The sequence below is a fragment of the Saccharopolyspora dendranthemae genome (genome assembly GCF_007829955.1).
GTDB lineage: Bacteria > Actinomycetota > Actinomycetes > Mycobacteriales > Pseudonocardiaceae > Saccharopolyspora > Saccharopolyspora dendranthemae.
The window spans coordinates 1-115343 of the sequence record NZ_VIWX01000006.1 but is presented as its reverse complement, the minus strand read 5'-3'; the positions used below and the strand labels follow the sequence as shown (position 1 = coordinate 115343).

The window sequence follows — 115343 nt, the reverse complement described above, 5'->3', positions numbered from 1 at the left end:
TGGGTCTGCCGGAGATGGACGGGCTGGAGGTGTGCCGCAGGCTGCGGGCGCAGGGGCGCGGGCTTCCCGTCCTGATGCTCACCGCGCGGACCGACGAGGTCGACTTCGTGGTGGGGCTCGACGCCGGGGCCGACGACTACGTGGCCAAGCCGTTCCGCCTCGCCGAGCTGATGGCCCGCATCCGCGCGCTGCTGCGCCGAGGTGCTCCCGAGACGGTGGAGGCCTCGGGTGTGCGCCTGGACCTGACGGCTCGCCGGGTCCTGGTCAACGAGCACGAGGTGCAGCTGGCGAACAAGGAGTACGAGCTGCTGCGGGTGCTGATGCAGCACGCGGGCCAGGTCGTGACCCGCGAGGAGATCCTCGAAGAGGTCTGGCCGGAGTCCGACCGCAAGGGCAGCAAGACCCTCGACATGCACATCTCGTGGCTGCGCCGGAAGCTCAGCGACAGCAACGGCCGGCTCGACGAGACCCGCATCGCCACCGTCCGGGGTGTCGGTTTCCGCTTCAACTCGGACTGAGGGGTTCGCGAAGTGACCTGCGCAGCAACCTTCCCGGCCGAGTTCTAGGCCGGCGTCGATGCGTCGTCGGATCCTGCAGGCCACGCTGCTCGCGGTGGCCGTGACCGCGGTCGTGCTGGGCCTCCCGCTGGGCTTCAGCGCGCTCAAGCTCGTCCAGGACCTCACCGGTGCGGACATGTCGACGCGCGCGCAGCAGATCGCCACGCTGCTCGACGAGCAGGTCGCCAACCAGCGCCCGATCGACCTCAACGCGGTGCGGCTGGCGGTGCCGCGCGGAGCCAGGCTGGTGGTGCGGACCCAGGCCCACGATTACGTCTACGGCCCCGATCCCGGTGAGAATCCGCTGGTGGACAGCGTGCCGATGGTGCAGAGCGGCACGGTGACCATCGCGGCGCCCAGCGCCCCGGTGCGCACCCAGCAGCTCCAGGTCGCCGGTCTGGTGCTGATGCTGGTGATCCTGTCCGCGGGCACGGGCATGATCGTCGCCTCGGTGACCGCCCGGCGGCTCGCCGATCCGCTCCGGCACGTCGCCTCGCGCGCCGCGCGGCTCGGGGCGGGCGACTTCCGCGCCGATCCGCAGCGCCACCAGGTTCCCGAGCTGGACCGGGTCGCCGACGCCCTGGACGCCTCGGGTGCGGCCCTGTCCCAGCTGGTGCAGCGCGAGCGCGAGCTGGTCGGCGACGTCTCGCACCAGCTGCGCAGCCGCTTGACCGCGTTGCAGCTGCGGCTGGAGGCGCTCGCGGCGGTCGACGACGCCGACGTCTCGGAGGAGGCCCGCGCCGCGCTGGAACAGGCCGAGCGGCTCTCGGCGGTGCTCGACGACCTGCTCGCGGCGGCGACGGCCGCCCGCGCCCGCGACGCCGAGCCCCTGGACGTGACCGACCTGCTCAACGAGGTCGCCGACGAGTGGCGGGAGCCGTTGCGGGCCCAGGGCCGGACGTTGCGGCTCAAGGTCGCCGACGAACTCCTCGCGCGGGCGACCCCGGCGCGGTTGCGCGAAGCGATCGGCGTGCTGCTGGACAACGCCCTGCGGCACGGCGAAGGCCCGGTCACGCTCACCGCCCGGCACGGCGGGGGCACGGTGCTCATCGAGGTGTCGGACGCCGGATCCGGAGTGCCGGACGAACTGGTCCCGCACGTCTTCGAGCGCGGGTTCTCCGGCCACGGCTCCACCGGTGTCGGGCTGGCGCTGGCCCGGGCGCTGGTGGAAGCGGACGGCGGTCGGCTGGAGCTCAGCCAGGCCCGCCCGGCGATGTTCGAGGTGTTCCTCCGGGTCGCGCGCGCCGACGACGTGCTGGGCCTGCCGTGGAAACCGGAGCCCACGCCCCGCTGAGCTCAGCGGGCCAGCGCGCGGGCGTCGTGCGGGACGTCCTGGTCGTGATCGGTGGGGAAGACCCACTTGCGGAACGCCCACCAGCGGAACGCCATGCCCAGCAGCAGGCCGACGATCTGACCCGCGGTGAAGTCGGCGAGCTCCTCGATCAACCTGCTGGTGTAGGGCGTCTGCAGGTGCAGCATGTAGCGCGAGACCCACAGCGGCGCGGAGTACAACCCGACCCCGATGCCGCTGATGATGAAGTACAGCGTCGCCTCGTGGTGCCTGCGGTGACCGCCGCGGGTGCGGAACGACCAGTCCCTGTTGAGCACGTAGGACACCAGGGTCGCCACCAGCACCGCGATGACCTTCGACGTCACGGGTTTCGGCGAGAGGATGGTCAGCTTCAGCGCGTAGAAGATGCCCGTGTCGATGAAGAACGTGATCGCGCCGACGACTCCGAACTTGAGCAGCTCGCGATGCCGCAACGCGAGAGCTCGGTACGCCTGCGGGACTCGCTCGAGCACCGAATCTGCAACGGACACGCCCCGAGTCTACGGAGTGGCCCGGATCGCCGAGGCGGGACCGGAGTACGTCATCTCACTTCTCGCGACCCGCTCTGGCCGTGATCGCCACGGCGGGAGCGGGCCGCGAGAGGGGGTCAGGACCCCGAGGACGTCGTGCTCGGAGCCGTGGTCGTCGACGAGGTCGGCGGGGCCGTCGTCGACGGGGGAGCCGTACTGGTCGTGCTCGGCGGCGTCGTGCTCGTCGTCGGCGGAGCCGTCGTGGTCGATCCCGTCGTCGGCGGAGCGGTCGTCGGCGGGGCGGTCGTGGTCGTGGGCGGCTGCGGAACCGTCGTCGGCGAGGGCTCCTGCGGCGGCACCGGCCGCTCGGGCGACGGCGGGCGGCAGTGCGGGTCGTCGTGCTCCCACGGGCGGTCGTGCCCGTTGCCGTGCCCGGGCGGCCACGGTTCGCCGGTGTGGCCCGGCGGCCACCACGGCGGGCAGTCCGGGCGCGTGCTGGTCGTCGTCGACGTGGTCGTGCTCGTCGTCGGAGGCAGCGTCGGCGCCGGCGGGTTCGGCGGAACCGGAGGCCACCACGGTGCCCAGACCCGCAGCGGCACGGCCTGCTGATCGGTCGCCTCACCGAGCTTCGCGGTGATCGGCAACCACGTGCGGTGCTGCTGACGGCCCTCGACGACCAGTGCTTCGGGGCCGTGCACCGGCCACCACGGCCATCCGGGGTGGTCGGTCTCGCCGGAGACCCACAGCTCCCGGTAGAAGCCCTCGCGCGGCGCGAGATCGTCCTGGACGCAGGTCACGGCCTGCTCCGTCGCGGTGCAACCGGCCGGGACGAAGTCGGCTTCGACGCCGTCGGGCAGCTCCGCCACCACTTCGGCGCGGCCGGTGCTGGTGCCGGTGTTGCGCACGCCGATCGCGACGCGGCTGACGTCCATCCAGGGCTGGTCCCACGCCCAGGCGTGCAGATCGACGCCGTCGATCGGTTTCGGCGGTTCCGGCGCGGGCGGGGGCGCGACGATCACCGGGACGGCGGGCAAGCGCAGGTCGATCTCGGAACCGGCGTTGACGTTCACGGCGATCTCACCGCCGGTCGCGGATTCGTCGGCCCGCACCAGGTAGTCGAAGACCATCGATTCACCGGGCCGCAGACCGCGATCGGTGCTGCAGGTGATCGTGCCGGTCCGGCCGTCGCAGCTGACCGACGGCGCCCCGGCGGCCTGCGCGCGCAGCGATCGCGGCGAGGCGCTCTGCGGCGACGTGCTCGCCGGTGCGTTCTGCGGCGTCGCGCTCTGCGGCGACGTGCTCGCGGGACCCGGCACCGAGGCCGGCAGCTGCGCGGTGACGCCCTGCGGCAGGGCCATCGTCGAGGTGACGGGCATCGAGGGACCGCTGCCGCCGTTGGTCACCCGGATCGGCACCGACACGGGTGCGCCACCGGCGACCAGCTGCAACGGCTGCGCCGGGCCGGTCGCGTTGATCGACGGGGTCACCGCGGCCGGCGGCGCGGGCACCGGAGCAGGAGCGGGTGGTGCGGCAGGCGCGGGCGCTGCCGGAGGCGGTGCTGGCGCGGGCGGTGGTGCGGCCGGAGGTGCCGGCGGTGCCGGCGGCGGTGGCGCGGCGGGTTCTGCGGCCGGTGGTGGCGCGGGTGCCTGCGCGACCGGGATCGTCTGGTCCGTTCCCGAGGTCATGGCCACCGCGATCGCCGCGGCGAGCACCGCGGTCGCGACTCCGGCGGTCGCCGCCTGCCGGGGGCCCGCGCTGGCGGCCTCACCAGCGGCGGCTCCGGTTCCGGCACCGCCGGCGGCACCACCGGCGACCAGCGCTCCGGCGGCGGTGCCGCCGGAGGAGATCGAGGCGAGGTAGCCGGTGGCGGTGACGCCCAGGACGAGCGGCGCGATGATCACGCGCAGGCCGCCGTTGACGTCGGCCAGCTCCGCGGCCAGCGCCCGGCACCGGTCGCAGGTGTCCAGGTGGGTCTCGACCTGCGCGGTCTCCCGCTTGGACAACCCGTCCCGCGTCCACGCCCCGAGCCGGTCGACCGCCGCGCGGCACTGCTGGACGCTGTCGCCGGACGCTTCCAGCTGTCCGAGGTGCACCTGCAGGTAGGCCTGCCGGAGCCCTTCCCTGGCCCGGTAGGCGAGAGCGGAGACGCCGTTGGGCGTCAGCCCGAGCAGCGGCGCGATCTCGGCGGGCGACTGCCCTTCGATCTCGATGTGCCAGAGGACGGTCTGCCAGCGTTCCGGGAGCCGGGCGAACGCCTGCGCGGCCAGCGTGCGCTCCAACCCGGCGACGGCGGTGTCGTTGAACGGCACGCTGACGTCGGCGCCGGAGACCTCGGCGACGTCGTCGGCCAGCTGCACCTTGCGCTCCCGGCGAGTCCGGTCGTACGCGGCGTGCCGCAGCGAGGTCAGCAGGTAGGCGCGGAAGGCGCTGGTGGGTCCCCGTCCTTCGCGCAGCGCGTCGAGGACCTTGGCGAACGCCTCGGACACCAGGTCGTCGGCCTCGGCCGCGGACTTGGCGACCTGGCGGGCCATGTTGTAGGCCGCCGCGACGTGGCGCTCGTAGAGCTCGCCGTACGCCTGCGACGAACCCCCGCGCACCTGCTCCAGCAGCTCACCGTCGCTGGGGTTCTGGACTTCTGCCGGGACAGTCGCCACGCCGCACCTTCCTCCCCGAAGGGGCATGTCCTAGTCAGTACTCATACCGGGCGGTTCGACCGGAGAAAACCACCCGCTGTGGAATTCATCGATCATTGTGATCCGAATCGTATTGGCAAAGCCAGCGAGTCCACCGTCATGGGCGACCGACTGCTCCGTCTCATCGACGAACAGCCCATTGGGGAGGGACGTGGAGCATGCGGATCCGGTCACTGAGGTGTGACTCGTCGATGGCGCCGACGCTGCGGCGGGCGGTGCGCTCCCGCTGGCGGACGGCGAGCCTCGCAGCGGGATGGCCGTTCCCGGGGGATTGGGAGGTGCCCGCGGTCGATGCCGTGTGCGCCGCCGTCGTGTCGGGCGATGACCTGTCGGATTCGCTGGCGGAGCTGGGGGCTTCGCGCGCCGAGTCCGGGGTCGGGCTCGCCGGAACCCTGCAGGACCTCGCCGCGCTGCACGCCGTGGCGGGCGAGGACTCCGACGGGCTCGTCTCGGCGGACCCGGACGCGGTGCCCGCCTCGCTGATCCGCATCGCCGCGCTGGGATGGGCGGACGCGGTGAGCGGCATGTCGGTCGGGCGCGAGGTCGAGGACCCGCTGACCGGGCTCAACACCGCCGGCTACCTGCGCACTCGGCTGCACGAGGTCTACCGGGAGGCGAGTTCCAGGGGCTCCACGGCGGACGAGGACTACGCGCTGACCACCGTGGTGCTGGGCGTGTCGACCGACGGCTATCCGCGGATGGTCGCGATGGTGCTGATCGCCGACGTGCTGCGCGCGGTCTTCGACTCCGGGGAGACCTCCGCGCTGCTGCGCGCGGCCACCGCGGCGGTGCTCGCGCCGCGCACGCCGCAGCTGTCGGCCCGGTGCCAGCAAGCGCGCTGGATGATCGAGCACCGCTTGGCGGCGGATCCCGCGCTGCGCGACTGCGGCCAGATCCGGGTCCAGCAGGAGGCGCTGCCGGAGGACCACGCGGAAGCGTGCCGCTTGCTGGCCTCGCTGTGATCGCCGCCCGCGGGCTGCCCCTGATCGCTGTGAAACAGGTCGCGCTCACCCCTCCCGATGCAGGTGTGAGGGGTGAGTCACCTTAGGCTGAACGGGTGGACCAGCGCACCGGAACCCCAGTAGTCGGAATGATCGGCGGTGGCCAGCTCGCCCGGATGACGCACCAGGCGGCCATTCCGCTCGGGCAGTCGCTGAAGGTGCTGGCCAACTCCGCTGACGAGTCCGCGGCTCTCGTGGCCTCGAACGTCGAGTTCGGGCACCACACCGACCTGGACGCCCTGAAGACCTTCGCCCAGGGCTGCGACGTGGTCACCTTCGACCACGAGCACGTGCCCGGCGACCACCTGCGGGCGCTGGAGGCGGCCGGGGTGTCGGTCCAGCCGCGCCCGGACGCGCTGCTGCACGCGCAGGACAAGCTGGTGATGCGCCGCGCGCTCGCCGAGCTCGGTCAGCCGGTGCCGCCGTTCGCCGAGATCACCTCGGTCGACGACGTGCTCGCGTTCGGTGCCGAGCACGGCTTCCCGTGCGTGCTCAAGACCGCGCGCGGCGGCTACGACGGTCGCGGCGTGTGGATGCTCGACGACGCCGGGGAAGCCGAGCGCACCGTCACCGAGCTCCTCGACGGCGGTGCCGCGCTGCTGGCCGAGCAGCGGGTCCCGCTGCGCCGGGAGCTCGCCGCGCTGGTCGCCCGCTCTCCGTTCGGGCAGGGCGCGGTGTGGCCGCTGGTGGAGACGGTGCAGGAGGACGGCATCTGCGTGCAGGTGCTGGCCCCGGCCCCCGACGCCTCTCCGGAACTGATCGAGCAGGCGCAGAACATCGCCCTGGGCGTCGCCGAATCCCTCGGCGTCACCGGCGTGCTCGCGGTGGAGCTGTTCGAGACCGACGACGGCTTGGTGATCAACGAGCTCGCGATGCGCCCGCACAACTCCGGGCACTGGACCATCGAGGGATCCCGCACCTCGCAGTTCGAGCAGCACCTGCGCGCGGTGCTGGACTACCCGCTGGGCAGCACCGAGCAGACCGCGCCCGCGGTGGTGATGGCGAACCTGCTGGGCGCCGAGGCCGAACCCGCGATGAGCGTCGACGAGCGGATGCACCACCTGTTCGCCCGCTACCCGCACGCCAAGGTCCACCTCTACGGCAAGAGCGAGCGTCCCGGCCGGAAGTTGGGGCACATCACCGTTCTCGGCGACGACATGGCCGAGGTCCGCGAGCAGGCGCGGCTCGCCGCGCACTGGCTGTCCGCGGGCGAATGGCTCGACGGCCACGAGATCCACTGACGTACACCAGGTTTCGAGATTCCCGGAGGTTTTCGGCGTGACTGAGCAGCCGCTCGTCGGCGTGATCATGGGCAGCGACTCCGATTGGCCGGTGATGCAGGCCGCCGGTGACGCGCTCACCGAGTTCGGCGTGCCGTTCGAGGTGGGCGTCTACTCCGCGCACCGCACGCCGCAGCGGATGCTGGACTACGCCCGCGAGGCCGCTGACCGGGGGATCCGCGTGATCATCGCCGGTGCGGGCGGTGCCGCTCACCTGCCGGGCATGGTCGCCTCGGCCACGGTGCTGCCGGTCATCGGCGTGCCGGTGCCGCTCAAGCACCTGGACGGCATGGACTCGCTGCTGTCGATCGTGCAGATGCCCGCGGGCGTCCCGGTCGCCGCGGTCTCCGTCGGCGGCGCCCGCAACGCCGGTCTCCTGGCGGTGCGCACCCTGGCGGCGGACTCCGGCGAGCTGGGCACCCGCCTGCGCGCTCAGATGGCCCGGTTCCAAGCGGATCTCGAAACCATGGTCCTGAACAAGCACGCGGCGCTGCAGGACAAGGCCGGCACCGACACCCCCTGACGCGACGCCTTCGCGACCGTCAGCCGAGCTGGTTGGTCATGACGGCCTCGTGAGCGGTGCCGATCGGTCCGCGGACGTCGTAGAGGCGGGCGTTGGCGACGCCGATCCCGGTGAGCTGGACGTCGCGCCGCATCTCCATGCCGAGCCATTCGCCCTCCATCTCGCGGTGCAGGTAGAGCGAGACGTCGGTGTTGATCCAGGGCCCGAACAGCTCGCCGACCGGGCTGGCGGCGCTGATCGCGTCGGCGAGGATGGCCACGTGCGAGAGCGGGCTGAGCCGTTCGCCGGGCAGCAGCGGGAGCGGCATCCGCATCCACGCGCGGCTCGTCGCGGAGGCCGACTGGTCGGCGAGCCATCGCACCTGCATGACGTCGTGCACGCCCCAGCGGAGCCCGAGCTCCGGCGGGAGCAGCGTGCGGTCCTCCAGGCCGTCGGGGCCGTCGAACGGCACCGGGTCGTCTGCGGCAGGACCGTCGAGAGCGGAGCGCCGCAGCAGGTGAGCGGTGGCGTTGGTGTGCAGCCGGCCGTCGATGTGCAGGCCGGCCCGCAGCACGGTGAGCCGTTTGCCGGTGCGCAGCGGCTGCACGTCGATCGACAGCGGGACCCGCGGCACCGGGCGCATCAGGTCCACCGTGAGTCGTGCGACGAACAGGTCCGGGTCGTCGTTGGCCGCTTCGACGGCGCGGGCGATCAGCCCCGCGACCGGCCCGCCGCCGGTGAGCTCGCCCCAGGGATTCCCCGATGCCTCGTTCGGCACGAAGAACTCGCCTTCGGTCCGGAAGAGCGACTCGGCATCACGCATCCATCGAGGTTACCCACGAGTAGCTTCGAGGTGCGGGTGCGTGTGAGGGGCCTCTCAGAGCCCGAGCTCGACGCTCGTGCGCTCGTCGGCGCGGCGCTTGTCGAGCAGGGAGAGGTCCGGGTTGGTGCAGTGCACGAGGGCCGCGCCGGCCGCGAGCACCGCGAGGAGCCCGTCCACGACACCGCCGGGCAACGTCCAGTCCAGAGTGGACAGGACGCGGTCGTCCCGGCCGATGCCCAGCTCGCTCGCCCGGCTGCGGGCCGATTCCAGCACCTCGTCCACCGACGTCCCCAGCAGCGCGGGTGAATCCCCGGGCACGGGTGCGATCGGGGTGAAGTCGTCGCCGTGCACGCGGATGTCCGAGACGTAGTCCACGACACCGGTCGGCAGGTCCCGCACCGGAGCGCCCATCGGATCCAGTCCCACGGCCGCCACGGAGTAGGCGCCCTCGCCGCGCGCGAGGTCCGCCGCCGGGACGAACGCGACCTCCGCGCCACCGGCCTCCGCCGTCACGTGCGCACCGGCCCACCACGCGCCCAGCAGCACACCGACGGTCTGCCAGTGCGCGGGCAGCGACACCATGACCGGCGTTCCCGGCTCCAGGTCCATCTCGTCGACCAGCCAGTTTGCCGTCTTGGCGGCCCAGTTCGCGGTGGTCGCGCGGGAGAGCTCGATGCGCGCACCGGTCGCGTCGTCGTAGTGCGTGATCAGCGGTTTGGGCGCGCCGCTGGCCAGCAGCGGGCCGAGAAGTGCCTGGGTGACGCTCATGCGGAAAGCCTATCCGGCGGCTCGCCGCGCACGAATCCGCTTCGCTGTGGACATACATAAGCCGTGGCGCACGGAGGCCAGAAGACGTGTCAGGTTCCGCTCCTTGCACCGCCACGCAAAGAAACTTCCCCACACGCCTAGTTCACGCAGGGGACGTCGCCGTCGGAGGTGATCGGCTGCCGCTTGGCCGTACCGTCCAGGCGGAGGACCGGCTTCGGCGCCAGGCCGGGCGGGTTCGCCGACAACCCGGTGAAGAACCGCTGCACGCCCGGCGGGTCGATCGAGACGATGCTCTGCCCGCGCTCGTCGCGCGCACCGGCGCTGAGCACCGGCATCGTCACGAAGTTGACCCGGCCCGCGGCGATCTGCTGCATCTGCTGCACGAAACCCAGCGCGTCCCAGCCCTCGTCGAGTTCCACGGTGCGCTGGGTCGCCGCGACCAGGTCGTTGACCATCGCCGGATCGGTGAGCGTGCCGGTGGAGAGGACCTTGTTCGCCAGCGCGGCCATGAACACCTGCTGGCGCACGATGCGGTCCAGGTCCCCGCGCGGCAGGCCGTGCCGCTGGCGGACGAACGACAGGGCGTCGCCGCCGGTGATGGTGTGCCGGCCCGCGCTGAAATCCGCCCCCGAGTCCTTGTCGCTGGTCGCGTTGTTGAGGCAGACCTCGACCCCGCCGACAGCATCGGTGAGCTCGAAGAACCCGAGCAGGTTGATCTCGGCGTAGTGGTCGATGCGCATGCCGCTGAGCGTCTGCACCGTCTGCACGAGCGCGCGCTGCCCGGCGACCTTCGCGCGGTGCTCGACCTCGATCGGAGGGAGGTTCTCGCCCTCCAGCTCGTCGGTCGCGGCCTTCTTGGTGAGCCCGTACACGGAGTTGATCTTGTCGGGCCGGCCCGAGGGCGTTTCGGTGTAGGTGTCGCGCGGGATCGACACGGCGGTCGGCGCCGCGCCGCTGTGCGGGATGCGGATCAGCACCAGGCTGTCGGTGTTGAGGCCGCCGGTGGCTTCGGTGCGCAGCTGCTTGAGCACGCGGAGCGGAAGCGGGTTGCCCTGCGCGTCCGTTCGGCTGTCGCTGCCGACCAGCAGCACGTCGGTGGCCCCGTCGTCCTGCGGAGGAGCGTGCGGCACCTCGCTGAGCACCTTCGCGGAGCTGACGTCGCTGAGCCGGTCGGCCACCCACCAGCCGGCCGCGCTGAGGCCCAGCACCACGACCGAAGCGAGCGCGACCACGCTGCGCCCGGCCGTTCGCGCCGCTGAACGGCGGCGAGGAGCGGGAGCGCCGTCGTCGTCCTCCGGCTCGGGGATCTCATCGCCCTGATCCGGTTCGCTCACCGAGCCCTCCCCCTGGGTTTCGCGTCGATGATTCACATTAAACCGGTCGACGATCACGGCCAAAGATCGAGGAGGGGAACCTTTCGCTCACCGCGGGCCGCGCCCCGAACACGACGAAGCCCGCACCAGAACGGCGCGGGCTTCGTGCGGTGGTGGTGCGGTGGATCAGAACAGGACGCCCTGGGACGACGGCTGCAGGGTGCCGACCTGGAGGCCCTTCAGCGGGAGCTCGGTGACGGGCTGGTTGTTCGTGCTGTTGACCGGCGCGTTCACCCGCCCGCTCATGTCCGAGGGCGTGGCGATGAAACCGCTGGCGACGTAGGTGTTCGGGTCGCTCTTGTCGCCGAGATCGGCGTGAACGCCCGCGAAGGCGGTCCGGCCCGGTTCGAGGGTGATGTGCTGCGGTGCGCCCGGGATCTCCACGCTCTTCGAGGCGATCTCCTCGATCGGCTCGTTGGCCATGTTGGTGGGCGTCAGGTTCACCCAGCCGCCGAGCTGGCAGGCCTCGTCCGAGGTGTTGGTCATGGTCAGCAGGTACTGGCTGGGGTCGGGCTGGGCCTGCAGCTTGATCTCGAAGTCCGTCGCCGAGCAGTTGGACGCGGAGACGTCATCGCCCTGCGCCGACGCTGCGTGGGACCCGGCGTTGAGCGTGGCGGCACCGGTCGTCGCGGCCTGGCCGCTGCATCCGGCGATCAGCAGGGTCCCGCCGAGCAGAGCAGTCGCAGCACCGATGGTCCGAATTCGCTTCAACATGGTCAAGTCCTTTCCCCAGGGGCTTCTCGATCGGGCTTTCTCACCCGCTTTTGCTCCGTAAGACGTGCCGGTCGGAGTGTGGTTGCTCCGCATGGGAAAAAAACTTTAGCAAGTCCGCTGAACTGCTGCGATGTCGTTCGAACCGTGGAGTTGCCGGCGAGTGGGGGTTATCCCCTAGGGGTATCCCCCGGGTTCCAGCGCATTTGTCAGGACGGTTGCCGCAGAATTCGCCGAATTGCCGCCGAGGGGAATGCGGAATTGGCCGGGCGAACCCGGTCGGGCCCCTTTTCCGGGCGCAGGGCAGCCCGGCCCGGAGGGAGGGGAGAGGAAGCGGACCGCTCAGCGAGGAGCGGGAACCTTCCTGCCGCCGGTGGCAGGAAGGTTCCCGTGCTCGTCAGTCGATGCAGGGGACTCCGTCTGCGGTGATGGGGGTGTTTCCCGTGTCGGCCTGCGTGCGCAGCGGGGCGGCCTTGTTCATGCCGTCGAGGCGGACGGTCGGGGCACCGGTGAAGTTCTGCTTGCCCGGGCCCTTGTAGTCCTTGCCGATGTAGACCTCGACGCTGCCTGCGGTGACGTTGGGGCCGACCTCCGTCTTGAGCCCGCCGAGGGATTCGGCGACCATCTTGCCCACGTCTTCCTCGCCCTGGGCGTGGTAGACGACCGAGGAGCTGCGGGTCTCGGAGTTGGAGCTGCTGCCCTCCTGGAATCCCTGGTCGGTCAGCTCCTCCAGCACGTTGGCCGCCAGGCCGCTGATCCCGGAGGCGTTGTAGACGCTGGTGCTGATCTTGGTCGGGGACTTCAGGGCGGCCAGCTTCTGGGCTCGCTGCTGCGGCGGCAGCAGCAGGTTGGCCGCGAACTGCTTGCTCTCGGCGAGGTTGAGCGTCACGTCCTCCTCGCCCGAGTCGCCGACCAGGTGCACCGGGGCGCTGTAGAACTGCACGTCGCCGCCCGCGACGCCCTGCATCTGCTGGGCGAAGCCGAGGATGTCGTTGGCCAGCGCCGGGTCGAGCGTGACCGACTTGTTGATGGCGTCGATCAGAGAGCTGAGCTTCGAGGGGTTGGCCAGCGTGCCCGAGGACAGGATCCGGTGGGCCAGCGCGGACATGAACACCTGCTGGCGCTTGCCCCGGGAGAGCTCGTTGAGCAGGCCGTGCCGCTGCCGGACGAAGGCCAGGGCGTCGGCGCCCTGAATCGTCTGCACGCCCTTCTTGAAGTTGGCGCCGGAGTAGCTGTCCTTGGTGGCGTCGTTGAGGCACACCTCGACGCCGCCGACGGCCTTGGTGATCTCGTAGAAGCCCAGCAGGTTGACCTCGGCGTAGTGGTCGATGCTCACGCCGGTGAGCTTCTCCATGGTCTCCAGCAGCGCCTGCTTGCCCGCGAGCCGCGACTTCTCGTCGAGCTCCTTGGGGTCGGTGACGCCGTCGTCCTGGAGCTTGGCGCGCTCGGCGTCCTTGCCGCGGTTCATGGTCTCGGTGAGCTTGTGCTTGCCGCCGCCGAAACCGCTGTCGACCATCGTGTCGCGCGGGAAGGACATCGCGCTGGCGCTGTTCCCGCCGTTGGGGATGCGCACCAGGATCATGGCGTCGGTGAGGTCGCCGCCCTCCTGGGTGGTGTGCAGCTCCTGGAGGATCTGCTTGGGCAGCGGGTTGCCCTGCGCGTCGGTGCGGCTGTCGTTGCCGATCAGCAGGATGTCGGTGGCGCCGTCGGGGGCGCTGAACCCGCTGCCGATGACGTCGGCGGTTCCGGTGCCGCTCCCACCGGGCCGGAACATCGCCCAGGCGAAGCCGGTGACGCACAGGACGATCACCGAGAGCAGGGCGGTCAGCGTGCGAACGCCGTTGCGGGTGGCCTTGCGCTGCCAGAATCCGCCGCGGCTCCACACGTCGCCGGGAGGTAAGGGTCCGTGCCCATCACCGGATCGAGCAGAATCTCTCGCAGCGGCCTTACTCTGAGCAGTCGCCGAACTGCTCCTGGTGGCACCGGCGGGGCCGGCTTTCGCGGCGTTCCCGGCGTTCGCCGCACCGGTGCGGCGAGGGGCCTGCGGCCGGCCGGCCGCAGCGCCGGATCGGGCCGGTCCGGCACCTGGCGCGCGCGGCGGAACTCCTCTGCCAGGCCGCCCATCAGGGCTCCCGGGCCGCCTCGGCCGGTCGTCCACGCGATTCCTCCTCGGGGGCTGCGGGGGCGAGCGTTACACCTACAGGAGTGATATTGCCCGACTTCTCGGTGAAGGCTAACGGTGATCGACTCCGAGGCCGAAAGGTCCCTCGGAATCTGGTGACCTCACTCATAAGGGTGAACCATGTCTGTGACTGTACGTAACGCGGGAGTCGGTTCGGTCGGGTATCGGCGCATGTCAGACTGCCCAGCGCGGGGTGGTGCGCCTACTGCCCGCGCAGAGGACGAGGAAGAGGCGGAATGCGGATTCTGGTCACCGGTGGGGCCGGCTTCATCGGCTCGCACTACGTCAGGCAGCTGCTCGGTGGGGCCTACCCCGCGTTCAGCGGCGCCGAGGTCGTCGTGCTGGACAAGCTGACCTACGCGGGCAACGAGGCGAACCTGGCCGAGGTGGCCGACGACCCGAGACTGCGCTTCGTGCGCGGCGACATCTGCGACCGCGACCTGGTCGCGGAGCTGATGCCCGGCGTCGACGTGGTCGTGCACTTCGCCGCGGAGACCCACGTGGACCGCTCCATCACCGGCTCGGACGCCTTCGTGGTGACCAACGTGGTGGGCACCAACGCGCTGCTGCAGGCGGCGCTGGAGGCCGGGGTCGGCACGTTCGTGCACGTCTCCACCGACGAGGTCTACGGCTCGATCGAGACCGGTTCGTGGCCGGAAGACCACCTGCTGGAACCGAATTCGCCCTACTCGGCGGCCAAGGCGAGTTCGGACCTGCTGGCCCGCGCCTACCACCGCACGCACGGCCTGCCGGTGTGCATCACGCGGTGCTCGAACAACTACGGGCCGTACCAGTTCCCGGAGAAGGTCCTGCCGCTGTTCATCACGAACCTGATGGACGGGCGCAAGGTCCCGCTCTACGGCGACGGCATGAACGTGCGCGACTGGCTGCACGTGGACGACCACTGCAGGGGGATCCAGCTGGTCGCCGAGTCCGGAACGCCCGGGGAGATCTACAACATCGGTGGCGGCACCGAGCTGACCAACCGGGAGCTGACCGAGCGGCTGCTGACCGAGTTCGGGCTGGACTCCTCGATGGTCGACCGGGTCGAGGACCGCAAGGGCCACGACCGCCGGTACTCGGTCGACCACGCCAAGATCGCCGAGCTCGGCTACGCCCCGCAGGTCGGCTTCGAGACCGGTCTGCGCGACACCATCGCCTGGTACCGGGAGAACCGGTCGTGGTGGGAGCCGCTGAAGGAGCGCGCGGCGGTGGCCCGATGACCGGCCTCGCGGTGCTCGTGCCGGGAGGTCAGGGCCAGGTCGGTTCGGAGCTGTCGGCGATCCTGCGCTCCCGCGAGACGCTGGTGCACGCACCGGGTTCGGCCGAGCTCGACCTCACCGACCCGGAGGCGGTGCGCGACGCCGTCGACGCGTTCGCCGAGGTCGCCGGCGACGCCGAACTCCGCCCGGTGGTGATCAACACCGCCGCCTACACCGCCGTCGACGCGGCCGAGTCCGATCCGGAACGAGCCCGCGAGATCAACGTCGCGGGCCCCGCCTCGCTGGCCGAGGCGTGCCGGGACAGCGACCTGCCGCTGCTGCACGTGTCCACCGACTACGTTTTTCCCGGCGACGCCGACCGCCCGTACGAGCCCACCGACGAGACCGGCCCTCGTACCGTCTACGGCCGCACCAAGCTCGAAGGGGAGCGGGTGGTGCTGGAATCGGGTGCGCGCGCGTGGATCGTGCGCACCGCGTGGGTCTACGGCGCGCACGGCGGCAACTTCGTCAAGACCATGGCCCGGCTCGCGGCGCAGCGCGACGCGCTGTCCGTCGTGGACGACCAGATCGGATCGCCCACCTGGGCGGCGGATCTGGCTCGCGGACTGCTGGAACTGGCCGAGCTCGTCGCCACCGGAACCGGTCCGCAGCAGCAGGTCCTGCACTGCACCAACTCCGGCAGCACGAGCTGGTTCGACTTCGCCCGGGCGATCTTCACGGCGCTGGACCTGGACCCGAACCGGGTGAACCCCTGCAGCAGCGCGGAGTACCCGACACGCACCCCGCGCCCCGCCTACTCGGTGCTGTCCGGGAACGCCTGGCAGCACGCCGGTCTGACGCCGCTGCAGTCCTGGCAGGACGCACTGGAGGCCGCGTTGGTCGCCGACGGAGAGGCCTTCCGCCACCGCGGCTGAGCCTCCGCTACGCCACGGCCCGCAGGTAGGCGGCGTGGGTCCGGCTCGCGCAGCGCTGCCAGCTGAACGACTTCGCGTGCGCGCGACCGGCTTCCGCGTCCGGGGGCGAGGAGAGCGCGCGGCGCAGGGCCTCCCGCAGCGCGGCCGGGTCCTCGGCGGGCGCGAAAACGGCGTGGGATCCGGCGACCTCCCGCAGCGCCGGGAGGTCCGAGCACACCACCGGCACCCCGCACGCCAGCGCTTCCAGCACCGGCAGGCCGAAGCCCTCGTCGCGGGACGGCAGCACCACCGCGCCGGCCCCGGCGACCAGAGCGCGCAGCCTCTCGTCGCTGAGGAAACCGGTGCGGACCACGCCGTCCACCTCGCCCGCGTCCCCCGGGCCCGCGATGACCAGCGGCGGGAGATCCGGTGCCAGGGCTTCCCGCAGTACGTCGAGCCCCTTGCGCGGCCCGTCCGCGCCGACGAACAGCAGGTACTCCGGCGGTAGCCGGTGATCGGAGACGGGGGTGGCCGAGAACCACTCGGGATCCACCCCCAGCGGCGTGACGGCGAGCTTCTCCGGCGCCACGTCCAGGCGTTCGGCGACCTGGTCGGCCACCGCCGCGGTCGGCGTGCACACCACGCGCGCCCGCTGCGCGGAACGCCGCACCAGCGCGGGCAGGTCGTCCGGGGCGAGCGAGGGATCCTCCAGGAACGCCAGGTCGTGCACCGTCACCACACCGGCCGCGCGCACCGACGGCGGGAGCACGAAGTTCGTCCCGTGCACCACCTCGACCGCTCCGGACAGCAGCTCGATCGGCGGGAAGCTCCCGCCGCGCCACAACTTCCGCAACGCCCGAGCCGGGATCGGCGGACCCACCACGGCCGTCCCGGCCGGTGCTTCGGCCCGCAACCGCCGCCAGCCGCGCGTGCTGAAGCCGATCAACCGCACGTCCACATCGGACATCAGCGCCGAGGTGAGCGACGACGTGTAGCGGCCGATTCCCGTGCGAGGACCGAGAAGCGGTGTGGCGTCCAGCAGAACGCGCAGATCAGCGGCCACGGAACCGGTCCCCGGCGAGGCGCCGCAGCCTGCCGGTCGCTCGCTTGGCGACCTCAGCGGGACCACCCGCGTCCAGGTACTCCCGCAGCAGCGCCAGATCCCGCCGCACCGTCTCGACCCGGCCGGGCTGCGCGCTGCGCGCCAGCGGCGAGGTGGCGGCCAGCCGGTCGGCGGCCGGGCGGGGATCGCGGCAGAACGCGGTCAGCGGAGAGAGCACCGCCTCCCAGGTGAAGCGCTCGCGCACCGGCTCGATCCGGCGCCGGCACTCGGCGGCGAACTCCTCGTCGTAGAGGACCTTCTCCAGCGCTTCGGCCAGCGCGTCCGGGTCCTCGGCGGGCACCACGACGCCGATGCCCTCGCTGCGCACCAGATCCGCGAACGAGTCGCCGTCCGTGGTGATCACCGGCAGGCCCGACCACAGGTAGTCCAGCACCCTCGTGCGGAACGCGAAGGTCGTCTCGACGTGCTCGAAGTGCGTCGTGACACCGCAATCGGCGTCCAGCAGGTAGTTCTGCCGCTCCTGGTAGGGGACCCAGGTCTCGTTGAAGAACACGAACTTGTCGGTCAGCCCCAGCCGCTGCGACAGCGCCCGGGTCTGCTCGGCCATGCCCATCTCCGGCACGTCCGGGTTCGGGTGCTTCATGCCCAGGAAGAACAGGCGCACGTCGCTGCGCCGCTGCGAGAGCCGGTCGACGGCGCGCAGCAGCGTCAGCGGATCGAACCAGCTGTAGACGCCGCCTGCCCAGAGCACGACCTTGTCGTCGGCCGAAATCCCCTGCCTGGTTCCCTTGATCGCGGGTGCGGTCCGGCGGGGAGCCACCGACGGCAAGCCGAAGGGCACCACCGACAGCAGGGACCGGACCGTCGGATCGTTGTCGTAGAGGCCCGGGGTCAACCGGCCCAGCGACGCGAGGTGCCCGAGCCAGAAGTGCCGCTGCCGCTCCGACGCGCACAGGAAGAAGTCGCCCCGCTCCAACTGCGCGTTGAGCACGTCGGTGACGCCCGCGAGGTCCTTCGCGCGGCGCTCGTCGTCGGAATCCCTGCCCTGCTCCAGCAGTTCCAGGTGCATCGGGTCGTAGACGTCGCAGATCACGATCTTGGTGGAGTCCACGCGCTTGAGCGCGGGCACCATCTCGAGGACGTGTCCCTGCAGCACCACGACGTCGGCCCAGTCGGCGTGCTCGGCGAGCTCGCGCGGCTTGGCGGCCAGCACCTCGAACTCCGACTCCGGCGGGTCGACCCGGGAGTTGACGCTGACCAGCCGGACCTGGTGCTCGGCGGCCAACACCTCGGCCATGTGCCACGCGCGGATCGCGGGCCCGGCCATCCGCTCGGTCACCGCGTCGCCGGTGATGATCACGATCTTGCGCGGCCTGCCGAACACCTCGTCCAGCTCGAAGGCTTCGACCAGCGCGTCGTGCGCGGCCAGGTAGCGGGGGAGCGGGTAGGCGGGCTCCATCGCCTTGCGCATCAGCGGCAGCAGGTCGGCGTCGGTGCGCACCCGCGCCCGCTGCTCCTGCTCGCGGGAGGGCTTCAGCGACGGCAGCAGCTCCACGAACTGGTCGATGGCCAGCATCCCGGCCAGCGCGGAGCGGTCGATCGGCACCGGCGAGTCGTCCTCGGTCTCGCCGCGCCGGGTGATCTCCAGCTGCGTCGGGTCGATCTCGCCGCGCGCCGTGGCCCGCCGCACTGCCAAGGCCATCGCCGCCGGCAGCGCCTTTGCCAGCGTGTCGTCGGAGACGTTCTTGTACAGCGCGGCCAGCGCGTTGCGCTCCAGCAGGTAGTGCTCGCGCGCGGAGGACACCTCGGCCATCGAGGCGTGATGGCGGTGGAAGGTCAGCGACCTCGGCTCGTAGCGGACCCGCCAGCCGCGCGTGTTCAGCCGCCAGCCCAGGTCCACGTCCTCGTAGAACATGAAGAAGCGCTCGTCGAACCCGTCCAGCGCGGCGAACAGCTCGGATCGCACGAACAGCGCCGACCCGGTTCCGAACAGCACGTCGCGGGCGGCGTCGTGGGATCCGTCGTCGAGCTCACCGGCGTGGCGCTTGTAACCCATGCCGAACCAGGTGAGGCCGCCGTCGACGAAGTCGATGCGCTTGCCCTCCCAGTCCAGCACCTTGCTCGCCACCGCACCCACGGTCGGTTCCGACCGCAGCACCTCGACGGCCGCGCGCACCCAGCTGCGGTCCGGCCGGGCGTCGTTGTTGAGGAACGCCAGCACCTGACCGGTGGCCTCTCGCGCGGCGAGGTTGCAGCCACCGGCGAAACCGGTGTTGCTCGCCGACTCGATCAGCCGCGCCTCGGGCACCGCCTCGCGGATGCGCCCCGCGGAGCCGTCACCGGAAGCGTTGTCGACGCACAGGACCTCCAGCTTGTCCGCGGGGTAGTCCAGCTCGTCGCGGACCGCGCGCAGGCAGGTGATGGTGTCCTCCGCGCCGCGGTAGTTCACGACGATCACGGAGACGACGGGCAAGTTCGCTTCGACCACGCCCCAAGCCTGCCCTATCGTCCGCGTACCCCGCCCAGGTGTTCGGTCAATTCGGGCTCGAAGTCCCCTCCCGGGCAACGCGCACCCCCGGCAGGTCCCAGTTTTAGTCCAAACCGAGGACCTTCCATGCCCGAAATGTCGGCTCAGTTATGACTAAAACTGGGACCTGGTGCGACGGGCGCTCAACTCGCGCCGTGATTGAGCAGATCGAGGAGCTTCGGGGTGTAGAGGGCCGTGATGTCCACGGAACCCGCGAAGGCGTCGAAGTAGGTGGAGGTCAGCTCGGCGTCCTGCTGCACCGCGCGGAGCAGCGCGAGCCGGTGCTCGTTCGGCGGCGCCATCCGGGCCACCGCCAACGTCGCCTCATAACCCGAGGTCAGGGCCGCGTCCCGTTCCGCCGCGAAGCGCCGCAGGGCCACGTCGAGCCTGCCCGGCGAGTCCAGTTCGCCGCTGACGTGCCGGGCCAGCGCCTCGGCCTGGGTGAACGCGTCGCTGATCCCCCGCGCGGTGATCGAATCCTTGTGGTGGCCGGCATCGCCCACCAGGGCCCACCCCGGCCCCGCGGCCTCGCGGAAGAAGTTCTGCTGATCCCCGCTCCCGCGCAGCCGCTCCACCTGCTCCCCGCTCTGCAGGCGCTCGCGCAACTCGGGAGCGGTCTCGCGGACGCGGTCGAGGTGAGCGCGCTGCGCGTCGGCGCGCACCGAGCGGAACCGCGACTGCGGGAAGTAGGTCAGCACCAGCGTCGCGTGCCCGTGCGTCGGCGCGGTCGCCACCCAGCTGCCCGGCGTCTCGTAGATCTCCAGATCCGCGGGCACACCCGTCCAGTACGAGTAGTAGGCGCAGGTCAACCGCTCATCCGAGGTCGTGCAGGCCGCGCCGGCCTTCGCGGCCACCGAGGAGCGCATCCCGTCCGCACCGATCACCAGTGAGGCGCGCTCGGTGAACTCCACCCCCCGGTGATCGCCGCGCACGCCCACCACCCGGCCGTCGGCGTCGTGCAGCAAGCCGGTCACCCGGCACTTCTCCCGCAACTCGGCGCCCGCCGCCACCGCCGCCCGCGCCAGCAGGTCGTCCAGCACGAAGCGGCGCGGCGCGAATCCGGTGCGCTGCCCGGCCACCCCGCGGCCGCACCCGTCCAGCCGGACATCGGCGACCCGGTAGCGGGCGCGCCGCAGCGGCGGGCACCCCGTGGCCCGCAGCTCGTCCAGCAAGCCCCAGCGCGCCAGCGCCGCCACCCCCGGCTGGTGGATGACGTGGGTCGAGATCGTGTCGGAGGGGAACTCCCCCCGATCCAGCAGCAGCACCCGGTGGCCCGCGCGCGCCAGCAGCATTGCGGTGGGCGCACCCGCGCAGCGCGCGCCCACGACGATCGCGTCGAACATCATCGCCTCACAGCTCCAGTTCGGTGCGCAACGCCCGGCGGTCGAGCTTGCCGTTGGCGTTGAGCGGAAGTCGGTCCAGCACCGTGATCCGGCGCGGAAGCATGTACGAGGGCAACCGGTCCCGGAGACCGGAGTGCAGCGCGTCGGGATCGCAGTCACCGCCGACGGCCGCTGCCAACTCCGGCTCGCCGTCGGTCGGCACCGCCAGCACGATCGCGTCGCGCACTCTCGGCAGCGCGCGCAACGCGGCCTCGATCTCGCCGAGCTCGATGCGATGCCCCCGCACCTTCACCTGCTGATCGGTGCGTCCCAGGTGCAGCAGCAACCCGTCCTCCACCGTCACCAGATCTCCCGTCCGGTACCAACCGCCGGGAGCGAAGCGACCTTCGTCATCGGCGGGGTCGAGGTACCCGGCGAATCGCTGCGGCCCGCGCACGCACAGCTCGCCCCGCACCGCCGGTCTGCCACCGGGATCCAGCAGCCGGAACTCCGAGGACGGGAAGCACTCACCGATCGGAGCGATGCCGTTCGGCGTGCTCGGCCACTCCGACTCCTCGCGCGGCAACCGGTAACCGGTGCAGGCGATGGTCAGCTCCGTCGGCCCGTAGAGGACCTCGATCTCGGTGCCCGGCGCCGCTCGCCGCCAACTGCGCAGCGCCTCCATCGGCACCGGCTCGCCGCCGAAGATGCTGCACCGCAACGTCGGCATCGCCCCGGGCCGGAGCGTGCCCAGCCGGTCGGCGAAGGTGATCAGCGACGGCACCGAGAACCAGTGCGTCAGCCGCAGCGCGTTGATGGTGCGCACCGGTGACAGCAACGCGCCCGCGCGCGGCACCACCAGCGTTCCGCCTTGGCCCAGGGTGACCAGCAGATCGTGCACCGAGCCGTCGAAGGTCAGGTCGAAGTTCCCCGAAACCCGGCTGCCCGGACCGATCTCGTACCGCGCGGCGACCTCCGACAGGTACGCCTCGACGTTGCGGTGCGAGATCGGCACCGACTTCGGCGCACCCGTCGACCCCGACGTGCAGATGACGTAAGCGGGATCGTCCGGCTCGACCGCCGCCACCCGCGCCCGTCCGAAGGGCTCGTCGGTCCCGGCGCGCAGCATGGGAACCTTCCAGTCATTCCGCGCGCAGGACTCCTCGGTGAGCAGCAGCTCAACGCCGGTCTGGGCCACCAGCTCGCGAATGCGCTCCGGCGGGTGCTGCGGGTTCAGGGGAACCACCGTCGCGCCCGCGCGCAGCACCGCCAGATATCCGGCGCAGGCGAGCACCGAGCGGTTCGCGAGCAGCCCCACCCGGCGCGGCGCCCCGGCCGCGTGCACCCGCGAGGCCAGCCGCTCCACGAGCTCGCGCAGCTCGGCGTAGGTGAGGCTCGACCCGTCGACTTCCAGCGCGGGTTCGCCGGGGAATTGGGCGGCAGCCCGCTCGAACCAGGTGTGGACGTTCATCGCGACACCTCCATCAGCTCCCGCGCCCAGGCGTGCAGCTGCCCCACCGTGCGCAGCGCGGCCAGCTGCTCCGGGTCGACCTCGTGCCCGGTGCGCTGCTGCAGCTCCACCAGCAGCTGCAGCTTCGCCAGCGAGTCGATGCCGATGTCGGCGAGCGCCGAGTCCTCGTCGAACCCGGTGCGCGCGTGCTTGCCCAGCAGCCACTCCGCCGGGTCATCACCGGCAGGCTCCTCCCCGGGCCAGCAGCGTCGCGCCTGCCACGGGTAGGTCGGCAGCGGCACGTTCGGGCCGGGACCGAAAAGCCCGCCCCGGTCCACCGATTCGGCACCGAGGAAGCGGTCCAGCTCGGGCGTGCTGCCGGTGGTCAACGACTGGACGAGCTCCCGATGCGTCGCACCGATCGCCACGGCTTGGTGCTCGAAGCGGGTGCGCCGCAGCGCAGCGCTGCGGCAGAGGTCGCGCACCGGGAACGCCGTTCCGGGGCCGGCCAGGTGCTCCGCGTAGGCGCGGGTCAACTCCGCGAGCGCTTCCGGGGTGCGCGCCGAGAGCACCAGCGGCCAGCGCGTCCCGTCGTCCGGGGTGCGCGGCGCGGGTTCGGCGCTGCGCAGCACCACGTGGGCGTTGAGCGCCGACGACCCCTGCGCGGACACCCCCGCGATCGCACGAGCCGGGATGTCGGTGAGCGCCCGGGGGATCGACAAACCCGTCCAGTCCACGTCGGTGCGCGGCAGCCCGGCGTGCAGGCTCGGCGGCACCTGCCGGTGCTCCAAGCACAACGCGGCCTTGATGAGCCCGACGAGCCCGCCGGCCGCCTCGGCGTGGCCGAGGTTGGACTTCACCGAGCCCACCAGCAGCGGCTGCCGCGGTGACCGGGAGGTTCCCATGACCTCGCCGAGCGCGGTCAGCTCCAGCGGGTCCAGCAGCGGGGAACCGGACCCGTGCGCCTCCACGAAGTCCACCGCGGAGGGCTCGACGCGCGCGTCCCGGTAGGCCCAGCGCAGCACGTCCAGCTGGCCGTCCAACGACGGGTTGAGCACCGAGTCGCTGCTGCGCCCGTCGTTGCCCACGGCGCTTCCCGCGATCACCGCTCGCACCCGGTCCCCGTCGGCCAGCGCGGTTTCCAGCGGCTTGAGCACGACCACCGCCACCGCGTCTGCGGGCGCGTGACCATCGGCCTCGGCGCTGCCGAACCGGCTGCGGCCATCGGCCGACATGGCACCGGCGTGCGACATCATCGCGGCCTCGTCCGGCCGCAACGGCAGGTTCACCCCGGCGACCACCGCCACCGGGATCTCGCCGGAACGCAGGCTCTGCACCGCCTGGTGCACCGCCGTCAAGGCCGACGAGCACGCGGTGTCGACCACGACGCTCGGACCGCGCAGGTCGAAGAAGTGCGACAACCGGGCCGACAGCAATGAGCGAACGTTTCCCAGCTGCGTCGCCGTGGCCGAGGAAAGTCCCCGCTGGAGCGCGGTTTCGAGGAAGTCGGCCCGCGAGTTGCCCACGAAGACGCCGGTCCTGCTTCCGCGCAACCGCGCCGGCACCAGGCCGGAGTCCTCGAAGGCCTCCCACGCGCACATCAGCAGCAGCCGCTGCTGCGGGTCGAGCGCCGTGGCCTCGGCGGTGGACATGGCGAAGAAATCGGCGTCGAAATCCGCGATCCCGTCGACGTACCCGGCCCGGGAGCCTGCCAGCCCGCCCGGGCCGGTCGCGCGCAGCGCAGGCGCGTCGTAGCGCTGCGCGGGTGTCTCCGAGGTCGCGTCGACACCGCGACGCAGAAGTTCCCACAGCTGGTCAGGACTGTTCGCGCCGGGAAGCCTGCAGGACATCCCGACGACGGCGACAGAACGCTCGTGCACTCCACTCGTAGTCATGCCCACGAAGTGTCTGGAGGCCGCTTACAACCTCCTTGCACAGCACTGACGTCCCGTCAGCGCCCTGCCCAGGTTTCCCACACCTCGCGGCGGGAAACCCGCGCCATCCGGCCGATTCGGCGACGAGCGCGCAGCGCCGCCGGCAGTCGGACGGCGACCTTCATCAGCACCCGCAGCCTCAGCCCCGCGCGCAGGTTCGGCGGGGCATCGGGCAACCGCCGCCAGGGCAGCGCCAGCGTGATGGCCGCGAACCTCGCCAACTCGCGAACCGCGCTGCCCGCCGGTGCGCAGCGCAGCAGGGTGAGCAGTCGGTTCCCCTCGTTCCAGCGGTGGAACAACGCCGAACCGGGCCGGGTGCTGGCCCCGTGCAGATGCGTGACGGTCGCCTCCGCCCGCACCACGTCGAACCCCGCGAGCCGCAACCGCCACGCCGTGTCGGTGTCCTCGTAGTAGCAGAAGAACTCGGGTGGAACGCCGCCCGAATCGCGCAGGACGTCGGTGCGCAGCAGTGCCGCCCCGCCGCAGAAGCCGAACACCTCGCCCGTCGCGGTCGCGTCGGCCCCGTGCCCGTCGGCGGTCAGCCGCACCCCGGTCGACTGCACCCGACCCTCCGGCGTCATCAGCACGGAAGCGACCGCCGCCGCGGTCGTGGTGCGCGAAAGGTTCCCTTCCACCACTTCCAGCCAGTCAGCGTCCGGTGCCGCGTCGTCGTTGAGCCAGGCCACGAACGGCGTGTCGACCAGCGGCAGAGCCGCGGCCAGACCGCCGGCGTAGCCGGTGTTGCGGGGCAGGCGCAGCACCTCGATCCCGGGGCGAGCGGCGAGCAGTCCGGCAGTGCCGTCGTCGGATGCGTTGTCCACGACGAGCGTTCGGTGCCCGCGCGACTGGGCCGCCAGCGCGTCCAGGCACGCGTCGATGTGGTCCCGGCCGCGCCAGGTGATCACGATGACCGTGCTGCGCACCCCGTCTGATCTCACCTGGGAAACCTAGCGTCACGCCTCGGCGGCCCTCCAGCGCGTGCGAAGCTGGGCGGGTGCCCGAGCTGGTAGCCATCGCCGAGCAGCTGCTCGCCCCGGTCCCCGGCGGCACCGGCCGCTACACCGCCGAACTGCTGCGCGCCCTCGCCGCCACCACCCCCGAAGGCTGGATGCTGACCAGCGCGATCAGTCGCAGCGGCGACGCCGACGACGCCCGCATCACCGGCGTCGCGGGCCCCCGCGTGCTGCCGCTGCCGCGTCGTGCGTTGATCGCCGCGTGGGAGCGCGGCGTCCCGCTGTGGCCGGGCGGCGACACCGTGCACGCGATGACTCCGCTCGCCCCACCTCGCCGGCGCGGCCGCGGCCTGGTCGTCACCGTGCACGACACCGTCCCCTGGACCCACCCCGAAACGCTCACCCCGCGCGGCGTCGCCTGGCACCGGCGTGCGATCACCCGCTCCGCCCGCGACGCCGACGCCCTGGTGGTGCCCACCCGCGCCGTGGCCGCCGACCTGGCTGGTCGAGTTCCGCTCACCGCCAGGCCCCGCGTCATCCCGGAAGGCGTGAGTCCTGGCCTGCTGGCCGACACCGGAAGCGCGACCCACCTCGATCCGCCGGACCGGTACCTGCTGGCCGTCGGCACCATCGAGCCGCGCAAGGGCTACCAGCACCTGATCCGCGCCCTCGCCGAACCGGACGCGCCCGACCTCCCGTTGCTGATCGTCGGCCGGCAGGGTTGGGGCGATCTCGACCTGCAGGCGCTCGCCGCCGACTGCGGCTACCGGCACCTCCGGGTGCTCACCGGCGTCACCGATGCCGAGCTGTCCGGTCTGCTGCGCGGCGCCACCGCGCTGGTCGCCCCGAGCCTCGCCGAAGGCTTCGGGCTCCCGGTGATCGAGGCGATGGCCCTCGGTGCCCCGGTGGTGCACTCCGACGCCCCGGCGCTGTCGGAGGTCGCCGGCGGAGCGGGACTGGAAGTCCCCCGAGCGCACCCGCCCGCCCTGGCGTCAGCACTGCGCCGCATCGCAGACGACCCGCACCTCCGAGCGGAGCTGGCGGCCGCCGGTGCACGACGCGCGGCCGACTTCAGCTGGGAAAGAGCCGCCCACGACATCTGGGCGCTGCACCGCGAGCTCGTCGGCGAGTGACAGAAAGGTTCCCATGCTCGCCCGGGCCACCGGACGCCCCAGGCGATTCGGGCCTCGATGAGCGGTCTCGGGTGGGCAGCGGTGACAGGAAGGTTCCCTTGCTCACAGCACACGCGTTCCGGTCTCACGTTTTTCACGTACTGGGCACGAAGCGGTGAACCTTCGCCGTACTCTCTCCTGGTGCACAGAGGTGAACCGCACATTCTGATCGACGCCACCGCGGTGCCCGCGGACAGAGGCGGCGTCGGGCGGTACGTCGATTCCCTGCTCGCCGCCCTGGATTCGGACGGCGCGCGGGTCACCGTGGTGTGCCAGCCTCGCGACGCCGGGCTGTACGCGGCCCTCGCGCCGCACTCGCAGCTCGTGCCGGCCGCCGAAGCCGTCGCCACCCGGACCGCGCGGTTGACGTGGGAGCAGACCACGTTGCCGATGCTGGTCAAGAAGCTCGGCGTCGACGTGCTGCACTCGCCGCACTACACGACTCCGCTGGCCAACCCCGCCGCCTCCGTGGTGACCCTGCACGACGCGACGTTCTTCACCAACCGCCGCGTGCACTCCCCGGTCAAGGCCCGCTTCTTCCGGGCGTGGACACGAGCAGCGCTGCGCCGCGCCGAGATCTGCGTGGTGCCCAGCCAGGCCACCGCCGCCGAACTCGCGCGCACGGTCGGAGCCGACCGCAACCGGATGGCCGTCAGCTACCACGGCGTCGACCCCGACCGCTTCCACCCGCCCGCACCGGAGGAGATCGAGGCCGCCCGCGACCGCCTCGACCTCTTCGACCAGCCCTACGTCGCGTTCCTCGGGGCTCTGGAGCCGCGCAAGAACGTTCCCGCGCTGATCCGCGCCTTCACCCAGGCGTGCCAGGGACGACGCGAGGACGCACCCGCGCTGGTGCTCGCCGGGCAACCCGGCTGGGACACCAAGGTCGAGCGGGCGCTGGAATCGGTGCCGCACCGGATCCGGGTGATCAGGGCCGGATACCTGCCGTTCGACCAGCTCGCCGGATTCCTCGGCGGCGCGCGCCTGGTCGCCTACCCCAGCCTCGGCGAGGGCTTCGGGCTGCCGGTCCTGGAAGCGATGGCGTGCGGCGCACCGGTGCTGACCACCCGCAGGCTCAGCTTGCCGGAGGTCGGCGGCGACGCCGTCGCCTACTGCGGAGTGCGGCCCAGCGACATCGCCGTGGGTCTGCGGCAACTCCTCGACGACCCGGCGCGGCGCTCGGCGCTGGCCGCGGCGGCGCAGCTGCGCGCCAAGGAGTTCACCTGGTGCGCCTGCGCGATCCAGCACCGCGAGGCCTACGCGCGCGCCCACCACGCCAGCACCCGCTGACCGCGCTGCGACCGCGTTGCAGCAGAATGTGACGGCGTGACCAACCCGCGCACCTACGGCGACGAACTCGCCGTCGTCACCGTGACCTACTCGCCCGGCGAAACGCTGCAGCGCTTCCTGGACACCTTGGGCAAGGCCACGCAGCGCCCGGTCCGCGTGATCCTCGCCGACAACGGCTCGCAGGACGGCGCTCCGCAGCGGGCCGCGCAGCAGCACGAGAACGTCGAATTCGTGCCGACCGGGGGCAACCTCGGCTACGGCGGCGGGGCCAACCGCGGCGTCGCCTCGCTCGGCGCGGAATGCGGCTGGGTGGTCATCGCCAACCCCGACCTGGAGTGGGGCGCGGGATCTCTCGACGAGCTGCTGGAAGCCGCAGGGCGGTGGCCCCGGGGCGGCGCTTTCGGCCCGCTGATCACCGAACCCACCGGCGAGGTCTACCCGTCCGCGCGGTTGCTCCCGTCCATCGGTCGCGGCGTCGGGCACGCGCTGTTCGTCAAGGTGTGGCCGGGCAACCCGTGGACCCGCGCCTACCGCCAGTCCGAGTCCGGGCGCAGCGAGCGCACCGCCGGATGGTTGTCGGGTTCCTGCGTGTTGATGCGCCGGGAGGCGTTCGACTCGGTCGACGGGTTCGACCCGCGCTACTTCATGTACTTCGAGGACGTCGACCTCGGCGACCGCCTCGGCAAGGCCGGCTGGCTCAACGTCTACGTGCCCGGCGCCGAGATCATGCACATCGGTGGCGCGTCGACGTCCCAGGCCTCCAAGCGGATGCTCGCCGAGCACCACCGCTCCGCCTACCGTTACCTCGCCGACCGCTACCAGGGCCTGAAGTGGGCTCCGCTGCGCCTCGCGCTGAAGGTCGGACTGGCCGCGCGCGCCAAGCTCCAGGCGCGCTGACCCCTCAGTACTGCTGCGGGTACTGCTGCTGCGCGGGCTGAGACCCGAGCGGCCCGAACTCGTTCGGGCCGCGCTGGGAGTGGTACGGGTTCGGCGGCAGACCCTGCTGCGACTGCCCGTAGTCCTCGGTCGGCCACCCGGGGTGCGCATCGGCGGTCGGGAACTGCGGGTGCTGCCCCTGCCTCTGCTGGCCCGCGGCGGGGAGCATGTTCGTGTCCGTGTCGTCGCCCGCGCTGTTGACGATGTCGCGCGGAATTCTCACGGTGTTCGCCGCATCCATCGGCGACGTGGCGTTGTCCGGTGTGACGACGAACGCGCCGCGTGCCCGCGCGCGAGCAAGTGCTTCGTCGGCTCGGAGGCGCGGGTCCATGTGGATGCCCTCTCAGTCGTTCGCAGTCGGTGGTGCCAAGCCCGGCGAGAACCAGGTGTGGCGTTGAACCAGTCCCGGCCATCGGGCACGGGCCCAGTGTCATTATGCCGGTGCCACTGCCAGAGTATTCCCCCCAATGGGTTTTCGTCATCGATCTAGGTCAGGTAGAGGAGGACGACGCCGATGTCCGCGGATGCGCAGACCCCGGCCGAGCCGCGCCAGAAGGCGGAAGCGGTCGTGCTGGTGGGCGGTCGGGGGGTTCGGCTGCGGCCTCTGACCCTGTCGGCGCCGAAGCCGATGTTGCCGACGGCCGGGGTGCCGTTCCTGAGTCACCTGCTGTCCCGGATCCGGGCGATCGGCATCGAGCACGTGGTCCTCGGCACCTCCTACAAGGCCGAGGTCTTCGAGGACCACTTCGGTGACGGAGCTGACCTGGGCCTGCACATCGAGTACGTGGTGGAGTCCGAACCGCTGGACACCGCGGGAGCGATCCGCAACGTCTCCGACCGGCTCACCGCCGACGACGTGCTGGTGTTCAACGGCGACATCCTCTCCGGAGTGGACCTCGCGGAACTGCTCGGCACCCACCGCGACACCGAGGCCGACGTCACCCTCCACCTGGTGAAGGTCGACGATCCGCGCCGCTTCGGATGCGTGCCCACCGACGCGGACGGGCGCGTCACCGACTTCCTGGAGAAGACCGAGAACCCGCCGGTCGATCAGATCAACGCCGGTTGCTACGTGTTCCGGCGAGAGGTGATCGAGAGCATCCCCGAGGGCAGGCCGGTGTCGGTCGAGCGCGAAACGTTCCCGGGACTGCTGTCCTCAGGGGCGCGCATGCAGGGCTACATCGATTCGTCGTACTGGCTGGACATGGGAACCCCTGCCGCGTTCGTCCGGGGCAGTTCCGACCTGGTTCTGGGCAACGCCCCGTCCGGCGCCCTGCCCGGACCGACCGGCCGATCCCTGGTGGCGGCCGGTGCGGAGGTCGCCGGGGACGCGGTCGTCGACGGCGGCAGCGCGGTGGGCGCGGACTGCGCGATTGGTTCCCATGCTCACGTCAGCGCCTCGGTGCTCTTCGACGGGGCGGAGGTCGAGGCCGGTGCGGTCGTGGAGCGCAGCGTCCTCGGCGCCGGTGCCCGGGTGGGTGCCGGCGCTGTGCTGCGGGACGTGGTGATCGGCGACGGCGCGACGGTCGGCGCCGAGTGCGAGCTGCTGGACGGGGTGCGGGTGTGGCCCGGCGTCGAGCTTCCGCCGAACGGAGTACGGTTCTCGGCGGATTGAGCACCATGGAACAACCCCTCACCCGAGACTGGCATCACGACTACCCGCTCGACCTGGTCCAGGTCCTCTCGCCGCTGCGGCGCGGCAGCGGCGACCCGACGACCCGCGTCGAGCCGGGCGAGCTGTGGTGGGCCAGCACCACCGCCACCGGCCCGGCGACCCTGCGCCTGCGCAGTGCGAGCAGGGGAACCGTTCGCGCATCCGCGTGGGGCCCGGGAGCGAGTGCGGTCCTGGCGGGCGTTCCCGACCTGCTCGGCGCGTCCGACGACGAGAACGGGTTCGCGCCCGCCCACGACGTGATCACCAGGGGAGTGCGGGCCGCGTCCGGGATGCGGCTGTGCTCATCGGGCCGGGTGTGGGACGTCCTCGTCGCCGCGATCCTGGAGCAGAAGGTCACCAATCGGGAGGCCTGGCGCTCGTGGCGCGAGCTGTGCCGCCGCTTCGGTCACCGCGCGCCGGGGCCGGTGGAGAAGCTGTGGACGGCGCCCGATCCGCAGCAGGTCCGCCAGATCCGGGACTGGGAGTGGCACCGCGCAGGTATCGACGGAGCGCGCCGCCGCACCCTGCTCGCCGCGGCTTCGTCGGCGCGCAGCCTGGAGAAGGCCGTCGCCCTGCGCGGCGAGGAAGGCCGTGACTTCCTGCAGAAGATCCCCGGCATCGGGCCCTGGACGGCGGCGGAGGTCGCGCAACGAGCCTGGGGCGATCCCGACGCCGTCAGCGTCGGCGACTTCCACCTGCCCACGATCGTCGGCACGGCCCTGGTCGGACACCCCCTCGACGACGAGGGGATGCTCGAAGCCCTCAGGCCCTACGAAGGTCACCGCCACCGCGCCGTCCGCTATCTCGCGGCCGCAGGCGTCAGCCGTCCCCGCTACGCCCCGCGCTACCCGGTGCGCGACTACCGGGCGTTCTAACCTAGTTGATCACGCTGCTCAGGGTCGGCACCTGCTGGTCGTGCTGGCGGACGGAGCGGACGGGCGTGGGTACGTCGTCACCGCACGGGAGATGACACTCAGAGAACGCCGAACCTTCCGGCGTAAGGGAAGGTGAGTGACATGACGAAGCTGGACAAGCTCGCCGAGTACTACGGCAGGCATGACATGTCGGAGGTCATGGAGTCAGGGCACTGGGAGGACGAACCCGCGGAGCCCGACCCGATGATCACCACGTCACTGCGGCTGCCGAAATCGCTGCTGGACCAGGTTCGCGACCGAGCCGCGGCCGAGGACGTGAAGACGACGGCCTGGATCAGGGGATTGATCGAGTCCGAGTTGGCGCGCTCCGAGCCGAACGGTGTCGAAGCACGACTGCGACGCCTCGAAGACGCCGTCTTCAACCGATCAGCCTGATGTCGCCGCGGTGAACAGCGGACCGAGATCGGTGTTCTCCGGCGGAGCCGACAGGGACCACCAGCGCAGGTCGAGCGATTCGTCGCTGCGGGTGGGTTCGGCACCGGCCGGGGCGCGCACGACGTAGCGCACGTCGAAGTGCCGCGTCGGCTTCCCCAGCGAGCAGGTGATCGGGTGGACGTCGAGGTGGACCGGCTCCGGATCGACCACCAGGCCGCTCATCCCGGACTCCTCGGTCGCCTCGCGCAGCGCCGCGCCGGCCAGCGTGCCGTCCTCCGGTTCGCAGTGCCCGCCCAGCTGCAGCCACCGGCCGACCCGCGGGTGGAGGGTGAGCAGCACGTTGTCGCCCGCCGCGTCCAGCAGCACGGCGGAGGCCGTCACGTGACCGGGTTCGCAGGCGCGCAGGCAGGCGTCCTCGCGAGCGTCGAGCAGCGAGAGGAACGCCTGGCGCAGCGCTTCCTGCTGCCGGTCGAGCGGACGCCAGTCGCTGAGCACCCGGGTGGCATCGGTATGCGGTCCGCTCACAGCTCCACCAATCCGTCGTCGAGATCGCGCGGCGGTCGCGGGCCCTCGTCCGGAGTCGCCGGGTGGCCGACCGCGACTGCACCGAGGGGTTCCCAGCTCTCCGGCAGGTCCAGCGCCTTGCGCACCACCCCGGCGCAGAACATCGTCGAGGAGACCCAGCACGAGCCGAGCTCCTCGGCGGCGAGCGACACCAGGAGCCCCTGCACCGCAGCGCCGCCCGCGACGGTGAACATCTGCCGCTCGGCATCCGAGCGCGCCTCGTCCGGGTAGCTGTGCGCACCGTCGCGCACCAGGAACGGCAGCACCACTTCCGGTGCCGCGTAGAGCAGGTTCCCCCGGTTGACCCGGCGCTGAGCCGCCTGCTCGGACAGGCCGTCGGCGCGCAGGTCTTCCAGCCACGCCGTGCGCATCGCGTCCAGCAGCTTGGTCCGCAGAGCGCGGTCGCGCAGCCACACGAACCGCACCGGTCGCGTGTGGTGCGGAGCGGGGGCGGTCAGCGCGGCGCCCACCGCGCGCCGCACCGCGTCCGCGTCCACCGGGCCGTCGCTGAAATCGCGCACCGAGCGGCGCACCAGCACCGCCTCGCGGCGTCCCCGCGCGATCGCTTCCGCGGTTCCCAGGTGGAAGAGGTCCTCCTCGACGGGACGGGCGAGGTCCCGCGCCGTCGAACCGTCGTCCACAGTGGTCAACCCGCGGACCACGGCGACCGGGATCCCGCCGAGCTTGCCCTTGACCAGGTCCGCGGCGCCGGCGATCTCGTCGGCGATCGCGACCTCGGTGACCGCGAGCTCGTTGCCCTGGGCGTCGGTGCTGCCCGCGTAGCGGTGCAGCACCGCGAGTCCCGCCGAACCGATCGCCGCATCGGTCTGACCGACCCGCCAGGCCCGGCCCATCGTGTCGGTGACCACCACGGCGACCTGCACGCCGAGCCGAGCCGCGATCCCCGCGCGCAACCGGCGCGCGGAAGCGTCCGGATCCTCCGGCAGCAGCGCGATCTGGTCTTGCGCCACGTTCGAGGCGTCCACCCCGGACGCGGCCTGCACGATCCCCAGCTTGTTCTGCGTGATCAGCGTCCGGCCCTTGCGAGCCAGCACCGAGGTGGACTCGGCGAGCACCAGTTCGCGGCGCAGCGCGTCGCGCTCATCGGGGTCCTCCGGCGCGGTGATCATCCGGCCCTCGACCTTGGACACGATCTTGCTGGTCACGACGAGCACGTCGCCGTCGCTCAACCAGGGAGCCGCCGCCGAGATCGAGGCCGCCAGCTCGTCGCCCTCGACGAACTCCGGCAAGCCCGTCACCGCGAACAGCTGCAAGCCCTTGCTCGCCGCGTGATCCCTGGGCGTCATGCCTTCTCCGAGGCCAGGTCGAACGCCGCCTGCGCCATCGCCGCCGTGGTGTCCACATCGGACATGAGCAGCGGCACCGAGCGGACCTTCACGCCCGGCACGTCGGCGGTGTCGTCGCTGTGCACCAGCCAGCCGTCCAGGATTCCCTCGGCGTCGCCGCGCGCGCCGTAGTGGCGGCCGACCGCTTCCGCGGAGGTCTCCACGCCGATCGCGCTCAGGCACGCGTCGGCCATCCCGCGCAGCGGTTTCCCGCCGATGATCGGCGAGAGCCCCACCACGGCCGCCTTCGTCTCGCGCAGCGCGCTGCGGAAGCCGGGCACCGCCAGCAGCGTTCCGATGCTCACCACCGGGTTCGACGGCGCCAGCAGCACGACGTCGGCCTGCGCGATCGCGTCCAGGACCTCGGCGGTCGGCTTCGCCTCATCGGCGCCGACCGGCACGATCGCGCGCGCCTTCGGCTCCGAGCGGTAGCGCACCCACCACTCCTGGAAGTGCACGGCGCGGCTCTCGCCGGTGTCCGGGTCGTCGATCGCCACGTGCGTCTCGACCCTGTCGTCGGTCACCGGGAGCAACCGCACCCCGGGCCGCCAGCGGTCGCACAGCGCCTCGGTCACCGCCGACAGCGAGTAGCCCGCACGCAGCATCCGGGAGCGCACCAGGTGGGTGGCGATGTCGCGGTCACCGAGGCCGAACCAGGACGGTTCCGCGCCGTAGGCGGCGAGCTCCTCCTTGACCGACCAGGTCTCGTCGACCCGGCCCCAGCCCTTCGCCGTGTCGATGCCGTCGCCGAGCGTGTACATGCAGGTGTCGAGGTCGGGGCAGACCCGCAACCCGTGCATCCACACGTCATCGCCCACGTTGACCACCGAGGTGATCTCGTGTTCGGAACTCTCGGCCTCACCGATTGCGGGCAGTCCGAGAGCCGCCTTGACTCCGAGCAGGAAACGGGCGCCGCCGACGCCGCCGACCAGAACTACGACCTTCACGCCACCGATCCTCGCACGCCCACCGCGAGCGGAGGCTGTGAACCCGGACGCTCTCGGGTGGGTGGACTCACAGACCGCCGAAGATGCTGCGGAACACGCTCTGGCCGAGCGAGGTCATCGCCGAGTCACCGCCGACCAGGTCGAACACGAAGTAGGCGAGCTCGAAGAACCAGCCGCCCACGAACGGCACGCCGATCAGCAGCAGGAACAGCACCAGCGGTGCCCACGGGCGCGCCTTCTCGCCGAAGCGCCGGGCCGATGTCGACAACCACGGCTCGATCGCCCCGTACCCGTCGAGCCCGGGGACCGGCAGGATGTTCAGCACGAACGCGATCACCTGGAGGAACGCCAGGTAGGACAGCCCGGCCGCCAGTCCGATCGGCATCGGGACCAGCGCGATGACGGTGGTCAGGATCAACCCCAGCACCAGGTTCGTCAGTGGTCCCGCCAGCGAGACCATCGACTCGACCCTGCGGCCCCGGAGCGCGCCGTGGTTGATCCACACCGCTCCGCCCGGCAGCGGGATTCCGCCGATGGCGACGAAGATCAGCGGCAGGATGATGCTCAGCACAGGATCGGTGTAGCGGCGCGGATCCAGCGTCAGGTAGCCCTTGGAGCGCACCGACCAGTCGCCGCCGCGGTAAGCGGTCGCCGCGTGCCCGAACTCGTGCAGGCACAGCGAAGTCGCCCATCCGCCCAGCACCAGGAGGATCACCCCGGCGGTCAGGGCGGTGGTGTTGGTGAACGTCGTCAGGGCACCGCCGAGCGCGGTGACCGCGACGATGCCGAGGAACAGCGGGCTGACCCGCGCGGCCGAGGTAGTCACGCCCCAAGTCTCCACGACTCGCCATGCGCGTGTTGATCGCCTTCAAACGGCGGTGATCGTCCAGGGGTGATATTAATGATCTTGGCGCAGCGCGATGCGCCGTACGGAGCACCGGGCCTGTGCCGAACGCGTGGGCCTGGTTGGAGCGGCCGGACCTGGGGATCCGCAGATCCGGATGTCCCCCTACGGAAGGTCCCGGCTTGACCGCAAGGAGCTACACGGGTGTAATCACAGCAGTGTCATTCGCTGCTGAAATCAGACGCCTCGCTGCGGCGCGGTGGTCACGGCGGCGTTCGGGCGGGAGCGGGAGAACCCGGCCGGACATGAGGTCGATCGGCGCATCGCCGACGTTGAGAGGGCGTCGATGCGCGCGGTCGGCGACGGCGCGGCCGTCGATGTTTTCTGGTCCCGGTCTCGGGACCAGGAACCTGCGAGCAGGAGTGCGTCCCGTTCCGGTCCTGGGGAGGGCCGGTGGGATAACGGGGAGAAATCGGGGGAGTCATGTGGGAATCAGGAGATAGCCGTCTCGCGGAGCGTGGGGACGCCACCGCTCCCGTCGCGGAGTTCGACGTGCTCGCCGAACTTCTCGAGATGGAAGAAGAGCAGGAGTGGCAGGAGCGCGCGCTGTGCGCGCAAACCGATCCAGAAGCCTTCTTCCCGGAGAAGGGCGGTTCCACGCGCGAGGCCAAGCGCATCTGCGCCGGCTGCGAAGTCCGTTCGGAGTGCCTGGAATACGCGTTGCAGCACGATGAGCGCTTCGGCATCTGGGGCGGGCTGTCCGAGCGAGAGCGCCGCAAGCTCAAGCGCCGCGCGGTCTGAGGTCTCCGCGCCCCGTCCGCGCGAGGTCGTGCGTGCACTACCGTTCGGGCCGTAGTGGTTCGGACGAGCGGGAGGGCCGGCGCGGGTGGACGAGCCGACGAAGTCGCGATTGCAGGGCTTGAAGTCGTTGCGCCGCATCGTCTTCGAGCGAAGCGGTCAGACCGAGCAGCCGACACCGGCGCCACGTGAGTCCGCCGAGGTCCCGGAGAGTCCGCAAGCACCGGAGCCCGAGCGCCGCTCGCTGCGCTCCAGGGCCATCTCGGTGCTGCGCTCGCCCGGGACGGCGATGGTCGCCGCGCTCGTCGTCCTCGCGCTCGTCAACGCCTCGGTCGTGGGACGTTTCGGCGGAACCCTGTCCGGCGGCCGGTTGCTGCCGACCGCGGACCTGGCCACCACCTGGAGCGACTACCTCAGCGCCTGGCACGCCGTCGGGGGCGGTACCGGATCGCCGGCGTCGCCGTCGCTGGCCGTGCTGGCGCTGTTCGGGTCCGTCCTAGGTGGACCGGCGGTGGTGGTCGCCGTCCTGATGCTGTTCGGCGTTCCGCTCGCCGGGCTCAGCGCCTACCTCGCCACCCGCGCGATCGACGTCTCGCCGCTGCGCCGAGCTCTGGTCGCCGCCGCCTACGCGCTGGTGCCGGTGGCCGCGATCTCAGCCGGGCAGGGCAGGCTCGACGTCGTCGTCGCGCACGTCCTCGTCCCGCCGCTGCTGGCCGGGATCGCCGCGGTGATCCGCAGATCCGACGGTCGATGGCTCGGCACGGCGTGCCTCACCGCGTTCGGCTTGGCCGTGCTGGGCGCTTTCGCACCCCTGGTGCACCTGACCCTGATCGTGCTGGCGCTGCTCGCCCACGTCCTGGTGCCCGGCAACGGTCTGCGCGGACGGCGCCGTGCCGCCGGGCTCATCGCTCTGGTGCTGCTGTCGGTGGCCTGCCTGCTGCCGTGGCCGGTGCTGCTGCTGAGCCACCCCGAGGTTCTGGTGCACGGGCTCGGAGCCCGCGTCGTGGAGCAGCCCGCCTCGGTGCTGCTGGCCACGCTCAGCCCGGACGGCTCGGTGGTGGGTGCTCTGGGCGTGCTGCTGGTGCTGGCCGCGATCCTGGCGCTGGCGATTCGCTTCGACAAGCGGATGCTCGCCGGGGCCGGTGTCGCCCTGCTCGGCTGGCTGGTGGCGGTCGTCGCGGGAACCGTCAGCACCGAACCGCTCGCCGGTGGCATCGCGAGTCCCGGGTGGACCGGCGGCCCGCTCGTGCTGGTCGCCGCCGGATGCGCCTGGATCGTGCTGAGCGCGAAGGTCACCGCGCTGAACTGGAAGATCGCCGCACCGGTGCTGGGAGCGGGACTGCTCGCGCTGGGCGCGGCCTCGACGATCGGCAGCGCCACCGGTCCGCTGGCCGCCCACCAGGCCGCCGCCGGGAGCGGAACTCGGCTGGTCGCGGAGCCGGGACCGCAGCCCGCGCGGCTGATCACCGGCAACGGTCCCCGCTTCGGCGACGACGACCTCGCCTCGGCCGGAAACTCCACCGAATGGCTCCGCCAGGTCGACGAGGACCTCAGCAGCGACGACACCACCCGGGTGCGCGAGGCGCTGGCCGCCGTCGCCGCCCGAGGTGCCGATCGCGTGGTCGTCCCCGCCGATTCCCGGCTGCCCCGCATCGCCCCCGACCTGGTCGTCGACGACGGCCGGCGGCAGGGTCAGCAACGCGAGCTGCGGCTGCTGCTGCCCGCTGACGCGGTGAAGCTCGTCGGCCCCGACCTCTCCCGGCAGGCCCAGAACGAGCAGGGTCCTGCGCCCGAGGCCCGCCCGCTCCCGGTGGACGCAGAGCTGCCGTCGTTCAGCGTGCGGATCTCCGAAGGCGGTTCGGGGCGTGCGCTGGTGCTGGGCGCGGAGAACGAGCCCGGCTGGTACGCCACCGTCAACGGCAAGCGGGTCCCGCTGGCCACCGCGTGGGGGCACCAGGTCGCCGTGCCGCTGCCGGAGCAGGCGGCGGAGGTCCAGGTCGGCTACACCGAGATCCCGCGCACCACGCTGCTGGTGGCGCAGGCGGCCGTGGTGCTGTTCACGGTGGTCGCCGCGATCCCCGGGCGCGGACGCCGAGGCGTCACTGGCCTTCGATGACGTCCGGGTCCAGCCCGAGGTAGGTGGCGACCTGCTCGACGAGGACGTCGTGCAGCAGGTCGGCCATGTCCGTGCCGTCGCGAGCGCGGGCCTCCAGGGGCCTGCGGTAGAGCACGATGCGCGCCCGGGTCGGCAGCCCGCGCTTGTCCACGCCTGCGGGCACGAGCCGGGCCAGCGGGACGTTGGCGTCGACCACGACGTCGTCGTCCCAGGTGACCTTCTCCGGGGCGGTGTTGCTGATCTCCGGAACCTCGTCGACGGCCACGTCGAGCTGCGTCAGCTCGGCGTGCCAGCGCTGCTCGATCGGTTCCAGCGCTTCCAGCACGAGCGCGTCGAAGCGCTGCGAGCGGCTGCGCGAGACCGGGACCGAGGACGGGTACAGCGGTCCGCGCAGGCCACGGCCGCGCCGGTCCCGCCGGGAGCGGGTTCGGCGCCGAGATCCACGTGCGGTAACCACGGGCTGAGGGTACGCCCTCGGCAACCCGGGCCGGGACAACCGGCAGGGGGATGTCCGCTGCTGATCGTGACCGACTGTTCGCCGAAAGCAGACACCTGATCAGATCAGCGGGGGGAGGGTGGAAACTGGTGTTCGGCGTGGCTCGTGAAAGAGATTCCGCGTGCCTGCGCCGCGAGGTGGACAGGAGGCGCTATCGTGCGTGGCGTGCGGAGCGTGAGGCGGTGCTCGCGGACCGGGTGTGTCAACCCGGCCGTAGCCACGCTCACTTATGCCTATGCGGACTCGACCGCGGTCGTCGGTCCGCTCGCCACCTATGCCGAACCGCACAGCTACGACCTGTGCGAGGCGCACGCGCTGCGGCTGACCGTTCCCAACGGCTGGGAGGTCGTCCGGCATGAAGGCGAGTTCGCTCCCCCGACCCCGTCGGACGACGACCTGACCGCGCTGGCCGAGGCCGTGCGTGAAGCAGGAAGGCCGGACAGGCCGGTGGAACCCCAGGTCAGTGCTCCGGGAGCCGGTCGCCGCGCGCATCTGCGGGCGTTGCCGGACCCGGTTGAGGAGTGAACAGATCGTGACGAACAGCTCTGGTCAAACCGGATGCTGCCAACGGCTCCACGATCGCCGGTAGGCTGCCAACCACGTTGGTTGGGAACCGGGGAGGGTGCAGCGTGCGGGACCTGTCGGGGATCGTCAAGGCTTACGACATCCGCGGGGTGGTCGGCGACGGCATCGACGCCGACGTCGTGCGGGAGATCGGAGCGGCGTTCACCAGACTCGTCGGCGGCCCAGCCGTGGTGATCGGCCACGACATGCGCGACTCCTCGCCGGAGTTGGCGCAGGCGTTCGCCGAGGGCGTCACCGGCCAGGGCGTCGACGTCATCAGCATCGGGTTGGCCAGCACGGACATGCTCTACTTCGCCTCCGGCAAGCTGGAACTGCCCGGAGCGATGTTCACCGCCAGCCACAACCCTGCTGAGTACAACGGCATCAAGCTCTGCCGCGCCGGTGCCGCACCCGTCGGTCAGGACAGCGGCCTGTCGGAGATCCGGGAACTCGTCGGCCACGGCGTCCCGGAGTTCCTCGGCGCGAAGGGCTCCACCAGCGAGCGCGACATGGTCGCCGAGTACTCGGCCTACCTCCTCGACCTGGTGAAGCTGCACGACATCCGGCCGCTGAAGATCGTCGTCGACGCCGGCAACGGCATGGGCGGGCACACCGTGCCCACCGTGTTCGACGGCCTGCCGGTGGAGCTCGTGCCGATGTACTTCGAGCTCGACGGCACCTTCCCGAACCACGAGGCCAACCCGCTGGACCCGGCCAACATCGTCGACCTGCAGGCCAAGGTCCGCGAGGTCGGCGCCGACGCGGGACTCGCGTTCGACGGTGACGCCGACCGCTGCTTCGTCGTGGACGAGCGCGCCGAACCGGTCACCCCGAGCGCCATCACCGCGCTGGTCGCCGCCCGCGAGCTGGTCAAGGAGCCCGGCGGGACGATCATCCACAACCTGATCACCTCCAAGGCCGTGCCGGAGATCGTCGCCGAGCAAGGCGGCAAGCCGGTGCGCACCCGGGTGGGGCACTCGTTCATCAAGCAGACGATGGCCGAGACCGGTGCCATCTTCGGCGGAGAGCACTCGGCGCACTACTACTTCCGCGACTTCTGGCGCGCGGACTCCGGGATGCTCGCGGCGCTGCACGTGCTGGCCGCGCTCGGGGGCCAGGACGAGCCGCTGTCGGAGCTGATGGCCGACTACTCCCGCTACCAGGCCAGCGGCGAGATCAACTCCACGGTCGACGACCAGCAGGCCCGCATGCGCGCCGTCGCCGACGCGTTCGGTGACCGGAATGGCGCTTCTGTCGACGAGCTCGACGGGCTTACCGTGGAACTGTCGGACGGGTCGTGGTTCAACCTGCGCCCGTCCAACACCGAACCGCTTCTCCGGCTCAACGTCGAGGCGCGGGACACTGAGGCCATGGCCGCGCTGCGCGACGAGGTGCTCGCGGTCATCCGCGGATGAACCGGCGTCGACCCTGATGAGTGACACTCGCCGAAGCGCGCGAGTTTGGGAGGAAAACGTGGCCGTTGACCTGGAAGCGCAGTTGCTGGAGCTCCTGGCCTGCCCGTGCGAGCAGCACGGCGAGCTGCGGCCCGGCCTGGCCGACGACGCGCAGGCCGACTACCTGACCTGTACTTCCTGCGGACGCGGTTTTCCGGTCAAGGACGGCATTCCCGTCCTGCTGCTGGAAGAGGCCGTCGGGGGCGGGACCCCTGGCGGCGCCGGGGAGGGGTGAAGCTCCCGTGTTGGACGACAGTCTCCTCGACGACCCGGCCCGGCTGGCCGACGCCGACTCCGGCGGCCTGCTCAGGCTCGCCGCGCTCTCCGGTGCGCAGATGCGCGCCACCTCCGAAGTCGCGACCGAAGCCGGTCTCGACGAGCTGGCCGACGACCGCCCCCGCGCGGTGGTGCTGCTGACCAGGCCCGGTGTGGCCGTCAGCGCGGCTCGGCTGCTGGTCGCCCTGACCGGTGCTCGCTGCCCGGTCCCGGTGGTGATCTCCGATGAGTTGCCGTCCTGGGTGGGCCCGCTGGACGTGGTCTTCGCCCACACCGACGACGTCGGTGACGTCACGCTGGCCGAGTCCGTGGCCACCGCCTGCCGCCGCGGCGCCAGCGTCGTGCTCGCCGTGCCATCGGAAGGTCCCGTCGCCGCCGCAGGCGCCGGCCGGGCGAAGGTCCTGGTGCCGCGCGTCCCGGTGCCGCCCCCGCTCGCCTTCGCCTACGTCTTCGCCGCGGGCATCATCACCTTCCGCGAGCTGGGCCTGGTGAACTTCGACGTCGAGGAGCTCGCGGACGAGCTCGACAAGGAAGCCGAACGCGCCCACCCGGCTCACGAGTCGCTGACCAACCCCGCCAAGTCGCTGGCGCTGCGGATGGCCGAGCGCACGCCCCTGCTGTGGGGCCTCGACCCGGTCGCCACCGCCGTCGCCGGACACGGCGCCTTCGCGCTAGGCGCGCACGCGGGCGTCCCGGCCCACGTCGCCGAGTACCCGCAGGCGGTCGTGCAGCGCGCGCTGCACCGCGCCGCCGCTTCCGTCGGTTCCGAGGCCGACATCTTCGCCGACCCCGAGGACGACCCGGGGGCGCAGCTGAGGGCCTTCCTGATCAGCACGCGCCACGACGATCAGGGGGAGGTGTTCGAACGGTCCGCTTTGCGGGACCTGCCCGGTGCCGACGTGGTCGCGCCGGGGGACACGGTGCGAGCCGATTCGCTGCTGCGCGCAGCGGTCCTGGCCGCCCGCTTCGACCTGGCCGCCGTGTACCTGGGCTTGGCCGCAGGCACCCTCAACGGTCCCGGTTGGCCGGCCCTGGCCATGAGCTGAGGTCCGCAGAACCCGGGAATCCCCCGATGCCGCACGCCCGTCGGGCGAGGTGTGCTGGCCGGACGAGCAAGCGCGAGAACGAGGAAGCGAGAACGACTGTGGAGCTACTGCGAAACGCGGTGCGCCCCTACGCCTGGGGCTCGCGCACCGCTATTGCGGATCTGCTCGGTCGGCCCGTCCCCACCCCGCACCCGGAAGCCGAGCTGTGGATGGGTGCCCACCCAGGTGACCCGTCCCGGGTGATGCGCTCCGACGGGGACGAGGTGTCGCTGCTGTCGCTGCTCGACTCCGAACCCGCGCACCACCTCGGTGACGAGTGCGTGCGCCGCTGGGGCGGCAGGCTGCCCTTCCTGATGAAGGTCCTCGCCGCCGACGAGCCGCTGAGCCTGCAGGCCCACCCGTCCGCCGAGCAGGCGGCAGAGGGCTTCTCCCGGGAGGAGCGCGCGGGGATCGCGCGCAACGCGCCCAACCGCAACTACCCGGATCCCACGGCCAAGCCAGAGCTGATCTGCGCCCTCACCGAGTTCCACGCGCTCGCCGGTTTCCGCGACGCGCAGCGGACCGTCCGGTTGCTCGACGCCTTGGACGTGCCGAGCTTGCGCGCTCACCGGGAGCTGCTGGCCGCCCAGCCCGACGCCGACGGGTTGCGCGCGCTGTTCACGACCTGGATCACACTGCCCGAGCACTACCTGCGGGACGTGCTGCCGGAGCTGCTGGACGCCTGCATCGAGCACGTCAGGGAGCGCGGCGAGTTCGCCTTGGAGTGCCGCACGGTGCTGGAGCTGGGCGAGGCCTACCCGCACGACGCGGGCGTCCTGGCGAGCCTGCTGCTGAACCGCTTGGTGCTGCAGCCCGGTGAGGCGATCTTCCTGCCCGCCGGGAACCTGCACGCCTACCTGCACGGCACCGGGATCGAGATCCTCGCCAACTCGGACAACATCCTGCGCTGCGGGCTGACGCCGAAGTACGTGGACGTGCCGGAGCTGCTGAAGGTCCTGGACTTCGCGTGCGGGGACATGCGGGTCCTCAAGGGCGAGTCGTTGGACGCCAACCTGACCGCCTATCGCACCCCGGCCGACGAGTTCGCACTGTCCCGACTGGACTGGACCACCGCCGAGTCCGGCACGGTGCACCTGGATTCGCCCGGGCCGCAGATACTGCTGTGCACCAAGGGGAGCATCAGCCTGAGCAGCGGTCACCGCAGCAACGGTTCCGCACCGCGCGAGCTCGTCCTGCACCGCGGGCAGTCGGTCTGGCTCGCCGCCAGCGATCCGGCGGTGGAAGTCCGCCCGGCCGAACTGGACGCGGACGGCCAAGCCCAGGTCTTCCGGGCCGCCGCCGGCTCCTTCTAGGACACGATCTCGAAAGGCCTGAGGAGACTTCGCCCTGACCGGGGTGGTCACCCGGTAGATTCCTCCCGACATCGCAGCCGGAGTCTGGAGGAGATCGTGTCAGCAGGGGGCGGAACCAAGGCCATCCTGGCCGCGCTAGCGGCGAACGCGGGAATCGCGGTGGCCAAGTTCGGTGGATTCCTGTTCACCGGTTCGTCGTCGATGCTGGCGGAGTCGGTGCACTCGCTCGCCGACACCTCCAACCAGGGCCTGCTGCTGCTCGGTCAGAAGACCTCGCAGCGGAGTGCCACCGAGGAGCACCCGTTCGGCTACGGCCGCGACCGGTTCTTCTACTCGTTCGTCGTGGCGCTGATGCTGTTCACGCTGGGCTCGGTCTTCGCGCTCTACGAAGGCATCCACAAGATCGAGCACCCCGAGCCGCTGGAGTCGGCGTGGGTCGCGGTGCTGATCTTGGTGATCGCGATCGGGCTGGAGAGCTACAGCTTCATGACCGCCATCAAGGAGTCGCGCAAGATCAAGGGCAAGCTCAGCTGGTGGCAGTTCATCCGCCAGGCCAAGACCCCTGAGCTGCCGGTCGTCCTGCTGGAGGACTTCGGCGCGCTGATCGGTCTGGTGCTCGCTCTCGGCGGTGTCGGGCTGACCGTGCTGACCGGGAACGCGGTCTTCGACGGCATCGGCACCGTGTGCATCGGGGTGCTGCTCGGCGTCATCGCGGTCGTGCTGATCGTGGAGACCAAGAGCCTGCTGATCGGTGAGGGAGCCAGCCGCGAGGTGCTCGACGAGATCGTCGGGCAGGCGGAGGCCGAGCGCGTGGAGCGCGTCATCCACATCCGGACCCAGTACCTCGGTCCCGATGAGCTGCTGATCGCCGCCAAGATCGGGCTCGCTCCGTCCCTCTCGGTTGCGGAAGTCGCCGCTGAGATCGATGGTGCTGAGCAACGGATTCGGGCGAAGGTTCCGGCAGCACGTCTGATTTACCTAGAACCCGACCTCGACCGTGGACGCGCGACCACGGCTTGACACAAAATCCTGTCTTGTCATCACAACGGGTTAACGAAAACGGTGGCGAACACTAGTCGACCGTTACCCGGAGCGACGCAAGCGGGTTAGGGTGCGTTTCACCCCGCGACACTTGGGACTTGATGAGGAGGCGACAGTGCCAGGCACTGGGCTGTGGCGAACCAAGTCGGTAGAGCAATCCATTCTCGACACCGACGAGCCGGACACCAAACTTCGCAAAAATCTAGGCACCTGGGACCTGATCGTCTTCGGCGTATCGGTCGTCATCGGTGCCGGCATCTTCACGCTCGCGGCACGCACGGCGGGTGACGTCTCCGGACCGTCGGTCTCGCTCGCCTTCGTGCTCTCCGCGATCGCCTGCGGTCTCGCCGCGCTGTGCTACGCCGAGTTCGCCTCGACGGTGCCGGTCGCCGGGAGCGCCTACACCTACTCCTACGCGACCTTCGGCGAGTTCATCGCCTGGATCATCGGCTGGGACCTGATCCTGGAGTTCGCGGTCGCCGCTGCCGCCGTCTCCAAGGGCTGGTCGGTGTACCTGGAGGAAGTGTTCAAGCTCGTCGGGCTGAGCGTGCCCACCGTGCTGCCGCTCGGACCGCTCCAGTTCGACTGGGGCGCGCTGCTCCTGGTCGTCGTGCTCTCGACGCTGCTGGCGGTCGGCACGAAGCTGTCGGCGCGGGTCTCGCTGGTCATCACCATCATCAAGGTGGCCGTCGTGCTGCTGGTGATCGTGGTCGGCCTCGCCTACATCAACGCCGACAACTACACGCCGTTCATCCCGCCGGCCGAGCAGGCCACTGAGGACAGCCCGGCCATCGAGCAGTCCCTGCTGTCGCTGATCCTCGGCGGTCAGACCAGCACCTACGGCATGTTCGGCCTGCTGGCCGGTGCCTCCCTCGTGTTCTTCGCGTTCATCGGTTTCGACATCGTCGCGACCACCGCGGAGGAGACCAAGAACCCGCAGAAGAACGCGCCGCGCGGCATCCTCGGCAGCCTCGTGATCGTCACGGTCCTCTACGTCGCGGTCGCGCTGGTGGTCACGGGCATGGTGCCCTACACCGACCTGGCCACCGCCGAGGACGGCACCCGCTCCACGTTGGCCACCGCGTTCGCGATTCACGGCGTCACCTGGGCGGCGGCGATCATCTCGTTCGGCGCGCTGGCAGGTCTGACCACTGTGGTCATGGTGCTGCTGCTGGGTCAGACCCGCGTGCTGTTCGCCATGTCGCGTGACGGTCTGATGCCCAAGAGCCTCGCCAAGACCTCGAAGACCGGCACCCCGGCGCGCGCGACCGTCCTGGTCGGCATCGTGGTCGTCCTGGCCGCTGCCTTCTTCCCGGCTGACAAGCTGGAGGAGATGGTCAACGTCGGCACGCTGTTCGCGTTCATCCTGGTCTCGCTGGGCGTGATCGTGCTGCGGCGGACGCGACCGGACCTGCCGCGCGGTTTCCGCGCTCCGCTGGTCCCGTTCGTGCCGATCCTGGCGATCCTGGCCTGCATGTGGCTGATGCTGAACCTGACCGCCCTGACCTGGGTCCGGTTCGTGGTCTGGATGATCGCCGGTGTGGTGATCTACTTCCTCTACGGCCGGTCGCACTCGCGCCTCGGCCGCGAGGGTGACGTCGCCAACGGCGGCTCGGTCACCAGCTAGCCCGCGCACCACGCACAAGAGCGGCGCCACCCCGGAAGGGGCGGCGCCGCTCTTCTGCGTCCAAGCCCCGCAACACGCTCCCCACGCACCGCGCGGGGGGAGCGTCGTCTCACCAGGTCCCAGTTTTAGTCATAACTGAGCCGACATTTCGGGCATGATCATGGCTCGGTTTGGACTAAAACTGGGACCTGGTAACGCTCGGAAGCAACGTGACCAGCCAGGAAGGGCTTTCGGGTCAGGTGTCGGTGGAGCGGAGGGAAGCGCCTCGCTCCCACGGGGCGATGCGGCCCCTGGGCTCGGTGATCTCCGGGAGGACCGAGGGCTCCGAGCGGGGCTCGGAATCCTGCTGGGCGGGTAGTCCCGGAGTCTCCGAGGCCGGCTCGGGAGTCGGCTGCTCGTGCACCGGCTGCTCCGGGACCTCGGCCTCGGCCGGGGCCTCGCGCTCCGGGGGATCCGACTTGATGCGCCGGGTCGCGGAGTCCTCCGCAGGGCGCCGGGGCAAGTCCTCCACCGAGTCGCCGATCGAACCGCCGTCATCGCCCTGAGGCGAGAACGCGGGCCTGGAACCGAACAGGTGCGGGTCGGGTGCGGACGGGATCTGCGGCGCCTCCGGCGTCGACAGCGGCAGCGCCGCGCCGCGAACCGGACGCTCCAGCCCCGCCGCCATCGCCACCGCGCGGTCCCACTCCGGATCACCGCTGTAGTCGGAGTGCCCCAGCACGCCCGGAACCCAGCGGCGGCAGGAGAACGGACCCCGCTGCGGATCCGGCAACCAGTGATCGCCCCCGAGCACCAAGGCCCCCGTCGGCCCGCGAGTCGCTGCGGGCAGAGGACCTTCGGTGCCGTCGCTGCGCATCCCGACGCCGATCAGCATCCCGTTGTAGACCTGCCGGTTCCAGGTGGTCACGGCGCCGCCCAGCGGATCCGTGCCGCGGCACAGCGAACGCCACCGATGACCCAGCCCGCCTGCCAGATCCCGCAGCGCCGAATGCGGCACCACGCCGGGGAAAGCGCGCGGGTAGGCCCACTGCAGCTGCGAACCCGCCGTCACCAGGCCGACGCGCTCGCGATCCTGCTCGGGCAGTTTCTCCAGCAACCGCGCGGCGGCCACGGCGGCGAGCAGGCTGCCCTGACTGTGCCCGACCAGCACCACGCGCGTGTTCGGGTCCGCCAGGTGCTCGGCGGCACGGTCGGCGAGCTCCGGGATGACCTTCAGCGCGTAGCACGGCGGCACCACCGGGTGCGCCTCGCGCGGCCAGAACAACGCCAGGTCACCCAGCACGCCCAGCACGCGCGCGGTGTCCCGCTTGGTCGCGGCCAGGAACACCATGCGCAGCAAGCCGACCGCCAGGCCGGCGAGAGCGACCACGCCGATCGCGCTCAACCAGCCGATCTGCGGCACCCCGGCGAACCGGGCGATCAGGCTCGCCGCGGTGCTGATCGTCAGGACACCGGCGATCACCAGGAAGAACTGGTGCGAGTAGCGGCGTTGGAGGTCGGCGAACTTCCATGCGCTCGCGGCCTTCCGCTGATCCTCCTTGCGGCCCGCGTGCAGCAGCGCGACCTCGTCCGGGATCGGGTCGTCGTCCTCGCTGCGCCGGAACCGGCGGATGAGCAGCAACGGCACCGCCACCAGCAGCGATGCCGCTATCAGCACCACGGCCACGCCCCAGAAGATCGTCACGTCGTCGAACGCGGCGGGCAGCACCAGCGGAGCGGCACCGGGGGATTGCGGCGCGCTCAACGTCTCCCGGACGCTGAGCGCCAGCCCGGCTCCGAAACCGTTGCCGAGCATGGCCGCCAGCATCAGCACCGGCGCGCTCATCCAGCCACCGGCCCACGGGCGCAGGTGCTTCGGGGAGGACTTCCACTCGGCCCGCGCCAGCAGCGACGCCGGAACGAGCAGCACGGCGACCGCCCCGCAGCTCAGCACCAGCAGCGCGGTGATCGTGTCGATCGTCGCGCCGGACCCCGGCAGCGCGCCGGTCAGCTCGCCCGGCAGCAGCGCGACGGACGCGACGAGAACGCCGCCGACGGACATCAGCACCTGCCTCGCCCGCCGCCCGAGCAGGGCCCGGAAGACCTTGCTGGTCTCCCGCATCCCGGCCGGGTCGTCCAGTCCGGCGCTGCCGACCACCGAGGTGAGAAGCAGCGCGGCGGCGACCAGCCAGCGCGGGTCGAAGCTGGGAGCCAGCGGCCCGCCCAGCGCCACCAGCGCCACAGTGGACAGAGCAGCCGTCACGTGCAGCGCCCGCAGCGCCGGGGTGTCCGGATCGGACACCACGTTCTCGCCCGGCAGCATCGGCGCGAGCGCGGAGTGCTGCGGACTGTCGTTCTTCGGTGCGGCCACCCTCCAGGACACAGTGGACAGCCGGTGCATGAGCAGCACCACGAGCACCACCGGCAGCAGCAGGACGACCGAGCGCAGCACGTCGAGACCGCGCAGCGCGGCGGGCACGAAACTCAGGCACTCCGAGCCCGGCGAGAGGCACTGCGCGGCGACGAGATCCAGTGTGATCACGGTCAGCTGGGCGACCAGCAGCATCGTCAGCAGCAGCGCGGAAATCCGCATCAGCCCGCGCAAGGCCGAGCCCAGCAGCCTGCTGGCCGGGTTCTCGGTCCGCGTCGGCGGCAGCATCCAGTGCGCCATGTTGGCCAGCGCGAACGGGAACAGCAGAGCCCAGGTCGCCTTCGCCAGGCCGCCGGAGGTCATCGCGCCCCACACGTAGCCCTCGACGATCCGGGGGACCGAGCGGTCGCCTGCGGTGAGCATCGGGCCCGGGACCGGACGGCGCAGCCGGTCAGCCGGCCGCATGATGCGTCCCACGCCGTCTCCGGCGACGTCCACGGACGCGACCGAATCGGTCAGTTCGTCGCCGGTCGTGCCGAGAATTCCGTGCACGCGCAGCTCGACGACGCGGGTGTCGGGCCCGGGTACTTGCACAGGATCCTCCCGAGCAGTTCGTGATCATCCAACGCCGTGGTGATTCTCCATCGCGGACCCACTCATGGCGACCTCTACGGGAACGATTGTGATCGTCCCGGCAGGGGATGTCATGAATTCGCGCGTTTTGCAGCGCGGCGCCGCGTCGGAGGAAAGCGGTCGGCACCCCGTTCTCGCCGTTGGGCTACCGTTTCCGACGTGGGACGACTCATCGTCATCGAGGGACTGGACGGGGCCGGCAAGCGCACGCTCGCCCGGGGGATCACCGCCGAACTGACAGCGCGCGGGTGCGCGGTGTCGAGCGCGGCTTTCCCGCGCTACACCGAGGACGTGCACGCCGAACTCGTCGCTGAAGCGCTGCGCGGCCGGCACGGAGACCTCGGTTCCTCCGTGCACGGGATGGCCGTCCTCTACGCGCTCGACCGCAGGGCGGCGGCCGACGCGCTGCGCGCCGAGCTCGACGCCCACGACGTCGTGCTGCTCGATCGCTACGTCGCCTCCAACGCGGCCTACGGCGCCGCGCGGTTGCACGAGCACGCCGACGGGGATTTCGTGTCCTGGGTCCGCGACCTGGAGATCACCCGGTTCGGCCTGCCCGAGCCCGACCTGCAGATCCTGCTCCGGGTGCCCGCTGATGTCGCGGCGGGTCGCGCCGAGCACCGCGAGCGGACCGAAGCCGACCGCGGACGCGACCGCTTCGAATCCGACAGTTCGCTCCAGCAGCGCTGCGCCGAGGTCTACTCGGAACTCGCCGACGCGGACTGGTGGACTCCCTGGGTGGTCGTCGACGGAGTCGCCGACGTCGATTTCTCGGTCCTCGTCGACGAGCACGTGCGGGGCTGAAGGTTGAAGCCGAGACCACAACATCGATGCTCCATTCGGTGGTACCGGTTGAGCTGAACCGGCGTCGAGTTCGCGACCTGCGACGACACCCGGCGGGTGGATGCACGGACTCCAAGTGACAAGTGCAACGATGTGGCGCATGAAGGCACGCGTGCTCGTGGTGGACGATGATCCGGCCCTGGCCGAAATGCTGACCATCGTGCTCCGGGGAGAGGGGTTCGAGACCGCCGTCGTCAGCGACGGCACCAAGGCGATGCCCGCCTTGCGTGAGCTCAAACCCGATCTGGTCCTGCTGGACCTGATGCTGCCCGGCATGAACGGCATCGACGTTTGCAAGGCGATCCGGACCGAGTCCGTGGTGCCCATCGTCATGCTCACCGCGAAGAGCGACACCGTCGACGTCGTCCTCGGCCTGGAATCCGGTGCCGACGACTACATGGTCAAGCCCTTCAAGCCGAAGGAGCTCGTCGCCCGGCTGCGCGCCCGCCTGCGACGCACCGACGCCGAGCCGGCCGAGGTGCTCACCATCGGCGACGTGATCATCGACGTGCCCGGCCACGAGGTCACCCGCGACGGCCAGCCCATCGCGCTGACCCCGCTGGAGTTCGACCTGCTGGTCGCGCTCGCCCGCAAGCCGCGCCAGGTCTTCACCCGCGAGGTCCTGCTCGAGCAGGTGTGGGGCTACCGGCACGCCGCCGACACCCGCCTGGTCAACGTGCACGTGCAGCGCCTGCGCTCCAAGGTCGAGCGGGACCCGGAACGCCCGGAGGTCGTCCTCACGGTCCGCGGAGTCGGCTACAAGGCAGGCCCTCCGTGATTTCCTGAAGTTCCGCGCTCGTCTTGCTTGGCGGTGCGGGTGGCGGAACCTCACACGCCGTCTGGACTCCGTGCGCCACTCCTTTTGTATGCCAATACACGGCGTCGCGGCGTACTCGCCAGACGACGTGTGAGAACCCGCGGCGGTGCCAGCTGACAGGGTGGGGCACGGAGAAAGCGGCTCCGCCGCTTGCACGTGGTTTTGGAACAGTGCTGCGCGAAGGACGGATGCGGTGAGCGTGTGGACGCGTCATAGCCGCTGGGTGCGGGGGCTGACCAGCCGCGTCCGCGAGGAGACGCGGACTCGCTGGCACCGGTTCGAGGCGCTGTGGCGGCGGTCGATGCAGCTGCGCGTCGTCGTCAGCACGCTCGCCCTGTCGCTCGCCGTGGTGATCGTGCTGGGCATGGTCCTGCAGTGGCAGATCACCTCGCAGCTGCTGGACTCCAAGGAACAGGGCGCGATCGCGCAGGCCGATGCGAGCCTGAACGTCCTGGAACGCGAGCTCACCGCCGTCGACCCCAACTCCGACAGCGTCTCCGAACAGCTGGAAGCCGCGCTGAACCGGCTGACCACGTCCTCCTCCTCCGGCCACACCTCCGAGACCACCGCGGGCGCGTTCACCGCGGTGCTGGTGGACGGCCGCGCTCCCGGGGACCGCAGCAAGCAGCCCGCCGCCGGTCCCATCGGGGACGTGCCGGAAGACCTGCGCGGGTTCGTCGAGCGCGGCCAGCTCGCCACCAAGATCCACACGGTGCAGCGGGACAACGCGACGGTCACGATGGTGATCGTCGGAACCCCGGTGTCCAGCGCGACCCGCCCGCTGCAGATGTACCTGCTGTTCCCGCTCACCGGCGAGCAGCAGACCCTCGCGGGCCAGCAGCGGACGCTGCTGGTCAGCGCCGCCGTCCTGCTGGCGCTGCTGGGGGCGATCACCAACCTGGTGACCCGCCAGGTCGTGCGCCCGGTGCGGCAGGCGGCGCAGACCGCCGAGCAGCTCGCCGAAGGCGACCTGGACAAGCGGATGCGGGTGATCGGCGAGGACGACATGGCCCGGCTCGCCGAATCCTTCAACGAGATGGCCGACAGCCTCAAGCAGCAGATCACGCAGCTCGAGGAGTTCGGCCAGCTGCAGCGCCGCTTCACCTCCGACGTCTCGCACGAGCTGCGCACCCCGCTGACCACGGTCCGGATGGCCGCGGACGTGCTGCACGCCTCGCGCGAGGAGTTCCCGCCCGGCCTGTCCCGGTCCACCGAGCTGCTGGTCGACGAGCTCGACCGGTTCGAGCTGCTGCTGGCGGACCTGCTGGAGATCTCCAGGCTCGACGCCGGCGTCGCCGACCTCTCGGCCGAACGGCTGGACCTGCACGAGATCGCCGACCGCGCTGCCGAATCGGTGCGCGCCATCGCCGACACCAGCGGGGTCGAGCTCCGCGTGTTCCCGCCCCCGGACGGCGCCGACCTCGCCCTCGTCGCCGACGCCCGACGCGTCGAGCGCATCATGCGCAACCTCGTCGCGAACGCGATCGACCACGCCGAGGGCGGCCCGGTCGAGCTGCGCTTCGGCGGCAACGAGCAAGCGGTCGCCGTCACCGTCCGGGACTACGGCGTGGGATTGCGCAGCGGCGAGGCCGAGCTGGTGTTCACCCGCTTCTGGCGCGCGGACCCCTCCCGCAACCGGCGCAGCGGCGGCACCGGCCTCGGGCTGTCGATCAGCCTGGAGGACGCCCGCCTGCACGCGGGAGCTCTCGACGCCTGGGGAGAACCCGGCGAAGGCTCCTGCTTCCGCCTCACGCTGCCGCGCAAACCCGGCAAGGAACCCGAGACCAGCCCGCTGTCGTTGCCCAGCACCCGGCGCATCGCGGCACCCGAAGCCTTGCTGGCCGCCAGCGTGGAACGGCCGTCGGAAGGGGAGGGCGAGCAGGAGGTCCGCGATCAGGGCCCGGCTCGGCTCACCGAAGAGTCCTGGGAGGAGAAGTGATGGGCGCCCACCGGTCACGCAGGCTGGCGGCACTGCTGGTTCTGCTGCTGTCGGTGTCGGCGTGCGCTTCGATCCCGGAGAGCTCCGAGCCCAAGGCGGTCAAGGAGGTCGACGGCAGCAACGCGACCATCCCGATCAACCCGCCGCCGGACGACATCGACCCGCTGGCGCTCGTGCGCAGCTTCGTCGACAAGGCCGCCTCGCCGACCAGCAATCACGAGTCCGCTCGCAAGCACCTGGCGCCGTCGATCGAGCGCAACTGGACGCCGCCGCCGGGCATGCTGATCGTGGAGAACGTCGACACCATCCCGGCCGTCCAGCCGCAGCCGCTGCCCGAAGGGGTCCAGATGGTGACCCTGCGGGCCGATCGGGTCGGCAGGCTGCTCGCCGACTCCTCGTTCGTGCCGGAGACCGGTGAGTTCACCGTGGACGTGCGGGTGGAGCGCCAGGGCAACGGCCAGTGGCGGATCACGACGCCGCCGCCCGGGTTGGTCGTGAGCAAGACGTCCTTCAGCAGCAACTTCCGCCCGGTGCCCGTGTACTTCCTCGACCACGACCTCTCCGGTGTCGCACCCGACCTGCGCTACGTGGTGGCCCAGCCCGTCGCCACGGTCCCGCGACGGGTCATCGAGCTGCTCACCTCCGGGCCGTCGGAAGGGATGCGCGAGGCGATGCGCACCGCCATCCCGCCCGGAGTGCACCCCAAGACCAACGCCTCCGAGGCCGCGGACGGCGCGATGGAGGTCAACCTCAGCGATCTGGGCGAGGTCTCGGACGGAACCCGCAGGCTGATCGCGGCGCAGGTGGTCTACACGCTCGAGGGCGTGAGCAGCGCGCGCGTCCGCATCAGGGAAGAGGGCGTGACTCTGCTGACCGAGGGCAAGGACCTGCGCCCCATCGACATGGAGAAGTACGAGACGGACAACCTCCAGCGCCCGGACCTGCCGGGTCTGGCGGTGGTCGACGAGCGCGTCCTGGTGCTCGACCGGCACGCCCGGCCCATCCCCGGACCGGCCGGATCCGGCGAGTACGACGTGGTGCGCGCGGGTCGTTCGCCGCACGGCGACAAGCTCGCCGCCGTCACCCGCCGGCCGGCCGGTGTGGCGCTGCGCGTCGGCGACTTCGGCGAGCAGCTCGCCGAGACGCCCACGGTCGGCAGCTACATGAGCAAGCCGACCTGGCGCGGCGAGGAGGAGGCCTGGACCGTCGTCGACGGCCGCGACGTGGTGCGCGTCGTCGACACCGGTGCCCAGTGGACGCCGCAACCCGTCGACACCCGCGCGCTGCCGCCCGGCCGTCCGATCACCGACCTGCGGCTGTCCCGCGACGGCACGCGGATCGCGGCCGTCATCGACGGGAACGTGGTGGTCGCCGGGGTCGCCGAGCAGAACGGCCGCGCCGTGCTGCAGCGCCCGGTGGTGCTGCGCGCGCCGCAGGACGCACGGGTCACGTCGGTGGAGTGGCGGCAGGACCAGTCCCTGGTGGCGATCACCGACAGCAACAACTTCCCGGTCTTCGACCTGTCCGTGGACGGTTTCCGCTGGGAGCCCTACACCGCGGCCAACCTGGGGCAGCCGCTGACCGCGGTCACCGTCGGCCCCGGCGGGCAGGTGGTGGTCGCCGACCGCCACGGCATCTGGCAGGCGCAGGACACCGACGACGTCTGGTCGATCACCGACGCCCCGATCGGCGGGGCTTCCATCCCCTTCTACCCGGGCTGATCCAACACGCGTCGGTGAGTCGGATCAGCGATCGAGCCATGATCCGCTGGTGCTCCACCTGCTGCGCGAAGCGATCTCCGGCTTGGCCGACCTGCTGCTGCCGCAGCACTGCGTCGGCTGCGACGTCGCGGGTACCGCGTGGTGCTCGGTCTGCGCGGGCAGGCTCGGCGGGTTCCGCCGGGTCCACCGGCCGCTGCTCGGCGACGCGCCGCCCGTGTTCGCCCTCGGGCGGTACCGGGGCGCCGCCCGGCGCGCGGTGCTGGCCTACAAGGAGTCCGGGCAGCGCGCGCTCGCCGGTCCGCTGGCCGGCCAGCTGGCCACGGCGCTGCGCTCGATCACCGCGGAGGAATCGCTGGAACGCGAGTGGTGGCTGGTGCCCGCCCCGTCGCGGGCGGTCGCGTCGAGGCGGCGCGGAGGTGCGCACATGGCTCGCATCGCGCGCTCAGCTGCGGTCGCGCTCAGCGACTCGGGGTTTCCCGCGCAGGTCGCCGACTGCCTGCTGACCGGTCCAGGGGCCGCGGACTCGGCGGGCCTGACGCCGCAGCAGCGGCTCGACAACCTCTCGGGCCGGGTGCTGGTGCGCCCCCGCGGGCTTCCTCCGGAGGGGGCGCAGATCGCGCTGCTCGACGACGTGGTGACCACCGGAGCGACCGTCGCCAGCGCCGTGAGCACCCTCGACGGGGTGCGGCGTCCGGTCACCGCGGTGCTCGCCCTGACCGCGACGGCGGGCTGATCTCGACGAGTGAAAATCGCAGAACCCGTTCGGCCCAGGAACCCTCGCGCGGAGGTGTTCGTTCTCCGGGTGTGAGCTGGTTCAACGGACAGTCCGCTGCCGTGCGCAGAGCTACGACGCTACTTACCCGAACGAGTGAACCACTCGTTCGGAGGCCCGCTCCCGCCACGCCTGGCACACAGCGTGATCTGCTGCTTTCGGCAGCAAACATCACTCTCGGTGGATGCTTGACTTCGCCCGTCTGAGGGGGTGTCACAAATCGATAAACCGAGCTAACGTGGCGAACCAATCCAGCCGAACCAAGGCGGAGGGAAGGAGCGAAAACCCATGTCCCTGGCGCCTTGAGAGAGCTGATCTCTCTCCTTCCAAGGCGCCCCACCGTGCACACCTCGCCTACGGACTTGCAAGGAACGGAGGTCGTGAATGGATATCGTCGTCAAGGGTCGTAACGTTCAGGTTCCCGATCACTACCGGGAGCACGTCAACGCCAAGATGACCCGGCTTGAGCGGTACAACCGGAAGGCCATGCGGGCGGAAGTGGAACTGTTCCACGAGAAGAACCCCCGCCAGGCCAAGAACTGCCAGCGAGTCGAGATCACTCTCAAGGGCAAGGGCGCTCCCATCCGCGCCGAAGCCTGCGCCGGCGACTTCTACGCCGCGCTCGACGCCGCGACGACCAAGCTGGAGAGCAGGCTCCGGCGCATGCACGACCGTAGAAAGGTGCACTACGGACAGCACAACCCGACTTCCGTGGCAGAGGCGACCGCAGCGATGGCGGACCGGCCCGTGGTGACCGGCCCCGTCGGGTCCGGCTCCGGTGGAGCCGAGGGCCGAACCGCGCTGCTCGAAGCGCCCCAGGAAGCACCTGCGCAGTCCGCCGAAGTTCCGGGACAGCGCATGACCGAGGAGGACGCGTACGCGCCCGGCCAGGTCGTGCGGGAGAAGGAGCACTCGGCCAAGCCGATGACCGTGGACGAAGCCCTCTACCAGATGGAATTGGTGGGGCACGACTTCTACCTCTTCGCGGACGCCGACAGCGGCCGCGCCAGCGTCGTCTACCGCAGAAAGGGATTCGACTACGGCGTGATCCGACTCGCCGACGCCTGACCACACAACCGGGCGGCTTCAGCTCAGCCGTGCGGGTAGTGCACCCGCCACGACGTAGCTGAACGTGAGATGCGCGCACAGCACGCGGCGCCCTCCCGCCCGGTCGCACGGGCGAGTCTGCGCCACGCCCGACCTGGACGGCTGTCCCCCGCGTACGGTGGTTCGCGGGGGACAGCCGTTTGTTGCGGTCCGCCAACGCTGGATCGGACTACGGCGTACCCCCGCAGCCAGCTCTAATACGATGGCCACAAAGCGTCCGTGACGGACGCGTCACGATCAGCTAGCGAGGTCGACCGGATGGTCCTGTCCCGACTGCTCCGCGCCGGCGAGGGCAAGATGCTCAAGCGCTTGCGCTCTGTCGCAGCGCACATCAACGAGCTCGAAGACGCCGTCGTCGGTTTGTCCGATTCCGAGCTGCGGGGCAAGACAGACGAGTTCAAGCGCCGCTACAGCGAGGGTGAATCGCTCGACGAGCTGCTTCCCGAAGCCTTCGCCGTCGCCCGCGAAGGGGCCAAGCGCACCCTCGGCCAGCGGCACTTCGACGTGCAGCTGATGGGTGGCGCCGCCCTGCACCTCGGGAACATCGCCGAGATGAAGACCGGTGAGGGCAAGACCCTGACCTGCGTCCTGCCCGCCTACCTCAACGCCATCACCGGCGAAGGCGTGCACGTGGTCACCGTCAACGACTACCTCGCCAAGCGCGACGCCGAGTGGATGGGCCGCGTGCACCGCTTCCTCGGCCTCGAGGTCGGCGCGATCCTCGCCGAGATGACCCCCGAGCAGCGCCGCCAGGCCTACCACGCGGACATCACCTACGGCACCAACAACGAGTTCGGCTTCGACTACCTGCGCGACAACATGGCCTGGAGCCTCGCCGACTGCGTGCAGCGCGGCCACCACTTCGCCGTGGTCGACGAGGTCGACTCCATCCTCATCGACGAAGCCCGGACCCCGCTGATCATCTCCGGCCCCGCCGACCAGTCCTCCCGCTGGTACCAGGAGTTCGCCAGGCTGGCCCCGATCCTCAAGCGCGACGCCCACTACGAGGTCGACGAGCGCAAGCGCACCGTCGGCGTCACCGAAGACGGCGTCTCGATCATCGAGGACCAGCTCGGCATCGAGAACCTCTACGAGGCCGCGAACACGCCGCTGGTCGGCTACCTCAACAACGCGCTCAAGGCCAAGGAGCTCTACCAGCGCGACAAGGACTACATCGTCCGGGACGGCGAAGTGTCCATCGTCGACGAGTTCACCGGCCGAATCCTCGCCGGTCGCCGCTACAACGAGGGCATGCACCAGGCGATCGAGGCCAAGGAAGGCGTCGAGATCAAGGCCGAGAACCAGACTCTGGCCACGATCACGCTGCAGAACTACTTCCGCCTCTACGACAAGCTCGGCGGCATGACCGGTACCGCCGAGACCGAGGCCGCCGAGTTCCACAGCACCTACAAGCTCGGCGTGGTGCCCATCCCCACCAACGAGCCGATGGCGCGCATCGACCAGCCCGACCTGGTCTACAAGGGAGAGCCCGCCAAGTTCGAGGCCGTCGCCGAGGACATCGCCGAGCGGCACGAGAAGGGCCAGCCGGTCCTCGTCGGCACCACCAGCGTCGAGCGCTCCGAATACCTGTCGAAGCTGCTGACCAAGCGCGGCGTCCCGCACAACGTCCTCAACGCGAAGAACCACCAGCGCGAAGCCGCGATCATCGCCGAGGCCGGTCGGCTCGGCGCGGTCACGGTCGCCACCAACATGGCCGGCCGCGGTACGGACATCGTGCTGGGCGGCAACACCGACCACCTCGCCGACGCGGAACTGCGCGAGCGCGGTCTCGACCCGGTGAGCAGCGGCGAGCAGTACGAGGCCGAGTGGCCCGCCGTCGTGGAGAAGATCAAGACTCAGGTCGACGCCGAAGCGGACCGGGTCCGCGAGGCCGGCGGCCTCTACGTGCTGGGCACCGAGCGCCACGAATCGCGACGCATCGACAACCAGCTGCGCGGTCGTTCCGGTCGTCAGGGCGACCCCGGCGAATCCCGCTTCTACCTGTCGCTGGGCGACGAGCTCATGCGCCGGTTCAACTCCGCCATGGTCGAGACCGTCATGACGCGCCTCAAGGTGCCCGACGACGTCCCGATCGAGCACAAGATGGTCTCCAACGCGATCCGCAGCGCTCAGACGCAGGTCGAGCAGCAGAACATGGAGATCCGCAAGAACGTCCTCAAGTACGACGAGGTGATGAACCAGCAGCGCACCGTCATCTACGACGAGCGCCGCCGCGTTCTGGCCGGTGAGGACCTGCAGGAGCAGGTCATGCACATGCTCACCGACGTCGTCACCGCCTACGTCGACGCCGAGACCTCCGCCGGCTACGCCGAGGACTGGGACTTCGAGAAGCTCTGGAAGGCGCTGAGCTCGCTGTACCCGATCGGCCTCAGCTGGGAGACGCTGGTCGAGGAGGACGACGACCTCAGCAAGGAACACCTGCTGGAGCTGATCACCACCGACGCCAAGGAGGCCTACGCCAAGCGCGAGGCCGAGGTCGACGGCAAGGTCGGGCCCGGCGGGATGCGGGAGCTCGAGCGGCGCGTCCTGCTCAGCGTCCTGGACCGCAAGTGGCGCGAGCACCTCTACGAGATGGACTACCTCAAGGAGGGCATCGGCCTGCGGGCGATGGCGCAGCGGGACCCGCTCATCGAGTACCGCCGCGAGGGCTTCGACATGTTCGGCGCGATGCTGGAAGCGCTGAAGGAGGAGTCGGTCGGCTTCCTGTTCAACGTCCAGGTCGAGGCCGCCGAACCCGAGCCCGCACCGGAACAGCCCGCAATGCCGGTCTCGGTGAGCCAGTCCAACGGCGGTGTCCCGGAGGTCCCGCAGACGCCGCAGGTCCCGCAGGGCGGCGCTCAGCCCCAGGGCGCGCGTGCTCGGAGGGCCAAGCCCGCCTCGGCCGGGCCGGCCCTGAGCCAGCTCGCCGGCGGCCCCGGCGAGGGCGACGAGACCCCTGCCGCGCTCCGCGGTGGTGGGCTGCAAGCCCCGAGCAACCAGCGGCTGAGCTACTCCGGTCCGACCGAGACCGGTGAAGCGCAGCAGACCACCGAGCAGGACGGCCCCGACGCCCGCGGCGGCACCCGCCGCGAGCGTCGCGCGGCGGCCCGAGCCGAGCAGAAGAAGAAAAAGAGCTGAGCCCACGCGAAGGGCCCCGGACCACTCGGTCCGGGGCCCTTCGCGTTGCAGCGGCGGATGCCGCCGAGATCACGAGTTGGGGCGCTTGCCGTGGTTGGCGTTGTTCTTGCGCCGGTCCTTCTTCTTGCGCGCGCGCTTGCCCATAAGGCGACTCCCTCGAAGTTCGAACTTCACTCCAGCCCGGTGACCGCGAGTGATCAACTGACACCCGGTCTCCGCTGGGATTTCGAGCTTCCAGTCTGCCATGTCCGATACCTGCCGTCGGCGGGTGGTGGCGGTCATGGTTTCCTAAGCAGGGGCCGGTAGCGGCCGTGACGAGGAGGAAGAGATGGCCGAGGAGATCCGCGCCGAGATGGTGGCCAACGTCATGACGGTGTCGGTGTCCGAGGGCGACGCGGTCAACGACGGCGATTCGCTGGTGCTCCTGGAGTCCATGAAGATGGAGATCCCGGTGCTCAGCGAGGTTTCCGGCAAGATCAGCACCATGGCGGTGAAGCCCGGCGACGTCGTCCAGGAAGGCGACCTGATCGCCGTCGTCGAGTGACGACCCGCTTCGATCCGCGCAGCCGACCCGGGGGACCGACTTGTCCACGCTGAGTGATCTTCTCGCCGAACACACGGGACTGTCCGGCACTGCCGCCGACCACCTGCAGCTGGTGGTCGCCGAGTGGCAGCTGCTGAGCGACCTGTCGTTCGCGGATTTCATCATGTGGGTGCCGATCGGTCCGTCCGGAGCACCGGAGGACCGCTTCCTGTGCGTCGCGCAGGCCCGGCCCACGACGGCGCCCACGGCTCACCCCGAGGACGTGGTCGGCTCCGAGGTCACCCAGGACGACCACCCCCAGCTGCGGAGGGCCGCGCTGGAGGGCCGGATCTGCCGCGAGGAGGACCCGCGCTGGCACCTGGGGGTTCCCGTCCGGCGCGAGACCATCCCGGTCAAGCTCGGCGACGAGCTCGTCGCGGTGCTCAGCCGCGACACCAACCTCGCGGTGCCCAGAGTGCCCAGCCCGCTGGAGATCTCCTACCTCGGCAGCGCTGCGGACCTGTGCCAGATGATCGCCGACGGCACGTTCCCCACGCCGGAACCCGCACCCGACGTGCACACCAGTCCTCGCGTCGGTGACGGGCTGATCCGGCTGGACAACTCCGGCACGGTCGTGTTCGCCAGCCCCAACGCGCTGTCCGCCTACCACCGGATGGGCCACGCAGCGGACCTGGTGGGCGCGCAGCTGGCGCCGTTGACCCGGTCGCTGCTCAACGACCCGTTCGACGCGGACGAGGTCGCGCAGCGGGTTCGGCGCGCCATGGGCGGTGAACCGAGCATGCGCATCGAAGCCGAAGCTCGCGGTGCCACGGTCCTGTTCCGAGCGCTCCCGCTGCGGCCGCGCGGGCAGTCGGCCGGCGCGCTGGTGCTGGTCCGCGACGTCACCGAGGTCAAGCGCCGCGATCGGGCGCTGATGTCCAAGGACGCCACGATCCGCGAGATCCACCACCGCGTGAAGAACAACCTGCAGACCGTGGCCGCGCTGCTGCGGTTGCAGTCGCGGCGCACCGGCAACAACGAGGCGCGGCTGGCGCTCGACGAGTCCGTCCGGCGGGTCACCTCGATCGCGCTCGTGCACGAGACGCTGTCGATGTCGGTGGACGAGCGGGTCGACCTCGACGACGTGGTGGACCGGGTGATCCCGATGATGAGCGACGTCGCCGTCGCCGAAACCGGGGTGAAGGTCAGCCGCGGCGGGAAGTTCGGGGTGGTGTCGGCGGAACTGGCCACGCCGTTGGTGATGGTCCTGACCGAGCTGGTGCAGAACGCTTTCGAGCACGCCTTCCCCGAAGGGCAGGGCGGCGAAGTCGTTGTGCAGGCGGAGCGTTCGGCGCGCTGGCTCGACGTCGTCATCTCGGATGACGGTCGCGGCCTGCCGAAGGGATTCTCCCTCGAGCGCGCCGAACGTCTCGGCCTGCAGATCGTGCGGACCCTGGTGGAGTCGGAGCTCCGCGGGTCGTTGAGCTTGCGCGGTCGTGGTCATCAACGGGGTACCGAGGCGGTTTTGCGGGTGCCTCTGAAGTACCGACGATGACGGCCCGTATGCTGGGCGCCACGCAGGTGCGTCGATCACTCGAGTGACATCCCCACGCGCCGGGGACGTCGGGCCGATCGGGTCGGTTTCCCCGGGTTCCGGCTACCCCGTGACGATGGGGAGATCGGCTGGAACGTTCGGGACCGACATCGACGCTGATCGGCCGAGAGCTACTAGTCGGGGTCGGGTCAGTTCTTCGGTGCGAGGCCGTTGCGGCCGGGGCGAGACGGGCGGTCGGTCACCGGGGGTGCGACCGACCGGCCACGTGCTCAGCGAGCTGCTACTCAGGCGTTGGTGCGCGCCCGGGTGCGAGCGTTGCGACGCTTGAGGGCGCGACGCTCGTCTTCGCTCATGCCGCCCCAGACACCGGCGTCCTGGCCGCTCTCGAGTGCCCAAGCCAGGCACTGAGAGGCAACCGGACAGCGGCGGCATACGGCCTTCGCCTCGGCGATCTGCAGCACAGCAGGACCGCTGTTCCCAACCGGGAAGAACAGCTCCGGGTCCTCGTCACGGCAAACCGCATCGTGGCGCCAGTCCATTGTTCCTTGCTCCTCGCTAGGCGCGCCCATGCGCGCCGATAGTTCGTTCGGGGTGTTTGTGAATGCTTTCACGGGGTCCGTGTGCTTGTGAATGCTTTCACGAACTGCCGCGATGTCAAGAGGTCGATCTAGGGCGGTGAGCGAACTCACCTGAAAGATCGACAGACCTGACCAGGGATTTCACTGTGTTCCCGGACTCAGACGGGGGTCACGAGTCGGCAGCGATGTCCATCCGTTACGAGAAGGTTATACAGCGACGCGGAGAGCGTTCGGGACTGAGGAGAACTCGACCACCGATCGCTCACCCAGGCAATCGCCGTCCACCTGCAGGCGCAACGGCTCCGTACAGGCTACGCGTAGATGGGGCACATCCGCAGCCTGAATTGAGTTACTCCCGTGTGGTTTCCCTCTACCGCGTAGCATTTCCGCTACATGTCGCAACACAGGGTAAGTGCTCATCTTGGTCAGCGCGAGCACGCCGAGACCGGTGTCGAAGCTGGTCTCGGGGCTCATGCGGACCGGAGTCGAGCCCAAGTAGGTCCACGGGTCGGTGTTGGACACGAACACACTGTGTAGTAGCTCACTCGGGTGATCGTCACCGATTTGCAAGCTCAACTTCGGTTCCCCGCGGGCCATCCGGAAGTAGCAGGACAGGGCGATCCGGGCATACAGGGCGGGCGTGGCTTCGCGACCGCGGGAGCGCTGGCGCTCCATCTCGGCGACCACCTCGGCGTCCCAGCCGATGCCGGCGTTGAAGGTGAACCACCTCTCGTCGGCCTTGCCCAGGCCGACCTCGCGCGTGCTGCGGGTGGCCAGCGCCCCCATCAGGTGGTGGGTGGCGTCCACCGGATCCTTGGGCAGGCCGAGCGCGCGGGCGAAGACGTTCGCCGATCCGCCGGGCACCACGCCCAGCGTCGGCATCGCGGGATCGCCCGGCCCGGCGACCTCGAACATGCCGTTGACCACTTCGTTGACCGTGCCGTCGCCACCGTGCGCGATGACCAGGTCCGCACCGTCCCGGACGGCGTCCCGCGCGGCCTCCGAGGCGTGCCCGAAGTGCTTCGTCTCCACGACCTCCAGCTTCAGCACGCTCGCCAGGGCAGCGGCGAGCACATCGCGGCCACTGGCCGTGGTGGAGGTCGCCTGCGGGTTGACGACGAGAACGGCGCGCACAACCCGAAGCCTAAGCGAGACGAATTCGTGTCCGTCGGGCGCGGGTGCCGGATCGTGCGTGATGCGAAGAGTCAGGTGGGCTGGCCGGTCACCTCCGAGGCCGACGCGGCTCGGGACCGGCCGAGGTGCGCGGCAAGGGCGGACGAGGCGGGCGGACGCACCAGGAGCGGGTGCGTCGTGCCTCTGACCACCGGTTTCCGGTGACATTCGGATGCGTAACCCCGGAACGCACCCGATCGCTGTGCACCGGCTGCCGACGTGCACGCGGCGAGATCGACGGACACCCCGATATCCGTGAACGCCGCTTCAGCCATGAGTCGATCATGTCCTCTCGAGCCCTGCGGCAGCTATGCGGCGATCGGGCGGTATTACCATCGAAAGTGCACACGCAGAGTCACTAGCGGGGTCGTGGCCCCGGTTCTGAGAGGCCTTCTTGTCTACCGAGACCGTTCCCCGCACGGTGCGCATCGCCGGTGTGCTGACCACGTTGCAGGCGGTGGCAGGCCTGGTGTTCGTCGTAGCGCTGCTGATCCGCAGCGCCTCCACCCAGCTCGGCGGCGTCGGTCAGCTCGAACGGGGCGAGACGTGGGGCGAGGCCGGCTACTACACGGTTCTGGCCGCGGGCGTGCTCGCCGCCGGGATCGGGCTGATCAAGGGCAAGCACTGGGCGCGCACCCCGGCGATGCTGCTGCAGCTGCTGCTGCTCGGCACCGCCTGGTACGCGGCGGGCCCCTCAGGACGGCCGCTGATCGGCCTGATCATCGCCGTTCCCGCCGTCGCCGTGCTGTGGTTCCTGTTCAACCGCGCGGGCCGCGAGTGGTCGTTCCACGCGTCCATGGCACCCGACGCCCGCGAGGACTGACGCAGGGCTTTCAGTCCCCGAAAGACCGCAGCGCGTCCCCGCTGAGCCGGTAGACGCTCCAGCCGTCCATCGGAAAAGCGCCTTGAGCCTTGTAGAAGGCGATCGAGGGCTCGTTCCAGTCCAGCACCGACCACTCCAGCCGCGCGTAGCCCCGCTCGACGCACTCGTGCGCCAGCGTCCGCAGCAGCAGCTTGCCGAGGCCTGATCCGCGGTGCTCCGGACGGACGTAGAGGTCCTCCAGGTAGATCCCGTGCACGCCTTCCCACGTGGAGAAGTTCAGGAACCACAGGGACAGCCCGACGACGGCACCGTCCACTTCGGCCACGTGTCCGAACAGAGCCGGATCGGGCCCGAACAGCGCCGCACGCAACTGTGCTTCCGACAGGTGGCAGGAGTCGGGCTCCTCCTCGTACTTGGCGAGCTCGTGCACCAGCTCCACCATCGCCGCCACGTCGTCTTCACGCGCCCGCCGGATCATCGCAGACCTCCACAACCAGAACCGAGCTCTTCCGGGCCCATTCTGCGCGGTGGTGCGCCGGCCGCGGCGGCAGGCGCTCAGCCGTGCTGCCAGGCGGGGATGTTGGACCGCTGGACCTGCGGCACGCCCCGCTCGTACCCGAGAACGGTGATGGCCGCGGCGTCGAGCGAGAAGTGCACGCCCGAAGCGATCGGCAGGTTCAACCAGCGAGCGATCAGGCAGCGGCTGAAGTGGCCGTGCCCGACGAGCACCACGTCGCTGTCGGTGTGGCGCACCCGCTCCAGCAAGCCGTCGGCCCGGGTGGCGATGTTGGACGCGGTCTCACCACCGGGGCAGGGGTGGCTCCACACCGTCCAGTCGGGAACGGTCTCGCGGATCTGATCGGTGGTCAGCCCTTCGTAGTCCCCGTAATCCCACTCGACGAGCAGTGGTTCGGTGACCACGTCGGACAGTCCGGCCAGATCCGCGGTGCGCTGGGCACGCTTGCGGGGACTGCACAACACCTGCACGGGGCCGGCGGGGCGCAACGTGGTCAGGGCCTGGCCCGCCTGCCGCGCCCGCAGCTCACCTTCGACGGTGAGGGGCACATCGGTGCGGCTGGTGTGCTGGCCGGTCAGGGACCACTCGGTGGTGCCGTGCCGGAGGATGTAGACGCGCTGCTCCACGGATCGCAGCGTACGGCTCCGCGGAGCATCCGCACGACGACGCCACGCCGGTCAGCAAGTCCACATCGGTCAGTGCTCGTCGTAGTGCTCGCCGTGCGCGGCGTGCCGGTGTCCGTCGTGGACGTAGTCGACGTGATCGCCGTGCGGAACCGCGACGTGACCGCAGTTCTCGCCGTGCACGTGGTCGTGGGACCCGTGCTCCTGGTGCCCGCTCGCCTCGCACTCGTCGTAGTGCCCACCGTGATCGACGTGCAGATGCCCGTCGTGGGCGTAGTCGACGTGATCGCCGTGCGGGACGGCGACGTGCCCGCATCCGGGGCCGTGCTCGTGGTCGTGGCCGGTGTGCTCTCGGCATGCGGTGGTCATCAGCTCTCCCACTCCAGGCGAGACGTCGGTGTCGGCGAAATCCAGCCTATGGCCGCCGCGGAGACCACGCATGATCGTGGCCACCGACCACCGGGCCCCTTCGCGGACTGGAGCATGGGAACCTTTCGCGCACTTGTCGAGCCGCTGAGCGCTGCATGGGAACCTTCCTGTCACCGCAGCGGGGAGGGTGCGGGGCGAGAGCGCAAAAAAGAACGCCGACCGGTGTTCCCACCGATCGGCGTCCTCAAAGGCCCCTGAGATCAGCCCTTCTTGGTCTCCCAGAAGATCTTGTCGATCTCGGCGATGTAGTCCAGCAGCTCCTGGCCCTTCGCCGGGTCCATCGACCCCTTGGTGCCGGTGGCGCCCGCGGCCTTGGTGGCCTTGTTGACCAGCTCGTGCAGCTGCGGGTACTTCTCGAAGTGCGGGGGCTTGAAGTAGTCGGTCCACAGCACCCACAGGTGGTGCTTGACCAACTCGGAGCGCTGCTCGGCGATCAGGATCGCTCGAGTGCGGAACTCCGGGTCCTCGTTGCCCTGGTACTTCTCCTGGATCGCCTTGACCGACTCGGCCTCGATCCGCGCCTGCGCGGGGTCGTAAACGCCGCACGGCAGATCGCAGTGCGCGGTGGCCTCCAGGCGGGGGCTGAGGATGCGCGACAGGAGTCGCATGATTCCTCCCTGACAGTGAGTGCTCCGACGAGGCCGACCCTACTCTTGAAGATCCTCGTCGTCCTACCGGAGGTGTTGGTGAAATCGCTCGGAAGGTGGCCATTGCGCAGGTTGCGGGTGCGCGGGCCATCGATGGTTCCCACACTGCGGGACCAGGACGTCGTGGTGTTCCGGACCGGCGATCGCGCCGCCCCCGGCGATGTCGTGCTGGTGCGGTGGGAGCAGCGACCCGGCCAGCTCTCGGTCAAGCGCGCCGTGCGCCGCGACGCCGGCGGCTGGCACGTGGAGGGGGACAACGGCTTCGGCTCGACCGACTCCCGAGACCTCGGCCCGGCACAGGTGTTGGGCGTGGTGCGCTGGCGCTTGTGGCCGTCGCCGGGGCGGGTGCGCTGAGCATGGGAACCAACCTGTCAGTTCGGCGGTGACAGGTTGGTTCCCATGCTCACCCGTCGCGAAGGGACTCGTAGTGCGCTTGGCAGGCGTTGAAGTCCGGGAGCAGGCCGCGCTCGGCGGCTTCGGCGAGAGTCGGGGCGTCGCGGTCCTTCTCGGACAGGATCGCCGGGCCGGTGAGCTCCTGCTCCCACGGCAGGCCGATTTCCGGGTCGAGCGGGCTGATGCCGTGTTCGCCCGAAGGGTTGTAGCCCGTGGAGCACAGGTAGGTCATCACGGTGTTGTCGGTCAGGGCGAGGAACGCGTGCCCGAGTCCTTCGGCGACGTAGAGGGCGCGGTACTCGGTCGAGTCGAGGCGGACCGCCTCCCACCGCCCGAAGGTGGGTGAGCCGACCCGGACGTCGACGATCACGTCCAGCAGCGCGCCCTGCGGGCAGTAGACGTACTTGGCCTGGCCGGGAGGGGTGTCGGCGAAGTGCACTCCGCGGATGACGTTGCGGGCCGAGACGCTGTGGTTGGTCTGGGCCAGGCGCATCGGGTGACCGGTGGCTTCGGCGAAGGCCTTCTCCTGGAACGGGGCGACGAACAGGCCCCGGTCGTCCGGAAAAGCCTTTGGGGTGAATTCGAACGCCCCGGTGATCTCAAGTCGACGTACCTGCACGAGCGCCGAGCCTAGGAGGCGCGATCGGGACGGGTCCGGCGGGGCGGGTGGTGAGCGGAAGGTTCCCATGCTCGCTCGCATCGCGGAAAAGCTGAGGTCGGCACTCGGATTTTCCAAACAGTTTCGATTCAGATCGGAATACCGGACACTCGTACCGCATAACCGTGAAATGCGAACCGAACGGCCGTACTGCATCTCGTTCTCGGAAAATATGACGCGCGTACTGTGCGAATTCGTAAACTTTCTTACTTTTTGCTGGTGAGAGGTGTGATCCCTATCGCTGACATAGGGTTCAACGGGCTGGCACACTTATCGCACCGCAGCGTCCACCGGCGCCGCTATCCCGAACAGGATCGCCGGCATCGGTATTTCGGTAGACGTCTTCATCTCCGGTACGCCCGGGGCGTCGGCGTCGAAGGCGACCGCAAGAGGTCGCATCCGCCCGGCTCGTCGTGTTCGGGCCGCAGGCATGGCAACAGGAGGGACGCCGTGACCACGATGAACGAGAGCACCGCCAATGGAATCGGTGCTGATCTGACCCACGAAGAGATCTTCGCTGCGCACGAAGGGGGCAAGCTCACCGCTTCGGTGACGGCTCCGCTGGACAGTGCGCGCGACCTGTCGATCGCGTACACGCCTGGGGTGGCGCAGGTCAGCAGGGCGATCGCGAGCGATCCGACCCTGGCTGACCGCTACACCTGGACTCAGCGCCTGGTGGCCGTGGTCAGCGACGGATCGGCGGTTCTCGGCCTGGGAGACATCGGGCCGAAGGCTTCGCTGCCGGTCATGGAAGGCAAGTCCGCTCTGTTCAAGACCTTCGCCGGGCTCGACTCGATCCCGCTGGTCCTGGACACCAACGACGTCGACGAGATCGTGGAGACCCTGGTCCGGCTGCGTCCGTCCTTCGGTGCGGTGAACCTCGAGGACATCTCCGCTCCGCGCTGCTTCGAGCTCGAGCGCCGGGTCACCGAGGCGCTGGACTGCCCCGTCATGCACGACGACCAGCACGGCACCGCGGTCGTGGCGCTGGCGGCGCTGCGCAACGCCGCCCGGGTCGCCGGTCGTGAGCTGGGTTCGCTGCGCGTGGTCATCTCCGGTGCCGGTGCGGCCGGTGTCGCCTGCGCGAAGATCCTGCACACCGCGGGTGTCGGCGAGATCATCGTGCTCGACTCGCGCGGTGTCATCAGCGCCGGTCGCGAGGGGCTCACCCCGATCAAGGAAGAGCTCGCGGAGTTCACCAACCCGCGGGGCATCTCCGGTGGTCCGGCCGAGGCGATGACCGGTGCGGACGTGTTCATCGGCGTCTCGGTCGGCCAGGTCCCGGAGGAGCACGTGGCCCTGATGGCCAAGGACTGCATCGTGTTCGCGCTGTCGAACCCGGACCCGGAGATCCACCCGGAGATCGCGGGCAAGTACGCGTCGGTCGTGGCGACCGGTCGCAGCGACTTCCCGAACCAGATCAACAACGTCTTGGCCTTCCCGGGCATCTTCAAGGGAGCGCTGGACGTGGGCGCTCGCCGCATCACCGACGGCATGAAGGTCGCCGCGGCCGAGGCCATCGCGGCCGTGGCCGCCGACGACCTCAGCGCGGACTACATCGTCCCGTCGCCGCTGGACCCGCGGGTCGCCCCTGAGGTCAGCGCGGCGGTGTCGAAGGCCGCTCGTGCTGAAGGTGTGGCCACTGCGTGATCAACAAGCACTGTCGCCGGCCGGTGGGTCGGCGGTAGTTTCTACACCGGCATCGAGCGGGCCGGGAGGGTCCTCCAAGACCCTCCCGGCCTCACTCGTGGGTGACGTCGGAGAAGCGACTTCACAAAGATTTCGGTAGTCGGCGTCATCATGCCGGGCGAAGGCTGTCACCTCTTCAGGGAACTGGCCTCAGGGCCCGGCACCATGGCAGTACCGGCTGTGCGCGGACAGGTAGGGTCTGCGATACGACTCGCTGTGGCGCGCATCACTAGCGGTGCGCCATCGGGGCCGTCATCAGCGGCCGTTGCGGCTGCAACGCAGGAGGGGTGCAGTTGACCGAGCGGAGCGAGCGGACCCGGATGCCTTCGGCACCCGGGAGCTTCGGGCTGACCCCCGCGCGCGTGCAGGTCCCGAAAGCGGCCCTTCCCGACGCGCCTGTCCTGCTGAGCAGGGAAGACGGGCTGGTGGTCGCGGCGACTCAGCAGGCGGCCACCTTGGCCGGGCACGCCGAACCCGGCGCCCTCGTCGGCGGCAAGCTCGTCGACCTCATCGACCGAGAAGGCCGCGACACCTGGCTGATCGGCTCAGCGCGACGTGTCCCGGTGCGCCTGCAGAGCTGGCCGCACCCGGACGACCCGACGCTCCGAGTCACACTGCTGGTCGACGTCGCCGACCTCGCCGGGGAGAAGCCGGGCGCCTCCGACGAGCAGCGCGACTCCGAGGAGCGCTACTGGCTCATCGACGCCCAGCGCCTCGCCAAGGTCGCCAGCTGGGTCTTCTACCCCGACACCGGCGCCATCTACCGGAGCCCGCTGCTGGCGGACTTCCTGGGAGCGGGCGGGGCCGATCACGCCGACGACGCCACGGCGATGATCTCCACCACCCACCCCGACGACCGCGAACGAGCCGCGCAGTTCTACGCCGACGTGCTCACCGCGGCCGAGGGCCAGCTCTTCCAGACCGAACTGCGCAACCTCCACGGCACCCGCGTCTTCCTGTGCACCGGCAGCGCCGAGTACGACGGCGCCGGGCAGATCGTGCGCGTGCAGGGCACGGTGCAGGACGTCACCGAGCACCGCGCGCTCGAACGCCAGCTGCGCGACGAGCGCAGGCGGCTGCAGGACGCCCAGCGCATCGCCCGGCTCGGCACCTGGGAAGTCGATCCGCGCACCAACGTCATGCGGCTGTCGAGCATGCTCTACGAGATCCTCGGCCAGCCCGTCACCACCACCGGCACCTTCGACCGCTACCTCGACCACGTCCACCCGGACGACCGCAGGTGGGTTCGGCAGGCGTGGCGGCCGCTGATCGAACGCGGCATGCCCGTCGAGATCGAGCACCGCTACCTGCGCAACGAGGAGAACGTCCGCATACTGCGGATCCACGGCACCAAGATCATCGATGCCGACGGCAGGGACCTCTTCGTCGGCACCGTCCAGGACGTCACCGAGCAGCGGGCCGTCGTCACCCGGATGGAGCGCTCCAGCCAGCGCTTCTCCGACCTGGTCAACATCACCCCGGTGGGGATCGGGCTGTTCGACCGCTCCGAGCGCATCGTCAACGCCAACGAGGCCCTCTGCGAGCTGCTGGGATACCGCCTCGACCAGATGCGCGGGCTGAGCGTCCGCGACATCACCCACCCCGAGGAAGCCGATCCGAGCCTGCCCGCGCCCGACGAGCCCTCCGGGATCCGCCGCCGCGCGCCGCAGCGGGTCATGGTGCGCTCCGACGGCGAACCCGTCTACTGCGAGCTGCACACCTCCACCTCCGTGCAGGACGACGGCACCGAGTTCTGGCTGGTGGTGTTCCAGGACATCACCGAACGCCGCCGAGCCGCCGAAGCGCTGCGCTACCAGGCCACCCACGACGACCTGACCGGCCTGCCCAACCGCACCGCGGTCAAGGAACTGCTCGGCAGGCTGCTGGGCAGAGCCGACTCACCCGGTATCGCGGTGCTGTTCTGCGACATCGACAACTTCAAGCGGGTCAACGACTCGCTCGGCCATGACGCGGGCGACGAACTCCTGGTCGCCCTGGCACGGCGCCTGGAAGGCGGTCTGCCGGAGGAGTGCACGGCGGCGCGGTTGTCCGGCGACGAGTTCGTCATCATCTGCTCCGACGTCGACGCCAGCGGCGGGGTCGACCAGCTCGCGACCCGCGTGTCCGCGCTGCTGCGCACCGCGGTGCCCGTGCACGGCCAGCTGGTCCGGGTGTCCTCGTCGATCGGTGCGGCCGTGCCCAACGGCTCCGGCGCCGGCGGTGAAGACCTGCTGCGCTTCGCCGACGCGGCCATGTTCGAAGCGAAACGGCGCGGCACCGGCAAGGTCTCGCTGGCCAGCCCGGCGCTGATGGCCGCCGCCGATCGCCAGCTGCACCTCGAAGGCCAGCTCCGCGAGGCCCTGAGCAACGACGGTCTCGCCCTGCACTACCAGCCCGTCGTCGACGCCGAGGGCAGCGTCGTCAGCGCCGAGGCGCTGATCCGCTGGCCGCACCCGGAACGCGGCATGCTGTCGCCCGACGCGTTCCTGCCGGTCGCCGAACAAGGGGACCTCCTGCGCGAACTCGACCGCTGGGTCCTGCGCACGGCGCTGCGGGAGGCCTCGACGTGGCCGACGCGCAACGGCCGCGCCGTCAGCATCGCGGTGAACCTGGCGGGACTGGTGCCCGGCGGACACGACTTCGTCGACTCCGTGGCCGACATCGTCGCCGACACCGGGATCTCCTGGGACCGGGTGATCCTGGAACTGGTCGAGACCTCGCTGGTCGACCTGCCCTCGCGCACCCGCCACGAGATGGGCGAGCTCGTCTCCAGGGGTGTGCGGTTCGCCGTCGACGACTTCGGCACCGGGTACTCGTCGCTGGCCAGGCTCAAGGACCTCCCCGCGCAGATCATCAAGGTCGACCGGCGTTTCGTCGCCGGGGTCGGCGGTGACGCCTCCGACTTCGCGGTGGCGCGCGCCGTCGTCGACATGGCCTACGCGATGGACCGGCAGTGCGTCGCCGAAGGCGTCGAGGACGCCACCCAGTTCAGGCTGCTCCGGGGCGTCGGCGTCGAGGCCTACCAGGGGTGGTTGTTCTCCGGCGCGGTCCCCGCCGCGAAGTTCCGCGAGATGCTGGCGGACGGTCCCCTCGCGGTGCCGTAGCCGCCGGCGCGATCACCGGACCGCCCGCAGCACCTCGGCGATCCGGTGACGGGGGAGATCGATCAGCCGCAGCTCCAGGTCCTCCGGATGCGGTGCGAGTTCGGCGACCTTCTCCCGCGCTTGGCGCTTGGTGAGGTCCTCGCCGGTGGAGATGAAGGCCTCCCGCCAGATGTTGCCGAGCTTGCCGTGGGCGCGCTGCAGCAGGAAGTCCTCAGCCGACCCGGTTTCCGCGCGTTCGGCCACCACGACCGCGTGCTTGCCGTCCGGGGTGCTGCGGTGCAGCTTCAACCGGTACTTGGCCGCCACGAGATCGCGCAGCTCCGACTGGGCCCGTTCGCTGGTGATGTCCGGGTGGTTGTTGGACAGCACGAAGGCCACCTTCTGCGCGCTGCACGCCAGCAGCATCCGCAGCAGCCACGGTCCGGGATCAGCGCGCAGGTCGAACGCCACCGGCCCGCCCTCGCGCACCGGACGAGCCCACCCCGCGCGGCGCAGCTCGGTTACCGGTGCTCCGAGCCGTTCGGCGGCGGCCTGCGGCAAGGCCTCCGCCGTGTCACCGGAGGCCTCCACCGACTGCGGGCCATGGGTGTAGATCGCCTGGTCCTGGCGCAATGCCAGCTTGCGGGTCTGCGCGGTCGGCTGGCACACGTACAGATCGCTGGCGCTGCCGATGGCCTGCGCACCGTAGTAGCGGTGGAACTTCGGGAGGATCGCCTCGAACGCGAATCCCAGCCGCACCAACTCCTGCTGGACCTTCAGCCCGAGCGCGGGGGTGAGCGCGCTGTAGCCGTAGGCCAGCACCATCCGGCTGTTGTCCGGTGCCAGGCATTCGGCGGCGCGCGTGGCGAACAGGCCGATGCCCTCCGGGGTGTAGGGCGGATCGGTGAACACGGCGTCCGCCCAGCCCTCCAGCGTCGGAGGCACTCCGAAGCGCAGATCGGCGTGGGTGAGGCCGATGGTGAACCCGTTCCGGGCGGCGACCGCGTCGACGTGCTGGAGGATGCGCTCGTCCAAGTCCACTACGCGGACCTGGGCCGACGGGGCCACCAGCGACAACGCCAACGACGTCAGGTCGTGATCACCCAGGCACAGGATCTTCCGGCCGTCGAGGTCGAAGTTGTCGCGCAACCACAGCGCGCGGCGCAGCGCGGTTTCCGGTGTGGCCGTGACGTGGTCCAACGCCGATCGCGGGCGGGGGCCGGACTCGACGAAACCGCGCATCGCCTCCAGCGCCGCCGCATCGAGCCCGGCCTCGACATCCGGCGAGGGCACCGCGTCGAGGGAGAACTCCTGGCGGTAGCGCGCGAGGAGGGAGTCCTTGATGCGGCGGGCGCCTGTCCGCTCGTCGAGGTCGTCCCCGGCTGCGGCGAGAACGCGCTCGACGGTCCGGCGCGGCACTCCGGTGCGCCTGATCAGCTCGTCCAGCGACCGCGGTCCCGAGATGAGCTCGGCGAGCACGCGGCGCACGTCGTGGCCGAGGAGTCCGTGCTCGGCGTGGAGGGAGCGGACGGCTTCGATCGGAGTGGGGGGCTGAGCGTTGTCCATGGGACTGCAAAGCCTAATCGGTGTGCCGAGGCACCGACGCGCACGCTCGTGTTGCCGCGGACGGTTCAACGCGCTGCGGTTTCTCGCATCATGGGACCAGATCACGCATCGATCTCAGTGGATCGCGGGAGGGGAACCCTCCGGCTAGGGTCGGCCGGGTTTGGGGGACCAGCGCGAGAGGGGGCTCGCTTGATCGAGTTCCAGTCCGTCCGAAAGCAGTACCCGAACGGCACCGTCGCCGTCGAGGAACTCAGCCTGTCCGTCGAGACGGGAACCATCACCGTCCTGGTGGGGCCTTCGGGCTGCGGAAAGACCACCCTGATGCGGATGGTCAACCGCATGATCGACCCGTCGTCGGGCACCGTCGCAGTCGACGGCACCGACGTGCGCGACCGCGACCCCGCCCAGCTGCGTCGCGGCATCGGCTACGTCATCCAGCAGGCAGGTCTGTTCCCGCACCGAACCGTGCTCGACAACATCGCGACCGTCCCGATGCTGGCCGGCGAAACCCGCCGCGCCGCCCGGGAACGCGCGGGAGAGCTCCTGGGCCTGGTGGGACTCCCCGCTGACCTCGGCACGCGGTACCCGGCGCAGCTGTCCGGCGGTCAGCAACAACGCGTCGGCGTGGCGCGGGCCCTGGCCGCCGATCCGCCGGTGCTGCTGATGGACGAACCCTTCAGCGCCGTCGACCCGGTCGTGCGGGAGGGGTTGCAGGAGGAACTGCTGCGGTTGCAGGACGAGCTGGGCAAGACCGTCCTGTTCGTCACCCACGACATCGACGAGGCCATCAAGCTCGGCGAGAAGGTCGCCGTGCTGCGGCAAGGGGGCCATCTCGCCCAGTACGCCCGGCCCGACGACCTGCTGGCATCACCCGCCGATGACTTCGTGACGTCGTTCGTCGGCCGCGACCGCGGCTACCGCAGGCTGTCCTTCGTGGACTCCGCGCAGCTGCGCCCGAGCCCGGTGCCGACCGTCCGATTGGGAGAGAAGGTCCCCTCCGCCGACCGCTGGCGACTCGCGGTGGATGAAGGTGATCAACCGCGCGGTTGGCTGGCCCCCGGTGTCGGCTCCGACGGCGATCTCGTGGAACGCACCCTCGTGGCAGGCGGCACGCTGCACGTCGAGCATGGGAACCTTCGTGGCGCTCTGGACGCCGCGCTGTCAGCACCGTCCGGGCTCGGCGTCGTCGTCGATGCCGACGGACGCGCGGTCGGAGTCGTCACGGCCGACGAGGTGCTGTCGCTGCTGGACGAACAGCGGGCGGCGACGTGATCGACTTCTTCAACTCCCCGAGCAACCGCGAGCTGGTGATCACCCAGCTCGTCGAACACCTCTACCTGTCGTTGCTCCCACTGGTGCTGGGCGTGCTGCTCGCGCTCCCGCTGGGGCGCCTGGCTCAACGGGTCGGCTGGTTGCGCGGGGCCCTGCAGAACACCGCGAACGTCTTCTACACCATTCCTTCCCTGGCGCTGTTCGTGATCTTGCCCGGCATCATGGGAACCCCGCTGCTGTCATCGCTCAACGTCGTCATCGCGCTGACCCTCTACACCGCGGCGCTGCTGGTGCGGCCGGTGCGCGACGCCCTGGACTCGGTGCCCGGGCACGTCGTCGCCGCCGCCACGGCCATCGGATATCGGCCGGGACGGCGGCTGTTCGCAGTGGAACTGCCCTTGGCGGTACCGGTGCTGGCCGCGGCCGTGCGCGTGGCCTCGGTGAGCAACATCAGCCTGGTCAGCGTCGGAGCGCTGGTCGGAATCGGCGGGCTGGGGCGGTTGTTCACCGACGGTTTCCAGCGCGACTACCCCCAGCAGATCGTCATCGGCATCGTGCTGACCCTGCTGCTAGCCCTGGTGGTGGACCTGTTGCTCGTACTGCTCTGGCGGCTCGCGACCCCTTGGGCGCGGCGATGATCTTCGGCGAACTGATCGCGTGGCTCGGCGACCCCGCCCACTGGAGCGGGCCTGACGGAATCCCCGCGCAAACGCTGCTTCACCTCTACTACTGCGTGCTCTCGGTCCTGGTCGCCGCGCTCGTGGCCATCCCGCTCGGTGTCTACATCGGACACACCGGGCGAGGTTCGGTGCTCGTGGTGGGATTCAGCAACGCCATGCGCGCACTGCCCACCCTCGGTGTCGTCACGCTCCTGGTGCTGGGCTTCGGCCTGGGAGTGATACCCGCGCTCGCCGGCTTGGTGATCCTCGCGATCCCCGCGATCCTCTCCGGCGCCTACGCGGGAGTGCGCAACGCGCCCGCCGACGCCGTGGACGCGGCCAAGGGAATGGGCATGCGACCGATCCAGGTGCTCTGGCAGGTGGAGCTGCCGACAGCGCTCCCGCTGGTGCTCGGCGGTGTTCGCAGCGCGATGCTGCAGGTCGTGGCCACCGCCGCGGTCGCGGCCTACGTCGGACTGGGCGGCCTCGGGCGCATCCTGCTCGACGGTCTGAAGGTCAGTGACTACGCGCAGATGGCTTCGGCAGCGGTCATCATCGCTGTTCTCGCGGTGGTGCTCGACTTGGCTTTGGCCGGGCTGACCCGGCTGGTGGTGCCGCGCGGTCTGGTCATGGCCGCCCGACGAGGAGGTAGTGATCGATGAGACGACTGCTGGCATTGGCCGCCGCGGCGCTGGTGCTGACCGGCTGCGGAGCGCAGGACCCGTTGGAGGCCAACAAGGCCGAGAGCGGTCAGGTGGTGATCGGTTCGGCGGACTTCGCCGAGAGCGAGCTGCTGATGCACATCTACGCCGAAGCGCTCAAGACCACCGGCGCCGACGTCCAGACCAGGCCGCGCATCGGCGCCCGGGAGTTCTACGTCAACGCCGTCCGCAACGGTGAGCTGACCCTGGTCCCCGAATACACCGGCAACCTGCTGGAATTCCTCGACCCGGCCTCCAACGCCACCGAATCCCAGCAGGTCTACGAACTGTTGCGCACCAAGATCGGCCCCGGCATGGAACTCCTCGGCCAGTCCCCGGCCGAGGACTCCGACGTCCTCACCGTCACCAAGGCCACCGCCGACACAGGCCTGCGCTCGATGGCCGATCTCGGCCCGCGCTGCGGCGAGATCGTCCTCGGCGCACCCGCCGAGTGGAAGACGCGGTGGGAGTCCAAGATCGCCCAGGACTACGGCTGCACCTTCAAGGAGATCCGCAGCGTCGAAGCGGGCACGATCACCGTCGACGCCCTGACCTCCGGCGAGATCCAGGCCGCGAACCTGTTCACCACGTCCTCGCAGATCACCACCAACGACCTGGTGAAGCTGGACGATCCGAAGAACATGTTCCCGGCGCAGAACGTCGTTCCGCTCGCCGGCAAGGGCAAGCTCACCCCGCCTCAGGCCGAAGCCGTCGAGAAGGTCTCACGAGCCCTGACCACCGAGAAGCTCACCGAGCTCAACAAGCGCCTCGAGGTCGACAAGGCGAACCCCGCCGACGTCGCCAAGGAGTTCATCGCCACCGCGGGTCTGTGACCTTCCTGACCGGCTGCCTCCCGGGGCGGCCGGTCAGGCGATGCGACCGCTGATGCGGGACGTGAGCTCGGCAGCCGAGTGCGCGACGTCGTGGGCCAGGTCCGCCCACGTCTCACGGCACCCGGAGCCCTCGCACGCGTGGCGGAAGGTCACCCCGATGGCAGCGATGGGCCGCGCCGAGTGATCGAAGACCGGGCACGCGACCGAGGCGAACCCCGGGGTGACGAGACCGTCCTCCACCGCCCAGCCCTGGCGCCGCTCGTCCGCCAGCAGCCGCCGCAAGGCAGGTAGGTTGCGAGGGCCCCGATCCGTGCGCAGCACGAAGCTGTCGGTGGAAGGGAACATCGCACGCACCTGAGCCGCCGGGAGATGTGCCAGCATCGCGCGCCCCGACGCCGGCAGCTGGGCCGGCAACCTGACACCCACATCGGTGACCAGCGTCTGCGGTTGCGAAGGACGCTCCTTGATCAAGTAGAAAAGCTCACCCCCGTGCAGCACCCCGAGCTGCGCGGTCCGCCCCACCCGGTCCACCAGCCGCCGCAGGATCGGTCCCGCCAAGCGCTCGAGCGGATCGTGCCGCAGATAGGCAGAACCCAGCTCGAACGCCGCCACGCCCAGCCCGTAGCGGCGCTCCTCCGGCAGGTGCACGACAAATCCGCCCGTCACCAGCTCCGCCAGCAGGTGATACGTCGTCGACCTCGGCAGGCCCAGCTCGCGAGCCAGCACTCCCGCCGACACCGGGCCCGCACGACCGGCCAACGCCCGCAGGATCGCCAGCCCGCGCCGCAGCGCGGGCACATCACTGCTGTCACCCACGCCTGAAGTCTGGCATCTCAGACGAAGTCCCTCCATCAGGGCTTCTGCCAGGAGCTTCCGCGAGCTGGGATGGACACATGCACAACGAGGTGTTCATCGACCCCAGACCGCTCTCGCGCGCGCAAGTCATCTCCGTCGCACGAAGCGGAAGCGCCGTGCGGCTCAGCGAGGTCGCCGAACAAGGCATCGTCACCACCCGCAAGCACATCGAAGCCCTGGCCGCCGAGGAACGACCCGTCTACGGGGTCTCCACCGGATTCGGCGCCCTCGCCGTGCGCCACATCCCCAGTGAACGAAGGGCGGCCTTGCAGCAGTCCTTCGTCCGCTCCCACGCCGCAGGTGCCGGCGAACCCGTGGAACCCGAAGTCGTGCGCGCGCAGATGCTGCTGCGCCTGCACACCATCGCCACCGGCCACACCGGCGTCCGGCCCGAAACCGCCCAAGCCCTGGCCGCGATGCTCAACGCCGGGATCGTTCCCGTCGTGCACGAGCACGGTTCGCTCGGCTGCTCCGGCGACCTCGCCCCCCTCGCCGCCGTCGCGCTCGCGCTCACCGGCGAAGGCGAGGTCCTCGACGCCTCCGGCCGTCGCACGCCGGCCGCCGAAGCGCTCGCAGAAGCCGGAATCGAACCGGTCGTCCTGGCGGAGAAGGAGGGCCTCGCGCTCACCAACGGCACCGACGGCATGCTCGGCATGCTCGTGCTGGCCCTGCGCGACATCAACGCCCTCATCGACGTCGCCGATGTGACCGCCGCGATGAGCGTCGAAGCCCTGCTGGGCACCGATCGCCCCTTCGCCGCAGACCTGCAAGCTCTCCGCCCCCACCCCGGGCAGGGGGTTTCGGCTGCGAGGATGGCCGCCTTCCTCGCAGATTCACCGATCGTGGCCAGCCACCGGGGCCCGGACTGCCCACGAGTCCAGGACGCCTACTCGCTGCGCTGCTCCCCGCAGGTCCACGGTGCGGCACGTGACACCGTCGGCCACGCGGAAACCGTCGCCGACCGCGAGCTCGCCGCGGCCATCGACAACCCGGTCGTGCTGCCTGACGGCCGGATCGAATCCAACGGGAACTTCCACGGCGCTCCGCTCGGATACGTGCTGGACTTCCTGGCCATCGCCATGGCCGACATGGCCAGCATCTGCGATCGGCGAACCGACCGGATGCTCGACGTCGCCCGCTCGCACGGGCTCCCGGCCTTCCTCGCCGATGACCCTGGCGTCGATTCCGGGCACATGATCGCCCACTACACGCAGGCCGGAATCGTCTCCGAGCTCAAACGGCTCGCCGTGCCGGCCTCCGTGGACTCCATCCCGACCAGCGCGATGCAGGAAGACCACGTGTCCATGGGATGGGCGGCCGCCCGCAAGCTCCGGCGGGCCGTCGACGGACTGACCACGGTGCTGGCGGTCGAACTGCTCACCGCAGCCCGAGCACTCGACCTGCGCGCCCCGCTGGAACCAGCCCCCGCCACCCGTGCGGTCCGCGACCTGCTGCGCCGCGACGTGGCAGGCCCCGGCCCCGACCGGCACATCGCCCCCGAGATCGCCGCCGCAGAACAGCTCATCCGCAGCGGTGACGTCCTCGCCGCCGCCGAATCAGGGAGGAATCGATGACCGACGTGCGCGCCCCACGCGGCACGAAGCTGACCGCGCGCAGCTGGAGCACCGAAGCGCCGCTGCGGATGCTGCAGAACAATCTCGACCCCGACGTCGCCGAACGGCCGCAAGACCTCGTCGTCTACGGCGGAACGGGCAAAGCCGCCCGCAACTGGGCCTGCTACCAGGCGATCGTGCGGGAACTGACCACCCTCGGCGAGGACGAGACGCTGCTCGTGCAGTCCGGAAAGCCCGTCGGAGTGCTTCGCACCCACGAGTGGGCCCCGCGGGTGCTCATCGCCAACTCCAACCTCGTCGGCGACTGGGCGAACTGGCCGGAGTTCCGCCGCCTCGACGAACTCGGCCTGATGATGTACGGCCAGATGACCGCCGGCTCCTGGATCTACATCGGCACACAAGGGATCCTCCAAGGCACCTACGAGACCTTCGGCGCCATCGCCACCAAGCGCTTCGGCGGAACTCTCGCAGGAACGCTGACCATCACGGCAGGGCTGGGCGGCATGGGCGGTGCGCAGCCGCTGGCGATCACCATGAACGACGGTGCCGCGCTGGTCGTGGAGTGCGATCCAGAACGCGCCCACCGCCGCGCTCAGCAGGGCTACCTCGACGAGGTCGCCGACTCCCTCGACGACGCCATCGACAAGGCCGTTGCCGCCAAGAGGGAACGTCGCGCCTACTCGGTGGCCGTCATCGGCAACGCCGCGCGGTTGCTTCCCGAACTGCTGCGACGCGGCGTGCCGGCCGACATCGTCACCGACCAGACCTCGGCCCACGACCCGCTGTCGTACCTCCCGCTGGACGTCGAACTCTCGGACTGGGCCGACCACGCCGCTCGCAAACCCGACGAGTTCACCACCCGCGCGCGCGATGCGATGGCCCAGCACGTCGAAGCAATGGTCGGGTTCCTCGACGCAGGCGCCGAGGTCTTCGACTACGGCAATTCGCTGCGCAGCGAGGCTCAACTCGGCGGGTACGAGCGCGCTTTCGCCTACCCGGGATTCGTCCCCGCCTACATCCGGCCCTTGTTCTGCGAGGGCAAGGGACCCTTCCGCTGGGCCGCGCTGTCCGGCGACCCCGCCGACATCGCCAAGACCGACGCGGCCGTGCTGGAGCTCTTCGGCGAGGACGAACACCTGGCCCGGTGGCTGCGGCTCGCTGACAGGAAGGTTCCCTTCCACGGGCTTCCGGCCCGGATCTGCTGGCTCGGCTACGGCGAGCGCGCCCAGGCCGGCCTGCGGTTCAACGAGATGGTCGCTTCCGGGGAACTGGCCGCGCCGGTGGTCCTGGGCCGCGACCACCTCGACTGCGGATCGGTCGCCTCCCCCTATCGCGAGACCGAGGCGATGGCGGACTCCTCCGACGCGGTCGCCGATTGGCCGCTGCTCAACGCGCTGGTCAACACGGCATCCGGGGCGACCTGGGTGTCGCTGCACCACGGCGGAGGAGTCGGCATGGGTCGTTCTCTGCACGCGGGCCAGGTCACGGTCGCCGACGGCACCGAGCTCGCCGCGCGCAAGCTCGAGCGGGTGCTCACCAACGACCCGGGCATGGGCGTGATCCGGCACGTCGACGCCGGTTACGAACGCGCCGAGGAGGTCGCTGCGGAACGCGGCGTGCGGACCCCGCTGGTGGGTCGATGAGCGGGTTGGACGCCATCGCCGGGATCGGCGCGGATCGGAGGCGGGGCGGGTACTCGCGCCACGTCTTCGACGACGCCGAGCGACACCTGCGCGAATGGTTCGTCGAACAGGCCGAGAGCCGCGGTCTCGAGGTGGAGACCGACGCCAACACCAATCTCTGGGCCTGGTGGGGGAAACCAGGTGAGGACGCGGTCGTCACCGGCAGCCATCTCGACTCGGTGCCCGGCGGAGGTGCCTTTGACGGGCCACTCGGTGTGGTCTGCGCCCTGGAGGCAGTGGATCTGCTGCGCGAACGCGGTTTCCAGCCAAGCCGGCCGCTGGCCGTGGTGGTGTTCGCGGAGGAAGAAGGAGGCAGGTTCGGCGTCCCGTGCCTGGGCTCGCGGCTGATGACGGGAACCATCGACGCGGACCGCGCGCGCCGCCTGCGCGACACCGACGGAATCTCGCTAGCCGAAGCGATGGGCTCGTTCGGTGCGGACCCGGCGCGCATCGGCCGGGATGAAGGTGCCCTTCGACGCATCGGGCACTTCGTCGAACTGCACGTCGAGCAGGGCAAGGGCTTGGTCGACCTGAACCGCCCCGTCGCGGTCGCCGATTCGATCCTCGGTCACGGCAGGTGGCGGTTCCGGTTCCGGGGCCAGGGCAACCACGCGGGCGCGACCCTCATCGATGACCGAAAGGATCCCATGCTGCCGGCCGCCGAACTCGTCGTCGCCGCGCGCCGAGCAGCGGCTGCCACGGCGGACGGCCGCGCCACCGTGGGCAGGTTGGTGCCCAACCCGGGCGGAACCAACGTCATCGCCTCCGCCGTGGACCTCTACCTGGACGCTCGTGCGCCGCGCGGTGCCCGGGCGATGGTGGAGGACCTGGCCGAGCAGGCGATGGAGTTGGCTTCGCAGGAGGGATGTTCGGTGGAAGTCGTCGAGGAATCCTTCGGCGACACCGTCCACTTCGACGCGGCTCTCCGGGACCGGTTGTGCGAAGTCCTCGACGACGTTCCCTCCCTGCCCACCGGGGCGGGCCACGACGCGGGTGTGCTGGCTGCGGAGAAGCCGACGGCCATGTTGTTCGTGCGCAATCCGACGGGCATCAGCCACGCCCCGGAAGAACACGCGACCGTCGAGGACTGCGAGGAAGGTTCCCATGCCCTGGCCCGCGTCCTGACCGACCTGGCGGGGTGAGCGGATGTTCTGGTGCGAATGGGCTTGGTTGCCCGGAGGACCTCGTCAGGACGTGCTGTTCGAGGTGGACGGCGGGCGGATCACCTCCGTTCGGTCGGGGGAACCGCCCGGTGGTGCGCGCAGACTGCCCGGATTGGTGTTGCCGGGCCTGGCCAACGCGCACTCGCACGCCTTCCACCGGGCCCTGCGGGGCGACACGGGACGCGGCACGTTCTGGACCTGGCGGGAACAGATGTACCGGGTCGCGGCGAAACTCGATCCCGACAGCTACTACCAGCTCGCGCGCGGGGTCTACGCGGAGATGGTGCAGGCCGGGATCACCGGTGTTGGCGAGTTCCACTACGTGCACCACGCGCCCGGCGGCTCCCGCTACGAAGACCCGAACGCGATGGGTCACGCTCTTGCGCAAGCCGCTCGCGACGCCGGCATCCGGCTGACCATGCTGGACACCTGTTACCTGACAGGTGGTTTCGGCCGAGAACTGGACGACGTCCAGCGGCGGTTCTCCGACGGTGATGCCACCGGTTGGAAGGAGCGCGTGGGAACGTTCACTTCGGACGGTGTGCTCGTGGGTGCTGCGGTGCACTCGGTTCGGGCCGTGCCTGCCGAGGCGATCGAGGAGGTCGCCGGGTGGGCGAGTGACAGGAAGGTTCCCCTGCACCTGCACCTGTCGGAACAGCGCGCGGAGAACGACGCCTGCTTGGCCGCGCACGGACGAACCCCGTCGCAGCTGCTGGCGGAGCGAGGTGCCCTCGGGGACAACGTCACCGCCGTGCACGCCACTCATCTCGCGGCAGGCGACGTCGCGTTGCTGGGTGGCAGCGGAACCGGAGTGTGCTTGTGTCCCACCACCGAAGCGGACCTGGCGGATGGGATCGGTCCTGCCGGAGCGCTGGCGGTGGCGGGAAGCCCGTTGTCGCTGGGCAGCGACGGGCATTCGGTGATCGATGTCCTCGCCGAGAGCCAGGCGGTCGAGTCCTACCAGCGCTTGGCGACGGAGACCCGGGGCCATCACCGGCCGCAGGAGTTGCTCGCGATGGCCACGGCGCACGCCTCGATCGGCCACCCCGACGCCGGGCGGCTCGAGGTCGGCGCACGTGCGGACTTCGTGGCGATCGACCTCGACACCGCGCGTCTCGCCGGTGTCGCTCCGCACGCGGTGCCTGCCGTCGCCCGTGCAGACGACGTGCGCGAAGTGATCGTCGACGGTCGGAGCGTTGTCGTCGACGGGACCCACACCGCCATCGACACCGCCCGTGAACTGCGCGAATCCATCACGCGCCTGCGAACGTGAGGAAATAGGCAACGATGACAGCCACTGTTATCACTGGAATTGGTGAACTCACGACCAACGAGTCGGAACTCGGCACCTTCGGCGACGCGGCGCTGGTCTTCGAAGGTGACCGGATCGTCTGGGTGGGTCCGTCCGGCAACGCGCCGGACGCGGACGAGCACCTCGACGTCGAGGGCCGGGCCGTCCTGCCCGGATGGGTGGACAGCCACACCCACCTCGTCTTCGCAGGCGATCGGACCGCTGAGTTCGCCGACCGCATGGCCGGCCGCCCGTACCATGCAGGCGGCATCGCGGTCACCGTCAACGCGACCCGGCAGGCAACCGACGACGAACTGGCCCGCAACCTGCGTCGGCACGTCCGCGAGGCCGCCGCTCAAGGCACGACCTGCCTGGAAACCAAGACCGGCTACGGCTTGACCGTGGCCGACGAGCTGCGTGCGGCGAAGATCGCCGCCGATTACGTCGACGAGGTCACCTTCCTCGGCGCGCATCTCGTCCCCCCGGGCGCCGACGCGACGGACTACGTCGATCTGGTGTCGGGCGAGATGCTCGACGCTGTCGCCGACCACGTCGGCTGGTGCGACGTGTTCTGCGAGGAAGGTGCCTTCGACGCCGACCAGTCCCGCCGGGTGCTGACCGAGGCCCGTCGCCGCGGCCTAGGGCTGCGAGTGCACGGCAATCAGCTCGGCCCAGGGCCCGGGGTCGGACTGGCGGTCGAGTTGGATGCGGCCAGCGTCGACCACTGCACCCACCTGGAACGCTCCGACATCGACGCCCTCGGCGGGTCCGGCACCGTGGCGACCTTGCTGCCCGCGTGCGACCTGTCCACGCGCCAACCCCTGCCGGACGCGCGGGCCCTGCTGGACGCCGGCGCCACCGTTGCCCTCGCGAGCAATTGCAACCCCGGCTCCTCCTACACCTCATCGATGGCGTTCTGCGTGACCACTGCGGTCCTGCAGATGCGGATGAGCGTGGACGAGGCCGTGCGTGCCGCTACCTGGGGAGGTGCCCGAGCGTTGCGACGTGACTCCGGCGACGGTGCGGTGGGGGTGCTGCGTCCAGGCGCCCGCGCCGACTTCCAGGTGCTCGACGCCCCCAGCGCCACGTGGCTGGCCTATCGCCCAGGGGTTCCCCTCACCCACGCGGTGTGGCGCAAGGGCGACCGCGTGCGCTGACGCCACCAGGCGTGAGCGTGGGAACCTTCCTGTCAACACCGCCGCTGCTTCGTACACTGCGCTCATGACCTGCGGTTCGGGAAGAGCTCGGTGAGCGACGGAGAGCGGGGGCGTTCTGCGTTCGCCGAGGACGCCGAGCGCTACGACCGGTCCCGTCCGGGGTACCCGGCGGAGCTGTTCGACGTCCTGACCGCCGCGGTCGGTGAGGCCGCGCGAGTGCTCGAGATCGGCTGCGGCACCGGGCAGGCGAGCGTGCCGCTGGCTTCCCGCGGATTCGCGCTCACCGCTCTCGAGCTGAGCGAGGAGCTGGCGGCGTTGGCTCGGCGCAACCTGGGCGAATACCACTCGGCGCGCGTGGTCGTCCAGGCGTTCGAGGAGTGGCCGCTGCCGCCCGTCGGGTTCGACCTGGTCGTCGCCGCGACTTCGTTCGACCGGCTCGACCCCGAGCAGCGCATGACGAAGGTCGCCGACGCGCTGCGCCCGCGCGGTGCGCTCGCCGTCATCTCCACGCACCACATCGCTGGGGGCAGCGACTCGTTCTTCGCGCAGGCCGGGCAGTGCTACGAGTGCTTCGCCCCCACCGCGGCACCCAGGCGGTCTCTGCCCACCCCCGATGAGATCCCGAGGGAATCGGAGGAATTCCACCGCTCACGCCGCTTCAGCGCACCGGAGTTTCACCAGTACGAGTGGGAAGCGCAGTACACGAGCGTCCAGTACCTCGACCTGCTGAAGACGTACTCGGATCATCGGACGATGCCGGACTCGGTGCGCGAGCAGCTGCTGGACTGCATCGAAGGGCACATCGAGGATCACGGCGGCGTGGTCAGCAAGCGGTACCTCACGCAGCTGACCTTTGCTCAGCGCCTCGGTTGATGTCGACGGGTGGCACGGCTGCCTCGCTCGCGACAACCGTCCGCGGATGGTCACCGCAGAGCTTGACTTCCAGTTAACTCGAAGTTGGAGGCTCACCGGAGTCAACGGAGAGCGGAGTGATCGAGATGCGCGCGGTGCAGGTCGGCGAATTCGGAGGGCCCGAAGTGCTGACGTCGGTGGAAAAGCCCGACCCGACGCCGAAACCGGGACAGGTCCTGGTGCGGATGGCGGCCGTGGACGTGCTGTTCCTGGACACGAGGCTCCGGCAAGGCTGGGGTCGGCAGTACTTCGAGATGAACCCGCCCTACATCCCCGGAGACGGCGTGGCCGGAGAAGTGGTGGCGTTGGGTGAGAACGTCGATCCCGCATGGCTGGGCCGAACCGTCGTCGCCAGCACGCAGAACAGCGGAACCTACGCCGAACTGGTCGCCGTCGAGGAAACCGAGCTCGCCGCGATCCCCGACGGTGTGGACGAGCGGTCCGCCGTGGTGCTGCTGCACGACGCCACGACGGCCATGCTGCTCTGCGACCACGCAGCCGTGCGGCCTGGAGAACGGGTCCTCGTCACGGCCGCCGGCGGCGGAGCGGCGTCCATCATCATCCAGCTCGCCCAAACTGCTGGTGCTCAGGTCATCGGGGCCGCCAGGGGAGAGCAGAAGCTCGATCTGGTGCGCCGGCTGGGAGCCGAACCCGTCGACTACGGCGAAGCCGGTTGGGCTGAGAAGGTTCGCGCTCTGACCGGTGGCGTCGACGTCGTTTTCGACGGAGCCGGTGGTCGATACGGGCTGGAGGCGTTCCAGGCGGTCGACGACGGCGCGCGCATCATCACCTACGGAGCATCCGACTCGGACTTCGCGGAAATCGACGCCGACGAAGCGAAGCGGCGTGATGTGACCGTCGCGGGGCTGCTCGAAATCCAGTACACGTCGCGCCGCCAACGACTGCATCTGCTCAACAAGGCCTTGGCCGAAGCGTCCGCCGGGCACATCGCCCCCACCATCGGGAAGAGCTTCCCCTTGGCTCGAGCCGCCGACGCGCACGTCGCCATCGAGCAACGCGAGATCGTCGGGCGGGCCGTGCTGCTGGCCTGATCGGTTCCCGGCCGCGCCTCTCCGGGGTGCGCGGCCGGGGCCGGATCATTCGTCGTCGACGTCGTCGCGTGCGAGGAAGGTCGCCAAACGCTCAGTGGCGTCCTCGAAATCCGGGTTGAGGTCCACGAAGGCCCGCATCCGGTCAGCGACCCACGCCAAGGTGACCTCGTCGTCACCGCGACGCTCTTCAAGTTCCTCAATGCCGCGGTCGGTGAAATACACCGTTCCTCCTCAATGGTCCATCGCTCTTCAACGCGGTGCGGTCGGGAACAGCAGGGTACGAAACCGGTCTCCAGCACCGGAACCGAGCCCCGGTCGACATGAGCGGAAGGTTCCCATGCACACTCCGCCGCCCCCGCCCGAGCGCAAAGGAGCGGGCCGCCGGTTCCCGAAGGAACCGACGGCCCGCTCGCTCTGCTCGGAAGGTCAGGCGAAGGCGTTCTGCACGACCTCGGCCTGCTCGACCTCGTGGACCTTGGCCAGGCCGGTGGCCGGAGCGGCCATCGGACGGCGCGAGACCCGCTTGAGCTTGCCGACCAGCTCGGGGAACTGCTCGGTCAGGGCCAAGCCCAGGAACGGCCACGCACCCTGGTTGGCCGGCTCCTCCTGCGTCCAACGGACCGACTCGAGGTTCGGGTACCGCTCGAACAGGGCGCCCAGCTTGCGGTGCGGCAGCGGGTAGAGCTGCTCGAGCCGCGCAACCGCGGTGTCGGTGATGCCGTTCTTCTCCTGGTAGGCGGCCAGCTCGTAGTAGAGCTTGCCGGTGCACAGCACCAGCTTCTTGACCTGCGACGGATCCGGCTGCGCCGGGTCGTCGATCACCGAGGTGAACTTGCCCTCCGTGAAGTCCTCGACCGGGCTGGTCGCGGCCTTCAGGCGCAGCATCGACTTCGGCGTGAACACCACCAGCGGGCGGTGGATCCCGTCGAGGGCGTGCCGACGCAGCAGGTGGAAGTAGTTCGCGGGGGTCGACGGCATGGCGACCGTCATCGAACCCTCGGCGCACAGCTGCAGCCACCGCTCGATGCGGCCCGAGCTGTGGTCGGGGCCCTGCCCCTCCTGGCCGTGCGGCAGCAGCATCACGACGTCCGAGCGCTGCCCCCACTTGGCCTCACCGGACGAGATGAACTCGTCGATGATCGGCTGGGCGCCGTTGAAGAAGTCACCGAACTGCGCCTCCCACAGCACCAGCGACTCGGGGTTGCCCACCGAGTAGCCGTACTCGAAGCCCAGCGCGGCGAACTCCGACAGCGCCGAGTCGTAGACCAGGAACTTGCCCTGGTCGCCCGAGAGGTTCTGCAGCGGCGTGTACTCGGAGTCGTTCTTGCGGTCGATGAGCACCGAGTGGCGCTGACCGAACGTGCCGCGGCGGCTGTCCTGACCGGTCAGGCGGACCTGGCGGCCCTCCATCACCAGCGAACCGAACGCGAGCAGCTCGCCGAAGGCCCAGTCGATGCCGCCCTCGCGGCCCATCTTGGCGCGACGCTCGAGCACGGGCTTCACGCGCGGGTGCGGGGAGAAGCCGTCCGGCAGGTTGATCTGAGCCTCGGAGATGCGCTCCAGCGACTCCGGCGAGATCGCGGTGGACAGGCCGCGCGGGACCTGCTGCTCGGCCTCCACCGACGGGCTCGGTGCCGGCGGGTGCTTCTCCAGCTCGCGGACCTCGTTGAACACGTGCTCCAGCTGCGCGGCGTAGTCCTTGAGGGCCTTCTCCGCCTCGTCCACGGTGATGTCACCGCGGCCGATCAGCGACTCGGTGTAGACCTTGCGGACGCTGCGCATCTTGTCGATCGCGTCGTACATCTTCGGCTGCGTCATCGACGGGTCGTCGCCCTCGTTGTGCCCGCGACGGCGGTAGCAGACCATGTCGATCACGACGTCCTTGCCGAACGTCTGGCGGTACTCCACGGCCAGCCGCGCGACCCACACGCACGCCTCGGGATCGTCGCCGTTGACGTGGAACACCGGCGCGCCGATCATCTTCGCGACGTCGGTGCAGTACTTGCTGGAACGCGAGTGCTCCGGAGCAGTGGTGTAGCCGACCTGGTTGTTGACGATCACGTGGACCGTGCCACCGGTGCGGTAACCGCGCAGCAGCGACAGGTTCAGTGTCTCGGCGACCACGCCCTGACCGGCGAACGCGGCGTCACCGTGCATCAGCACCGGCAGCACCGTGAAGCCCTCCTGGCCCTTGTCCAGGATGTCCTGCTTGGCGCGGACGATGCCTTCCAGCACCGGGTCCACGGCCTCCAGGTGGGACGGGTTCGAGGTCAGCGACACCTTGGTCTCGCCGTCGCCGAACATCCGGAAGTACTTGCCCTCGGCGCCCAGGTGGTACTTCACGTCACCGGAACCGTGGGCCTGACCCGGGTCGAGGTTGCCCTCGAACTCGCGGAAGATCTGCGAGATCGGCTTGCCGACGATGTTGGCCAGCACGTTGAGCCGGCCGCGGTGCGGCATGCCGACGACGACCTCGTCGAGCTCGTTGGCCGCGGAGTTGTCCAGCACCGCGTCCAGCAGCGGAACCACGGTCTCCGCGCCTTCCAGCGAGAACCGCTTCTGCCCGACGTACTTGGTCTGCAGGAACGTCTCGAAGGCCTCGGCCGCGTTGAGCTTCGACAGGATGTACTTCTGCTCGGTCGAATCCGGCTTGGTGTGCGGCTTCTCGACCCGCTGCTGCAGCCATTCGCGCTCGTCGGGCTCGAGGATGTGCATGTACTCCACGCCGACGGTGCGGCAGTAGGAGTCGCGCAGCACGCCGAGCACGTCGCGCAGCTTCATCTTCTCGCGACCGGCGAAACCGCCCACGGCGAACTCGCGGTCCAGGTCCCACAGCGTGAGGCTGTGCGACAGGACGTCGAGGTCCTCGTGCCGGCGCTGCCGGTAGTTCAGCGGGTCGATGTCGGCCATCAGGTGGCCGCGGGTGCGGTAGGCGTCGATCAGCTCGAGCACGCGGGCGGTCTTGTCCACCGCGCCCTCGGGGATGTCCTGGGTCCAGCGCACCGGCTCGTACGGGATGCGCAGCGAGGCGAAGATGTCGTCGAAGAAGCCGTCCTCGCCCAGCAGCAGCTGGTGCACGCGACGCAGGAAGTCGCCGGACTCCGCTCCCTGGATGACGCGGTGGTCGTAGGTGGACGTCAGCGTCACGATCTTGCTGATGCCCATGTCGACCAGCGTCTTCTCGCTGGCGCCCTGGAACTCCGCAGGGTAGTCCATCGCGCCGACACCGATGATCGCGCTCTGGCCCTTGGTCAGCCGCGGCACCGAGTGATTGGTGCCCGACGGACCCGGGTTGGTCAGCGAGATGGTGGTTCCGGCGAAGTCGTCCGCGGTCAGCGCGTTGCTGCGCGCCTTGCGGATGATGTCCTCGTAGGCCTGCCAGAACTGCTGGAACGTCATGTCCTCGCAGCCCTTGATGGAGGCGACCACCAGGTTGCGTGAACCGTCCTTGCCCGGCATGTCGATCGCCAGGCCGAGGTTGATGTGCTCCGGAGCGACCGACGCCGGCTTGCCCTTGGCGTCCTCGCCGTAGTGGCTGTTCATGTTCGGGAAGTCCTTGACCGCCCTGACCAGCGCGTAGCCGATCAGGTGCGTGAAGGAGATCTTCCCGCCCTTGTTCCGCTTGAGGTGGTTGTTGATGACGATGCGGTTGTCGAACAGCAGCTTCGCGGGCACCGCGCGCACGCTGGTCGCGGTGGGGACCGTGAGCGACTGGTCCATGTTCTTGGCGATCGCAGCCGCAGCGCCGCGCAGGGTCTTGACGTCACCCTCCGCCTGGGGCTGCTTGACCGGAGCGGCCTTGGCAGCCTGCTGCGGAGAGGGTTTCGGGGCGGCAGCGGGCTTCGCGGCAGGCGCCGCGGGCGCGGGAGACGCGGCAGCAGCTGGTGCCTGGCCGTTGGTCTCGCCGGTGCGCGTCGCGGTGGCCGTCGTGCCTGGGGGCGCCGCAGTGCCGGCCGCCGCAGCGGTAGCGGTGTTCTCGTTTGTAGCCTGACCCGACTTGTAGTCGGCGAAGAATTCGTGCCACGCCGAGTCTACGGAAGTGGGATCTTGGAGGAACCGCTCATACATCTCCTCGATCAACCACTCATTGGGGCCGAACTGTGACGCGGGGCTGCTGGACACGGCTGGCGTTCGCCTCGATCCATATGCTCGTGATTTACAGACACACTCGGGTACCAGGCTAGCCGCCCGATTCGCGAGGTTGACACACAGGACGGCCGTTCGGCCGACCGATTCCGCGCACGGAATCGATCAGGATCGCCCGGCCAGCGGTGATGGGCCCCCGTTCGGGCCATGCGATCGATCATCAACCGCCCCTGACGTGCGTGGTTCGCTGATCAGCGCTGCTTGGCACTAGTCCATACGGGTTGTCGTACCTGTTCATTATGGCGTTTCACCGACACGGTGTGTTCCCACCTGGTAACCGATTAGGCCCGCATCGCGGGATCGACCCCGGTTGCTCGGCCAGACGGTCGGATTTGTCCGCCTCCTGACTTCGGAGCGTGTCCGCATGCTCTCAGTCCGTGCGCACGAGCCGCGGATGTGGCGATCGTGACAGAAAGGTTCCCTTCCTCACATCTCGCTGCGATCTCCCGATGAGAACGGCGAGAGGTTCGCGACGCCTCGCAGGCGACGCGAACAAGGGAACCTTCCTCACGCGATGTTGCTCGTCTCCGCGGACGCCTCGTCCTCTTCGGCGCCGTGCGCGTCGGCGGCGCGCCAGAGCCTGGCGTAGTGACCGCCTCGAGCCAGCAGCTCCTCGTGACACCCCTGCTCGACGATCCGCCCGCCATCGACCACCACGATCCGATCGGCTCGTGCTGCGGTCCCCAATCGGTGCGCCACGACGAAGGTCGTTCGCTGCGCGGCAAGTCGATCGCTGGCTGCCATCACCATCGACTCGGTCGCTGGATCCAGCGCGGCCGTCGCCTCGTCCAGCAGCAGCACGTCCGGGTCCACCAGTTGCGCACGCGCCAGGGCGACCAGCTGCCGCTGGCCAGCCGAGAGGGCGCGACCGCGCTCACCGACCTCCTGCCGGAACCCGTGCGGCAGCATCGAGATCCCCGGGAGTGCACCCACCGCGCGGGCAGCGCCCTCGACCTCCGCCGGTCCCGCATCGGGGCGCGCGTAGGTGATGTTGCCGGCGACGTCCCCGGTGAACAGGTGCCCCTCCTGCGGCACGACAGCCAGGCGCTGGTGGAAGGCGCCCAACTCGTAGCCCCGCACATCGACCCCATCGATCAGAACCGCGCCTTCGGCGACGTCGTAGAAGCGTGCGATCAGCTTGATCAGGGTCGACTTTCCCGCACCGGTCGCGCCCACCAGCGCCACGGTCTCGCCGGGCCGGACCCGGAGGTTCACGTCCTCCAGCGCGTACTGCTCGGTTCCGGGATAGCGGAAGGAAACCGCCCGCAGCTCCACCTCGCCGTGAAACCGCTCGGGCGCTTCCACCGGATCGGCAGCGGCGGGCACCGACGTCGGCGTGCGCAACAGCTCACCGATGCGCCGCAACCCGACCTTGGCCTGCTGGTAGCTGTCGAAAACCCCGGACAACTGCTGGACCGGTGAGAAGAACAAGCTCAGGTACAGCAGGAAGGCGACCAGCACCCCGGCCGTCAGCTCGCCGGAAGCGACCCGCGCTGCACCCACCCCCAACACGGCCGCCTGCGCGATCTCCGACAGCAGCGCCACGAACGGGAAGTAGGTGGCGATGTAGCGCTGAGCGCGCAGGCGTGAACGGCGGTACGCGTCGCTGCGCTGCGCGAACACCTTCGCCGCGTGCCCCTCGCGGCGGTGCGCCTGAGCGACCCGCATGCCGGAGACGTTCTCCTGGAGATCGGCGTTGACGGTGCTGACCCTCTCCCGCGCCTCGGCGTAGGCGGTGGAGGACACCTTGCGGAAGATGACCGTGGCGACCACCAGGACCGGAAGCACCGCCATCGCCACCAGGGCCAGCGACGGGTCGGTGAACAGCAGCGCCCCCGCGATGCCCAGCAACGTCAGCACGCTGACCACGAACGTCGCCAAGCCCGTCTGCAGGAACGTTGACAGCGCGTCGACATCGGTGGTCATGCGGGTCATGATGCGGCCCGCCAGCTCCCGCTCGTAGAAGTCGAGTCCCAGTCGCTGCAGGTGCGCGAAGCTGCGCAAGCGGAGCACGTAGAGCAGGGTTTCGCCGGTCCGGGCCGTGATCACGGTTTGCAGCTTGATCACCAGCCAGCCACCGCCCACCAGCAGCGCGGCGAGGCCCGTGGCCAACCACAACGCGTTCAAGTGCCCGGTTCCGACACCGCTGTCGATGCCGTGCCGCACCAGCGACGGCAACAGCACCGAGGTCAGCGCATCACCGGCCACCAGGGCGATCGTCAGCGCGAGTCCCCATCGGATCGGCCGCAGCAGCCGCGCCAACCGGAACTGCGGGTCCGGGGCCGTGGGATCGGTTTCTCCCACCGACGGCGCATCCCGGGTCGGCGGCAGGTTGCGGATCCCCTCGATCAGCTCAGCCGTCGGGGGAACCGACGTGGTGCTCATGCCATGACGGCCCGGCATGGACGCAGCAACGCCCGAATCCGACGGTTCGGACGACTGATCGTGCGGCCACAGCTCAGGGGTGATCCCGACAGAGGACGTCTCCACGGGATCGTCGCGTCGATCGTCGATCGCCTGCCCCGGACCGGACAGCAGCGAGCGGAACAACTCGCATCGCTCTCGCAGCTCGACCTCGGTCCCCACGTCGACGACGCGGCCCTCGTCGAGCACCGCGATCCGATCGGCCAGCGCCAGCGTCGAGCGGCGGTGCGCGATGAGCAACGTAGTGCGCTGCGCGGTCACCGAACGCAGCGTGTCGTGGATGGCGGCCTCCGTCGCCGGATCGACCGCCGACGTCGCGTCGTCGAGCACCAGAACCCTCGGGTCCGACAGCAAAGCCCTGGCCAAGGCGACGCGTTGGCGCTGACCACCGGAAAGCGTCAGGCCGCGTTCCCCGACGGTCGTGTCGTACCCGTCGGGGAGGCCGGTGATGAACTCGTGCGCCTCGGCGCCCTTGGCTGCGGCGATCACGTCCTCGTCGCTGGCGCCGGAACGCCCGTAGGCGATGTTGCCGCGAATGGTGTCCGAGAACAGGAACGCTTCCTCGAAGACGACCCCCACCGCGCTGCGCAGCGAACCCAGCCGCAGATCGCGGATGTCGAAGGTCTCCCCGGTGTCGGCGGAGCGGATCGCGATCCGGCCCGAGTGCGCGTCGTAGAAGCGGGGCAGCAGCAGCGACACCGTGGACTTGCCCGAGCCTGCCGGGCCCACCAGAGCGACCGTCTCGCCCGGGTGCACGTGCAGATCGGCTTCCCGCAAGACCGGTTGGTCGCGGGTGTACCCGAAACCGACCCCGTCCAGACGGACCTCCAACGGGCCTTCTGGCAGCGAGCGGGCATCGGGCTTTTCCACGACCTCCGGCTGGGAGTCGGTGAGTTCGTGGATGCGCTCGACCCCGGCCCGCGCCAGCTGGGCTTGGATCATCACGCTGGAGAGCATTCGAGCCGGTCCGGACAGCATCGCCACGTAGCCGGCGAATGCGACGAAGGTTCCCAAGCTCACCTGGCCCTGGAACACCAGCCAGCCGCCCAGGCCCAGCACACCCACCTGGCCGGCCGCGGGCAGCGTCGCCAGGCTCGCAGCGGGCAGGGACGTCATCCGCGCGGCGCGCAGCCGCTCCGCGAACAGCCTCCGCGCCCGGGATTCCAGTCGGCCGACCTCGCGCTCCTCCTGGCCGAAGCCCTTCACCACCCGCACGCCGGTGACGGTTTCCTCGACGTGCTGAGCGATGTCGGCTGCGCGTTGCTGAGCCGACCAGGTGGCGGGGAACAACCTCTTCTTGCTGCGTGCCGTGACCACGGCGATCAACGGCGACACGATCAGCGCCACGAGGGTGAGCAGCGGCGAGAGGAACAGCATCGCTGTGATCGCGAAAACCGCCAGCACGGCCGTTCCGGCAGCCAGCGGCAGCATGGACAGCAACGAGTGCACGAGCTGCAGGTCGCTGATCGAACGAGACACGACCTGCCCGGTGCGCAGGGCGTCCTGCTTGCCGCCGTCGAGGCGTTGCATCGCGGCGAAGACGGCCCGTCGCAGGTCGTGCTGCACGTTGAGGGCCAGTTGCCCGGCGCTGTAGCGGCGGACGAAAGCCGCACCGAACCGGAAGGCGCCCAGAACCAGCAGCAGGACCACGATCCACCACAGCCGCTCCGTGCTGCGCGCCACGGCGTCGTCGACCGCGAGCTTGGTCAGCAGCGGAACCAGCGCCTCCAACCCCACCGCGGTCACGGAGGCGCCCAGGGCCAACACCAGTGCGACCGGGTGACGCCGACATGCGGCGAAGAGGCGACGGATCCAGCCGCCGGAGGAACGGCGGGGATTCTCGGAGTCGCTCACCCCGCCAGGTTAGGCCGCGGCACCGACGCCGCAGCACCGCCAATGCTGCGGTGTGACCGGCGCCAAGGGGTGAGGAAGGGAACCTTCCTGTCATTTCGCCGCCGGTCTGCCCGGTCTGGCAGAAAGGTTCCCCTGCTCACTTCACGCCACGTCGCGCCGCGTCCCCACGAACCAGCCACCGGCCACGAACACCGCGGTGTAGCCGAGGAACGTCAGCAGGCTCGCCCACCACGGGTGACCGTAGGTGCCGCCGAAGAACAGGTGCAGGAGTTCGAAGGCCATGCGCGGTGTGTTCGGTTCGTCCGCCCCCGCGACTGCGGAGACGAACAGCGGAACGGCCAGGTTGGACACGATGCCGTTGCCCGCGGCGCCGGGCAGGTAGGGGCCGAGGCTCGACACCGCGGTGCCGGCCAAGCTGATCGACAGGATGAACTCGACGACGAACTTGTAGACCAGCGGCAGGATGACGACCAGCACGGAGTTGGCGATCAGCGCGCCGAACCCGACCCCGAGCAGCGTCCACAACAACATCGACAGCACACCCGCGCCGCCGACGCTGAGCCAGCTGCCGAATCCGCCGAAGTTGGCCACGTCCTGACCGGTGCCGAGCAGCGCTCCGAGACTCGCGAACAGGACGTTCGCCAACCCGTAGATGACCCCGCCGCCCGCGTAGACGATCAACTTCGCCCACAGCACGCCGCTGCGCGGGTTGGCGGTCAGGTAGGTCGTGGTGATGGTCTTGGCTCGGAACTCGCCTGCGAAGGCCATGGCTCCGAACAGCAGCGCGAAGATCGTTCCGAAGTTCGTCGACAGCGCCACCGCCAGCAGACCCAGCGGCAGCGAAGCGCTGAGCTCCTCGACCATGTCGATGATTCCGCCGAACGCGGTGCCCAACCAGCCTGCGCCGAATCCCAGCACCACCACGGGGATCAGCAGGGCCCACCACAGGCTCGTGGTGAAGATCTTCCGGTACTCGGCCTTGATCAGTCCGATCATCACACGCCCCCACCATCGCCCGGCCGTGCCCACGTCTCCGGCGTCGGCGGAGCGTGTTGCGCCAGCCCGGCGAACTGGCCGTGGGTGAGCTGGAAGAACAACTGCTCCAAGTCGATGCGCTCGTCCTGCATCGCGTAGAGCGCGACGCCGGCCTGCAGCGCCAGGTCTGCGACGGTGCGGGAGTCGGCGCCGAGCACGGCGAGCCGTCCGTCGGGGAGGTATTCGACGCCGTAACCGGCTTCTTGGGCCTTGTTGACCAGCGCTTCCGGGGAATCGGCCTGTACCAGCGCGCGTGATTGCTGTGCGGCGCGGAGTTCGTCGACGTGCCCCTCGTAGACGCACCGGCCCTGGCTGATGATGACCAGCCGATCCGCGGTGTGCTCGATCTCCCGCAGGAAATGACTGGACATCAGCACGGTCCGGCCGCCCGCGGCGAAGGCGTGCAGAAAGCCTCGCAGCCACGCGATGCCCTCCGGGTCGAGCCCGTTGGCCGGTTCGTCGAGGATCAGGATCTGCGGATCGCCCAGCAGTGCGGTGGCCAGCGCCAGACGTTGCCGCATGCCCAGTGAGAACCCGCCGGCCTTGCGGTCCGCGGCTGCGGCGAGCCCGACGAGTTCCAACGCGCGGTCGACCTGGCCGTCGGGGACGTCCATGGCAGCCGAGTAGCAGAGCAGGTGGTGGCGCGCGGTGCGGCTGGGGTGGAATCCGTGCGCGTCGAGAACGGCGCCGACCACCCCACCCGGTTTCGGGAGCCGGCTGAACGGCAGGCCGTTGATGGTGGCGGTGCCCGAGGTGGGGGTGACCAGGCCGAGGATCATGCGCAGCGCGGTGGTCTTTCCCGCCCCGTTGGGGCCCAGGAAGCCGGTGACGGCACCGGGTTGCACCGTGAAGCTGAGGTCCTGCACCGCGTGCACGGGACCGAATCTCTTGTTCAGCCCCTGCACGTGGATGCGGCCGCTGCCGTCGTGCACACGCCCTCCCACGTCCGGTCACCCGTCAGTGTGCCAACCCTGATGGCCCCCATCCTGCCGGACAGGTGGACCCGTGAAGGTGCGGCGTCGTGGCCGGTGCTGACCGCAGGGACCGGACGTGGGCGAGATCGGCAGGTCAGGCGCGTTCGACGACCGCTGCGCGGTAGATCTTGCCGTGCTCGGCTTCTTGCTGCTCGACCAGCGGCGGCGGGCTCGCGGAAACGGTCGTGAGGTCGGGGCGGATAAACTCGTCGGTGTCCCAGTCGGACGGTCCGGGCCCGGTGGCGGACACGATCGGCTCGCTGATCACCGCGACGGGTTCGGGGGTGTGCGGAGGGTGGGGGCGCGTCTGGCGGCGGAGTCTGCTCCGGCGTTCCGGCGAGCCGGATCGTTCGGTGATCAACTGGTGGTGCGCCGCCTGCCACACCTTGCAGGGCCAGGGTCGACGGCGCAGCGTGCCCCGGCAGGACGGGCAACGTCCGTCGGAGTCCGGTTCGTGGTCGTCTAACAGCGTTTTGAGGGCTTCGGTAAAGCGATACAGCTCGGACCGGGCAATCGGTAGCAGCACTTCGGGAGCGTCTTCGTCCACTGCTCGGTCCAGGGCGTCGAGCCGGTCTAGAACAGCCTTGCGCAGTGCCGTGTCCGTCACGTTTATCTCCCACCCGTCAGCGCGTTTTCCTGCGTCGGAGTTTCCGGCGGACGGCAGCAGATGATCAGTCACCCGCCGTTACCCCGATGGGTGACATCGGCATCGTGAGTTCACGCCTGCACGGCCACTCGACCAGACTCACCCCATCGAGTGGTTATCGATTCGGCTGGAAATTGGCGGCGAAGCTCTCGCTCACGTCGTCGGCAAACCGGCGATCTTGGCCTACACTGAGAGTGGCGGCCTGCTCCCGGTGACCCCCAGGCTGGTTGAGCGGGCCGCCCCTATTCGGCGTTGGGAGCGCCTTTTCCCATTCTCGGGCATGTCGAGTCCATTCGCATTCCCGCGGAAGTGGGGAATCAACCAATTCGAATTCGAACTCGGTGCACATTCCCGAGCGGGCGCTGCGGCCTTCGTGCGCAGGGGAACCTTCCTGTCACCGGGAGAAACCGGGCTGCGAGGAAGGGAGCGTTCCTCGCAGCCCGTGGCGCGAACAGTCCGGGGGCGACTCAGCCCAGGACGTCGCTCAGCGGCAGGCTCGTGCGACCGTGCGCCTCGGCCACGGCCCGGTTGACCAGGTTCCCGTCGTGGGTGTTGAGACCGTCGGCCAGAGCCGCATCCGCGCGGCAGGCGCGCTGCCAGCCGGCCTCGGCGATGCGCAGCACGTAGGGGAGGGTCACGTTGGTCAACGCGTGCGTGGAAGTGGTGGGCACCGCGCCGGGCATGTTCGCCACGCAGTAGAAGACCGAGTCGTGGACCTGATAGGTGGGCTCGTCGTGCGTGGTCGGACGGGAATCGGCGAAGCACCCGCCCTGGTCGATGGCGATGTCGACCAGCACGCTGCCCGCCTTCATCTCCGAGACCAGGTGGTTGGACACGAGCTTGGGGGCCTTCGCCCCAGCGATCAGCACGGCGCCGATCACCAGGTCCGCCGAGCGGACGGCCTGCTCGACCGCGTAGCGGTTCGACGCCACCGTGCGGATCTGGCCGTGGAAGTCGCGGTCGATCTCGCGCAGCTTGTCGACGTTGGTGTCCAGCAGCTCCACATCAGCACCCATTCCCAGGGCCACGCGAGCCGCGTTGAGGCCGGCGACGCCGCCGCCGATCACCACCACGCGCGCCGGGTGAACTCCCGGAACTCCGCCGGGCAGCACGCCGCGACCACCACTGGGCCGCATCAGCGAATGCGCACCCACCAGTGGCGCCAGTCGCCCGGCGACCTCGCTCATGGGGGCCAGCAGCGGCAGCCCGCCGCCCTCGGTCTGGACGGTCTCGTAGGCGATGCCGGTGATGCCCGAGGCCAGCATCGCGTCGGTCAGTTCAGCCGAGGCGGCCAGGTGCAGGTAGGTGAACAGCACCTGGTCCCGACGCAGCCGCGGGTACTCCTCCGCGATCGGCTCCTTGACCTTCAGCACCAGGTCGCCTTCGGCCCACACGTCGTCGGCGGCGGTCAGCACCTTCGCGCCTGAAGCGAGGAAGTCCTCGTCCGGAATGGACGAGCCCGCACCCGCACCTGCCTCGACGAACACGTCGTGACCGCGGGCGGTCAACTCGTGCACACCGGCCGGGGTGATCGCGACCCGGTACTCGTTGTTCTTGATCTCGCGAGGCACTGCGATCTTCACCGTGGGGTCCTTTCGTCGTGTGAAACAACGATCGGACGACGTGACGTGCAGCGCATCATTTCCACAGCATGAGATGAGGCGGGGGTGTTTGTTCTGCCAGCACAACGTCGGTGCGTGTGGGCGGGGTGGGGCTGGGGTGGCAGATCGGTTCCCATGCTCGCGACCCGCGACGATCGCCCGCGGGCTCAACCGTGCTGCGCCCACCTCTCGGTCAGCAGCTGCACCAGCAAGGCCGACCGGACGTCGGGGTCGTCGAGGTCGACGTCGACAAGCTGACCGATCCGCTTCATCCGGTACCGGAAGGTGTTGGGGTGGACCTGGAGCTCGCGGCCGGCTTGGCGGGGGTCGCCGGGGTACCGCAGCCATGCGTGCAAGGTCGCCTGGTACTCGGTGCCCTGCGCGCGATCGTGGTCGCGCAGCACCGTCAGCGGGCCCAGCGCGGCGGCGCCCGCATCAGCGGCGGCCCCCGCCATCCGGCTGAGGACCAGCAGGTGCCACAGGTCCTCGTAGATCGCGACAGGTTGCCGCACCAACCCCGTGCGCAGCAGGCCGATCAGCTCATCGGCCTGCGCTCGGGACCGCGGCACATCGGTGACCGGCACGGAGGTTCCCACCGCCACGAGCGGGCGAGGGGAGAGGTCGTGCGAGGTCAACGCGTGCCGCAACTCCGGCCAGCCGCCGCCGCGCGCCCTGTCGGGGACCAGCGCGTAGAGCCGGGTGCCGACCTCCGTGACCAGCGGCCGCCGCCCGATCCCGCGCGTGATCCACTCCCACATCGCCAAACGCTGCCCCTCCGCCGGCTCCTCCGAGGCGGGCATCTCGATCGCGATCACGCGGTGCGCCTCGTTGGGGACCGCCAGTTCGTTCGCCGCAGAACGCCATCCGTCGCTGCCGTCCAGCACCAACCGCACCTGCTCGGCCGATCGTCGCCGTTGCACGTCGGCGACCGCCCGCCAGCGCAGCAGCTGCAGCGCCACCAGCGGAGCGGTGTCGGCGAACGCGGTCGCGCGTTCCTCGGAGACGGGGCCGGGCACCACCGCCCACATCGAGCCCAGCAGCTCACCGCCCATGCGGATCGGCATCACCAGGCGCGGCAGCGTCCCGTCCTGCTGGGCTGGCACGAAGATCGCCGAACTGCCCTTGGTGAGCTGCCGGAACGTGCCGCGGGCGCGGAACTTCGCGAGCACGTCGTCCGGTTGCTTGCGGCCCATGATCGTGGAGATCCGCGCCGGATCGGTCAGGTCCTGGCGGGCCGAGTAGGCCAGCACCTGCGAATGGGCGTCCTCGACTGTCACCGGCGCGTCCACGACGTCGGCGACCGCGTCGGCGAGCCGGAACAGGTCGGCGACACCGCCCCCGCTCTCCTCCGCCTGCCTGATCCCGCCCGCCAAGGCCGCCCGGATCAACCACACCAGCTGCGCCCAAGCTGTGCCGGAGCGAACCTCCACCAGTGCGACATCGGCCGCGCGCACGGCCTCCACAACAGCGGTCTGCGCCGACACTGGCGGCTTGAGCAGCACCGCGGCCGCCCCCTGCTCGCCGCAGTCGCGCACCAACCGCATCGCTTGCTCGACGTCGTTGACGCCCACCCCCAGCACGAGGTCACCGCTCGCAGAGGTCGTGGGTTGATCCGGTTCGGCGATGACCACGTCGCCGGCGACCGTGTTGGGTTCCGGGCTGAACACCGTGCGCAACAGGGCCGGGCCCACCCGCTCCACCAGCGCCCGGATGTCGAGCATCGAAGGGGCCTCCTCGAGGCAAGGACGTGCCGGCAGAGATCACATGTGCATTGACAGTCTCGCTGGCCCGTTTATCGTTGCTGAGCAAATCGACAATCGCATACCGGCCATCGACCCCGTGCGGGAGAGACTCTGCCAGCAGTGCAGGGCGCCGAAGGAGCAACACTCCCCAGCAAACTCTCAGGCACCCATGACCGCTCGGGCGAGGCGACTCTGGAAAGTGCTCGTCGGCGTCGACGGGCCACCCACGGTGCAAGCCGCTCCCGCGGCGAAGCTCTCAGGTTCCGCAACAGAGGGGGAGGCCCAGCCGAAACCGGGGCGCAACGGCCCCTCGAACAGCTACGGAGCCTCCCTCATGTCGCTGCCCGCGAACCTGTCCTACACCGAAGAGCACGAGTGGATCGAGGACCGGGGCGAGATCGTTCGCATCGGCATCACCGAGCACGCCGCCAGCGCCCTCGGTGACATCGTCTTCGTGCAGCTGCCCGATACCGGCGACAAGATCGAATCCGGCCAGGCCTGCGGTGAGCTGGAGTCCACCAAGTCCGTCAGCGACCTGTTCGCGCCGGTCACCGGCGAGGTCGTGACCATCAACGAGTCCGCTGTGGACGACCCCGCCGTGGTCAACTCCGACCCCTACGGCGAAGGCTGGCTGATCGAGGTGCGGGTCAGCGAGACCGGTGCGACCCTCACGGCCCAGCAATACGCCGACTTGATCAACGAGTAGCCCGGGGGTCCCGGAACGAGGCGAGGCGATCAATGACGATCGGTGTCTTCGACCTGTTCTCGGTGGGGATCGGCCCGTCCAGCTCGCACACAGTGGGACCGATGCGCGCAGCGCAGCGGTTCACCGCAAGGCTGCGCGAGAACGGGTCGATCTTCAAGGTCAACAGGGTCAAAGCGGAGTTGTTCGGTTCTCTTGGCGCGACCGGTCATGGTCACGGCAGCCCGAACGCGGTCCTTCTCGGATTGGAAGGGCATCGCCCGGAGTCGGTGGACCCGGTGGCCGGCGCGCAGCGGGTCGGCGAGATCGAGGGGAGTGGTCTGCTGCGTCTCGGCGGTGACCACGTGCTGCCCTTCGACGGTGCGCGAGACCTGGTGCTGCACCGGCGCAAGTCGCTGCCGGAGCATCCCAACGGTCTGCGGTTCACCGCCACCGGCAACGACGGCGGCGAGCTGGATTCGGCCGTTTACTACTCGGTGGGCGGCGGTTTCGTCGTCGATGAGGGCGCGGTCGGCGCGGACCGTGTCAAAGCAGATGAGACAACGGTTCCCATGCCCTTCAACACGGGGGCGGAGCTGTTGCTGCGTTGCGAGGACGCGGACCTGCCGATCAGCGGCGTGATGCTGGCCAACGAGCTGTCGTGGCGCGAGGAATCCGCGGTGCGGGCAGGCCTGCTGGACATCTGGCGGGTGATGCGGGAATGCGTCGACAACGGATGCGGCAACACCGGTGAGCTGCCCGGCGGTCTGAAGGTGCGGCGGCGTGCGGCGGAGTTGGCCGCGGCGCTGACCGACCAGGACGACCCGATGGAATGGGTCACCCTGTTCGCGCTGGCGGTCAACGAGGAGAACGCGGCAGGTGGGCGCGTGGTGACCGCCCCGACCAACGGGGCGGCGGGAATCGTGCCCGCGGTGCTGCACTACTACGCGCGGTTCGTTCCCGGAGCCGACGAGGACGGCGTGGTGCGCTTCATGCTCACCGCCGGGGCGATCGGCGTTCTGTTCAAGGAGAACGCGTCCATCTCCGGAGCCGAGGTGGGCTGCCAAGGCGAAGTCGGCTCGGCGTGCTCGATGGCCGCAGCGGGTCTGGCCGAGGTTCTCGGCGGCACGCCGAGCCAGGTGGAGAACGCCGCGGAGATCGCGATGGAGCACAACCTGGGGCTCACCTGCGATCCGATCGGTGGGCTGGTGCAGATCCCGTGCATCGAGCGCAACGCGGTGGCGTCGGTCAAGGCGATCACCGCTGCCCGGATGGCGCTCCGCGGCAACGGCACGCACTTCGTGTCCCTGGACAAGGTCATGAAGACGATGCGGGAGACCGGCCGCGACATGAAGGTCAAGTACAAGGAGACCGCGCGCGGCGGCTTGGCCGTCAACGTCATCGAGTGCTGAGGAGGCCCGGGGCGAGGATGGGAACCTTCCTGTCAACGCCCCGGGCCTCTTCACCGTCGTGACCTGCGCAGTTCAACTTCTTCGACGTCATCGGCGGAACCATTGCGGCCAATTCAGTTGTGCACAACTGAATAGTGCGCTACCGTTCATGCCGTGACGACGGAATCGGGATCGACGCTGGACCGGCTGCTCTGCTTCGCGCTGCACAGCGCGTCGCGGGCATTCACCAACCTCTACCGGCCGTTCCTCGATGAGATCGGCCTGACCTACCCGCAATACCTGGTGATGTTGGTGCTGTGGGAGCGCGAGTCGCTGACGGTCAAGGAACTGGGCGGGCTGCTCCGGCTCGATTCGGGAACGTTGTCACCGCTGCTGAAACGACTCCAGGCCCGCGACTTGCTCGTCCGCACTCGCAGCGAGGCCGACGAGCGGTCCGTTCGCGTGGCCGTCACCGAGGAGGGGCGCGCTCTGTGGCAGCGGGCGCGCGACATCCCGCAGCGGATGGTGTCCGCCACCGGGATGGACCTGGGTGAGGTCGAGCAGCTGCGGACCACGTTGGAAGCCCTGACGACCACGTTGAACGACGCGGCCAACCGGGTCACCGAGAATCGGGAGACGAACTGATGACTGTTCTGTACACGGCGGAGGCGACCGCGACGGGCGAAGGTCGCAACGGGCGAACCCGCACCTCCGACGGCTTGGTCGACCTCGAACTGGCCATCCCCAAGGAGATGGGCGGCTCCGGCGACGCGACCAACCCCGAGCAGCTGTTCGCGGCCGGCTACTCGGCCTGCTTCCACAGCGCCCTGCAGCTCGTGGCTCGCAAGAAGAAGGTCGACATCGAAGGCTCTTCGGTGACCGCGGAGGTCGGCATCGGATCGAACGGCGAAGGGGGCTTCGGCCTCAGCGTCGCGCTGGTCGTCGACCTGCCGGGTGTCCCGGGTGAGCAGGCCCAGCAGCTCGCGGAAGCCGCGGACGCGGTGTGCCCGTACTCCAACGCGGTCCGCGGGAACATCGACCTCGACGTCCGCGTCGCCTAAGCGAACAGCACGTAGACCAAGCCGGTGGCCCCGGCGAGCATCGCCAGCACCGCTGTCGCGGCGGGCAAGCCCCCGCCCGGCAGTGGTGCTCGTGCGCGCAGACGACGCTCGCTGTGCTGGTGGCGTCGCCACACCAACCACGCCACCAGCCCGCTGGCCGGCAACGTCGCCACTGCGCAGACGATCGCTGCCGTCGCGCTCTCATGCGCGATCAGCTTCAGCAGCACCAGCAGGCTCACGGTGAACGCCAGCACCGTGCGCAACCAGGCCAACGTCGTGCGCTCGATCTGCAACCCCGGATCCCATGGCTGGTGTTCGCCCATCTCAGAACCCGGTCACGAACAGCAGCACGCAGGCCGCCACACCGATCAGTCCCAGCCCGTAGCCCAGCGCGGGGGCCAGTCGAGGAGCGGGCAGCGGCCGACCGCGACGCAGGGCGCGCTCCGTGGCAACCCACCTCGTGAAGGCCGTTGTGCTGCAGAGAACGCCGGCCAGCAGCAAGGCGACCGCCAGCATGACCCGCAGATCGCTGGGTTCGGCCGCCACCGCGTTCAGGGCCTCGACGCCGACGCCACCGGCCATCAGCGCCAACGCGGTGCGAATCCAGGCCAGGAAGGTCCGCTCGTTGGCGAGCGTGAACCGAGGATCAGGCTCCTCGCCGTCCTGGTAGAGCCGCCGCGGCCAGCGCGAGCTCCCGCTTTCGCCATCGGTAGCCATGACCTCACGTTATCTCGTCCGAATGGCGCAACGAGCGCCAGTGCCCGGTCCCGATACAGCCCGGAGGGTCAGTCGCAGAAAGGGGAGGGACGTTCCACGATCACGGGACATCGTCCGGGCGAGCCCTCTGGGCCGGCTCGCGGCCGATCTCGGTCTACCTGGTCCGCGGTGCAGCGATCACCATCGTCCGCATCGCCATCACCGGCGAACCGATGCGCTGTCAGGCCGAGCAGAACGGCGACGGTCGTCGGTTCCGCGAACCCAGAGCCGACGAAAGTGACAGGAAGGTTCCCATGCGCGTAACTCGCCGTCACGACGCAGGCGGCAGCTCACCGTCGAACAGCTCGGGCTTGTGGCCGGTGATCGTCAGGTACCCCTCGGCATCGAGTTCGCCGATATCGCCCGTCGGAAGCCAGCCGTCGGCATCGGTGACGGGCCGGATCATGCCGTCGGCCTCCAGGTAGCCGGCGCACACCAGCGGGCCGCGCACCAGCACTTCGCCATCGGCTGCGATGCGCATTTCGGTGCCGGGCATCGCGCGACCGACCGTTCCGGTGCGGCGCGCCCCGGGGTGGTTCATGGTCGCACATCCGGTCGTTTCGACCAGTCCCCACAGCTCGCAGACCTCCAGGCCGATGCCGCTGAACAGGTCCAGCACCTCGGTGTCGATCTGGCCCACCCCGGTCGCAGGCACCACCGTTCGACCGAGTCCAACGCGGGCCCGTGCCCGTTGGGCGTCGCGGGCAGATCCGCGCTGCTCGGCGGGGATTCCGCGAAGCAGACCGACCAGCCGGGACCACACCGGTGGGGAGGCGAAGAGCAGAGCGGGCCGGGTCTTCGGCAGCGAGGTCAGCACGTCGTGATCACTGCAGAAGACCACGTGCGCGGCGTCGTGGATCGCCGCGTAGATCCCCACCAGCCGTGCGGTGATGTGGCTGAGCGGCAGGTAGCTCAGTCGCTTCGCATTCGGTTCTGAACGGGTGAGCTGGTGGATCGCTGCGGCGGCGAAGCAGAGGTTGCGGTGGGTCAGCACCACGCCCTTGAGTCGATCGCTGTCCTCGTTCGGGTAGATGACGGTCGCAGGTGTGCCAGGCGTGATCGGGCCGCGCTCCCGTCGAAGCAGCCCGGGGTCCGCGCGCACTCGCCGGGCCCCTTGTCTTCGAAGATCCGTCCAGGTGTGGAAGCGGTGATCCGCGCTGATCATCACCGCGTCGTCGAGCACCACCACGTGCTCGATCGTGCCTGCGTTGCGCAGCGCTTTCGCCCATCGCCGCAGCTGATCACCGCTCTCCAGCACCACCACTCGCGCTCGGCTGTGGGAGGCGATGGCGTGCACCTGGTCCTGGCTCAGCGCGGGGTGCAGCGTGCCGGCAACGGCGCCCAGGTGCGCTGCGGCGACGTCGGAGAGCCAGTGCTCGGTGCGGTTGGACATCATCAGCAGGATGGTCTGACCTCGCTGCAGGCCGAGCGCGTTGAACGCGGCGGCCAGCAGTTCGACCTCCTCACCCGCCTGTTTCCAGGTGAAGGTCCGGTTGGCGTCGGTCAGTGCCGGCTCGTCGGGGAACTGCGCGATGTTGTGGGAGAACAGTCGTGGGATCGTCGTTTCCAGTGCCGCCTCGGCCCAGCCGTCCAAGGTGCTCATCGCAGCCGATCTCCCCTCGCCCCGAACAACGGTTGCGATTGACGCGCGTTGAGGCGATGAAACCTGATCGGGGTGGACCGAAACCAGCGCCGAATGCTGGAACACGTTCCGACGAACCGGTACACCCCGGCGGCTTTTCGGAAGAATCAGGCGAAATCAGACGTGATCGCGAATGACGTCGTTGACGGCGTGCTGAAAGCCGTTGACCAGGACCTGGATGGTCAGCGGGCGGAGCTGGTCGGTCACCACGCGCACCCGATCGCGCTCGTCCTCGGGACGTCCGTGCTCCACGTAGGGGCGCAGCACGTTCTCGGCGAACAGCTCGCGCAGCTCGGTGGCGATCTGCGCGGTGTGCCGCTCGACGATCCCCTTGGCCTGCACCAGCATCTGCAGCGGCAGCCCCAGGTCGAGGATCTGCAGGCCCACTCCCAGCATCGCCGGGCTGGGCAGCTGCAGCTTGTCCGGATCGTCGATGCGCTGGAGGACCCCCAGCTCCACAAGGTGCTCGACCAGGTCGTCATCGAGGTGCCTGCCTGCGCGGCGGTCCAGCTCGTGGCGGTCGAGCTCTTCGGCGTGATCATCGGTCCACGGCGCGATCAGCGCGCGCTGCAGGGCGAGCTCGTCCGGTGAGGAGCCTGCCGGGATGCGCTGCAGGTGGCGTTCGATAGCCGACAGGGTGAAGCCGAGCGTCTGCAGCTCGCGGATCAGATCCAGTCGCGCGAGGTGTTCAGCGCCGTACAGTCCGAGACGGCCGCGCAGGCGTGGAGCCGGCAGCAGCCCGCGCGACGAGTAGAACCGGACCGTTCGCACGGTCACTCCGGCACGGGCGGCCAGTTCGTCGATGGTGAGCTCTTCGTCCGCAGTTCGGAGCATGCCGTCACGTTACTCCTTGACCGCTGTAACACCAACGATGTAACACTGATTGCGTCGTATTTCTTGTGTCGCGTGGCACGGCGTTGTTCGAGGGGTCGGGCTTCCGCGTCGTGGAGAGGATTTGTCGTGATGGCAACGGGTGGCCCGCTGGCCGGGGTGAAAGTCGTGGAGCTCGCCGGCATCGGTCCGGCGCCCTTCTGCGCCATGCTGCTGGCCGATCTCGGGGCAGACGTCGTCCGCGTCGACCGGCCGGGCGTCGGCGGTGACGACGACCTGCTCAACCGGGGCAAGCGGTCGGTTCAGGTCGACCTCAAGCACGAGCGAGGCCCAGAAGCCGTGCTGGCGCTCGCGAAAGAAGCCGACGTGCTGCTGGAAGGCCTGCGTCCCGGCGTCACCGAGCGGCTCGGAGTAGGCCCGGACCAGTGCTGGGAGCTCAACCCGAAGCTCGTCTACGGGCGGATGACGGGATGGGGCCAGGACGGTCCGCTCGCCAGCACCTCGGGTCACGACGTCGGCTACGTCTCGCTCACCGGCATGCTGCACGCCATCGGCCGCCAGGGCGGTCCGCCGCAGATCCCGGCGAACCTGCTCGGGGACTTCGGCGGCGGAGCGATGTACCTGGCGGTCGGGGTCCTCGCGGGACTCCTGGAAGCGCGTGTCAGCGGACGCGGCCAAGTCGTCGACGCCGCCATCGTCGACGGAACCGCGCACCTGGGATCGATGTTGTGGAGCTTCTTCGCGACGGGCGGGTGGAGCACCGAACGCGGCACCAACCTGCTCGACACCGGCGCTCCCTACTACGACGTCTACGAAACGTCCGATGGCGAGTACATGTCGGTCGGCGCGCTGGAACCCAAGTTCTACGCGGAGCTGCTGGAGAAGCTCGAACTGGCAGGAAAGGTCCCAGACCGCGATGACGCCTCGACATGGCCTGAGCTCAGGAAGATGTTCGCCGAGAGGTTCAAGCAGCGCACCCGTGCGGAGTGGACCGAGGTGTTCGACGGCACCGATGCCTGCGTCGCCCCCGTCCTGTCGATGGCCGAGGCGGAGCAACACCCGCACCTGGCCGCCCGTCAGACCCTGGTGCGCCGCGAGGGGACGCTGCAACCGGCGCCCGCCCCGCGGTTCAGCCGCACCCCGAATCCCGAGCCCGGAGCGGTCGCCATCCCCGGCGCGCACACCGAAGAAGTGCTGAGCGAATGGGGGCTTTCCCACGACCTGCTCGACTCGGGCGCCATGCACTCCGCGCCGCGATGACCCGCGGCGCGACCCAACGACAGATTCGTTCCCACACAGCGACTTCGCGGGATGACGGTGACAGGAAGGTTCCCTTCCTCGCGCCGCCCGCCACGAACCGGAAGGACGCGTGAAGATGCGCAGGGAGTTGTTCGAGCCCGAGCACGAGGCTTTCCGAGAGACGGCTCGGACCTTCATCAACAAGGAACTCGTCCCGCACAACGAGGAGTGGGAGGCCGCCGGTCAGGTCAGCCGGGAATCCTGGCGGGCCGCCGGCGAACACGGCCTGCTCGGCTTCGCCGTCGATGACGAGTACGGCGGGGGCGGCGTCGACGACTTCCGCTTCAACGTCGTCTTCGACGAGGAGCTGGTGTCCGCGGGCATCTCCGGGTTCGGGTCACCGCTGCACAACGACATCATCGCGCCCTACTTGACCAAGCTGGCCAACGACGAGCAGAAGCAGCGCTGGCTGCCCGGCTTCTGCTCCGGGGAACTGATCACCGCCATCGCGATGACCGAGCCCGGCGCGGGCAGCGACCTGCAGGGAATCCGCACCACCGCGGTCCGCGACGGTGACGACTACGTGCTCAACGGGCAGAAGACCTTCATCAGCAACGGCATCATGGCCGACCTGGTGATCGTCGTGGCCCGCACCGACCCGGACGCGGGGCACCAGGGCATCAGCCTGCTGGTGGTCGAGCGCGATATGCCGGGCTTCGAGCGCGGCCGCAACCTCGAGAAGATCGGGCAGAAGGCGCAGGACACCGCCGAGCTGTACTTCACCGACGTGCGCGTGCCCGCCCGCAACCTCCTCGGCGAGGAAGGGCAGGGCTTCATCTACCTGATGCAGAACCTGCCGCAAGAACGGCTGTCGATCGGCGTGGCCTCCATCGCCTCGGCCGCCAAGGTTCTGGAGCTCACCAAGGACTACTGCCGCGAGCGCACCGCCTTCGGACGACCGATCGGCAAGTTCCAGAACACCCGCTTCGAGCTCGCCGAGATGGCCACCGAGGTCCAGATCGGGCAGGTCTTCGCGGACCGTTGCGTGCAGGAGCACGTTCGAGGTGAGCTGAGCATCGAACACGCCGCCATGGCCAAGTGGTGGCTCAGCGAGCTCAACAAGCGCGTCGTCGACCGTTGCCTGCAGTTGCACGGCGGCTTCGGCTACATGACCGAGTACCCGGTGGCCAAGGCGTACCTGGACTCCCGCGTCCAGACCATCTACGGCGGCACGACCGAGATCATGAAGGAGATCATCGGCCGTTCCATGGGATTCTGACGGCGTCCGCGGGGACCGGTGCCAGCCGGTTCCCGCGTCCCGCCGCGAAGGAGGCGAACCGTGGACTGGATCGTCGCCCCCGACTCCGACGGACGCGCGCTGCGCGACGTCTTCCCATCGATGCTGGCCGCGATGGGTGTCGAGAGCTTCACCGACACCATCGGGATCCCGCCCTGCCGCAACGCCCTGGTGCTGCTGGTGGACGGGCTTGGTCACGAGCTGCTGCGCGCGCACGAAGCCGACGCGCCATTTCTGTCGAGCCTGCAGCACTCGCCGCCGCTGACAGCAGGGTTCCCCACCACCACCGTCACCAGCATCGCCTCGCTGGCCACCGGTCGTTGCGCTGGGGAGCACGGCCTCGTCGGCTACACCTTCGCCGAACCGGGCGGAGGTCTGCTGCACCCCTTGAGCTGGACGGTCCGGGACTCGCCTGACGGCGACCGCGTGAGCCTGATGGAGCGGTGGCCACCGGAACAGGTGCAGCCCCACACCACCGTGCTGGAACGGGCCGCGGCTGCTGGAGTCGACGTTCGCGTCGCGGTTCCCCGTCATTTCGAGGGCACCGGGCTGACCGAGGCCTCGCTGCGCGGTGCGAAGTTCCGCGGCGTGCGGGAGCTGGGCGACCTCGCCGCAGAACTCCTCGACGCGGCCGAGAGCCCCGGTCCCAGCCTCTGCTACGGCTATCACGCGGGAGTCGACCTGCTGGGGCACGTTCACGGACCCGGTTCCATCCAGTGGCGCATGCAGCTGCGGCAGATCGACGCGTTCGTGCAGATGGTCGCCGAACGACTACCACCGGGCGTCGTGCTCTCGGTCGTGGCCGACCACGGCATGGTCGACCTGGATCCGGCGCAGATGATCGACGCCGACAGCGATCCCGCGCTGCAGGAGGGAGTCCGCCTGCTCGGCGGCGAGGTGCGGGTCCGCCAGGTCTACGCCCGTCCCGGCGCGCGGGACGACGTGCTGGCCGCCTGGCAGGACGCCGTCGGCGAGAGCGGCAGCGTCATCACCGGCGAGCAGGCCATCGACGAGGGCTACTTCGGCCCGGTGACCGACGCGGTGAGGCCGCGCATCGGCGACGTGCTGGCCGTGTTGCGCACAACCGGGGTGATCCGGTCGGTTGCCGAGCCGGGCGAATCGAAGCTGCGGGGTCATCACGGCTCCCTGACCTCTGCGGAACAACTGATACCGGTACTGATCGCAGCAGGAGGCTGATCGGTGATGGCGGATGGTGGACTGTTCGGGCCGAGAACGGTGTCCTGGCATCTGCACGGTGATCCAACGATGTGGATCGCGGGGATCTGCAGCTTGTTCCTGCAGGCGCTGCACCCGCGAGCGGTGGCGGCTGTAGTGCAGAACTCGCGGTTCCAGGAAGACCCGATCGGCAGGCTGCGCCGCACCAGCGACTTCGTCGGCGTCGCCACCTACGGCACGACGGAGAAGGCCCGCACCGCCGCCCAACGCGTGCGGCACGTCCACCGCGTGCTGAGCGCCAGCGACCCGCGGACCGGGGACGAGATCCGGCTGGACGACCCGGACCTGCTGCTCTGGGTGCACTGCGCGGAGGTCGCATCGTTCTCCGAGATCGTGCGGCGAGCGGGTTTTCCGCTCAGCGACGCCCAGCACGACCGCTACTTCGCGGAACAGCGCCGCTCGGCGGAGCTCGTGGGTCTCGACCCGGACCAGGTCCCCGGGTCGCGCAGCGAGATGGACGACTACTTCCGACGCGTGCGACCTGAGCTCGCGCGCACCCGGGAGTCGGATGTGGTGTTCCGATTCCTGCACCACCCCTTCACGACCTGGTGGTTGCGGCCGCTCAACGTCGGCTATCTGCCGATAGGGCACTTGGCGTATTCGCTGCTCCCGGGCTGGGCGCGCGACCTGCACGGCAGGCCGGCGATGCCCGACCGGGTCGCGACAGCGGGCGCCAAGGCGTTCCGCGCGTTCGGCGGGTCGGTTCCCGACCGGATCCGGTACCGGTTTCCCAGCGGACACGTGCTGGCGGCCGTGGAGCGGCTGGGGGAGCAGGCCTTCCCCTCGGCGAAGGCCGTGGTGAGGCTCTAGGACGATCGGGTGGTGGATGGGAACCTTCCTCCCATTCCTGCCGCGCCGGTTCGGCCTGCGGAGATCGTCTCTGAAGTGCATATTCGTGCACACTCGGGGTAACGGTGTCCCATCTTGTCCACCTCTTGTATCTATGTTGTGGGCAACCTAGGATTTCCGTCCACGGAACCGTTTTTCTGCCAGGCGGAAGTTGTCCCCGGGAGGCTGAACGATGCAGTCGGCCAGTATCGAAGCCGAGCGCGCGGCGGGAAGTCCGGCCGCGCTGGACACCGCTGCGGCGGAATTCCGCGCGGCGCTGCCGGAGACGGCAGTGATCACCGATCCGCAGCGCTTGCGCACCTACGAATGCGACGGGCTCGCCAGCCACCGGGTGATCCCGGCCGTGGTCGTGCTGCCCGAGACTGCGGAGCAGGTCCGCGACGTCGTGCGAACCTGCGCCGCGCACGGGATTCCCTTCGTCGCACGGGGGGCGGGCACCGGCCTCTCGGGCGGTGCGCTCCCGCACTCATCCGGTGTCCTCGTGGTCACCTCCAGGATGCGCAGCATCGTGGAGATCGACGTCGTCAACGAGCGGGCGGTCGTCGAGCCCGGCGTGATCAACCTCGACGTCACCAAAGCCGCTGCGCCGCAGGGCTACTACTTCGCCCCCGACCCCTCCAGTCAGCAGGTCTGCTCGGTGGGCGGCAACGTCGCCGAGAACTCGGGCGGTGCGCACTGCCTGAAGTACGGCTTCACCGTCAACCACATCCTCGGCCTCGAGGTCGTGACGCCCGACGGCGAGCTCGTCGAACTCGGATCCGATGCGCGCGAAGCTCCCGGTTACGACCTGATGGGAGCCTTCATCGGCAGCGAGGGAACACTCGGCATCGTCACCAAGATCACCGTTCGGCTCCTGCGCAAACCCGAAGTGGTTCAGACGCTGCTCGCAGGGTTCCCCTCCACCGACGAGGCGGGCGCGGCGGTCTCGGCGATCATCGCCGACGGCGTGACCCCGGCCGCCATCGAGATGATGGACGCGCTGGCCATCGAGGCAGCGGAACAAGCCGTGCAGTGCGGATACCCGGAGGGAGCGGGTGCGGTGCTGGTCGTCGAGCTCGACGGGCCGGCGGCAGAAGTCGAGCACACCTTCGCCGAGGTCGAACGGCATTGTCGCGCACGCGGAGCCTTCGAAATCCGCGTCGCTGCCGATGACGCCGAGCGAGCGATGATCTGGAAAGGCCGCAAGTCCGCCTTCGCCGCGGTGGGCCGCATCAGCCCCGACTACATCGTTCAGGACGGCGTCATTCCGCGCACCGCGCTACCCGAGGTGCTCGGCCGCATCTCCCGCCTGTCCAGCGAATCCGGCGTGCGCGTGGCCAACGTCTTCCACGCCGGAGACGGGAACCTGCATCCGCTGGTGCTCTTCGACGACGCCGAGCCCGGTGCCGGTGAACGCGCCGAAGCCGTCTCCGGCGCGATCCTCGACCTGTGCATCGAGCACGGCGGCTCCATCACCGGTGAACACGGCGTCGGTGCGGACAAGGTCAAGTACATGGGTCGCATGTTCACCGACCAAGACCTCGACACGATGCAACGAGTGCGCTGCGCGTTCGACCCGGTCGGCATCTGCAACCCGGGCAAGGTCTTCCCGACACCCCGGCTGTGCGGGGAAGTCCCGGGTCGGCGCACAGGAGTGCACCCCCTGACCGAAGCGGGATTGGCGGACCAGTTCTGATGCAGACGAAAACCACCGAGGCCGCCCACGACGCGTTGGCGGCAGTGCTCGGAGCCGACAACGTGCGCAGGGCCGACGAGAACAGCTCGGACAAGGGCCTCGGTCACCAGCTGGTGGCCGCCGTGGAGGGAACGGAGCAGACCGCGGCCGCGATGAAGGTCGCTGCCGAACACGAACTCCGCGTCGTGCCCACGGGTTCGGGCAGCAAGCTCGACTGGGGCGCACCGCCTCGTGACGTCGACCTGCTGCTCGACCTCTCGCCGGCCAACAAGATCGTCGAGCACGCGGCAGGCGACCTCGTCGTGCACGCGCTGGCCGGAACCCCGATCACCGATATCAATCGGTTCGTGCGCGACGGCGGGCAGCAGCTCCCCATCGACCAGCCCATCACCACCGCGACCGTCGGCGGAGTCATCGCGACCGCGACCTCCGGGCCCTGCAGACACCTGTTCGGTGGCGTCCGGGACCTGCTGATCGGCGTCACCGTCGTGCTCGCCGACGGCACCGTCACGACGGCGGGCGGCAAGGTAGTCAAGAACGTCGCCGGGTATGACCTCTGCAAGCTCTACACCGGCTCCTTCGGGACCCTCGGCGTGATCACCGAAGCGGTGTTCCGGTTGCACCCCGTTGCCGCAGAGCACCGGTGGATCACCACCGTCACCGACGACGCCGCCACGGCCGCCCGAGCCGCAGACACCATCCGCCAGTCCCAAGCCATGCCCACGGCGATCGAAATCGACCGGCCGGCAGGCGGTCCTTTCACCGTCTGCGGACAGTTGGAAGGACGCCCTTCTGCCACGCATGACCGCGCGCTGCAGCTGGCGTCGGCGGTTGAGGGCGAGGTAGCCGACGGGCAGCCCGAGTGGTGGGGACAGCACCCCTTCGACTCCGAGGGCACCGGGCTGCGCGTCGGGGCCGAACCCGGCGCCATGCCCGCGTTGCTGACTGCCATCGAGCAGAGCACCGGTGACCTGCCGATTTCCGTGCGCGGTGCGATCGGGATCGGCGTGCTGCACGCGGGACTGCCCGCGTCCGCGGACCCGGCCGCCGTCGCCCGGCTGACTTCCGAGCTGCGGGCCCGCGCCGACTACGTGGTTCGTCGAACGCGCACCGCGCGCGGTCCTCGACCTCGTCGACCCGTGGGGCCCCATCGCCGCAGGGCCGCTCGCGCTCATGCGCCGCACCAAGGACCAGTTCGATTCCGCAACACCGGCTCGCTCCGGGCCGGTTCGTGGGAGGAATCTGATGACCGAGACCCCGGCCGGCCCTGGCGCCTTCGACGTCTTCCACCCGCCGCAACGCGAACTCATCGACGACTGCGTGCACTGCGGCTTCTGCCTGCCGAGCTGTCCCACCTACGAGCTGTGGGGGGAGGAGATGGACTCCCCCCGCGGTCGCATCTACCTGATGAAGGAAGGCCTCGAAGGCGAACGCTCACCGACAACATGGTTGAGCACTTCGACGCCTGCCTGGGCTGCATGGCGTGCGTGACCGCGTGTCCTTCGGGTGTTCAGTACGGCACCTTGATCGCTGAGACGCGTGCCCAGGTCGAACGGCACCACGAACGTGGGCGATTCGAGAAGCTGCTGCGCACGGCGATCTTCACGATGTTCCCGTACCCGAAGCGGCTTCGCGCGATGCGCGGT

At 70.0% G+C, this 115343-nt stretch carries 96 protein-coding genes, 4 pseudogenes and 2 riboswitches (1 of these 102 running past the window's edge); of the genes and pseudogenes, 58 read left to right on the top strand and 42 right to left on the bottom strand.

The genetic code is table 11. From position 1 onward, the window contains the following. Both FHU35_RS25015 and FHU35_RS25010 read left to right on the top strand, forming a co-directional pair. Nucleotides 1-518, top strand: partial view of a response regulator transcription factor gene (locus tag FHU35_RS25015; RefSeq protein WP_145744039.1) — the 3' portion only. It extends 157 nt beyond the left edge of the window; 518 of the gene's 675 nt are visible here — the last part of the coding sequence; its start codon lies beyond the left edge, outside the window; its stop codon occupies nt 516-518. A gap of 58 nt (nt 519-576) precedes the next feature. Further along, nucleotides 577-1851 (top strand): ATP-binding protein, encoded by a 1275-nt coding sequence (locus FHU35_RS25010; protein ID WP_145744037.1) that lies wholly within the window; start codon nt 577-579, stop codon nt 1849-1851. A gap of 2 nt (nt 1852-1853) precedes the next feature. Here the strand turns inward: FHU35_RS25010 and FHU35_RS25005 are convergent, their stop codons facing one another. Together FHU35_RS25005 and FHU35_RS30235 are read right to left on the bottom strand one after the other, a co-directional pair. Next, on the bottom strand, nt 1854-2378 hold the full coding sequence (locus tag FHU35_RS25005) for a GtrA family protein (protein ID WP_145744034.1): 525 nt from the start codon (nt 2376-2378) through the stop codon (nt 1854-1856). A 116-nt stretch (nt 2379-2494) separates the two neighbouring features. Then, on the bottom strand, nt 2495-5011 hold the full coding sequence (locus tag FHU35_RS30235; protein ID WP_281290270.1) for a sigma-70 family RNA polymerase sigma factor: 2517 nt from the start codon (nt 5009-5011) through the stop codon (nt 2495-2497). A gap of 230 nt (nt 5012-5241) precedes the next feature. On the opposite strand from FHU35_RS30235, the gene FHU35_RS24995 reads away from it, so the two are divergent. The 3 genes from FHU35_RS24995 (at nt 5242) to purE (ending at nt 7854) form a co-directional block, all read left to right on the top strand. Further along, nucleotides 5242-6012 (top strand): hypothetical protein, encoded by a 771-nt coding sequence (locus FHU35_RS24995; RefSeq protein ID WP_246110561.1) that lies wholly within the window; start codon nt 5242-5244, stop codon nt 6010-6012. 95 nt (nt 6013-6107) lie between these two features. Further along, nucleotides 6108-7292 carry a 5-(carboxyamino)imidazole ribonucleotide synthase gene (locus FHU35_RS24990; RefSeq protein WP_145744032.1) on the top strand — a complete coding sequence of 395 codons (1185 nt, stop codon included), beginning with the start codon at nt 6108-6110 and terminating at the stop codon, nt 7290-7292. A 67-nt stretch (nt 7293-7359) separates the two neighbouring features. After that, nucleotides 7360-7854, top strand: coding sequence for a 5-(carboxyamino)imidazole ribonucleotide mutase (purE, locus tag FHU35_RS24985; protein WP_145744641.1), 495 nt, complete (start codon nt 7360-7362; stop codon nt 7852-7854). A 19-nt stretch (nt 7855-7873) separates the two neighbouring features. Here the strand turns inward: purE and FHU35_RS24980 are convergent, their stop codons facing one another. The 5 genes from FHU35_RS24980 to FHU35_RS24960 all read right to left on the bottom strand — a co-directional run bounded on the left by FHU35_RS24980 (nt 7874) and on the right by FHU35_RS24960 (nt 13393). Next, the gene (locus tag FHU35_RS24980; protein WP_145744030.1) at nt 7874-8656 is read right to left on the bottom strand and encodes a thioesterase family protein; all 783 of its coding nucleotides are present in this window, start codon (nt 8654-8656) and stop codon (nt 7874-7876) included. Between the two features lie 54 nt (nt 8657-8710). Beyond that, nucleotides 8711-9424, bottom strand: a complete 714-nt coding sequence (locus FHU35_RS24975) for a TIGR03089 family protein (RefSeq protein ID WP_145744028.1) — start codon at nt 9422-9424, stop codon at nt 8711-8713. Nucleotides 9425-9561: 137 nt separating this feature from the next. Next, nucleotides 9562-10758, bottom strand: a complete 1197-nt coding sequence (locus tag FHU35_RS24970) for an LCP family protein (RefSeq protein WP_246110560.1) — start codon at nt 10756-10758, stop codon at nt 9562-9564. 165 nt (nt 10759-10923) lie between these two features. Further along, the gene (locus tag FHU35_RS24965) at nt 10924-11511 is read right to left on the bottom strand and encodes a DUF4232 domain-containing protein (RefSeq protein WP_186459603.1); all 588 of its coding nucleotides are present in this window, start codon (nt 11509-11511) and stop codon (nt 10924-10926) included. A 394-nt stretch (nt 11512-11905) separates the two neighbouring features. After that, nucleotides 11906-13393: an LCP family protein gene (locus FHU35_RS24960; protein WP_246110559.1), complete on the bottom strand. Its 1488-nt coding sequence runs from the start codon at nt 13391-13393 to the stop codon at nt 11906-11908. A 533-nt stretch (nt 13394-13926) separates the two neighbouring features. Between FHU35_RS24960 and rfbB the strand changes: the two genes are divergently transcribed. After that, nucleotides 13927-14913, top strand: a complete 987-nt coding sequence (gene rfbB, locus FHU35_RS24955; protein WP_145744022.1) for a dTDP-glucose 4,6-dehydratase — start codon at nt 13927-13929, stop codon at nt 14911-14913. After that, nucleotides 14910-15827: a dTDP-4-dehydrorhamnose reductase gene (gene rfbD, locus FHU35_RS24950; RefSeq protein WP_145744019.1), complete on the top strand. Its 918-nt coding sequence runs from the start codon at nt 14910-14912 to the stop codon at nt 15825-15827. The genes rfbB and rfbD overlap by 4 nt, the downstream gene beginning before the upstream one ends. Nucleotides 15828-15834: 7 nt before the next feature. Here rfbD and FHU35_RS24945 read toward each other — a convergent pair whose 3' ends face one another. The 6 genes from FHU35_RS24945 to FHU35_RS24920 form a co-directional block, all read right to left on the bottom strand. After that, nucleotides 15835-16869 (bottom strand): glycosyltransferase family 4 protein, encoded by a 1035-nt coding sequence (locus FHU35_RS24945; protein ID WP_145744017.1) that lies wholly within the window; start codon nt 16867-16869, stop codon nt 15835-15837. Next, nucleotides 16859-19357, bottom strand: coding sequence for a glycosyltransferase (locus FHU35_RS24940; RefSeq protein ID WP_145744014.1), 2499 nt, complete (start codon nt 19355-19357; stop codon nt 16859-16861). Before FHU35_RS24940 ends, FHU35_RS24945 begins: the two co-directional genes overlap by 11 nt. A 182-nt stretch (nt 19358-19539) precedes the next feature. Further along, a complete protein-coding gene (locus FHU35_RS24935; RefSeq protein ID WP_145744012.1) occupies nt 19540-20739 on the bottom strand; it encodes an NAD(P)/FAD-dependent oxidoreductase in 1200 nt (399 codons plus the stop codon). Nucleotides 20740-20746: 7 nt separating this feature from the next. After that, on the bottom strand, nt 20747-22189 hold the full coding sequence (locus tag FHU35_RS24930; RefSeq protein ID WP_145744010.1) for an AMP-binding protein: 1443 nt from the start codon (nt 22187-22189) through the stop codon (nt 20747-20749). Beyond that, a complete protein-coding gene (locus tag FHU35_RS24925) occupies nt 22186-24063 on the bottom strand; it encodes a type I polyketide synthase (protein ID WP_145744007.1) in 1878 nt (625 codons plus the stop codon). Before FHU35_RS24925 ends, FHU35_RS24930 begins: the two co-directional genes overlap by 4 nt. 56 nt (nt 24064-24119) lie before the next feature. Next, on the bottom strand, nt 24120-25040 hold the full coding sequence (locus FHU35_RS24920; protein WP_145744005.1) for a glycosyltransferase family 2 protein: 921 nt from the start codon (nt 25038-25040) through the stop codon (nt 24120-24122). Between the two features lie 56 nt (nt 25041-25096). On the opposite strand from FHU35_RS24920, the gene FHU35_RS24915 reads away from it, so the two are divergent. From FHU35_RS24915 to FHU35_RS24905, 3 genes are all read left to right on the top strand, one after another. After that, on the top strand, nt 25097-26188 hold the full coding sequence (locus FHU35_RS24915) for a glycosyltransferase family 4 protein (RefSeq protein WP_145744004.1): 1092 nt from the start codon (nt 25097-25099) through the stop codon (nt 26186-26188). A gap of 201 nt (nt 26189-26389) precedes the next feature. Beyond that, nucleotides 26390-27517 (top strand): glycosyltransferase family 4 protein, encoded by a 1128-nt coding sequence (locus FHU35_RS24910; RefSeq protein WP_145744637.1) that lies wholly within the window; start codon nt 26390-26392, stop codon nt 27515-27517. Between the two features lie 36 nt (nt 27518-27553). Then, nucleotides 27554-28414 (top strand): glycosyltransferase family 2 protein, encoded by an 861-nt coding sequence (locus tag FHU35_RS24905; RefSeq protein WP_145744003.1) that lies wholly within the window; start codon nt 27554-27556, stop codon nt 28412-28414. A 4-nt stretch (nt 28415-28418) separates the two neighbouring features. Here FHU35_RS24905 and FHU35_RS24900 read toward each other — a convergent pair whose 3' ends face one another. Next, nucleotides 28419-28784 carry a hypothetical protein gene (locus FHU35_RS24900; RefSeq protein ID WP_145744002.1) on the bottom strand — a complete coding sequence of 122 codons (366 nt, stop codon included), beginning with the start codon at nt 28782-28784 and terminating at the stop codon, nt 28419-28421. A 183-nt stretch (nt 28785-28967) separates the two neighbouring features. Between FHU35_RS24900 and manB the strand changes: the two genes are divergently transcribed. From manB to FHU35_RS24885, 3 genes are all read left to right on the top strand, one after another. Next, the gene (manB, locus tag FHU35_RS24895; protein ID WP_145744001.1) at nt 28968-30068 is read left to right on the top strand and encodes a mannose-1-phosphate guanylyltransferase; all 1101 of its coding nucleotides are present in this window, start codon (nt 28968-28970) and stop codon (nt 30066-30068) included. Nucleotides 30069-30073: 5 nt separating this feature from the next. After that, complete coding sequence (locus tag FHU35_RS24890) at nt 30074-30982, top strand: DNA-3-methyladenine glycosylase family protein (RefSeq protein ID WP_145744000.1); 909 nt, start codon at nt 30074-30076, stop codon at nt 30980-30982. Nucleotides 30983-31123: 141 nt separating this feature from the next. Beyond that, on the top strand, nt 31124-31417 hold the full coding sequence (locus tag FHU35_RS24885) for a hypothetical protein (protein WP_145743998.1): 294 nt from the start codon (nt 31124-31126) through the stop codon (nt 31415-31417). Here FHU35_RS24885 and FHU35_RS24880 read toward each other — a convergent pair. The 4 genes from FHU35_RS24880 to FHU35_RS24865 form a co-directional block, all read right to left on the bottom strand. After that, on the bottom strand, nt 31409-31942 hold the full coding sequence (locus FHU35_RS24880) for an NUDIX hydrolase (RefSeq protein ID WP_145743996.1): 534 nt from the start codon (nt 31940-31942) through the stop codon (nt 31409-31411). The two genes, FHU35_RS24885 and FHU35_RS24880, sit on opposite strands and share 9 nt — an antisense overlap. After that, entirely contained in the window at nt 31939-33288 is a 1350-nt protein-coding gene (locus tag FHU35_RS24875) for a coenzyme F420-0:L-glutamate ligase (RefSeq protein ID WP_145743994.1), read from the bottom strand. Before FHU35_RS24875 ends, FHU35_RS24880 begins: the two co-directional genes overlap by 4 nt. After that, the gene (cofD, locus tag FHU35_RS24870) at nt 33285-34274 is read right to left on the bottom strand and encodes a 2-phospho-L-lactate transferase (protein ID WP_145743992.1); all 990 of its coding nucleotides are present in this window, start codon (nt 34272-34274) and stop codon (nt 33285-33287) included. The genes FHU35_RS24875 and cofD overlap by 4 nt, the downstream gene beginning before the upstream one ends. Nucleotides 34275-34341: 67 nt before the next feature. Further along, entirely contained in the window at nt 34342-35100 is a 759-nt protein-coding gene (locus FHU35_RS24865) for a site-2 protease family protein (RefSeq protein WP_145743990.1), read from the bottom strand. Between the two features lie 591 nt (nt 35101-35691). Here FHU35_RS24865 and FHU35_RS24860 point away from each other — a divergent pair. Together FHU35_RS24860 and FHU35_RS24855 are read left to right on the top strand one after the other, a co-directional pair. Continuing rightward, complete coding sequence (locus tag FHU35_RS24860; protein WP_145744635.1) at nt 35692-35919, top strand: WhiB family transcriptional regulator; 228 nt, start codon at nt 35692-35694, stop codon at nt 35917-35919. A gap of 85 nt (nt 35920-36004) precedes the next feature. Beyond that, nucleotides 36005-38032 carry a hypothetical protein gene (locus FHU35_RS24855; protein WP_145743987.1) on the top strand — a complete coding sequence of 676 codons (2028 nt, stop codon included), beginning with the start codon at nt 36005-36007 and terminating at the stop codon, nt 38030-38032. Here the strand turns inward: FHU35_RS24855 and FHU35_RS24850 are convergent. Then, a complete protein-coding gene (locus FHU35_RS24850; RefSeq protein WP_186459602.1) occupies nt 38016-38489 on the bottom strand; it encodes a metallopeptidase family protein in 474 nt (157 codons plus the stop codon). The genes FHU35_RS24855 and FHU35_RS24850 overlap by 17 nt on opposite strands. Before the next feature lie 204 nt (nt 38490-38693). Here FHU35_RS24850 and FHU35_RS24845 point away from each other — a divergent pair, with 204 nt between their 5' ends. From FHU35_RS24845 to FHU35_RS24815, 7 genes are all read left to right on the top strand, one after another. Continuing rightward, nucleotides 38694-39053 (top strand): DUF3499 domain-containing protein, encoded by a 360-nt coding sequence (locus FHU35_RS24845; RefSeq protein WP_186459601.1) that lies wholly within the window; start codon nt 38694-38696, stop codon nt 39051-39053. Between the two features lie 104 nt (nt 39054-39157). Further along, on the top strand, nt 39158-40507 hold the full coding sequence (locus FHU35_RS24840) for a phosphomannomutase/phosphoglucomutase (RefSeq protein ID WP_145743985.1): 1350 nt from the start codon (nt 39158-39160) through the stop codon (nt 40505-40507). A gap of 58 nt (nt 40508-40565) precedes the next feature. Further along, nucleotides 40566-40781, top strand: a complete 216-nt coding sequence (locus FHU35_RS24835) for a Trm112 family protein (RefSeq protein WP_186459600.1) — start codon at nt 40566-40568, stop codon at nt 40779-40781. 7 nt (nt 40782-40788) lie between these two features. Further along, nucleotides 40789-41868 (top strand): SIS domain-containing protein, encoded by a 1080-nt coding sequence (locus FHU35_RS24830; RefSeq protein WP_145743983.1) that lies wholly within the window; start codon nt 40789-40791, stop codon nt 41866-41868. A gap of 98 nt (nt 41869-41966) precedes the next feature. Continuing rightward, nucleotides 41967-43220, top strand: a complete 1254-nt coding sequence (gene manA, locus FHU35_RS24825) for a mannose-6-phosphate isomerase, class I (RefSeq protein ID WP_246110558.1) — start codon at nt 41967-41969, stop codon at nt 43218-43220. 96 nt (nt 43221-43316) lie between these two features. Continuing rightward, nucleotides 43317-44240, top strand: a complete 924-nt coding sequence (locus FHU35_RS24820; RefSeq protein ID WP_145743979.1) for a cation diffusion facilitator family transporter — start codon at nt 43317-43319, stop codon at nt 44238-44240. Between the two features lie 136 nt (nt 44241-44376). After that, nucleotides 44377-45888, top strand: a complete 1512-nt coding sequence (locus FHU35_RS24815; RefSeq protein WP_145743977.1) for an amino acid permease — start codon at nt 44377-44379, stop codon at nt 45886-45888. A 235-nt stretch (nt 45889-46123) separates the two neighbouring features. Here FHU35_RS24815 and FHU35_RS24810 read toward each other — a convergent pair whose 3' ends face one another. Further along, nucleotides 46124-48832, bottom strand: coding sequence for a lipase family protein (locus FHU35_RS24810; RefSeq protein ID WP_145743974.1), 2709 nt, complete (start codon nt 48830-48832; stop codon nt 46124-46126). Between the two features lie 198 nt (nt 48833-49030). On the opposite strand from FHU35_RS24810, the gene FHU35_RS24805 reads away from it, so the two are divergent. The 8 genes and pseudogenes from FHU35_RS24805 to FHU35_RS30470 all read left to right on the top strand — a co-directional run. Continuing rightward, nucleotides 49031-49675 (top strand): dTMP kinase, encoded by a 645-nt coding sequence (locus tag FHU35_RS24805; RefSeq protein ID WP_145743972.1) that lies wholly within the window; start codon nt 49031-49033, stop codon nt 49673-49675. Nucleotides 49676-49814: 139 nt separating this feature from the next. Beyond that, nucleotides 49815-50492 (top strand): MtrAB system response regulator MtrA, encoded by a 678-nt coding sequence (gene mtrA, locus FHU35_RS24800; protein WP_093413767.1) that lies wholly within the window; start codon nt 49815-49817, stop codon nt 50490-50492. A gap of 232 nt (nt 50493-50724) precedes the next feature. Next, a complete protein-coding gene (gene mtrB, locus FHU35_RS24795) occupies nt 50725-52470 on the top strand; it encodes an MtrAB system histidine kinase MtrB (protein ID WP_145743969.1) in 1746 nt (581 codons plus the stop codon). After that, the gene (locus FHU35_RS24790; protein WP_145743967.1) at nt 52470-54191 is read left to right on the top strand and encodes an LpqB family beta-propeller domain-containing protein; all 1722 of its coding nucleotides are present in this window, start codon (nt 52470-52472) and stop codon (nt 54189-54191) included. Before mtrB ends, FHU35_RS24790 begins: the two co-directional genes overlap by 1 nt. Before the next feature lie 49 nt (nt 54192-54240). Next, the gene (locus tag FHU35_RS24785; RefSeq protein WP_246110557.1) at nt 54241-54924 is read left to right on the top strand and encodes a ComF family protein; all 684 of its coding nucleotides are present in this window, start codon (nt 54241-54243) and stop codon (nt 54922-54924) included. A gap of 423 nt (nt 54925-55347) precedes the next feature. Beyond that, nucleotides 55348-56031, top strand: coding sequence for a ribosome hibernation-promoting factor, HPF/YfiA family (gene hpf / locus FHU35_RS24780; protein ID WP_145743962.1), 684 nt, complete (start codon nt 55348-55350; stop codon nt 56029-56031). Between the two features lie 297 nt (nt 56032-56328). Then, a pseudogene (gene secA, locus FHU35_RS24775) lies at nt 56329-58876 on the top strand (preprotein translocase subunit SecA); the annotation flags it as partial. Between the two features lie 71 nt (nt 58877-58947). Then, nucleotides 58948-59208 (top strand): annotated as a pseudogene (locus FHU35_RS30470) (hypothetical protein); the annotation flags it as partial. 69 nt (nt 59209-59277) lie between these two features. Here the strand turns inward: FHU35_RS30470 and FHU35_RS30465 are convergent. After that, nucleotides 59278-59352, bottom strand: coding sequence for a 50S ribosomal protein bL37 (locus FHU35_RS30465; protein ID WP_425474184.1), 75 nt, complete (start codon nt 59350-59352; stop codon nt 59278-59280). A gap of 184 nt (nt 59353-59536) precedes the next feature. On the opposite strand from FHU35_RS30465, the gene FHU35_RS24765 reads away from it, so the two are divergent. Both FHU35_RS24765 and FHU35_RS24760 read left to right on the top strand, forming a co-directional pair. Then, complete coding sequence (locus FHU35_RS24765; RefSeq protein ID WP_145743956.1) at nt 59537-59752, top strand: biotin/lipoyl-binding carrier protein; 216 nt, start codon at nt 59537-59539, stop codon at nt 59750-59752. 40 nt (nt 59753-59792) lie between these two features. Beyond that, complete coding sequence (locus FHU35_RS24760; protein WP_145743953.1) at nt 59793-61286, top strand: PAS domain-containing sensor histidine kinase; 1494 nt, start codon at nt 59793-59795, stop codon at nt 61284-61286. Between the two features lie 284 nt (nt 61287-61570). On the opposite strand, the gene FHU35_RS24755 is transcribed toward FHU35_RS24760, so the two are convergent. Together FHU35_RS24755 and FHU35_RS24750 are read right to left on the bottom strand one after the other, a co-directional pair. Next, on the bottom strand, nt 61571-61825 hold the full coding sequence (locus FHU35_RS24755; protein ID WP_093413759.1) for a WhiB family transcriptional regulator: 255 nt from the start codon (nt 61823-61825) through the stop codon (nt 61571-61573). 246 nt (nt 61826-62071) lie between these two features. Next, a complete protein-coding gene (locus tag FHU35_RS24750; protein WP_145743951.1) occupies nt 62072-62998 on the bottom strand; it encodes a diacylglycerol/lipid kinase family protein in 927 nt (308 codons plus the stop codon). A gap of 433 nt (nt 62999-63431) precedes the next feature. Here FHU35_RS24750 and FHU35_RS24745 point away from each other — a divergent pair, with 433 nt between their 5' ends. Beyond that, the gene (locus tag FHU35_RS24745; RefSeq protein WP_145743949.1) at nt 63432-63860 is read left to right on the top strand and encodes a hypothetical protein; all 429 of its coding nucleotides are present in this window, start codon (nt 63432-63434) and stop codon (nt 63858-63860) included. 10 nt (nt 63861-63870) lie between these two features. Here the strand turns inward: FHU35_RS24745 and FHU35_RS24740 are convergent, their stop codons facing one another. From FHU35_RS24740 to sodN, 4 genes are all read right to left on the bottom strand, one after another. Continuing rightward, nucleotides 63871-64338: a GNAT family N-acetyltransferase gene (locus tag FHU35_RS24740; protein WP_222429494.1), complete on the bottom strand. Its 468-nt coding sequence runs from the start codon at nt 64336-64338 to the stop codon at nt 63871-63873. Between the two features lie 77 nt (nt 64339-64415). Then, a complete protein-coding gene (locus FHU35_RS24735) occupies nt 64416-65003 on the bottom strand; it encodes a histidine phosphatase family protein (protein WP_145743945.1) in 588 nt (195 codons plus the stop codon). A 69-nt stretch (nt 65004-65072) separates the two neighbouring features. Further along, a complete protein-coding gene (locus FHU35_RS24730; RefSeq protein ID WP_145743943.1) occupies nt 65073-65369 on the bottom strand; it encodes a hypothetical protein in 297 nt (98 codons plus the stop codon). Between the two features lie 260 nt (nt 65370-65629). Continuing rightward, nucleotides 65630-66037 carry a superoxide dismutase, Ni gene (gene sodN, locus FHU35_RS24725; RefSeq protein WP_132619066.1) on the bottom strand — a complete coding sequence of 136 codons (408 nt, stop codon included), beginning with the start codon at nt 66035-66037 and terminating at the stop codon, nt 65630-65632. Between the two features lie 15 nt (nt 66038-66052). Here sodN and FHU35_RS24720 point away from each other — a divergent pair, with 15 nt between their 5' ends. Then, nucleotides 66053-66430 carry a S24 family peptidase gene (locus FHU35_RS24720; RefSeq protein ID WP_425474182.1) on the top strand — a complete coding sequence of 126 codons (378 nt, stop codon included), beginning with the start codon at nt 66053-66055 and terminating at the stop codon, nt 66428-66430. Between the two features lie 49 nt (nt 66431-66479). On the opposite strand, the gene rfbC is transcribed toward FHU35_RS24720, so the two are convergent. Next, nucleotides 66480-67088 (bottom strand): dTDP-4-dehydrorhamnose 3,5-epimerase, encoded by a 609-nt coding sequence (gene rfbC, locus FHU35_RS24715; protein ID WP_145743940.1) that lies wholly within the window; start codon nt 67086-67088, stop codon nt 66480-66482. Between the two features lie 489 nt (nt 67089-67577). Between rfbC and FHU35_RS24710 the strand changes: the two genes are divergently transcribed. After that, nucleotides 67578-68777: an NAD(P)-dependent malic enzyme gene (locus FHU35_RS24710; RefSeq protein ID WP_145743938.1), complete on the top strand. Its 1200-nt coding sequence runs from the start codon at nt 67578-67580 to the stop codon at nt 68775-68777. A gap of 326 nt (nt 68778-69103) precedes the next feature. Continuing rightward, nucleotides 69104-71920 (top strand): bifunctional diguanylate cyclase/phosphodiesterase, encoded by a 2817-nt coding sequence (locus FHU35_RS24705; RefSeq protein WP_425474181.1) that lies wholly within the window; start codon nt 69104-69106, stop codon nt 71918-71920. A gap of 12 nt (nt 71921-71932) precedes the next feature. Here FHU35_RS24705 and FHU35_RS24700 read toward each other — a convergent pair whose 3' ends face one another. Beyond that, the gene (locus FHU35_RS24700; protein WP_145743936.1) at nt 71933-73465 is read right to left on the bottom strand and encodes a bis-aminopropyl spermidine synthase family protein; all 1533 of its coding nucleotides are present in this window, start codon (nt 73463-73465) and stop codon (nt 71933-71935) included. A gap of 189 nt (nt 73466-73654) precedes the next feature. Between FHU35_RS24700 and FHU35_RS24695 the strand changes: the two genes are divergently transcribed. From FHU35_RS24695 to FHU35_RS24680, 4 genes are read left to right on the top strand one after another with little or no spacing between them, the layout of a single operon-like run. Then, a complete protein-coding gene (locus tag FHU35_RS24695; RefSeq protein ID WP_186459599.1) occupies nt 73655-74737 on the top strand; it encodes an ABC transporter ATP-binding protein in 1083 nt (360 codons plus the stop codon). Next, the gene (locus FHU35_RS24690; RefSeq protein ID WP_145743931.1) at nt 74734-75375 is read left to right on the top strand and encodes an ABC transporter permease; all 642 of its coding nucleotides are present in this window, start codon (nt 74734-74736) and stop codon (nt 75373-75375) included. The genes FHU35_RS24695 and FHU35_RS24690 overlap by 4 nt, the downstream gene beginning before the upstream one ends. Then, nucleotides 75375-76058: an ABC transporter permease gene (locus tag FHU35_RS24685; protein ID WP_145744627.1), complete on the top strand. Its 684-nt coding sequence runs from the start codon at nt 75375-75377 to the stop codon at nt 76056-76058. The genes FHU35_RS24690 and FHU35_RS24685 overlap by 1 nt, the downstream gene beginning before the upstream one ends. Continuing rightward, nucleotides 76055-76930 (top strand): ABC transporter substrate-binding protein, encoded by an 876-nt coding sequence (locus FHU35_RS24680; RefSeq protein ID WP_145743928.1) that lies wholly within the window; start codon nt 76055-76057, stop codon nt 76928-76930. The genes FHU35_RS24685 and FHU35_RS24680 overlap by 4 nt, the downstream gene beginning before the upstream one ends. A 33-nt stretch (nt 76931-76963) precedes the next feature. On the opposite strand, the gene FHU35_RS24675 is transcribed toward FHU35_RS24680, so the two are convergent. Beyond that, the gene (locus FHU35_RS24675) at nt 76964-77746 is read right to left on the bottom strand and encodes an IclR family transcriptional regulator (protein WP_145743926.1); all 783 of its coding nucleotides are present in this window, start codon (nt 77744-77746) and stop codon (nt 76964-76966) included. Between the two features lie 77 nt (nt 77747-77823). Between FHU35_RS24675 and hutH the strand changes: the two genes are divergently transcribed. The 7 genes from hutH (at nt 77824) to FHU35_RS24640 (ending at nt 86616) form a co-directional block, all read left to right on the top strand. After that, nucleotides 77824-79359 (top strand): histidine ammonia-lyase, encoded by a 1536-nt coding sequence (gene hutH / locus FHU35_RS24670; protein WP_145743924.1) that lies wholly within the window; start codon nt 77824-77826, stop codon nt 79357-79359. Beyond that, a complete protein-coding gene (gene hutU / locus FHU35_RS24665) occupies nt 79356-81002 on the top strand; it encodes a urocanate hydratase (RefSeq protein WP_145743922.1) in 1647 nt (548 codons plus the stop codon). The genes hutH and hutU overlap by 4 nt, the downstream gene beginning before the upstream one ends. After that, nucleotides 80999-82183: an allantoate amidohydrolase gene (locus FHU35_RS24660; RefSeq protein WP_145743920.1), complete on the top strand. Its 1185-nt coding sequence runs from the start codon at nt 80999-81001 to the stop codon at nt 82181-82183. The genes hutU and FHU35_RS24660 overlap by 4 nt, the downstream gene beginning before the upstream one ends. 4 nt (nt 82184-82187) lie before the next feature. Beyond that, nucleotides 82188-83477 carry a formimidoylglutamate deiminase gene (locus FHU35_RS24655; RefSeq protein ID WP_145743918.1) on the top strand — a complete coding sequence of 430 codons (1290 nt, stop codon included), beginning with the start codon at nt 82188-82190 and terminating at the stop codon, nt 83475-83477. A gap of 14 nt (nt 83478-83491) precedes the next feature. After that, on the top strand, nt 83492-84652 hold the full coding sequence (hutI, locus tag FHU35_RS24650) for an imidazolonepropionase (protein ID WP_145743916.1): 1161 nt from the start codon (nt 83492-83494) through the stop codon (nt 84650-84652). A gap of 90 nt (nt 84653-84742) precedes the next feature. Further along, the gene (locus FHU35_RS24645) at nt 84743-85525 is read left to right on the top strand and encodes a class I SAM-dependent methyltransferase (protein ID WP_145743914.1); all 783 of its coding nucleotides are present in this window, start codon (nt 84743-84745) and stop codon (nt 85523-85525) included. Nucleotides 85526-85650: 125 nt separating this feature from the next. Continuing rightward, entirely contained in the window at nt 85651-86616 is a 966-nt protein-coding gene (locus tag FHU35_RS24640) for a zinc-binding dehydrogenase (RefSeq protein WP_145744625.1), read from the top strand. A gap of 45 nt (nt 86617-86661) precedes the next feature. Here FHU35_RS24640 and FHU35_RS29440 read toward each other — a convergent pair whose 3' ends face one another. The 8 genes from FHU35_RS29440 to FHU35_RS24605 form a co-directional block, all read right to left on the bottom strand. Continuing rightward, the gene (locus tag FHU35_RS29440) at nt 86662-86838 is read right to left on the bottom strand and encodes a DUF6104 family protein (protein WP_186459597.1); all 177 of its coding nucleotides are present in this window, start codon (nt 86836-86838) and stop codon (nt 86662-86664) included. Between the two features lie 204 nt (nt 86839-87042). Next, nucleotides 87043-90684 (bottom strand): multifunctional oxoglutarate decarboxylase/oxoglutarate dehydrogenase thiamine pyrophosphate-binding subunit/dihydrolipoyllysine-residue succinyltransferase subunit, encoded by a 3642-nt coding sequence (locus tag FHU35_RS24635; RefSeq protein WP_246110554.1) that lies wholly within the window; start codon nt 90682-90684, stop codon nt 87043-87045. A 585-nt stretch (nt 90685-91269) separates the two neighbouring features. Next, nucleotides 91270-95040: an ABC transporter ATP-binding protein gene (locus FHU35_RS24630; RefSeq protein ID WP_145743909.1), complete on the bottom strand. Its 3771-nt coding sequence runs from the start codon at nt 95038-95040 to the stop codon at nt 91270-91272. A gap of 141 nt (nt 95041-95181) precedes the next feature. After that, nucleotides 95182-96036, bottom strand: a complete 855-nt coding sequence (locus FHU35_RS24625) for an ABC-2 transporter permease (protein ID WP_145743907.1) — start codon at nt 96034-96036, stop codon at nt 95182-95184. Beyond that, nucleotides 96036-97007, bottom strand: coding sequence for an ABC transporter ATP-binding protein (locus tag FHU35_RS24620; protein WP_145743905.1), 972 nt, complete (start codon nt 97005-97007; stop codon nt 96036-96038). Before FHU35_RS24620 ends, FHU35_RS24625 begins: the two co-directional genes overlap by 1 nt. Nucleotides 97008-97143: 136 nt before the next feature. Beyond that, a complete protein-coding gene (locus tag FHU35_RS24615; RefSeq protein WP_145743903.1) occupies nt 97144-97728 on the bottom strand; it encodes a hypothetical protein in 585 nt (194 codons plus the stop codon). Between the two features lie 434 nt (nt 97729-98162). Then, the gene (gene ald, locus FHU35_RS24610; protein ID WP_145743901.1) at nt 98163-99278 is read right to left on the bottom strand and encodes an alanine dehydrogenase; all 1116 of its coding nucleotides are present in this window, start codon (nt 99276-99278) and stop codon (nt 98163-98165) included. A gap of 185 nt (nt 99279-99463) precedes the next feature. Next, the gene (locus FHU35_RS24605) at nt 99464-101017 is read right to left on the bottom strand and encodes a PucR family transcriptional regulator (protein ID WP_145743899.1); all 1554 of its coding nucleotides are present in this window, start codon (nt 101015-101017) and stop codon (nt 99464-99466) included. Nucleotides 101018-101128: 111 nt separating this feature from the next. Then, nucleotides 101129-101224: riboswitch (glycine riboswitch) on the top strand. Then, nucleotides 101225-101320: riboswitch (glycine riboswitch) on the top strand. A gap of 52 nt (nt 101321-101372) precedes the next feature. Here FHU35_RS24605 and gcvH point away from each other — a divergent pair. From gcvH to FHU35_RS24585, 4 genes are all read left to right on the top strand, one after another. Continuing rightward, on the top strand, nt 101373-101744 hold the full coding sequence (gene gcvH, locus FHU35_RS24600; RefSeq protein ID WP_145743897.1) for a glycine cleavage system protein GcvH: 372 nt from the start codon (nt 101373-101375) through the stop codon (nt 101742-101744). A 32-nt stretch (nt 101745-101776) separates the two neighbouring features. Continuing rightward, nucleotides 101777-103132 carry an L-serine ammonia-lyase gene (locus tag FHU35_RS24595; protein ID WP_145743895.1) on the top strand — a complete coding sequence of 452 codons (1356 nt, stop codon included), beginning with the start codon at nt 101777-101779 and terminating at the stop codon, nt 103130-103132. 153 nt (nt 103133-103285) lie between these two features. Then, nucleotides 103286-103756 carry a MarR family winged helix-turn-helix transcriptional regulator gene (locus tag FHU35_RS24590; protein ID WP_145743893.1) on the top strand — a complete coding sequence of 157 codons (471 nt, stop codon included), beginning with the start codon at nt 103286-103288 and terminating at the stop codon, nt 103754-103756. Continuing rightward, nucleotides 103756-104172, top strand: a complete 417-nt coding sequence (locus FHU35_RS24585; protein WP_145743891.1) for an organic hydroperoxide resistance protein — start codon at nt 103756-103758, stop codon at nt 104170-104172. Before FHU35_RS24590 ends, FHU35_RS24585 begins: the two co-directional genes overlap by 1 nt. Here FHU35_RS24585 and FHU35_RS24580 read toward each other — a convergent pair. From FHU35_RS24580 to FHU35_RS24565, 4 genes are all read right to left on the bottom strand, one after another. Beyond that, the gene (locus FHU35_RS24580) at nt 104169-104465 is read right to left on the bottom strand and encodes a DUF202 domain-containing protein (RefSeq protein ID WP_246110553.1); all 297 of its coding nucleotides are present in this window, start codon (nt 104463-104465) and stop codon (nt 104169-104171) included. The two genes, FHU35_RS24585 and FHU35_RS24580, sit on opposite strands and share 4 nt — an antisense overlap. A 31-nt stretch (nt 104466-104496) precedes the next feature. After that, nucleotides 104497-104889, bottom strand: a complete 393-nt coding sequence (locus FHU35_RS24575; protein ID WP_145743888.1) for a YidH family protein — start codon at nt 104887-104889, stop codon at nt 104497-104499. Nucleotides 104890-105199: 310 nt separating this feature from the next. Continuing rightward, complete coding sequence (locus FHU35_RS24570) at nt 105200-106531, bottom strand: AMP-binding protein (protein ID WP_145743886.1); 1332 nt, start codon at nt 106529-106531, stop codon at nt 105200-105202. A gap of 156 nt (nt 106532-106687) precedes the next feature. Next, entirely contained in the window at nt 106688-107404 is a 717-nt protein-coding gene (locus tag FHU35_RS24565; RefSeq protein WP_145737846.1) for a MerR family transcriptional regulator, read from the bottom strand. A 129-nt stretch (nt 107405-107533) separates the two neighbouring features. On the opposite strand from FHU35_RS24565, the gene FHU35_RS24560 reads away from it, so the two are divergent. The 7 genes and pseudogenes from FHU35_RS24560 to FHU35_RS24530 all read left to right on the top strand — a co-directional run. After that, the gene (locus tag FHU35_RS24560) at nt 107534-108661 is read left to right on the top strand and encodes a CaiB/BaiF CoA transferase family protein (RefSeq protein WP_186459312.1); all 1128 of its coding nucleotides are present in this window, start codon (nt 107534-107536) and stop codon (nt 108659-108661) included. Between the two features lie 115 nt (nt 108662-108776). After that, nucleotides 108777-109919 carry an acyl-CoA dehydrogenase family protein gene (locus FHU35_RS24555; RefSeq protein ID WP_145737844.1) on the top strand — a complete coding sequence of 381 codons (1143 nt, stop codon included), beginning with the start codon at nt 108777-108779 and terminating at the stop codon, nt 109917-109919. Between the two features lie 60 nt (nt 109920-109979). Further along, entirely contained in the window at nt 109980-111134 is a 1155-nt protein-coding gene (locus FHU35_RS24550; RefSeq protein ID WP_145737843.1) for an alkaline phosphatase family protein, read from the top strand. A 6-nt stretch (nt 111135-111140) separates the two neighbouring features. Continuing rightward, nucleotides 111141-111983 carry an oxygenase MpaB family protein gene (locus FHU35_RS24545; RefSeq protein ID WP_145737842.1) on the top strand — a complete coding sequence of 281 codons (843 nt, stop codon included), beginning with the start codon at nt 111141-111143 and terminating at the stop codon, nt 111981-111983. Between the two features lie 211 nt (nt 111984-112194). Next, on the top strand, nt 112195-113697 hold the full coding sequence (locus FHU35_RS24540; protein ID WP_246110144.1) for an FAD-linked oxidase C-terminal domain-containing protein: 1503 nt from the start codon (nt 112195-112197) through the stop codon (nt 113695-113697). After that, nucleotides 113697-114155 (top strand): annotated as a pseudogene (locus tag FHU35_RS30035) (FAD-binding oxidoreductase); the annotation flags it as partial. The gene FHU35_RS24540 and the pseudogene FHU35_RS30035, both read left to right, overlap by 1 nt. Nucleotides 114156-114942: 787 nt before the next feature. After that, nucleotides 114943-115343, top strand: a pseudogene (locus FHU35_RS24530) (4Fe-4S dicluster domain-containing protein); the annotation flags it as partial.

Excerpts from the sequence above, each read along its gene's own strand:
- FHU35_RS24585 (WP_145743891.1), top strand. The coding sequence starts at position 103,756 with ATGACTGTTCTGTACACGGCGGAGGCGACCGCGACGGGCGAAGGTCGC.
- FHU35_RS24595 (WP_145743895.1), top strand. The coding sequence starts at position 101,777 with ATGACGATCGGTGTCTTCGACCTGTTCTCGGTGGGGATCGGCCCGTCC.
- FHU35_RS24625 (WP_145743907.1), bottom strand. The coding sequence starts at position 96,036 with ATGATCGGACTGATCAAGGCCGAGTACCGGAAGATCTTCACCACGAGC.
- mtrA (WP_093413767.1), top strand. The coding sequence starts at position 49,815 with ATGAAGGCACGCGTGCTCGTGGTGGACGATGATCCGGCCCTGGCCGAA.
- FHU35_RS24660 (WP_145743920.1), top strand. The coding sequence starts at position 80,999 with ATGAGCGGGTTGGACGCCATCGCCGGGATCGGCGCGGATCGGAGGCGG.
- FHU35_RS24875 (WP_145743994.1), bottom strand. The coding sequence starts at position 33,288 with ATGACGCCCAGGGATCACGCGGCGAGCAAGGGCTTGCAGCTGTTCGCG.
- FHU35_RS24975 (WP_145744028.1), bottom strand. The coding sequence starts at position 9,424 with ATGAGCGTCACCCAGGCACTTCTCGGCCCGCTGCTGGCCAGCGGCGCG.
- hutH (WP_145743924.1), top strand. The coding sequence starts at position 77,824 with ATGCACAACGAGGTGTTCATCGACCCCAGACCGCTCTCGCGCGCGCAA.
- FHU35_RS25010 (WP_145744037.1), top strand. The coding sequence starts at position 577 with ATGCGTCGTCGGATCCTGCAGGCCACGCTGCTCGCGGTGGCCGTGACC.
- FHU35_RS24980 (WP_145744030.1), bottom strand. The coding sequence starts at position 8,656 with ATGCGTGATGCCGAGTCGCTCTTCCGGACCGAAGGCGAGTTCTTCGTG.
- FHU35_RS24730 (WP_145743943.1), bottom strand. The coding sequence starts at position 65,369 with ATGACCACCGCATGCCGAGAGCACACCGGCCACGACCACGAGCACGGC.
- FHU35_RS24935 (WP_145744012.1), bottom strand. The coding sequence starts at position 20,739 with ATGTTCGACGCGATCGTCGTGGGCGCGCGCTGCGCGGGTGCGCCCACC.
- FHU35_RS24995 (WP_246110561.1), top strand. The coding sequence starts at position 5,242 with ATGGCGCCGACGCTGCGGCGGGCGGTGCGCTCCCGCTGGCGGACGGCG.
- FHU35_RS24755 (WP_093413759.1), bottom strand. The coding sequence starts at position 61,825 with ATGGACTGGCGCCACGATGCGGTTTGCCGTGACGAGGACCCGGAGCTG.
- FHU35_RS24900 (WP_145744002.1), bottom strand. The coding sequence starts at position 28,784 with ATGGACCCGCGCCTCCGAGCCGACGAAGCACTTGCTCGCGCGCGGGCA.
- FHU35_RS24540 (WP_246110144.1), top strand. The coding sequence starts at position 112,195 with ATGCAGTCGGCCAGTATCGAAGCCGAGCGCGCGGCGGGAAGTCCGGCC.
- FHU35_RS24930 (WP_145744010.1), bottom strand. The coding sequence starts at position 22,189 with ATGAACGTCCACACCTGGTTCGAGCGGGCTGCCGCCCAATTCCCCGGC.
- rfbB (WP_145744022.1), top strand. The coding sequence starts at position 13,927 with ATGCGGATTCTGGTCACCGGTGGGGCCGGCTTCATCGGCTCGCACTAC.
- FHU35_RS24700 (WP_145743936.1), bottom strand. The coding sequence starts at position 73,465 with ATGGACAACGCTCAGCCCCCCACTCCGATCGAAGCCGTCCGCTCCCTC.
- FHU35_RS24565 (WP_145737846.1), bottom strand. The coding sequence starts at position 107,404 with ATGCTCCGAACTGCGGACGAAGAGCTCACCATCGACGAACTGGCCGCC.
- FHU35_RS24545 (WP_145737842.1), top strand. The coding sequence starts at position 111,141 with ATGGCGGATGGTGGACTGTTCGGGCCGAGAACGGTGTCCTGGCATCTG.
- FHU35_RS24890 (WP_145744000.1), top strand. The coding sequence starts at position 30,074 with ATGGAACAACCCCTCACCCGAGACTGGCATCACGACTACCCGCTCGAC.
- FHU35_RS24885 (WP_145743998.1), top strand. The coding sequence starts at position 31,124 with ATGACGAAGCTGGACAAGCTCGCCGAGTACTACGGCAGGCATGACATG.
- manB (WP_145744001.1), top strand. The coding sequence starts at position 28,968 with ATGTCCGCGGATGCGCAGACCCCGGCCGAGCCGCGCCAGAAGGCGGAA.
- FHU35_RS24860 (WP_145744635.1), top strand. The coding sequence starts at position 35,692 with ATGGAAGAAGAGCAGGAGTGGCAGGAGCGCGCGCTGTGCGCGCAAACC.
- FHU35_RS24555 (WP_145737844.1), top strand. The coding sequence starts at position 108,777 with ATGCGCAGGGAGTTGTTCGAGCCCGAGCACGAGGCTTTCCGAGAGACG.
- FHU35_RS24605 (WP_145743899.1), bottom strand. The coding sequence starts at position 101,017 with ATGCTCGACATCCGGGCGCTGGTGGAGCGGGTGGGCCCGGCCCTGTTG.
- purE (WP_145744641.1), top strand. The coding sequence starts at position 7,360 with ATGGGCAGCGACTCCGATTGGCCGGTGATGCAGGCCGCCGGTGACGCG.
- FHU35_RS24560 (WP_186459312.1), top strand. The coding sequence starts at position 107,534 with ATGGCAACGGGTGGCCCGCTGGCCGGGGTGAAAGTCGTGGAGCTCGCC.
- FHU35_RS24655 (WP_145743918.1), top strand. The coding sequence starts at position 82,188 with ATGTTCTGGTGCGAATGGGCTTGGTTGCCCGGAGGACCTCGTCAGGAC.
- rfbD (WP_145744019.1), top strand. The coding sequence starts at position 14,910 with ATGACCGGCCTCGCGGTGCTCGTGCCGGGAGGTCAGGGCCAGGTCGGT.
- FHU35_RS24570 (WP_145743886.1), bottom strand. The coding sequence starts at position 106,531 with ATGAGCACCTTGGACGGCTGGGCCGAGGCGGCACTGGAAACGACGATC.
- gcvH (WP_145743897.1), top strand. The coding sequence starts at position 101,373 with ATGTCGCTGCCCGCGAACCTGTCCTACACCGAAGAGCACGAGTGGATC.
- FHU35_RS24640 (WP_145744625.1), top strand. The coding sequence starts at position 85,651 with ATGCGCGCGGTGCAGGTCGGCGAATTCGGAGGGCCCGAAGTGCTGACG.
- FHU35_RS24680 (WP_145743928.1), top strand. The coding sequence starts at position 76,055 with ATGAGACGACTGCTGGCATTGGCCGCCGCGGCGCTGGTGCTGACCGGC.
- sodN (WP_132619066.1), bottom strand. The coding sequence starts at position 66,037 with ATGCGACTCCTGTCGCGCATCCTCAGCCCCCGCCTGGAGGCCACCGCG.
- FHU35_RS24575 (WP_145743888.1), bottom strand. The coding sequence starts at position 104,889 with ATGGCTACCGATGGCGAAAGCGGGAGCTCGCGCTGGCCGCGGCGGCTC.
- FHU35_RS24635 (WP_246110554.1), bottom strand. The coding sequence starts at position 90,684 with ATGTATGAGCGGTTCCTCCAAGATCCCACTTCCGTAGACTCGGCGTGG.
- hutI (WP_145743916.1), top strand. The coding sequence starts at position 83,492 with ATGACAGCCACTGTTATCACTGGAATTGGTGAACTCACGACCAACGAG.
- FHU35_RS24965 (WP_186459603.1), bottom strand. The coding sequence starts at position 11,511 with ATGTTGAAGCGAATTCGGACCATCGGTGCTGCGACTGCTCTGCTCGGC.
- FHU35_RS24790 (WP_145743967.1), top strand. The coding sequence starts at position 52,470 with ATGGGCGCCCACCGGTCACGCAGGCTGGCGGCACTGCTGGTTCTGCTG.
- FHU35_RS24925 (WP_145744007.1), bottom strand. The coding sequence starts at position 24,063 with ATGACTACGAGTGGAGTGCACGAGCGTTCTGTCGCCGTCGTCGGGATG.
- hpf (WP_145743962.1), top strand. The coding sequence starts at position 55,348 with ATGGATATCGTCGTCAAGGGTCGTAACGTTCAGGTTCCCGATCACTAC.
- hutU (WP_145743922.1), top strand. The coding sequence starts at position 79,356 with ATGACCGACGTGCGCGCCCCACGCGGCACGAAGCTGACCGCGCGCAGC.
- FHU35_RS24765 (WP_145743956.1), top strand. The coding sequence starts at position 59,537 with ATGGCCGAGGAGATCCGCGCCGAGATGGTGGCCAACGTCATGACGGTG.
- FHU35_RS24740 (WP_222429494.1), bottom strand. The coding sequence starts at position 64,338 with ATGATCCGGCGGGCGCGTGAAGACGACGTGGCGGCGATGGTGGAGCTG.